Genomic DNA, 110,839 nt, shown 5'->3' with positions numbered 1-110,839 from the left:
GTTGGATTTTTTCAGTTCATCGTTCCTCTCTGACGCGACAGACAGGTCGCTTGTTAGCTGACCATATATTGCGCCGGCCGTGACGGCTGAAGATAAAATGGAAAGTGCAAGCGAAATTGATCCTGTGGTCAACCAGCTTGGCCGATTGCTTCCTTGTTGTGACATGAATGCTTCTCTGGGATGGGGGCGACGAGTTTATATCAAGGATGCGAAAGCGTTTAGCGGGGTATTTATGGATAGGCCGGTACCTCCAACAATACTGTTTGAAATAGCTGACTTTGGCATTCGGCTAACGCCCGCACCCGACGTGTGGGAATGGCTCCAAGTCGAGATCCTTGCAGACACCGTCAGCATCCACAACGAAGACCATGCCCATTTACTGGATGCAGACATCCGGGTCATGTGGGCCTCTTCAGCCTTCGAGAAGCAGGGGCGCACAGTGCTTGGCCAAGCCGAGCAAGTAGCGTTCCGCGCCGGTGGTTGGCAGAAAGCCCGCATGGAACAACAGATGCGTGATTGGTTCGGCGAAGTGCCGGCTTTCATCATCACCCTAGCCGCCGATTACTGCGCCCAGTGCAGCGACCTTGAGTTCTGTGCACTGATTGAGCATGAGCTGTATCACCTGGCTCACGCGACCGACAAATACGGTCAGCCAGCATTCACCCAGGACGGCGCACCGAAGATCAAGCTGCAGGGCCACGACGTCGAAGAATTCGTCGGTGTCGTCCGGCGCTATGGTGCGAGTGCTGATGTCCAGGCGCTAGTGGATGCTGCAAACAATCCTGCCGAGGTGGGGAAATTGAACATTGCGAGGGCCTGCGGAACCTGTCTGCTCAAGTCGGCCTGACTTTGACAGTACTTTGACGGATGCCCATCTATGGCCGCACTCAGAGACGAGGTGAAAGCCTTTGTAGTACAGGCACTCGCCTGCTTTGACACGCCATCGCAAGTTGTTGCGTCGGTCAAAGAGCGATTCGGTCTCGATGTCACTCGCCAACAGTGCGAAGCGTACGACCCGACGAAATACGTAGGCCGCAACCTGCATGTGAAGTGGCAGACCCTATTCAACGACACCCGTAAGCGCTTTCGTGAAGAGACAGCCGAGATCCCGATCGCTAACAGAGCATTCCGCCTTCGTGCCATGAGCCGATTTGTGGAGAAGGCCGAGAAGATGAAGAACATCGGCCTGGCCATGCAGATTCTGGAACAGGCCGCGAAGGAAGTCGGCGACATCTACGTCAACCGCAACCGGAAAGACGAGCCTGACGACGAGCCGGCGATTCCGACTCGTATCCAGGTGGATGTGGTGGATGCGAGGAAGCCGAATGCCGAGCCTTAACGTTCCGCAATCGCAGTTCCTGCTGTTGCCCCACAAGTTTCGTGCTTTCGTCGCTGGCTTCGGTTCAGGAAAGACCTGGGTGGGCTGCTCGGCACTTAGCAAGCATTTCATGGAGTGGCCGGGCGTCAACGCGGGTTACTTCGCGCCGACCTACCCGCAGATTCGCGACATCTTCTATCCGACGATGGAGGAGGTGGCGTACGACTGGGGGCTGAAGACCAAGATTAACCAGGCGAACCATGAAGTTCACATATACAGCGGCCGGCAGTATCGCGGAACTGTGATCTGTCGCTCGATGGAAAAGCCGCAGACGATCGTCGGTTTCAAGATTGGTCATGCCCTGGTGGATGAGCTGGACGTGCTGACGTCGCTGAAGGCTCAGCAGGCCTGGCGCAAGATCATCGCCCGGATGCGCTACAACCTGCCGGGGCTGAAGAACGGCGTGGATGTGACCACGACGCCGGAAGGCTTCAAGTTTGTATTCCTCCAGTTCGTAAAGCAGCTGCGTGAAAAGCCAGCGCTGAAGGATATGTACGGCCTGATTCAGGCCAGTACCTTCGACAACGAACTCAACCTGCCGGACGACTACATCCCATCACTGATGGAGTCGTACCCCGAGCAGCTGATCCGCGCGTACTTGAATGGCCAATTCGTCAACCTGACGTCCGGTTCGATCTACCACGCGTACGACCGCAAGCTGAACCAGTGCTTCGACACTGTGCAGCCAGGCGAGCCGCTCTTCATAGGCATGGACTTCAACGTCGGCAAGATGGCGGCGATCACCCATGTCAAACGCGACCAGGGTCTGCCGCGCGCGGTGGATGAGTTGATGGATGGCTACGACACACCGGACATGATTCGCCGCATCAAGGAGCGCTACTGGCGGCACAACGGCAACGACTTCGAGAAAACCTGCGAGATCCGGATTTACCCGGACGCATCGGGCGACTCACGCAAATCTGTCAATGCCAGCGTCACAGACCTGGCGATGCTCAAACAGGCCGGCTTTGCAGTCATCGCGCCGGCAGCAAACCCACCGGTGAAGGACCGGATCAACGCAATGAACGCCATGTTCTGCAACGCGCAGGGCGAGCGGCGTTACCTGGTCAATCCATTTACCTGCCCGACTTACGCAGACGGCCTCGAGCAGCAAATCTGGGCGCCCAACGGCGAGCCCAACAAGAGCCAAGGCAACGACCACGCCAACGACGGCGGCGGTTACTTCATCCACCGCGAGTACCCGATCGTGAAGCCGGTCACCTCAATGAAAATGGGAGTCGCCCGATGATGGACGTCACTTTTACCCGTCCCGAGTACGACGCGGCGCAGTACCGCTGGCGCTTGGTGCGCGACGTCTGCAAAGGATCGGAAACCATCAAAGCTGCTGGTGACCGATATCTGCCGCGGCCGAACGCATCCGACACTAGCCAGGACAATCGGGACCGCTACGACGCCTACAAGAAGCGCGCTGTGTTCTACAACGCTACAGGCCGGACGAAACACAGTCTCGTCGGCGCGGTGTTCCGCACCTGGCCAACGCTTACTGTTCCAGGCGCTCTCGATTACGTGTCAAAGGACATCGACGGGCAGGGTGTGAGCATCTACCAGCAATCGCAGTCTGTCATTGGGCATCTGCTCGAAGTTGGCCGCCACGGGCTACTGGTGGATTACGCGGCTGTCCAGGCTGGCACCGTGAGCAAGGCGGACGAACAAGCGGGCCGGGCTCGGGCGAACGTCGCCAGCTACCCGGCCGAAGCCATCATCAACTGGAAGACCCGTCAGGTCGGCGGCCAGCACCTGCTGTGCCTTGTCGTACTGCGCGAAACGGTTGATGTCGACACAGACGACGGCTTTGGCAGTGAGCGGGTTGTGCAATACAGGGTGTTGCGGCTCTCGGCTGGCATCTACACCCAGGAGGTTTGGGAAGAGGGCAGCAGCAAAACGGAAATGACGGTCGCCCCATTCGCGCCCCTGAATGGCCTGGGCCAGACATGGCGGATCATCCCGTTCCAGTTCTTGGGCAGCGAGAACAACGACACAACAATCGACGATTCGCCGCTGTACGACATGGCGGAAGTCAATGTGGGCCACTACCGCAACAGCGCGGACTACGAAGAGGCGGCTTACCTAGTGGGCCAGCCTCAGCCGTGGATGGCAGGGCTCGATGAGCAGTGGCGTGACCACATGGAGAAGAACGGCATTTTTCTTGGCTCCCGTGCACCTTGGCTTCTGCCGGTCAGCGGCACATGTGGCGTATGGCAGGCTCAGCCGAACACTGTGGCCAAAGAGGCCATGGACTCCAAGAAGGACGACATGGTGTCGCTCGGCGCCCGACTGATCGAACGGGGTAGCGCGGTGAAGACCGCGACCCAGGCCGACAACGATAGCGCTGCCGAACACAGCGTCCTGTCGTTGGTTGTAAGCAACGTCAGCGAAGCTTACAGCCAGTGCCTGGTTTGGATGGCCGAGTTTGTGAATGCCCCGGGCGAAACGCTCTACAAGCTCAATCAGGATTTCAGTCAGATCACCTTGGACGCGACGATCCTTTCGGCATTGTTCAATGCGGTACAGGGCGGCAAGTTGCCGGCGGGCGACTTCTGGCAGTACCTGCGCGATCGCGGGGTTATCGATCCCGAAAAGACCGACGACCAGATCCGCGACGAATTGGAAGCTGAAGCGCCGGCGCTCGACTTGGACGATGACGATGAGGTAACCCCGAATGGCGGCAAACCAAGCGATCCTTGATGCCACGATTCGGCACGCCGTCTTCCTCGAGCAACTGAAGTCGGGAGAGGTCGCCAAATTCGGGCCCTTCCTCAAGGAGATTGATCGGTCGATCCGTGAGCGGCTGACCAGGGCAGATCTGACTGACTATACCGTCGCTCGGCTGGAGCGGCTGCTAAGCGAAGTCGACAGCCTGCTGCTGAGCATCTTCGATCGGTACAACGAGAAGCTGAACCTCGACCTGGTGGATATCGCCAACTACGAGGCCGAGTTTGAGGCGACCAACCTGACCCGGGCGGCTCCAGTGGGCGTGTCATTCGATGCAGCAGTGCCAGGTGCTGCTGCAATCAGGGCTGCCATCCTCACCAATCCGCTCAGCGTGCGTGGTGCGGACGGCGGGAAGCTGCTCGAATCATTCATTGAGGGATTCACCAGCACCGAGCGGCAGCGCCTCACTGGCGCGATCCGGCAGGGCTTCTTCGAAGGCCAGACCAACTTCCAGATCATCAAGAACATTCGCGGTACCAAGGCGCTGAAGTACAACGACGGCATCTTGGCCACGACCAACCGTAATGCCGGCGCCATTGTTCGGACGGCGGTACAGCATGTCGCCACACAGGCGCGCATGGAAACTCTAAAAGAGAATTCCGATGTCGTGCAGTCTGTGGAGTGGGTCAGTACGCTGGACACGAAGACGACCAGTCAGTGCCGAACGCTCGATAAGCGCAGGTTCAAGTTGACTGAGGGGCCACGGCCGCCGATCCACATCAACTGTCGCTCGACAGTGGTGGCGGTGACGCGCTTCAGTGCTTTGTTCGCCAAGGATGCCACCCGGGCATCCATCGGTGATAGCGGCGCCCAGCAGGTGAGGGCAGATCTCAGCTACTACGACTGGCTCAAGCAGCAGCCAGCGGCGTTTCAGGACAAGGCCATTGGCCCAGTTCGCGCCAAGCTGTTCCGCGAAGGTGGTCTGAGCATTGAGCGATTCTCCGAGCTTCAGCTTGATCGCAACTTTTCACCTCTGACACTCGTTGAGATGAAGTCCTTAGAGCCCTTGGCGTTCGAGCGGGCAGGCATCAAATAACTGCTGGCCAACTGGTGGCACGACGGTGATGCGTTCCTCTGTCGCGTGACCGTTGACTGAGGACGGGGATCTTCATATACATTCCGCTCTTTCTATTTTTGTTGCGATAAGTCATGAGCGAAGAACGAGATATCCCCGAGCCAGAGCACGATCACCTGCTCGATCATGAATTCCATGATGACGAATCATGGGCTGAAGAAGACGCTCAAGCAGCTTTTGACGAGGAAGACGATGATGTTGATTTTCTCGATCAGATAGATCAGGAGGAATGACCCGAAGGATCTACATGTTTCGAATCAAGCCCTGGCATCCGCTGGGGCTTTTTTATGCACGCGATTCACTCAGGCCTCGTCAATGACGGGGCTTTTTCATATCTGCGGGCAGGGCCTGCAAATCGTCTCTGGGAGACAAGCAAATGGGTTTGAAATATCAGCTGGACACTCTTGACGGACTCGATGACTCCGTTAAATCGCTCTACACCGAGAAAGAAGGCAAGTTTGTCCTCGGTATTGAAGGCCTGCCGCAACCAGAAGACGTATCCGGCCTGAAATCCAAAGTCCAGGAGCTTCTGGACGAGAAGAAGGCCGCCGATAAGGCGCGCAAGGATGCTGAAGAGCAAGCCCGCCTCGATCGCGAGGAAGCCGCTCGCAAGTCCGGCAACGTCGAAGAACTCGAACGATCCTGGACTGAAAAATACAACCGCCGCGAAGCTGAGCTGAACGGCATGTTGGAGCAGGAGCGTGGAACGCTGAGCGGACAGATCCGGGATCTGACCGTTGGCCGTACCGCTACCGACATCGCGTCTGCCCTGGCAATCCCCGGCAGCGCCAAAGCCCTGTTGCCGCACATCGAACGCCGCCTGGGCGTCGAGCAGCGCGACGGAAAGCCTGTGGTGGTCGTCCTTGATCCGCAGGGCAAGCTCTCGGCGGCAACGCTGGATGAGCTGAAAGCAGAATTCGCAAACGACACGGCATTCGCGCCGTTGATCGCGGGTAGCAAGGCATCGGGCGGCGGGGCTGCAGGTGCTGGAGGTGGCGGCGGGGCCGCAAAAGGAAAAATCGGCGGCACCAAAGAGGAACGCACGGCCGCAATCGCGAGTCGGTTCCCGGATCTCCCTCAATCGTAAGGAATAACTCATGTCCCTGTCGCAAATGCAGGTTTTCAACGAATACATCATGCCGGCGACTCTCGAGACGCTGGATCAGTATCTCGCCGCTTTCAACGCCGCAAGCCGCGGTGCAATCGTGCTGTCCCCGGACGGCTTCACGGGCGACTTCCTCCAAGAGTCGTTCTTCCAGACCTTGGCGGCAGCTCAGCGCCGCGTGGACCGTTACAGCGCAAACGCCGCTGTCGCTGCAACCGACCTGACCGAGTTGAAGAATACTTCCGTCAAAGTCGCCGGCGGCTTCGGTCCGATCCGCTACGAGCCATCGCAGATGACCTGGCTGGAGCGCCCGACCGCTCAAGGCATCGAGGTGGCGAGCCGCGCGTTTGCTGAAATCCTGTTGAAGGATCAGCTGAACACTGCAATCGCAGCATTAGTTGCCGCTATCACCGCCCAAGCTGCCGCTGTCAACGACGTGTCTGCTACCGCAGGCATCACCTACGCCGGCCTGAACAACGCCCATGCGAAGTTCGGCGACGCAAGCCAAAACTTGGTGACCCAGGTTATGCAGGGCATCAGCTACCACAAGTTGGTCGGCCAGAACCTGGCGAACCAGCAGCAGCTGTTCCAAGCGGGCAATGTTCGTGTCGTGGACATCCTCGGAAAGATCTCCGTTGTGACGGACGCGCCAGCGCTGATGCAGGCCGGTACCCCTAACAAGGAGATCATCCTGTCCCTGGTGCAGGGCGCGGCGTTGGTGCACGACGGTCGCGACATCATCAGCAACGTCCAGACCACCAACGGCAAGGAGCGTATTGAAACCACGCTCCAGACCGATTACACCTTCGGCCTGGGCTTGAAGGGTTACACCTGGGACACCACCACCGGCGGCAAGTCGCCAACCGACGCCGAGCTGGCGACCGGTACCAACTGGGACAAGACTGCCACCAGCATCAAGCACACCGCCGGTGTGGCTCTGATCGGTGACGCTTCCAAGTAACTCCCGAATGTTGAGCCGGGCGACGTGCCCGGCTCGACGAGGTAATGATCATGAGCAACAAAAACATCTGGTACTTGCCTGGTCCATTTCACCAATATCAGGAAGATGTGAAGGCGCTGGCTAAGGAAAACGGCCTGCGCATTGTCGACGCGAACGCCACTGGAAGCCGCGAGGATGAGGCTGACGATGTTCCGGAGGTGACGGTCCGACAGGTTGAGTCGACGCCAGTGCTGCTGATCGACGGCGAGGGTGGTGTGGATGGTGCTGCGCTGCAGGAGCTGATCGAAAAGTTACATGCTGAGCGCGACGGCATCGTGCTGCTGATCGAAGCGGTCGAAGGCCTTGCGCCGCTGGAGCACCCAGGCGCCGGCGAACTGCCGATCCGCCTGTACGATGCTCTGAATGCCATTCACAGAGATGTCGTCACCCTCACGGGCGAGCGTGACAACCTGGTGAGTGAGGCCGAATCGCTCCGCGCTGAAATTGCACGCCTCAAGGCAATAGCGGATCAGTCTGGCGATAATGCCGAGAAGATCGCAGCTCTCAAAGCGCAGCTCGACGCCGCCAGCGTGCAATATCGGGCGAATGCTTCGGTAGAATCGCTGGAAAAGGCGGTTGCTGATCTGACAAAGGCGTAACTTTTCGGGCTCCGGGTAACCGGCGCCTGATCTCCAAAAACACAGCGAGCTGACACATGGCACTAATCATCGAGGACGGCACTGGCAAGTCTGATGCCGAAAGCTATGCATCCGCTGAGGACCTGGCCATGTACGCCGTGAAGTTCGGCGTGGCCATACCTACGGAAGTGCCGGCACAGGAAGCGCTGCTGCGCCGGTCTGCCTTGGCGATGGATGGCATGACGTGGAAAGGGCGGAAGTCCAATAGCGTGCAAGCCCTGTCCTGGCCACGCCGCGGCGTCGAACTGGATTACGAGATCAAGCCCGACAACTACCTTCCGGCGCGCATCCAATATGGGCAGATGGCACTGGCTGCCGAGATTCATCAGGACGACATCGACCCGGTGGAGAAGCGGAAAGGCGCCATTACCCTGGAGCGTGTTGAAGGGGCGGTGACCCGCGAGTACGCGACGATCCCGAATATAAGCGGCAGACTGTTGCCGGCGGCGCCGGATCGGCCGAGCGCAACGCAGTTTGCAGACTATCTCCAGAAGCGCGGGCTTTTCGCCGTCCGCGCATAGCTGATACGGAGCCACCATGGCCTTCTACAACGAAATGGCCGTGATGGCTCTGGATATGATCACAGAGTTCGGCCAGTCCGTGACCATCAGGAAGCTTGAGCCGGGCGAATACGATCCTGAGACGGGGTCGGCTGGACCTGACACCATCACCGACCAGACTGCCCAAGGCATCCTGCTCGACTTCACAGGCCAGGAGTTCCAGAACAACAGCCTGATCAAGCAGGGCGACAAGAAGCTCAAGATCGCCGCGCAGGGGCTTGAATGGGCGCCTGACCTGCTGAACAAGATCATCGTTCAAGGCCGCACCTGGTCAATCGTTCCGCCGCTGAAAGAGATCAACCCAGCCGGCACGCCGATTCTGTATGAGCTGCAGGTGCGATCGTGAGCCGGGCCGGCGCCGGACAATCCGGAAGTTTCGCCCTGAGCCTTGCTGAGTTTGCAGCCCAGGCCACCGAGGCCATTGACGCGAGCCTGCGCGAGATCATCATCGAGGTCGGTACCAGCGTTATCAAAATATCGCCTGTCGGCAACCCAGAAATATGGGCGCAGAACGCTGTGGCAAGCCAATACAACAAGGCCGTCGACGAGCACAACAGTGCTCTGCGCAGTGATCCGGCCAACCTGACTAAAGCAGGACGGCTAAAACCCGGGCGCAAACTGAACGACGGAATGGACATCGTCGCGCCAGAAGGCTACGTCGGCGGGCGATTCCGGGCGAACTGGCACCTCTCAATCGATGTGGTCGAGAACGTCACCTTCGACGAGGTGGATCCCAGTGGGGACGAGACAGTCGCCGCGCTGATCTCGGCGGTCAGCGACTTCACCGCCGGCCAGACGGCCTACCTCATAAACAACCTGCCGTACGCGATCCCGCTTGAGTTCGGACATTCGACCCAGGCCCCCGGCGGCATGGTCCGCATCACCGTGGCCCGCTTCCAGCAGATCGTGCAGGAGGCCATCAGGAACAACCAGGTATGAGCCATAACATTATCGCTTCGATCTACGAGGCCAGAATAATCGTCTGGGCGAAGGCGCTGCCGGTGCCGCTGAAGGTTGTTGTCGAGAACGAGGCCTATACGCCCGCGAACGGCGCCACTTACCTGAAGGCATTCACGCTACCGGCTGACACCGCGAGCAACACGCTCGCCGGTGACCACAAGCTGTACACCGGGGTGTTTCAGGTCAGCATCGTGACACCGTCTGGCATGTACCGCGGCGCGGCCGGTGCGATAGCCGACCAGATTGCAGCGCTGTTCCCTCTGTACGAGCGAATCACGAAAGGCACGCTCACCGTGGTGACCATGAGCCCGGTGGACCCAGGCCCAGGCATTCCGGACGACACCACCTTTACTGTTCCTGTGTCGTTCCAGTACCGAGCTGACACCAACTAAATCCGCCCGTTGGGCAACCCGGAACCCGCCATCGAGCGGGTTTTGTCATTTCTGAAAAGAGGAAACCCCATGAGCGTCAAGATTCCCAACGGCACTACATTTGAGATCGCGGCCACGCTGAGTGCCCCAAAAGCGTTCACCTCGATCAGCAATTCCAGCCCCGCAGTACTCACCGCTGCTGCCCATGGCTTGGCTGACGGCGATGTGATCGTTATCGACTCCGCATGGGCGAAGCTGAATGGTCGGCCGGCTCGCGTTATCGATTCGGATACTGGCGATTTTGCGGCGGAAGGCATCGATACCACTAGCGTGAAGAGCTACCCGGCAGGCTCCGGGGCGGGCACTGTTCGTGCGGCTTCCGGCTGGACGCAGATCTCCCAAATCACTGAGCCCACAGCCAACGGTGGCGAGCAGCAGTTCCTCACTTATGGCTTCCTTGAAGACGACGACGACCGTCAGCTGCCCACCACTAAATCGGCGAGCAGCATGACCCTGCCAGTTGCCGATGATCCGGCCCAGGCCTACGTCGCCATCGTTGAAGCGGCCGACGAAGACAAAGAGCCGCGCCTGATTCGCGCGAACCTCCCGGGTGGCGCGACCATTTTCTACTTCGCATACGTATCGATCACGGCAACCCCGACTCTGAGCCGTAACAACATCATGACGCGGACCATCACGCTGTCTTTCGCCTCGCGTCCAACCCGCTACAACGCTTAAGGGGATCCCATGGCAAAGTTTTCCATTGCGCCGAAGCCGACGTTCACCGTCGATGTGGCCATCCCCCAGGTCGGCGGCAAGCCGGCCGTGGTGCCGTTCACGTTCAAGTATCGTGACCGCACTGCGCTGGCTGAACTATTCGATACCTGGAAGGAAAGGGCGGAGGCCATCGGCGAGCGCTTCAAGGGGACTGAGCCGACGCTCTCTGAAATCACCGCCGCAGAGGTCGAGCAAGGCGTCGACCAGATTAAGGACCTGGTGGTGTCCTGGGGCTTTAACGACAAGCTTAATGATGGGTCGATCACCGCGCTGGTGAAGAGCTGTATCGGCGTGTCGGATGCCGTCGTGAAGGCCTACAGCGAAGCTTTCGGCAAGGCCCGCTTGGGAAACTGATCGCCGCCGCCCGTGCGCTATATGAGGCTGAAGGATCTGCCGAGCAGATGGCTATTTTCGGCTTCTCCCCAGAGGACTACGACGAAATCGTCGAAGTATGGCCGGATAACTGGCCATCCTTCCTCGTCATGGATGCGATGGGCACCCAATGGCGCACAGGCGCGTGCGGCGCAACAGGGCTCGACTACGGCGTTTTGCCTAACGTGATGAAGCTTGTCGGAATCCCGCCGAAGGATCGACCAGCCGTGTTCCAGGACATCCGCGTGATGGAGTCGGAAGCGATTGCAGCTATGGCGGAAACAGGAACGGGGTAACAAAACACTTAAATCCCCAAGCCCTCGATCGCAATTACCTCTCGAAATTTCCAGAGCAACAACTCTTTCAGGTCAGGCTCTTTCGAGAGTTCTTCCTCGATAGCCAGCATTCGTTCTCGCTGAGAGTCATAGGCATTGAGATCCGGCCTCAGCTCTCCCTTTGGCTGATGAAGCTCTTGGTAAATCTTTTGACCGTCAACTTTTGTCCCTCTGAAGCCAAAGAGAATGTCGTGCATGTTCTCTGCGACTGACTCCCTAAGACTTGAAATGATTTTCTCAGCACGTTCGTCATTAGTCATAAAAATCCAATAAAACAATGGGTTAAGCCTTGGTTTTACTCACTGTTTTTCAATGGGTCAATGCTTCTGGCGTCTCGGAGTACTCATGAACATTGCAGAACTCGGCATCAAGGTCGATTCGGCTGATGCCGCCCACGCTGCAACCGATCTCGATAAGCTGACAAAGGCCGGTGATCGTGCTGAGCAGTCCGCCGTCGGCCTGATGAAAGAGATGGAAGCGCTGGAGAAGTCGCTGTCGAAAGGCGCGACCTCTACGCAAGAGCTGGCGAAACAACGTGACAGCCTGGCGAAGCTGACCAAGACCGGTGCCTATGGTGAGGCTGAATTCACCAAGATCACTGCGCAGCTGGATAAGCAGCAGGTGGCGCTGGCCAAGTCGACGCTGGATGAACAGAAGGCCTTGAACAATCTACTGGGGGCAATCGATCCGGCCCGCGCCGCAATGGCAAAACTCGACAAGCAGGTCGAGGACCTGGGCAAGCATCTGGATGCTGGTCGCATCAGTCAGGACCAGTACAACTCGGCCCTGGGCAAGATCGACAAGGATTATGCCAAACTCGAAAAGACCACCACCGGCTTCGACAAGCTCCGCCTCGGTACCCGCCAGGCGCAAGAAAACGTTGTTCAACTCGGTAACGCCCTGTCGTCCGGTGACTGGGGAAGCGGCGTTCGTGCTGTTGCCCAACTGGGCGCGGGCGCGGGCGCCTCTGCCGCCGGACTTCTCGCCATCCTTGCACCTATCGCCCTGGCCACTGCCGCTGTGGGTGGTTTGGCTGTCGCCTACTACAAGGGCAGCAAAGAGCAGGATGCCTACAACAAATCCCTGATCCTCACCGGTAACTACGCCGGTGTGAGCGCTGCGCAGTTGGGCGACATGGCTCGCCAGGTGAGCGCCACGGTAGGCACCACCGGGCAGGCGGCCGAAGTGCTCGCATTGCTGGCGGGAAACGGGAAGATCGCCGGCGAGAGCTTTGCAGGTATTGCCCAGGCTGCCGTGTCGATGCAGGAAGCCACCGGCAAGGCAGTCAGCGAAACGGTCGCTGAGTTTTCCAAGTTGGCTGATGATCCGGTCAAAGCATCTGCCGCGCTGAATGAGCAATACCACTACCTGACGGCCTCGGTTTACTCGCAGATCGCGGCCCTGGAAGAGCAGGACGACCACGCGGGGGCGGTCAAGCTCGCGACGGAGCTGTACGCCGACGCGATCAACGAGCGCACGCCAAAGATCCTTGAAAATTTGAGTTTCTGGGAGAAAGGCTACAACGCTGTCGCCCGGGCAGCGGACAACCTGAAGAACATCGGACGGCCCGACATCGACGCTGATATCGAGCAGACTCGGCGCAACTTGGCATCCGCTCAGGCTGGCGATTTCGGCGCGTTTCAAAACCAGAAAGAAATGGTCGAGCTGTACAGCAACCAGCTCAACATGCTCGAGGATCAGAAGGCCGCGGCTGCTGATATTGCCAAGTGGGAAGGTGAGCAGGCGAAGGCGCAGCAAAGCGCAGTCGTAGCGATGTCCAAAGTGGACGCCATCACTAAGTCCTCGCTGACCAATGAGCAAAAGCGTGCCGAGGCAATCAAGGATTACAAGAAAAGCCTGGACGATATCCAAAAGGTCGATCCGAACGACTCCCGGCTTGATCCAACCGAGGTTGCCAAGAACGTCGCGAACATCAACGATAAGTTCAAGGATCCGAAGGTCGCCGCGGGCAGTGTCGACACCACCGGTTTCAACAACGCGAAGAACGCACTGGCCGAAACCCTGGCCTACTACAAAAACGCCGACAAGGAGTTGGAAGCATCCCAGCGCGCCGGCGTGATCAGCCAGGCCAGTTACACCGAGCAGCGGATCAGCCTGTTGAAGCAGCAGGCAGACGAAGTTGCCCAAGGTTACCAGGCGGAGATCGATGCGCTCGAAGGTGCCAAGGTCAAGAAGGGCACCACTGGCGCCCAGATCATTCAGATTGACCAGAAGATCGCCGACGCCCGAACCGCTATGGTCAAGGCTCAGCAGGACAGCGACAGCGAACTGGCAGTCATTGCAACGAACGAAGAGGGGCGATTGCGCAAGCAGACGCTGGCCGTCAACACTTACACCAGCGCCTTGCAGCAGCAGGTCGACACGCTTCGTCAGCAGGGCCTGCGCGCAGCATCGAGCCTCGGCCAGGGTGACCGGCAGCGTGCGCTGACCGATCAGCAGAACGGGATCGACGATCGCTTCAACCAGCAGCGCCTGGAACTGGCCAACCAATATGGAGATGGCTCGCGCGGAATGAGCCTCGACGAGTACAACCAGAAGCTGACCGCGTTGAAAACCACGCAGCAGGATTTGCACGACACCGTGCGGGCCAACTACGACGATATGACGGTAGCCCAGGGCGACTGGAGCGCCGGCGCCTCTTCGGCGTGGCAGAACTACTTGGAATCGGCGCGGGATGTCGCGGGGCAGACGAAGAGTCTGTTCACCAGCGCCTTCAGCTCAATGGAGGACGCAATCCTCAACTTCGCCATGACAGGGAAACTGTCGTTTGCCGATTTCACTAAGTCGATTCTGGCGGATATGGCCCGAATCGCGACCCGGCAGGCCAGTTCGGCCTTGCTCAGTAGCCTGGTCGGGGCGGGTGCAAGCTACTTCGGTGACGGCGGCGCGGCTACGTCAGCTGGCTCTACTGCTGCTGGCTACAGCGGTGATTTGTCTGGTTTCACGCCAGGCAGTATTCAGGCGAATGGCGGCGCGTGGTCGGGCGGCGTTCAGATGTTCGCCAAGGGTGCAGCGTTCACCAACTCCATCCTGAACAAGCCAACTGCGTTCGGTATGGCGGGCGGCGATATCGGCGTGGCGGGTGAGGCCGGGCCGGAGGCGATCATGCCTCTGACTCGCACCGCTGGTGGGCAACTGGGCGTTCGCGCAATCAGCGGTGGTGGGAGTGGTGGTGGCAACGTTTACAACTTCCCTGTCGCGGTATCAGTCCAGACCGCTGGCAACGGTGGTGCGGCCAATACCGAGGACACGACGCAATTGGGCAAGGGCATTCAGCAAGCGGCAAAGGCCGAAGCCGAAACCGCAATTGCTCGAGCGCTGCAGCCTGGCGGCTCGATCTGGCGACTTACGAACGGGAGGGGCTGATGGCCATCGAGACATTCATCTGGCCGACTCAGCACGGTGACTCACCCGAGATTACCTATCGGGTGCGCACCTCGAAGTTTGGCAACGGCTACGCGCAGAACGTCGGCGACGGCCCGAACAACAAAGAGGACTCCTACCCAGTTACTTGCGTCGGTCAGAAGGCCAAGGTGCAGCAGATCATGGCGTTCCTCGACCGGCACGCCGGGGCAAAGGCGTTTCTCTGGACAACCCCGCTCGGTGAGCTTGGGCTTTTCACCTGCAAAAATCCCGCTCCCATACCAATGGGCGGCGGGGTCTTCAAACTCACCGCCACGTTCGAGCGGGCATTCCAGCCATAAGGGGCAACCATGCCACTGATCAGTGACATCCAGGTGCTTGAGCCTGGCAGCGAAGTGCTGCTCTTTGAATTGGACGGCACGGACTACGGTGCGGACGTTCTGCGCTTCCACGGGCACGCGATACCGCACACGTCGGCCGAGTTGATCGCTGCCGGCGACGATGCCGATCAGCTTCCGGCGAAGGCGATCTACTGGCAGGGCAATGAGTACAGCGCTTGGCCGATGCAGATCGACGGCATCGAGGCGAACGGCGACGGGACTGCGGTTCGTCCCACTCTATCGGTGGGCAACGTCAATGGGCGCATCACCGCGCTCTGTCTGGCGTTCGAGGATCTGCTCGAGTTCAAGCTGACAATGCGCCACACACTTGGCACGTACCTGGACGCGGCGAATTTCCCGGCCGGCAATCCGACAGCGGATCCAACTCAAGAGACAATCGAGGTCTGGTATATCGACCAGAAATCGAACGAGGACGGGGAGAAAGTCAGTTGGGAGCTGGCCAGCCCGGGCGACGTCGGGAATGAGTCAATCGGCCGGCAAGCCACAACGCTGTGCCATTGGTGCCTGACAGGCGGTTACCGCGGTCCGAACTGCGGATACACCGGCGGATACGTCACGAAGGACGGATTTCCAACCGACAACCCTGAACTGGACGAATGTGACGCCACGCTGGGTCGGGGTTGTATTCCGCGCTTCGGCGAGGGTAACCCGCTGCCGTTCGGTGGCTTTCCCGCTGTATCCCTGATCGCACGGAGCTGACATGCGAAAGCACATTTTGAACGCGATCCAGGCGCACGCGGCGGCCGAGTACCCGAAAGAGTGCTGCGGGCTGCTGCTGGCGGTCGGACGAAAACAGCAGTACTTCCCGTGCCGCAACGTTTCCAGCGAGCCGAACGAGGAATTTCGTATCGATCCAGAGGAATACGCCGCGGCCGAGGACGTCGGAGAGGTTATTGGCGTAATTCATTCACATCCGGACGCCACCAGCCGCCCTTCACCGCGCGACCTCGCTATGTGCGAAGCGACGGCCATGCCCTGGCACATCCTGAGCTGGCCGGAAGGTGATTTGCGAACCATCGTTCCGACCGGTGAAGTGCCGCTTGTGAAACGCCCTTTCGTCCACGGTGCTTGGGACTGCTGGCAGGTCTGCGCCGATTGGTACAAGCGCGAGTGGGGGCTGGAGTTCGAAGCCTTCAAGCGCGCCGACGGCTGGTGGGAGAGCAAGGACAACACCAGCTTGTACGAAGCCAATTACGAAGCGGCCGGCTTTTATAAGGTCGACCAGCCGCAGCGCGGCGACATGATCGTAATGGAAGTAGGACGGACGGTTCACCCGAATCACGCCGGAATCTTTCTTGGCGCCGATCCGGCACTGCCTGCAGAGGACTCGGCCACCTTCGGACCTGGCCCGTTCCTGCTGCACCACCTGTACGGCAGACCTTCGGAAGTAATCGTGTTCGGTGGTCCGTGGCTGGACCGCACGCGCCTGATACTCAGGCACAAAGATGCCCGCTCGGCCTACTAAGCCTGCCTACAGGATATTTCGTAGAGTGGCTGGATCAACACTGCAAAGGAAGTTGTGTACCCATGAAAGTAGAGAACCATGATCCTGCGCGGATTGAGCACGGGGAAATATCGTTATCAGAAATTGCGGATCGCTTCCGCGGAACCAAAATTCCCGATACTCCCATTTCACATTTTGCTGAAGCGCGGCGGCAAGACCAGGATGGGCAGAGCAATTCTTATTCGACCATTCCAGCCACAAGCGATAAATGCCCTTAATCGTCTCTTCGTTCTGAGCAAGTTGCTGATCGCGAGGAGTGAACTCAACGTAGGAATAGAACGCCCCGTCCATTTCTCCGGTAAGGCAACCCAGCGTCATGAACGCTCGGTTTGGTGCATTCATCGAGATTAGCAGATCTCTCAAGCCGTTTTCTGTCGTAGCTTCATGAATGACGTCAATCAGTTCCGGGGTCTCTATCAAATTGATCCCGCCGTTATTGCGGTCGCCATTTACTGAGACATCTGCCGACTGAAAAGGCCAGACCTTGTAGCTTGTAGAATCGTCGATCTTTTTCATGTCGGTGTTTATTTCTACTGCCTGACTCAACGACACATTGACCTCCAGGTCATAAACGCGCCGAAATTGGCGCAATCCCAGTCCTTGGGCTTGCAGGCAAAGGACTGGGGAATCCGTTGTTCAGGTCGCTCTCATGCCATCGTACGGCAATAGGGTGATGTCAACTTGAAGAAGGTGGCCGTCTTCACCCTTCACGATTTCAAGTGGAACGCCTGGGTGAAGTACCTGAGTTACGACCCATCCACCGGTGAAGATGAATTTCACCTCCACAGGAGTTGGAGCGCCTCGGAAATTGAATACGAGTTTTTTACCGACCGGAGTATTCCGTAGGGAGTCGGTGAACTGCTCAGATAGGTCAGCGTTCCGCTTCATATTCGTCTCCTGAACGTGAGGCATTACGCTACTACAGCGCGCTGGGCGGCGTTACTGGGGATTCGTACAGACGAAAGCCCAGTCTGCCGAACTATGCCTGGATGACTTCAGGCTGTTTATCGAAAAGCTTGAGAAGCATCTGGTCGTGCGACGCTCGTGTTGCCCTATAGAACATGCACCGATCTAGAAGAATCCGCTTCATGCTTCGGACCGACGCAAGGTGTCTGGGCTCGACAGAGATCGTCGCGGTCTTGCCGCTGGTACTGCCAGTCACTTCCAGGTGATATCGTCCAATTAAGCCGTCGTCTCGTCTGGTATGGCCGACGTATTTGAAGGTGAAAGTGTGGTCTGTCATGCCGTTCTCCCCATTCAGAGTGTGGATGGTTCCTGCCTTCGGCTCGTAAAAAGGACTTCGCTTATCCGTTGCGGGAAGGCAGGAGGCTACTATGGAGGGAGGTGAGGCGTAACTGGGGATTTGTACAGGCTGCATGTTCGGTTGGACACGGTCGGGCCAAAACAGTAGCGTTCAGTACCTAGTTAAAAATCTTCAGCATCAGGGAAGGCTATGTCGATCAAGCTCGTCACGCTAATGGTTGCAGCAACCCCACTACTGGTGAGCTGTATTTTTCTTCCGATGAGTGCGGAGGAGAAGGCGAAAAACGCCGAATTTTGGCGCGCAAATCAAGACCCTGCCACCTATCAAGCTATGGATTGCAATACGTTATTGCTTACGCAATCGGGCTACGAGAAGTACCCAACACCCAGAACGGAAAAAATCCGGCAAGTGATTGGTCAGGTAGTTACTCAGAGAGGGTGTACTAGCACGGTCGATACCAATACAGGGGTGGCAACGAGCGCTTCACCAGCCACGCAGACTGCTCCAAGTTCTACCCCAACGCAGATTCCTCCCGCGGCGGTGCCGGCTCCGGCTGTCAAACCGGTTCCTGTAGGACGGTTAGGGGCACATATAAGTCCAGTAACCCCGACAGTCGTAAAAAGCTTCGGCTTACCATCTGAAAAGGGTGTACTGGTTTTTGGTCCAGAGTCAGGAATCGACGTAGCAAAAATGGAGCTACTACCAGGCGACATCATTTTGGAAATCGCTGGCAAGACGGTTAATAGTCCTTCAGATGTAACCGCTATTATCAGCCGAATGTCCCCAGGTGAAAGCGCGTCACTAAAAGTCTGGCGTTATCGTACCGTCACCGATGTAAGGGTTGTAGTTTCTGATGGTGCGAATGCTGATCAACCATTGTGACTCACTTTTTCGTTCCCCCTTCCGATGCTACATTTCCGCCTTTCCACAGGAGTGACCTGCATGAAATTGATCGTAGGGGCATTCGCGCTTGCCCTGCTTGCTGGATGCGTGTCGCCCGGCGACTTGCAGAAAAATGACCCAAGTTTCAAGGCAGCAACCGCGAAAGACCCCAAGCGCTATGCGTTATGTGTCTTTCCAAAATGGCAGGACGCCCGAAGCGACGCCTCAATGTCCGAGACAGAAAGCGGATACCGATTGCTGGTCGCGAGCAACAACATGACCGACGAGTTGTTGGATATACGCAAAGCGCCGAAGGGCAGTTCGGTCACGCTGTATCAGCGTATGGCATGGTCGCCGGGCTATGGTCGCGGAGACATGAAGCAGGCGATAAAAGACTGCCTCTGAAAATCAAAAATATAGCCGCCGAGAGGCGGTTTTTTATGCCTGGAGAAAACCGTGACAGCAACCGCGCGTAGCCACCCGATGATGACGACCATTCTTCTTTCAGGTCCGCTGATTGAACTGTTTGGACGAGTTCATTATCGCGAGCTAGGTAGTCGATCTGTAGGAGAGGCGTTCAAGGCGCTGAAATGTACCCTCGAGGGTTTTGAGGCAGCGATCAAAGACTTGGAGCGACGCGGTCTGCGATTTGCCATTTTCCGAAACAGAAAGAACGTACCTGAAAAAGATTTCGCGTTGGGCGGCGCCCAAGAAATCCGCATCGTGCCCGTGGTTGGCGGCAGCAAACGTGCTGGCTTGCTTCAAACAATAATCGGAGCAGTTCTGATTGCTGCGTCGTTCATCCCAGGCTTCCAGGCTTTGGCCCCGGTCGGCATTGCGCTCGTCGCCGGCGGCGTCATCCAGATGCTCAGCCCACAGGCCTCAGGCCTGAAGCAAAGCGCGTCCCCTGAAAACTCCCCGTCCTACGCGTTCGGCAGCGCCAAGAACACCACGGCCAGCGGCAACCCGGTACCCATCTGCATCGGCGAACGCCGGTGGGGTGGAATGATTATCTCGGCCTCAATCCTGGCCGAAGACAAAGCGTAATCAGAGCGCAACACACAGACCGCCCGCGAGGCGGTTTTTTAATGCCAGGAGGAAAGCATGGGCGCAGCACTAGAAATGGATATCAACGGCGAGAAGGGCGGCAGTAGCAAGCCGAAGTCGCCTTCCGAAGCCAGCGACAGCCTGCGCTCGACCAACCTGGCAAAGCTGTTGATCGCCGTGGGCGAGGGCGAATTCGACGAAGTCCCGACCGATTACGACATCTACCTGGACAACACGCCGATCCGTGATGCCAGCGGTAACTACAACTTCCCCAATGTGAAGTGGGACTGGCGCCCGGGTTCGGTTGATCAGACCTATATCCCAGGCATCCCGGCAGTCGAGAACGAGACCTCGCTGAACGTCGAGTTGCGCAGCGATGCACCGTGGGTGCGCTCAATCACCAATACCCAGTTGTCGGCCGTACGTATGCGTCTGGCTTGGCCAGCGTTACAACGGTCAGATGACGAGGGCAATGTTGGCGGTTACCGAATCGAGTACGCCATCGACGTGGCCACCGACGGCGGTGCCTACCAGCAGGTGCTGGTCGATGCTGTGGACGGTAAGACCACAACCCGCTACGAGCGCTCGCGCCGCATCGATCTGCCGGACGCCACCACGGGTTGGCAGATCCGCGTGCGCCGCCTGACGCCGAACCAGAACACCAACAAGATCGCCGATACCATGCTGGTGGCCGGCTATACCGAAGTCATCGACGCAAAGCTGCGCTACCCGAACACCGCGCTGCTCTATATCGAATTCGACGCCGAGCAGTTCACCAACATCCCGGCTGTCACCGTGAAGTGCAAGGCGCGGCGCTGGATGGTGCCGAGCAATTACGACCCGATCCTGCGCACGTACACCGGCACCTGGGATGGATCGATGAAGTCGGCGTGGACCAACAACCCGGCGTGGATCACCTACGGCGTGTGCACCAACGATATGTTCGGCCTGGGCAAGCGCATCAAGCCGTTCATGGTCGACAAGTGGGAGCTGTACCGCATCGCCCAATACTGCGACCAGCTTGTGCCGAACGGACTGGGCGGCCAAGAGCCGCGCTTCCTTTGCGATATGAACCTGCAGGGCAAGGCGGATGCCTGGTCGCTGCTGCGGGATATCTCGGCAATCTATCGGGGCATGACTTACTGGGCGGAAGGTCAGTTGGTGATGCAGGCGGACATGCCTCGTGCGCAGGATATCGACTACGTCTTCACTCGCTCAAACGTAATCGACGGTAAGTTCTCCTACGGCAGCTCCTCGGCAAAAACGCGGTACACCCGTGCACTGGTCAGCTACGACAACCCGGCGAACAACTACGACACCGATGTCATTCCGTTCGCTGACCTGGATCTGCAACGCCGTTATGGCGACCGTCCGACCGAGCTGAGCGCGATTGGCTGCACCCGTGCCTCCGAAGCTCAGCGCCGCGGCAAGTGGGCGATCCTTAGCAACAACCAAGACCGCACCGTCTCGTTCAAAACTGGCATGGAAGGCGCGATTGCTCTTCCTGGTTACATCATCCCGATCGCCGATTCACTATTGGCCGGGCGCGAGATTGGAGGCCGGATATCGTCGGCGGCGGGTCGAGTGATCACACTCGATCGCGACACTCAGGCCAAAGCCGGCGATCGGCTGATTATCAACCTGCCAGGCGGCCGCGCCGAAGGCCGAACCGTGCAAAGCGTCAACGGTCGTGCTGTGACCGTCACGATCGCTTACAGCGAGCCTCCTGCGGCACAACTGCAATGGGCGCTGGATGCAGATGACTTGGCGATTCCGCTTTACCGAGTTCTCCGCCGGCGCCGTACGACTGAAGGCGATTTTGAGTTCACTGCGCTTCAGTTCGAACCGAGCAAGTTCGCTTTCATCGACACTGGCGCGCGTCTGGAAGAACGCCCAATCAGCGTGATTCCCATCACCGTTGTGCCAGCGCCGGCGAGCGTGTCGCTTTCGTCGACTTCCTCGGTCGTGCAGGGGCTGGCCGTGGCCACCATGACCATCAGCTGGCCCGCTGTGAACGGCGCGGTCGGTTATGACGTGGAATGGCGCAAGGACAGTGGCAACTGGATAAAGCTGCCGCGCACCGGCATGACCACTGTGGATGTGGTTGGTATTTACGCTGGCGCCTATGTGGCACGCGTGCGCGCGGTGAGCGCCTTCGATATCTCGTCGATCTGGCGCAACTCGATCTTGACCAATCTCAGCGGCAAGCAGGGGCTGCCTCCGGCGGTGTCGTACCTCACGGCCACGCCGCTGCTGTTTGGTATTTACCTTAAATGGGGATTCCCGGCTGGCGCCGAGGACACCCAGCGCACGGAAATCTGGTACGGACCAACGACAGACCTTGAGGCCGCAAGCAAGCTGACGGATCTGTCGTACCCGCAAAGCGATTTCTCGATGCTTGGTCTTCGAGCAGGCGTGACCTTCTACTTCTGGGCGCGCCTAGTGGACAGGATTGGCAACATTGGTCCGTGGTATCCGATCGGGATCGGTGTCCAGGGACAATCGAGTGCAGATGCTGCAGCGATTCTGGAAATGATCGCTGGCGAGATTGGCCGCATGGAGCTGGGGCAGGACATCCTCGACGAAATCGACAAAATCCCGGGGCTTCAGGCGCAGATCGATGCGCTGGACGGCCTCAAGGCGTATGACCCGGACGCAACCTACGAAGAGTACGACCTGGTGGTAGTCGGCAAGCGGATCTATCAGGCAACTAGTGATGTTCCGCTCAACACGCCGCCGCCTAACCCTGCTTACTGGCTCGACATTGGCCAGACAGTGCAAACCGCCAACGGCCTGGCCCAGCAGGTGGCGACCAACACGGCGGATATCACCGAGATCGACGGTGTGGTCACAGCCCAGGCGACTGCGTTCCAGGCCTTGCGTGCATCCTTCCGCGATGACGATGGGGAGGGCGACCTCGCCGATGCGCTGAAGGGTTGGAGCAGTACGGCAGCGATCGCAACCGAAGAGAAAGTGCGGGCTTCGGAAAACCTCGCCAGCGCACTTAAGATCACAACGCTGACTGCTGCGGTTGGGGAAAACGAAGCGAATGTCACGGACCTGCGGCAGGTTGTGGCCACTGATAAGGAAGCCACCGCCACGGCGATCACACAGTTAACTGCTACGGTTGGCGAAAACACTTCAGCCATTCAGGAAACATCTGAAGCTTTCGCTGACCTGGATGGCAACCTGAGCACGATGTGGTCGGTAAAGATGTCGGTCACTGCCAATGGGCAATATGTCGCGGCAGGCATTGGGCTTGGGATCGAGAACGTAGGCGGGGTGTTCCAAAGCCAGTTTTTGGTGGCAGCGGATCGATTCGCCATCGTCAACACCATCGCTGGGGGCGCCATTGCAGTTCCGTTCGCGGTACAGGGCGGTCAGGTGTTCATCAACTCGGCCTTCATTGCTGACGGCACCATCACCAACGCGAAGATCGGCAGCTACATCAGCTCGACCAATTACATCGCCGGCACGCAGGGTTGGATTCTCAACAAAGACGGAACGCTTGAAATCAATGGCATCGTCCCCGGTCAGGGGCGTCTGGTGATCAATTCGCTGAACGTCTCGGTCTACGATGCCAACAATGTGCTGCGTGTTCGTCTCGGCTATCTGGGGTAATTCATGGCTCTATTTGGCCTGCGTGTCTTTAACGAGAGCGGTCAGCTCGCCATGGACACGAACTCATTCACCTATCAGGTGCTGTGGCAGGGTGTGATCGATTTCAGCGGTGCCGTGCCCAGCTACACAATCAGCATTCCTGGCTTCAACCCGGCCAACTGCGTATTCATGATCATTCCGACCAGAGCACAGGACGTGCAATCGGCAGAAAACGATGGTGGGGGTAATGCAAAGTCCTATCCCTATGTCAGTACTGGCGCAGGTGTTGTGACCGTCCTGCCGAAAAACCCCTCAGCCGGCCCCGCCATTGGGCAGACACGGATTGTCGCCAAGGGCTACGCGATAAGGTTTTCAACATGAGTTATGGCTTCCAAAGCATTAATGACAATGCCTTTGTTCAGATTGACTCCGAAGCCCCGCGGCTCTGCTTGCTGACAAAAGGGGCATATTCAGGGACTACCGATGCGTCGGGGGTGTTTGCCAGAGTAATCACGAGCCAGGATCCACCATTGGTGTTCATCCGCCCGGATGCGGGGGTGATGCAAGTTCCGATATCCGTGTGGTTCACCGGTGGCCCGGGAAACTGGACAGGTTTCAGCATCAAGGCATCCAACGTCACGGCATCGCTGAGCGGTCAATATTTCGTGGCTGCTTGGGCATCCATGGGCACCGCGGCGTATGGCCTGCGTCTGTGGGGGCCTAATGGTGCGCTGGTGTATGACAGTGGCGCCCCGGCTGTGGTGGTGACCTTCGCTGCGGGCAACTGGGTTTATATCGGCGATGAGGTGCTCACTGTAGGGCGGCGCTACATCTGGGCCATCAACAAGCTGCTGGGTGCCGGGGAGTACATCTCAATCAATCCTTTCGCCATGAACTGCCACAACGGCGCTTCCGGCGGCGGCTGTGCGATTGGTGTTGATTACGGCAATAGCCAAATCAGGATGTACAGCCTCGCCACAACCGCCTGGACCGACCAAGGTCACAGGCCATTTCTCTGCGCCAAATTGCTGGCCTGAGCCTTATTTTTTGGAGATAACCAATGCCCTGGTACAAATCAGGAACGGTTTATGTCGCCTTGAATTCGAACGCCGTCATCGGTACCGGTACCGCCTTCCTTTCCAACAGTCGTGTGGGGGATGCATTTCGCGGACCCGATGGCGGCTGGTATGAGGTGACAAACATCGCGAGCGATACGGCGATGTCGATTGCTCCCAACTATCAGGGGCCAACCAGCGCAGGCGGTAGTTACGCCCTTGCGCCGATGCAGGGTTACGTCAAAGATTCTGCTGATGCGTTGCGCGGGCTGGTCAATACCTATGGTGCCAAGCTGGCCGCCCTGGGTACGACCGGCAACTACGACATACTGCCGATAGAAAAAGGTGGTACTGGTGGGGGTAGTCAAGCGGATGCTCGGACAGGGCTGGGCCTCGGCTCAGTTGCTACGCTCGCCGTTCAGGAGAGCGCTTCGGACAAAACCGCGGGGCGGGTTTTGGCTGTTGGCGCTTTTGGTTGGAATGGTGGGTTGGCCATCTCGCAACTCAATACGGCTGATGTGCGAGCGTTGCCGGCTGGTTACTTTTATTCCTTTCCCAATGGCGGGCTCAATCTGCCCGTGCCGAACCAAGCATGGTATGTCGAGGTAAGCGCTCACTCGACGTTGATATTGCTTGAAGCCACCGGGATGAATGGTGCCAACAAGGGCCAGCGGTTTATTCAGGTGTACGACGGGGTTAGTTGGTCTGGCTGGACCCGGATTGCGGCGGCCGGGGCAAACTCCGACATCACCAGCCTTACAGGGCTGACCACTGCGCTATCGGTGACCCAAGGGGGTACTGGTGTTACCAGTCTTGGCGCGCTGGCAATCGCGCTTCTAGCGGCCGGTGTATATGGAAAATCAAATATTCTCGGCTCGGTATCGCAGTCTGCTGGAGTGCCGACCGGGGCGGTGATTGAGCGCGGCAGCAACGCAAACGGCGAGTGGACCAAGTATGCCGATGGCACAATGATTTGTCGGGGATTCAAAGACCTCGGATCTCAAGCAATCATTACTCCCGTTGGGTCATTGTTTTATGTGGGACCGTTCAACGGAATCGTCTTTCCTCAAACTTACGTGGGGTTGGTTGAAACTCACGTTGATATCATATCTTCTGGAGGTCTTGCATGGGCTACTCAGGGATCAGCACTTCCTACGACAACCGCCACTGGATCGTTTTTTATTTTAAATCCAGCCAGCGCAACTTTCGCTCTCAGTGCTATGTGGACGGCTATAGGTAGGTGGTACGCATGAAGATTATCCTTTCCCCTAGAGGAAACACTCCTGATATTGAAGTCATCAAACAGGGCAATACGCTCACCATAAACGGTGAGTTATTTGATTTTTCGCAGATGTCTGAAGGCGATACTTTGCCTCGAGATGCAATTCTTTCAAGCTGGTTCGATGGCGACGTAAATATCATGGACGGTGAGATTGTTCTGACGATGGTGTTGCCGCTGCCCTGGAACTATAGCCAGGAACAGGCCTTCCCTCAGCCATTGCTGAATGTTCCGGACGGGCCGGTTGTGCTTCCGCCACCGCGCATTGTCACAGAGACCGAACAAGCTGCAAGGGACGCGGCCTTGTCCATGATCGAGGCAATACAAAATGCTGAATAATATTGACTGGTCAAAGCTGGTAACGAAGGCGATGAAGGTTGAAACCGAGGCTGCGCGCGCTTTGGCGGCGGTGGTTACGGAGACCGACAAACGGCGAGCTATTGCAGACAAGGCCATTGCACCGCTGCAGGATGCGATTGAAATTGGTGATGCGTCTACTGAGGAAAAAGCATCGCTGCTGCTTTGGAGGAAATATCGAGTGGCCCTCAATCGCATAAATTTGCAGAATGGGTTTCCGGGCGCCGTTGAATGGCCTGTGGCGCCCGAATAGTATTTAGGTTATTTCAGCTCAACGCCATTTTTAGCGGCCCACTCAATAAAATGCTTGCCTACCTGATCACTAGCGTATTCAGATAAATGGAAGTACTCGTCCCGATAGGCAGGCATTCCATCAATAATCATTGAACATCCGCTGTTGGAGCAGAAAGTTTCATTTTGGTCAAAAAACAAAACGTTGGGATTATGCTTGGTTATTTTCGCTGCAAGCCCATTAAAAATTCGTAGCAAGTTCTCCCGAACAGCAAGGCCGAATGAACAGTCCTTTTCGGGTGATTTGAATGGGCGTGCAAAACAAGCTCTCGGATTATATCCAAGCGTGAAGTGTGGTACGAAGATTACTACTTTGATTCCAAGCTTATCCATGTAGGATATCCGAGATGAAAGCTTTTCGGCATAGCTTTCATCATCTACTAGAGTGATGCCACTGATGATTACAGTTTTTACAGTTCCGGCAGATTTTATTATGTTGTCAATGTAGTCATTCTGACGCTTCGGGCTATCTAGCGAGCAAGGGTTCCCAGGGTACTCGGCATTTATAGTGTGTCCAGCATCGCAAGTGCCCATAGACAAAACAGTGGCATCAGGAGCAGCATGGATAATTCCTGGATATAGGTGGTTTGCATAGGAGTTACCAATGATCACGGTCGTTGGAGGTTGATCCCTGTTGGTAGAGCAGAACCACCATGGAAGTGATTTAGCGTACTCAAAATTGTAGCGAGTTAGACATGTATCATTTTTGGCATATTTCCATCCAGTGGTAGCCACAAACTGTTCGTTAATTGCCTTTGAATTTTGCACGGTAGGCCGGTTGGTTAATCCTCCACTTGTGAACGTGATATAGCCTAGTGTTCCAACCGCACCCATGATGGCAAGAAAAAAAACTACCCGAGCTTTCGATGAAGTATTTCTAAGCGGTAGCTCTATAAGTCGATAGGTTAACCAAGACAGGACGACGGCCGCTGCAATCGCACTACAGCGCATTTCTATTGATGGCGTTCCACTGTTAATGATTCTGGCAAAAGTCAAAAGCGGCCAGTGCCATAGATACAGCGGGAAGCTTATCAGCCCGAACCAGACAAGCAGCCGACTGGACAGCACATTTTTGTTGAGCCATGCGAAAGGTCCGGCACTGATGATCAGTGCCGCACCGACCGTTGGCAGCACCGCCCACCAGCCGGGAAATTGGTTGCTCTTTGTGGTCAATGCGAATGCAGTGGCAAGTAGCGCCAATCCTGTCATAGACAAGATGTTTCGAGCCGTCGGGCCGCTTATTTCTCTCGAGATCTGGAAGTGTTGATGCTTATGCAGGGTAACGTATGCCAGCAACGAACCTACTAGCAACTCCCAGAAACGTGTTTGAGGGGAATAGAAGGTCCCCACGGAATCGGAGTGCACGTTTAAAATGTTCAGCGCAAATGATATTCCGCCTACAAGCACGATCAGAATTAACGCGTTGACCCGTACTTTCCATGCTGCCCAAACCATCAGTGGCCAAACGAGGTAGAACTGTTCCTCGATACCGAGCGACCACAAGTGCAAAAGCAGTTTGGTCTCGGCACTATTATCGAAGTAGCCAGCTTCTCCCAATAGCACATAGTTCGATACGAACGCAGCTCCGCCGGCAATGTGTTTGCCCAGCTGTGTGTATTCATCAGCGAGCAGGCTGAACCACCCGAATCCCCATGTTACAACTAGCACAAGCAAAAGCGCGGGGAAAATTCGGTTAACTCGACGGGTGTAAAAGTCTAAAAAACTGAAGCTGTTTTTTTCAAGACTTCCGAAAATTATGCTCGAGATGAGAAATCCTGAGATCACGAAGAATACGTCTACGCCTACAAACCCCCCCCTTATTAGGGATGGGAAAGCGTGGAACGCGACCACCGATAGAACCGCGATCGCGCGCAGTCCGTCAATGTCGGGCCGGTATTTCGGGTGTATGAGCTGTTTGTCTAGCGCCGGCAGGGGCGCTTCAGAAAGGGCGGTCATTGTTGAGATATCCATTTTAAAAAATGCCCCGCTTGGGCGCCGCGCATCGTACCAGTACTACAAACATTTCCCGTCATTGAGCGGGTTTTTTTTTACCTGGAGAAAAGTGATGCCAGTTACTGAAAAAGAACGCGACATCCTCGCTAGAACTATTTGGGGTGAGGCCCGAGGCGAAACGTCGGCTGGCCAGGTGGCCGTGGCCTGGACGATCCGCAATCGTGTATTCGATGGTAAGGAGAGGTCGTGGTGGGGCGAGGGCTATGCCGGTGTGTGCCAGAAGCCGTTCCAGTTCAGCTGCTGGAACAAGACCGACCCGAACTATCAATTCCTGATCGGCGTGAAGCAGATCCCGTTCCGCGAACTGGCACAGTGTCGAGTCGTGGCCGACCAGGTGATCGACGGCAAGGTGCCCGACCCCACCGGCGGCGCCACGCACTATTACGCGATCGCCATGAAGACACCGCCGGCGTGGGCAGCGAAGGCGAAACAGACACTGAAGTTGGGCGGGCACGTCTTCTTCAAGGATGTGCCTTGAGCCCGCTGGCGTGGAAGGTTGTCGGTGCACTGGCGCTGGTGATGCTCGGGGCCATAAGTGCCTGGACGGTTCAGGGCTGGCGATACGGTGCCCAACTCGCCGATCAGTCGCGGTTGCACACCGACACCCTCAATCAGTTGGCCATGGACGGCGCCGCTGCGCAGAAGGCCGAGCAGGACAAACGGCTGGGGCTCGAGCAGCGCCTGGCGGCTAGTGACCAATCCCACCATGAGACTTTGACCAATGCCCAAAAAGACCAGGCTCGCCTGCGCGATCGCCTTGCCACTTCTGATCTGCGGCTGTCAGTCCTCCTTGACCAGGGTTCAGCCGATGGCTGTTCAGTGCCTGCCGCCACCGGCGCCAGCCGCGTGGTTCATGGTCCCGTACGAGCCGAACTTGACCCAGCGCATGCTCAACGAATTGTCGCCATCACCGATGAAGGCGATCAGGCATTGATCGCATTAGCGGCTTGCCAAGCTTATGTCCGCGATGTCGCCCGCTGATGAAAAAGGCTTGATTGAGCCACGGGAATAATCGTTAATGCCGACGAACTGAGTCCGGGCCATTGGCTACCACCAGAATATTGCATTATCATGAATGGCTTGCCGCTAGAAACTGCGGAATTTTGATGACAATTTAATTGAGAGTATGGAAGTGTCTTACAATAGTATAAATGGATTTAGGGGGTATTTTTGCCGTAATTTGCAGCCAATATGTTTCTTGGTTGCTTATTTTGTACTTGTTGTTTTGGGTAATTTAATTTACGCCTCACCTTTCGGTCTGCGGGCTATTGAGGCTTTTGGTTATCCTGTTGCAACTCTCAAACTCAATCATATTTTCACGTTAGGGTATTGGGTTTTGCTTTTTATGCCTTTTGTTGTTACGCCTATGATAGTGTTTTTAGTCAAAAAAACTTCGGTAAACCTTGTTGAGTGTTTTGCAAAAAAAATTCCGGAGATGACAAAAGCGTGGCTCATAGTGTTATTTTCTTTGTCTTGCATATTTGTGCTATCGAATTTTTATAAGTGTGGTGTTTTCGAGATTTTTCAATCTGGCAAAGATTCTGTTTCTTCTGTAGAAGCTCGATTTGAAATTCGAGAAAGATTGCACTTTGGCGTATTTATTGTAATACAGGCGATAGTGCCTTATTTGTCCTACGTGGCAGTCACTAATTTATCTAAGAAGGGTGGTGCTTTTTGGTATGTTTTTTCTTTGGTTTCTATACTGATAGCTTCATCTTTCTTTGTGATGATCAATATGAAATGGCCAGTGGTTCTATATTACGTTGGTGTTGTGCTGACCATTTTTGTTCACACTGAAAAATATGCGTATACCAAGGCTGTCGTGGGCGGGCTGATCGTAATCGCAACCTACTTGCTCATCTCAACGGTGGTATTCAGATTGGCTCCTGAGCCGATGGATAATTCAGTATCCACAGCAAGTGCTATTCATGAAAAAGCACACATAGATCAGCATCAAGCAGGGTCACAAGAAGCTAAGCCACCAAAGCTCATTGTCACAGAGATTGTACCTAAGGCTATTCAGCCTGGGGGAACTAACCTTGCAGTGAGTGCAGAAAGGGCTGCGGTAGTTTCCGAAGCAGCAATTAGTGCTACGCCAATGTTAATGATGCACTTGTTGAGTCGCATGTCCATTGTTGTTCCATATTACTACCAAGAGTTTACCGATCATCCATCGGCTTGCGGGGGGATTCTTGCTCAAGCGAGACCTGGACCTGTTTGCCGGCCTTCTACGTATATTTACAATAAGTTATTTGTTTCCTCCAATGATCAGTTTATAGGACTGGGCACCTCTCCGGCGGCTGTGCATATCACTGGTTACGCGGTGGGAGGTTGGACGGTCGCGATATTTGCCCTGCTGTGCGCTAGCGTCATTCTCGGCGTTCTTTCGTGTATACCAGTAAATGCAAGTTCTACCGTATCTGCTTTTGGGATAGTTGGTGCTCTAGCGGGATACCATTTCTCACAAATTCCTGGAGAAGGAGTGATTTTTTATGAGCATGGACTGTTCTGGCCATTTCTTCTAATGGCTGGATATACTTGCGCTGTGTGGTTATTCAATAGTAAAACTATGGCTGCCGAATCGGCGCTTTAGGCTAGATCGCGCCTTTAGATATCGAGCTTTATTGTTTTTATACGGTGTGAGTGTTGGTGTTTCAATCCGTCGAAAAGTTGGAACAGCAGGCGCTAGTAATACTTCATAGGACGAGCCATGCAACACCTTAGCATTCCCAAAGCCGCTACGATTGCTCGCCTTGCTGCGAATAGCCATGAAGCGTATCTCAAGCGTCATCCTGGGAAACGCGTGATTGGCTCGAGTGAGTTGAAGTCACTGATACGCGAACCTGACAGTGACGACCAGGTTGCTTTCGAGGGAGCATTGCGTGCGCTGTCAGCTGATGAACTCTTGGATCTAGTAGCTCTGATGTGCGTTGGGCGTGGGGAGTACGTTGAGAATTCTGAAGATCAAAAGTCAATTTTGAGCGCATTCGCAAGGCATCTCCATGCATTTTCAAAGGGCACGCATGAGCAATTGCTGGATTATATTTCTGGTAACGAGGCGGTCATTCACCGGTATCTCGCACAAGGCCTTGAGCGAGTTGAAATCGCTTTTTTTTAAGCGCGTTGTTGATTTGCAGCTCATGTTAGATCACTTCATTTTGATTAAGAGTCCGGTTTAGGCGCTGGATCTCGGACAGCTGATCAGTAGTCTCCGATTCAAACTTCGCCATCCCGAGCCGTTTCTTTTCAAGCTCGATAGACAATTTTTCGATCATTTGGACGAGACCTGAGATGTTTGCCTGAGCTTCGCGCAGTTCCCATTTCAGTGATTGGATATCTTCCTCGAGCATACTCGCATAATGCTTGACCGTTTCTAGCCTGGATGGGGATCCTAGCCAATCGTCGGTGTCCTCTATTTCGTACTTGTCCACGGCGACGTCTTACTAATGCTGTTTGTATATACAGTAATCGAGGCGCGACATTTACGCGATGGTGAGGCGACGAGGAGTGGTTTTCGAGTGGCAGAACGCCGGAAAGGTCTGGGCCAATTCTTGGGCCAATTTTTCGGGGAAGGGCGGAGTTATACGGGGATTCTTTGGGATTCGGCCCTTGATTTCAAAGGCCGACTCCCCGCTAAACCCCGTGTTGACGTCATAATTAAATGTCGCGTCTATCCGCTTGCAAGGCTTCAGCCGACTCGTTGCTGCCATTCACAGGATTCATGAGCCGGCCTTAAGCGTTCAACTGAATGAAGGGGGTAGGCCTCTGCAATTCTCGTTACGGTTCACGCCATTCGACAGTGCGACTCTTGGCATCGAAATGCACCTGCCCGCCATCCGAATCGCCGTAGTACCAGATCGTGAAGGAGCCATACGCATCTACCCTCGTAGGGCTGCCGAGCAACCTCTCCACCTCGGTGTCCGATAGCCCCTTGTGAAGCTTTCGCCAGTTAACTTTGTCTGGTGAAATGGAGGTAGCGGTATTTCGCTGGCGCAGTTGATCCTCAATTGTCGCTACGCGACGCTCCAGAATGCGAACGGTCTCCTCAAGCTTATCTACTCGAGATTCTGCGCTCGACTGCGCCAAGGCCTGTCCGGTGGCGGCGAATAGCACCACGGAAAGCGCGAAAAGATAACGATGTTCAATCATTTAGTTCTCCCGGTGAATTCTGCGAAATCGTGGGTTATTCCGGCGTCATCATTACCGCGAGCGTCATCTTGATGAACTCCTCGTTTCTGTCGATCGCTTCCAGGGCGCCACGCACATTGTCGGCAACGTCGGCAGCACCTCGCTGCTCGACCCAGTTAGAGAGCTCCATGATGGCGGCCTCCAGAGCAAGTTGGTTCTCGTTGATTTTGAAGAGCAGGGAAGGGAGTAGATCTGAGTTCGGCATGCACTTTTCCTCCGTGGATCAAGGAAGCGTAGCACCGCATTCAAAGGATATTTAACGAACGGCAGAACGCCGGGGAAGGGATACTACTGTAGGAATATACAACGCTAAGTTATTGATTCTTATAGGGTGATGTGGCGATTTTGCGCCCCCAGATAATTGCTATATTTTCTTTGTATATCAACTGCTTGCGCAGGTTTCGGGGTCACCTTGACATGGTGGGGGTCGTTGGTTCGAGTCCAATCGCGCCTACCAAACAAAATCCGCTCTGCTGGGCGGTCTAGAAGGGCTCACCGAAAGGTGGGCCCTTTTTTGTTGTCTGCGATTTATTCGGCGATCCATCGAAGCCTCAGTATTGTCTTTGTTTCCGTGGGTGAAGTGGATTCCAGGCTGCAACTTCAAGCTAACCTGCCGTCCAAATGAAAATCATTTCTACCCAGCATTGAACTGTGGGCACCGAACTGCATCCAACCAAAACAGGCGACCAAGCGTTTGACTGGGTCATATCGCAGGAGAGGGGCGAATGGGGAGGCGAGCGATGATGCGATTCTCTGCGGCTTACTTGTTTATTTGCCTTCTGCTTCAATGGACTGTGGTCGAAGCGTCCCCCTGGATCGCCTCTCATGTACTTCTGAGATGGATCCTGTAGCGCAGTGATTCATGCGTGGCCTGATCCAGAGGAGTCGCCAATGATCTCCAATCAAATGAATCAGCAGTCATCGGAAAACAAGGCTGTTTGGGATCAATATTTTTGCGCAGCGTTGATTGCCGAAAGCAATCTGACGGCACCTGTTGTCGGTGGGGCGACTCACGAAGACAGGCAGAATCTGTTGATTGAAAGGGCAAAGGCCCTCGCCGACAAGATGATGGAAAACAGAAAGTAATCAAAGCCCAGCCATTGCGCTGGGCTTTTTGCGTCTGGCGATTACGTTCGTTTCACGCCAGTGCAATCCATTGCTTGATGGGCTACTACTGACAGGTTGATACAACTCGTCCTGAAAGGAGCTTCTCGATGCTGATTCACTGGATTCTTGCAGCCGTACATCTTTTGGCAGTGGTGCTGGGGTTTTGGGCGGTTTTGGTTCGTGGCACGAACTTTCGACGTTTGGCGGCTGGCGTGGGTGAAGTTCGTAGCGTGTTGATTGCGGATAACATCTGGGGGATTTCAGCGGTCATTCTGTTAGTAACAGGTGGGATGCGGGCGTTTGGCGGATACGAAAAGGGCGCGGACTATTACCTGCAACAGCCGTTGTTTCATCTGAAGATGACGTTGTTCGTGGTGATTCTGCTGCTGGAAGTCGCGCCCATGGTGACTTTGATCAAATGGCGTATCGCGCTCGCGCGTGGCGCGGCTATCGAGACGGGACGGGCGAAGTTGTTTGCGCGCATCAGTCATGTTGAAGCGTTGTTGCTATTGCTGATGGTAATCGCGGCCACTGGCATGGCGCGTGGTGTGACGTTTGGTTAGGCGCGGGGTGGTTCAAGATGTGCAAGAGTGACAAGGCGGGGGCGAGCAAAAGGCGTTGCAGTCCGTGAATCTTTAGCCAGCCGTCGTTCCGGGGGTGAACGGGCTGGCTACTGACTGCATCAGGATTCAGGGAGTTTGCGGTTTGTCCGGGGCGGTCAGGCCAGCCTGAATGCGCTGATAAATCTCTTCGCGATGCACCGCAACGTCTTTCGGGGCGTTGATGCCAATTCTGACTTGCTGGCCGCTAACGCCGAGGATGGTGATCGTAATGTCATCACCAATATTTATGCTTTCACCGACTTTGCGGGTGAGTATCAGCATGGTCTTCTCCTTGATTGCTTTCTGGGGCACCTGATTCGGACAGTGCAGAGGTCGGTGGTATGTATAGATTAGTGCGAAGTCTCACAATTTGGGTGCCTCTTTCTGACGCGCAGATGCAGCATTAATTCCCAAGACGTAACTATACAGAGGCCGCAACCATCATTCTCGTTGTTTTGAGCCCATTTTGCGGCACTCGAGAACTATTCATGAGTGTTAAAATCCGCGCTTTAAGCATTCAGAGGGAAACGCAGTGCGCAAAATGGTCGTGGTGATTGCAGTATTGGCGCTGGCGGGATGCGGTGAAGGCAAACGTGTCGATACGCCAAAGCCGCAGGCTACAGCAGCGGCGGTCCCAGCGCAGGTGTCGGGGCCACAGTGGGATCTTGAAGTGCGAGGCGAAACACCACAGGCGGTCAGCGATCTCAGTGGCTGGCTGATCGAGCACAGCTTCATGTCCAACGTCATTCGCGAAAATGGCAAGACCCGGATTCTGATGGGGCCTTACAACTCGAAGGCTGAAGCCGACGCCAAGCAGGCGCAAGTGAACGCTGCGTTGATCAAGGCAAAGAAACAGAACATTGAAGTGCTGGTGCTCGAGCGTCCGGCAGCGCAGTAAGTACCCTATTCACTCGAATCGGCGGCGGTTTAAAAAAAGGCCCCGGGTGTTGAGCCCGGAGCCTTTTTTGTTTTCAGCGCGCGTTTAACCGCAGGCTTTCATGTCTACCGGGCCGACAAATTCATTGCCGCGCCCCATGACGCACGCCACGCTCTGGTTGCGCTGACGTTCCCAGGCCTGGACCGGATAGGTTTTGTTCCAGGCTTCGTACAGTTGCCGATCCTGTTTCGACAGGCGCAAGCCGTACTGTTTGCTCATGTAGAAGTAAGTCCGGGCGATCATCCCGCGAATGGATGGGCGCGGCATGACCTTCTTCGCCTTGAAATCAACCTGGGTCAAGCAAGAACCATATTGGCCGGATTGCTCCGGCAGCCAGCCGAAACTGAAATTGCTGCGGTCGCCATTCACCTCGCCAATGCTCGGCACCAGGTTGTGCAGGTCGGCCTCGGCTTTTTGATAAGTGGGGTCGTAGCGTGTGCAGTTCTTGCGTCCGCCTTCCTGCCAGCATTGACGCTGATGACCTATTTGCCAGGCCGGCACAATGTGCTCCCACTCGATGCGCGAGGCGCGTTTGGCGTTTTTGCGTGGTACGTAGCCGCAGGCAGCGAGGTTCACTCGATTGCCGGTGTATTTGCAGCCGCAATAAAACTCGGTGGATTGCGGGGCATACAGCTTCCAGGCGACTTTCTTGGCTTCGTTGAAGGTGCGTGGCGCATCGGCCTGGGCGCCCATGGCGAACAACAGAAACAGCAAAGCAACACAACGGACACTCATTGACTCAGTCTTCCTTCGGCACAACCCAGAAAATCTGCACGCCGCCGTCATCGCGATAGGCGAGGGTGACGTTGTCGTTTTCATCGATTTCTTCGAGCAATTGCTCCCACTCATCCACGGGCTCATCCGGAAGACGGAAGATCAGCGCAGCCTTGGCTTTTTGAGCGGTGGGGGAATTGATGATTTTCTGAACGCGTGTGCCCATGCGTACATAGGAGTCAGGTGAAGCGGAGATGGTGTCCACGGGATTATCCTTATTAAGCTGTACGTGCATACAGTATTTAACTGTAGGCATTTTCGCAACTGCTTAAAATTCAAGAAAATCCTCTGACAGCGGTTTGTGCCATTTGGTGTAGGACGAAGGGATATTTTTTGTCTTACGAGGGGTGCCCGACCGGATCCGGTCGGGCGAGGGCGAATCAATACTCCCAGAACATCCGTTGCAGCTCTTTGCTGTCGTTGGTCTTGGTCAGCGCGACCATGGCCAGGATGCGGGCCTTTTGCGGGTTCAGGTCGTGCGCCACCACCCAGTCGTACTTGTCGTCAGGCTGTTCAGCGTTGCGCAGAACAAAGCCACCGGCGTTGACGTGGGAAGAACGGATGATCTGTACGCCATCCTTGCGCAAGGCTTGCAGGCTTGGAACGACTCGCGAAGAGACCGAGCCGTTGCCGGTGCCAGCGTGGATGATGGCTTTGGCGCCGGACTGTGCCAGCGCCTTGTAGGCGGTATCGCTGACGTTGCCGTAGGAGTAAGCGATTTCGACGTCGGGCAGGCTCTTGATGGTTTTAATGTCAAATTCCGAATCCATGGTGTGGCGCTTGGCCGGCAGGCGGAACCAGTAGGATTTGCCTTCTACTACCATGCCCAGTGGACCCCAGGCACTTTTAAACGCTTCGGTCTTGATGTTGATCATCTTGCTGACGTCACGACCCGACTGGATTTCATCGTTCATGGTCACCAGTACGCCTTTGCCGCGTGCTTCTTTGCTGCTGGCCACCGCCACCGCGTTGTACAGGTTCAACATGCCGTCGGCCGACATTGCAGTGCCCGGGCGCATGGAGCCGACAACGATGATCGGTTTCTCGGTCTTTTCCACCAGGTTCAGGAAGTAGGCCGTTTCTTCCAGGGTGTCGGTGCCGTGGGTGATCACGATGCCATCGACGTCATCGCTGTCGGCCAGTTCGGCGACGCGACGCCCCAGTTGCAGCAGGTTTTCGTTGGTGATGCTCTCGGATGCGATCTGCATCACTTGTTCGCCGCGAACGTTGGCCACCTGGCTCAATTCCGGCACCCCGGCGATCAGTTTGTCGATGCCGACTTTCGCCGCTTGATAGGTCGCGCTGTTGGCCGCGCTGGCACCCGCGCCGGCAATGGTGCCGCCGGTGGCCAGGATCACCACGTTGGCGAGTTTCTGTTCGGATTGAACTTCTTTTGCCTGAAGGGCAGTCGGCAGGAGCAGCAGGAGGGCCAAGGCGCCCGGAACGAAAGTCTTGAAAGCAGATGTCATTATTTTTCTCTCTAGTAGTGACGGTGCTGATGCAGGTTCATCTAGATGCGCCCCCGGCGGATCTGAACGCTGGGGGTGCCTGAGAAGAGCAGAATCTGTACCAATTACACTTCGTATTGAGAGAATCGTTCAAGTCACTGATTTGTTTAGGTATTTAAACGACGTTTCAACGAATTCGACTGTGCTGCTGTCCGGGTTTCCGACTGAATACGGGTTTTGCGTTCGGCTCTCCGAAAGGGAGTTCACCCCCGAGCGCTAAAGAAACCAACACGCTGGCCGATCTTTCCCTCAGGAATCTTTTTCAAGGAGTTCACATGTCGTTGACCATCGGTTTTCCAAATGCGTCCGTGATCAACATCGGCGGGAAAGCAGCGTCGTCTGCCGAAACCTTGAGTGACACGACAGCGGAGTCATCGACCCAGCGCCTCGGTCTGGAAGGGGAAGATAAAAAGTCTGTCAGCCTTGGCGGCGTGCGGGGTAGCGAACAAGCCGAAAGCGCCGGCAGCCAGCAAAGCATTGCGGTGCAGATGCTGCTCAAGCGCATGCAGGAGTTGCAGGAGCAACTGCGCGAGCAGCAACAGCAATTGGCGGCAACCCAGGCTGCGTCGTTCCAGTCGGCGGAAGCCAAGGCAACTGCCGTCATGTCGATTCAGGCACAGATTGCCGATACGTCTGCCGCGTTGATGCAAGTGGCGGCCGCGCTGGCGAAAGAGCTGACAGGATCCGGAAACGTAGTCAGTACCACGGCGTAATCGGCCGCTGAATCATCGCTTTCCCAGCATTGACAAATCTCGGCAAGATTCGCATAGTCCGGTCTACGCAAACGTTTGCGCAGCTCTGCTGATGGGTGAAATCCATCGGCGCAGGCCACGCAGCTTACGCCAGCGCAAGCGTTGCTCACAATAATCATAAGATCGGAGTAAACCCATGAAGCTGCCATTCGCTGGACGTCTTCTCGCTGTCGCAATGCTGGCTGCCGTTTCCGCCGCGCTGCCTGTCTCTTCGGCTTTCGCCGAAACGCCTGAAAAACCTAAAGTCGCCCTGGTCATGAAATCACTGGCCAACGAATTCTTCCTGACCATGGAAGACGGCGCCAAGGCCTACCAGAAAGAACACGCCAGTGAGTTCGACCTGATTTCCAACGGGATCAAGGACGAAACAGATACCGCCGGCCAGACGCGCATCGTCGAGCAAATGATCCTGGCCAAAGTCAATGCGCTGGTGATTGCTCCCGCAGATTCCAAGGCCATGGTTCCGGTGATCAAGAAAGCCATCGATGCCGGTATCACCGTGATCAACATCGACAATCAGCTCGATCCGGCCGTAGTCAAAAGCAAGAACATCAATGTTCCATTCGTTGGCCCCGACAACCGCAAAGGCGCGCGACTGGTGGGGGAGTACCTGGCCAGGCAGCTCAAGGCGGGTGACGAAGTCGGCATCATCGAAGGTGTGTCCACTACCACCAATGCCCAGGCCCGCACCGCAGGCTTCAAGGATGCAATGGAGGCGGCGCAGATCAAGGTTGTGTCGGTTCAGTCCGGTGACTGGGAAATCGACAAGGGCAACAAGGTTGCTGCGTCGATCCTCAGCGAATACCCGCAAACCAAAGCCCTGCTGGCCGGCAACGACAGCATGGCGCTCGGTGTGGTGTCGGCGGTACGCGCAGCGGGCAAGGCTGGCAAGGTTGAAGTCGTCGGCTACGACAACATCAACGCGATCAAGCCGATGCTTGCCGACGGGCGAGTGCTGGCCACAGCCGACCAGTTTGCCGCCAAGCAAGCGGTGTTCGGCATCGAGACTGCGCTGAAAATCATCAAGGGCGAGAAAGTCGACAGCAGTGCCAATGGCGTGATCGAGACGCCGGTAGAGCTGGTTACCAAAAAGTAGTCCTCTGGCGACACAACGGTGCTCGCCCGTCCGGGCGAGCGCATGGAGAGTTTTTATGTCCGTTCGCGACCCGAACGCTGTCCTTTCGGTCAGCGGCATCGGCAAGACCTACGCCCAACCGGTCCTGGCCGGCATCGACCTGACGCTCATGCGTGGCGAGGTGCTGGCGCTGACCGGTGAAAATGGCGCTGGCAAAAGTACGCTGTCGAAGATCATTGGCGGGCTGGTCACGCCGACCACCGGCCAGATGCAATTTCAGGGGCAGGATTATCGACCGGGCAGCCGCACCCAGGCTGAAGATCTGGGCATCCGCATGGTCATGCAGGAACTCAATCTGCTGCCGACCTTGTCGGTGGCGGAAAACCTGTTTCTCGATAACCTGCCGAGCAATGGCGGCTGGATCAGCCGCAAGCAACTGCGCAAGGCGGCGATTGAAGCCATGGCCCAGGTCGGGCTCGATGCCATCGACCCGGACACGCTGGTCGGCGAGCTCGGCATCGGTCACCAGCAAATGGTCGAGATCGCCCGCAATCTGATCGGCGATTGCCACGTGCTGATCCTCGACGAACCGACCGCGATGCTGACGGCCCGTGAAGTCGAGATGCTGTTTGAGCAGATCACCCGCCTGCAAGCCCGTGGCGTGGCGATCATCTACATCTCCCATCGTCTCGAAGAGCTCGCCCGGGTCGCCCAGCGTATTGCGGTACTGCGCGATGGCAATCTGGTGTGCGTCGAGCCGATGGCCAATTACAACAGTGAGCAACTCGTCACCTTGATGGTGGGGCGTGAACTGGGCGAACACATCGACATGGGCCAGCGCAACATCGGTGCTCCGGCATTGACGGTCAAGGGCCTGTCCCGCGCCGACAAGGTGCGTGACGTGTCCTTCGAAGTGCGGGCCGGCGAGATCTTTGGCATTTCCGGATTGATCGGGGCAGGGCGCACCGAGTTGCTGCGGCTGATCTTCGGTGCCGACACCGCGGACAGCGGCACCATAGCGCTAGGCTCTCCGGCACAGGTTGTCAGCATCCGGTCGCCGGTGGACGCGGTCAGTCACGGTATCGCCCTGATCACCGAAGACCGCAAAGGCGAAGGTCTGCTGTTGACTCAGTCGATCGGCGCCAACATTGCCCTGGGCAACATGCCGGGTATTTCCAGTGGCGGGTTCGTCAATCAAGTCGACGAAGCGTCCCTGGCCCAGCGTCAGATCGACGCCATGCGCATTCGCAGTTCCGGCCCGGCGCAATTGGTATCCGAGCTGTCCGGAGGCAATCAGCAGAAAGTGGTGATCGGCCGTTGGCTGGGGCGCGATTGCTCGGTATTGCTGTTCGACGAGCCGACCCGGGGCATCGATGTCGGTGCCAAGTTCGACATTTATGCACTGCTCGGTGAGTTGACCCGGCAGGGTAAAGCGCTGGTGGTGGTGTCCAGTGACCTGCGCGAATTGATGCTGATCTGCGACCGGATCGGCGTGCTCTCGGCGGGCCGTCTGATCGATACCTTCGAGCGCGACAGCTGGACTCAGGATGACTTGCTTGCCGCTGCTTTTGCCGGCTATCAGAAACGTGATGCGCTGCTCAACGAAGCCGCGCCTAGGGACCTTCCATGAAAACCGTAACTTCCGCCGGCAAACGCAGTGGCAATTTTTACGGCCTGGGCACTTATTTGGGCCTGGCCGGTGCCTTGCTGGCGATGGTCGTGCTGTTCTCGCTCCTGAGCAGCCATTTCCTGTCCTACGACACCTTCAGCACCTTGGCTAACCAGATCCCGGACCTGATGGTCCTGGCGGTCGGCATGACCTTCGTGCTGATCATCGGCGGCATCGATCTGTCGGTGGGCTCGGTGTTGGCGCTGGCCGCCTCGACGGTCAGCGTGGCGATTCTCGGCTGGGGCTGGAGCGTGTTGCCCGCAGCATTGCTCGGCATGGCGGCCGCCGCGCTCGCGGGGACCATCACCGGCTCGATCACGGTGGCGTGGCGCATTCCATCGTTCATCGTTTCCCTCGGCGTGCTGGAAATGGCACGCGGCGTTGCGTATCAGATGACCGGCTCGCGCACGGCGTACATCGGCGATGCTTTCGCCTGGCTGTCCAACCCGATCGCTTTCGGGATTTCGCCATCGTTCATCATCGCCTTGCTGATCATCTTCATCGCTCAGGCGGTGTTGACCCGTACCGTGTTCGGTCGCTACCTGATCGGCATCGGCACCAATGAAGAAGCGGTGCGGCTGGCCGGTATCAATCCAAAGCCCTACAAGATCCTGGTGTTCAGCCTGATGGGACTGCTGGCCGGTATCGCCGCGCTGTTCCAGATTTCGCGGCTGGAAGCGGCGGACCCGAATGCCGGTTCTGGCCTCGAGCTGCAGGTGATCGCCGCCGTCGTCATCGGCGGTACCAGCCTGATGGGTGGGCGTGGTTCGGTCATCAGCACCTTCTTCGGTGTCTTGATCATTTCCGTATTGGCGGCCGGTCTGGCGCAGATCGGCGCAACCGAGCCGACCAAGCGCATTATTACCGGCGCGGTTATCGTGGTGGCGGTGGTGCTCGATACTTACCGCAGTCAGCGCGCAAGTCGGCGGGCCTGAGTCATGGCAACGATCAAAGATGTGGCAGCGCTGGCGGGTATCTCCTACACCACGGTTTCCCATGTGGTGAACAAAACCCGGCCAGTCAGCAAGGAAGTGCGGATCAAGGTGGAGGAGGCGATCAAGACCCTCGACTACGTCCCCAGTGCCGTGGCTCGCTCCCTGAAGGCAAAAACAACAGCCACCATCGGATTGCTGGTGCCCAACAGCCTCAACCCGTACTTCGCCGAGCTGGCCCGGGGCATTGAGGATTATTGCGAGCGTAACGGTTACTGCGTGATTCTCTGCAACTCCGACGACAATCCGGACAAACAGCGCAGCTACCTGCGTGTGTTGCTGGAAAAACGTGTCGACGGACTGATCGTCGCCTCGGCGGGTGGCGACAGCGGCTTGGCTGAAGGCCTGGCCGGGGTGCGCACACCCATGGTGATTGTCGACCGTAGCCTGGAAGGCGTCGATGCGGACCTGGTTCGTATCGACCACGAGTACGGCGCCTACCTGGCGACCCGGCATCTGCTGGAGTTAGGGCATCGGGATATCGCCACCATCAGCGGCCCGGCAACCACCAGCGTGGCGCAGCTGCGTTTGGCCGGTTTTTGCCGAGCCCTCTCGGACGCGGGCCTCGACGTGCCGGCGGAGCGCATGCTGGAAAGCGACTTCACCAGCACCGGCGGCTACAACGCCGCCGCTATCCTGCTTGAACGCAATCCGCCCAGCGCCATTTTCGCTGCCAACGACATGATTGGTATCGGCGTACTGCGAGCGGCGGCCGAGCGCAATATCCGAGTGCCGACGCAGTTGTCGGTCATCGGCTTCGACGATATCCAGATGAGCCGTTATGTCTACCCGGCGTTGACCACCGTGGGCCAGTCAATCCTGCAGCTTGGCGAGATGGCGGCTGAAGTGCTGCTGCGTCGGATCGCTACGCCGGATCTGGCCACCCGGCAGCGGATTGTTACACCGAGCATTGTCATGCGTGAATCGACCGCGCCGCTGACCGGTCTGTTCGCGCAATTCCGATAACCCAACGCGCCGCTGAAATCGAATTTATGAGTAGTGATGTATGCCAGCAAAAGTAGTGGTAATAGGCAGCCTCAACATGGACCTGGTAACCCGGGCGCCGAGGTTGCCGCGTGGCGGTGAAACGCTGATCGGAGAATCGTTTTCCACGGTTTCCGGTGGCAAGGGCGCCAATCAGGCGGTGGCCGCCGCGCGCTTGGGCGCTCAGGTATCAATGGTTGGCTGCGTGGGTAGCGATGCCTATGGCAAAGCACTGCGCGATGCCTTATTGGCCGAGCAGATCGATTGTCAGGCGGTCAGCACTGTTGAAGGCTCCAGTGGTGTGGCGCTGATTGTGGTCGATGACAACAGCCAGAATGCCATCGTGATTGTCGCTGGCGCCAACGGTGCGCTGACGCCGGCGTTGATCGGTTGTTTTGATGCGGTGCTGCAAGCCGCCGATGTCATCATCTGCCAGCTTGAAGTGCCGGACGCCACGGTTGGCCACGCGCTCAAGCGCAGTCGAGAATTGGGCAAAGTCGTGATTCTCAATCCGGCCCCCGCCAGTGGGCCGTTGCCGGCGCATTGGTACGCGAACATCGATTACCTGATTCCCAACGAAAGTGAGGCATCGGCATTGAGTGGCTTGCCGGTGGACTCTCGACAAAGTGCAGAAGCCGCTGCGGCCCGTTTGATCGAAATGGGTGCCGGCAAGGTGATCATCACGCTCGGCGCCGAAGGATCGCTGTTTGCCGATGGAAAAAGCTTCGCGCATTTTTCGGCGCCTGCCGTGAAAGCGGTCGATACCACTGCGGCTGGCGATACGTTCGTCGGTGGTTTTGCCGCCGCACTGGCCGTCGGCCGAAGCGAGGCCGAAGCGATAGGCTTTGGCCAGATTGCCGCGGCGTTGTCGGTGACCCGTGCTGGCGCGCAACCCTCTATTCCTTTCTTGTCCGACGTTCAGGCATTCAAGACATCATGAAAAAAACACCGTTGCTCAACGTCGCGCTGTCGCGCCTGATCGCCTCACTGGGCCATGGTGACATGGTGGTCATCGGTGACGCCGGTCTGCCAGTGCCGCCTGGTGTTGAGCTGATCGACCTGGCCCTGACCCATGGCATTCCGGATTTCATCTGTACGCTTAACGTTGTGCTCAGCGAAATGCAGGTTGAAAGCCATGTGCTGGCGCAGGAAATTCTCGAGAAGAAGCCATCGGCTCTGGTCACTCTGGATCAGCTCAACGCCGACGGGGCGCTGGGGCGTCGCGAGTTGCTCAGCCATGAGCAGTTCAAAGTCCTCACTCGACAGGCTCGAGCGGTTGTGCGTACCGGCGAGTGCCAGCCGTACTGCAACGTCGTGCTGATCGCCGGGGTAACGTTCTGATTGGCAATTGTCTTCCTCATCCACCTTGCACAAGGAGTGCACCATGTACCGCTATATTCTTGAACTGCGTCACTTGCTTCGGAGTTTGCTGCTTTTGTCCGTAATCACCGCCACCGGCGCCCAGGCGGCGGAAAAGATTGATCTGATCATCGACACCGATCCCGGTGCCGACGATGTCGTAGCCCTGTTGTTTGCGCTGGCATCGCCGGATGAATTGAACGTTCGGGCGTTGACCACCGTCGCCGGCAACGTACGACTGGACAAGACCTCGCGTAACGCGCGGTTGGCCCGCGAGTGGGCTGGGCGTGAAGAGGTGCCGGTGTATGCCGGGGCGCCGAAACCGATGATGCGCACGCCGATTTACGCCGAGAATATCCACGGCAAGGAAGGGCTGTCGGGTGTCACCGTGCACGAACCGAAGAAAGGTTTGGAGCAGAGCAAAGCCATCGACTACCTGATCGATACGCTGATGTCAGCCAAACCCCACAGCATCACCATCGCCATGTTGGGGCCGCAGACCAACCTGGCCCTGGCATTGATTCAGGAGCCGGGAATCGTTCAGGGCATCAAGGAAGTGGTGATCATGGGTGGTGCTCACTTCAATGGTGGCAACATTACCCCGGTGGCGGAATTCAACCTGTTTGCCGATCCACACGCTGCCGAAGTGGTGGTCAAAAGCGGCGTGAAGCTGACTTACCTGCCTCTGGATGTCACTCACAAGATTCTCACCAGTGACTCGCGCCTGAAGCAGATTGCTGCGTTGAACAACAATGCCAGCAAGCGCGTGGGCGAAATCCTGAATGAGTACATCAAGGGTGATATGGAGCATTACGGCATACCGGGTGGCCCGGTGCACGATGCCTCGGTGATCGCCTACCTGCTCAAGCCCGAGCTGTTCAGCGGACGCTCGGTGAATGTGGTGGTCGACAGCCGCGAAGGCCCGACCTTCGGTCAAACCATCGTCGATTGGTACGACACGTTGAAAGCGCCGAAGAACGCCTTCTGGGTTGAAAGCGGCGATGCACAAGGCTTTTTTGATCTGTTGACCGAGCGATTGGCCCGACTGAAGTGATGCTTGCCCCCACGAGTGCTCACTTGTGGGGTGTTACGCTTGCTCAGGTGCAGTGACGGGGTATTTCGCGAAAACCTGCTTGATGAAGGACTGGGCGGCTTCGGTGCCCAGTTCCCTGACCAGCAAATCAATGCTGATGATTGCAAGCTCTTCCGAGCTGCCGGGGCTATAGGCGCTGTGACCCTCTGACCACTTGGCATTGATGGCGGCGTCGATGGTGATGGTGGTCATGGTTGCGCTCGTGCGGTCGGGTAAGTCTGAACCTTGAGTTAACCATTTTGCGGCGCGTTTGGCACTCCGACTTAGGCATGAGTGGAGGGCTATGCGACACTTGGTCTTTGCTCTCTTTTCAAGGACCGCGCTGTGCAGATCGATTTGAACACTTCCGACGGCTTGACCCTTGAAGCCGTACGCCAATTGTTGGCGGCGGCCAGCGACGATGAGCACACGCAGCTGCGTGTGACCAAGGGCGGCATCGCCTATATTTCATCAGGCGTGGTGGGCGGTAGCGACATCGACGGGCTGCTGTTTCGCCTGGAAACCTGGGCCAAGGGTTCCGGTTATGTCGGCCGCGTCGCTGCAAGTGACGAAGTCTGGGTCATGCAGATCTACAATGCGCTGAAACAGAACTGGCCGAAGCCGGCGTTCGATTACATCGACGTCTATTGAGCGCTGTTCATATTCAGTCACGATTGAACAGAGAAGGTGAGGGCGTTGCTCAGGCAAACTTGCCGTTTTGCGCGGCGAGGGCGGTTCAACAGCATGCACTGTGAAACCAAACGCCGGATTGGCGGTCGCACGATCTCAGCTTAACTACCGAAAAAAGGAGGCTTCATGCCTTGGAAGCTCGCGTCATTGGGTACTTTGTTGGCCGTTGCAACGTTGGCCGGTTGCAGCACTGCCTCCACCGAGTCGGCAACAGACCCTGTAACGACGACTGACACAGGTCACAGCCGTTGCGAAGCCAAAGCGGCCGAATTCACCATCGGCAAACAAGCTTCGCCCCAGTTGCTGGAACAGGCGCGTGAGCGTGCAGGTGCGCAGAATGCACGGTTCCTGCTGCCAACGGACATGGTGACCCTGGAATATCGCTCCGATCGCCTGAACCTGAACACTGATGCCAATCGTGTAGTCACCCGCGTCAACTGCGGCTGATCGCTCAGGCTTTTGTGTCACCCATAAAAAACCCCGTCACATGGACGGGGTTTTTTTAGTGCGCCTGGAAATTACTCTGGGCGAACTTGAGCAGCTTGCATACCCTTTTGGCCTTTCTCAGCCACGAAGGAAACGGTTTGGCCTTCTTTCAGGCTTTTGAAACCGTCGCTTTCGATAGCTTTGAAGTGTACGAACAGGTCGTCACCGCCACCTTGAGGAGTGATGAAGCCGAAGCCTTTTTCATCGTTGAACCATTTAACGGTGCCGGTTTGGCGATTAGACATGGTGTATCTCCAAGAAACATATATTTTCAGTAGTACTGTGCTGCTCAGGCCAACTGGGCACACCGGGGTATCATAGTCGAAATGTGCGCTTTGGGAGCCCCCCGCAGGTGCTGTTTGCCCTACAGTCACGCTTTCTTTGTTGCCTGATATGGCTGAAAGCCCCGATTTAAAAGGCTTTCGGCCGAAAGTAAAGAGGATAAAAAAAGCTGTAAAACCTGCATAAATTGTAGGAAAAGGCGATTTTCAGAGGCTTTTTAACCGCTGAAATCGCTTTTCCAGCGTTTTTTCAGGCTTACTTTTTCGCCGGAACGTTGGCTTTGCACTTGGCAATCTGCGTCAGGGCCTGCTGTTTCAGCCCGTCGCTGGCCGTGTTGTCCATCAAGGACTGAAGGTCCTTGGCCGGGTACGATTTGATTGCATCGGCGCCGCAAGCACAGTGGGATTTCGCAGCCGCAGCACCGATTTGCGGAGTGGCCGCTTCAGTGCACTGAGCCATGTATTTTTCGCGCTCGCCCTTGGGCCATTCGGCGTGCGCGGCCAGAGGCAACAGCAGGACGATAGGTGCGACTACAGCGAACAAACGATTCAGACGCATGCCGGGATGCTCCTTGTGGGTCAATGTCTTTTATCTGAGGGGTAAAGCACGGATCTAGTTCAGCACTCTGGCACAAAAACACCGGATTTGCCTTGGCAGAAAACCCGCGCACAGCCACGACCGTTCATCTGTGCTAGCATGCCCCGCTGAGGCTTTTGCAGGCTTCGGTCGACCTTCAGTCCCGGATGCGGCAACTGCCCGAATAACCCTGATTTGAATCCCAGTCACTCTGGTTCGATTTTCCGGTTGGCCGCAAGGCTCCTGCCGCTGTAAGGCAGGCGTTCGTCATTGAATGGCCTGGATCGGATCTTGTACTGGCTCATCCCAACCCACGTGACCTTTGGTAGGGGTCACCACTAGGAGAGGAGGCGCCATGCCAACTATTACTCTTCCCGACGGCAGTCAACGTTCATTCGATCACCCGGTTTCCATCGCCGAGGTCGCCGCATCCATTGGTGCCGGCCTGGCCAAGGCCACCGTGGCCGGCAAGGTCAATGGCAAACTGGCTGATGCCAGCGACATCATCGACAGCGACGCGACGCTGCAAATCATCACGCCAAAGGATGAAGAGGGGCTGGAGATCATTCGCCACTCTTGCGCTCACCTGGTTGGCCATGCGGTCAAGCAGTTGTACCCGACAGCCAAAATGGTGATCGGGCCGGTCATCGATGAAGGCTTCTATTACGACATCGCCTTCGAGCGTCCTTTCACGCCGGACGACCTGGCCGCTATCGAACAGCGTATGCAGCAGCTGATCGAAAAAGATTACGACGTGATCAAGAAAGTCACTCCGCGCGCCGAAGTGATCGAAGTGTTCAGGGCTCGCGGCGAAGACTACAAGTTGCGCCTGGTCGAGGACATGCCGAACGAGCAGGCCATGGGCCTGTACTATCACGAAGAATACGTCGACATGTGCCGTGGTCCGCACGTGCCGAACACCCGTTTCCTGAAATCCTTCAAGCTGACGAAGTTGTCCGGCGCCTACTGGCGCGGCGACGCCAAGAACGAGCAACTGCAGCGCGTTTACGGCACCGCTTGGGCGGACAAGAAGCAACTGGCTGCTTACATTCAGCGCATTGAAGAAGCCGAGAAGCGCGATCACCGCAAGATCGGCAAGCGCCTGGGCCTGTTCCACACCCAGGAAGAGTCGCCGGGCATGGTATTCTGGCACCCTAACGGCTGGACTCTGTACCAGGTGCTCGAGCAGTACATGCGCAAGGTTCAGCGCGACAACGGCTATCTGGAGATCAAGACTCCGCAAGTCGTTGACCGCAGCCTGTGGGAGAAATCCGGGCACTGGGCCAACTACGCCGACAACATGTTCACCACTCAGTCGGAAAACCGCGACTACGCCATCAAGCCAATGAACTGCCCTTGCCACGTGCAGGTGTTCAACCAGGGTCTGAAGAGCTACCGCGAGTTGCCGATGCGTCTGGCCGAATTCGGTGCCTGCCACCGTAACGAGCCATCAGGTGCGTTGCACGGCATCATGCGCGTGCGTGCGTTCACTCAGGATGACGCCCACATTTTCTGCACCGAAGAGCAAATGCAGGCCGAGTCCGCAGCGTTCATCAAGCTGACAATGGACGTCTACGCCGATTTCGGCTTCAAAGACGTCGAGATGAAGCTGTCCACTCGTCCGGAAAAACGCGTTGGCTCCGACGAATTGTGGGATCGCGCCGAAGCAGCATTGGCTGCAGCCCTTGATAGCGCTGGCCTGCCGTACGATCTGCAGCCGGGCGAGGGTGCATTCTACGGTCCGAAGATTGAGTTCTCGCTGAAAGATTGCCTCGGCCGAGTCTGGCAGTGTGGTACCCTGCAGCTCGATTTTAACCTGCCTGTCCGTTTGGGCGCCGAATATGTCTCCGAAGACAACAGCCGCAAGCATCCGGTTATGTTGCATCGGGCGATCCTGGGCTCCTTCGAACGATTCGTCGGAATTCTGATCGAGCACTACGAGGGTGCATTCCCTGCGTGGCTGGCTCCGACCCAGGCAGTGATCATGAATATCACTGATAAACAGGCAGATTTTGTTGCCGAAGTAGAAAAAACTCTCAACGAAAGCGGGTTTCGTGCCAAGTCTGACTTGAGAAATGAAAAGATCGGCTTTAAAATCCGCGAGCATACCTTGCTCAAGGTTCCCTATCTCTTGGTTATTGGGGATAAGGAAGTCGAGATGCAGACTGTCGCTGTGCGTACTCGTGAAGGTGCTGACCTGGGCTCGATGCCCGTCGCCCAGTTCGCCGAGTTCCTCGCGCAAGCGGTTTCCCGGCGTGGTCGCCAAGATTCGGAGTAATTATTATTAAGCGTGAAATGAGACAAGATAAACGAGCTGCACCGAAAGCCCCGATCAACGAGAATATCTCGGCACGCGAGGTTCGGTTAATTGGCGCTGACGGCGAGCAGATTGGCATCGTCTCGATTGATGAAGCGCTTCGTATTGCTGAAGAAGCCAAGCTTGATCTGGTAGAAATCTCCGCCGACGCAGTCCCACCAGTTTGCCGGGTGATGGACTACGGCAAATCGATCTTCGAAAAGAAGAAGCAGATTGCGGCAGCGAAGAAAAACCAGAAGCAGATTCAGGTAAAAGAAATCAAGTTTCGTCCAGGGACGGAGGAAGGGGATTACCAGGTAAAACTGCGCAACCTGGTACGTTTCCTGAGTGACGGGGACAGGGCCAAGGTATCCTTGCGATTCCGCGGCCGTGAGATGGCCCACCAGGAGCTGGGGATGGAACTCCTCAAGCGAGTTGAAGGTGACTTGCTCGAGTACGGTTCGGTCGAACAGCATCCTAAGATGGAAGGACGCCAGCTGATTATGGTCATCGCCCCGAAAAAGAAGAAGTAATCAACAGGGCACGGCAGGCCTTCTGATTATGTTTATCAACTGAATGCGGAGTATCCGAACATGCCAAAAATGAAGACCAAAAGTGGTGCTGCTAAGCGGTTTCTGAAAACTGCTAACGGTATCAAGCACAAGCACGCTTTCAAGAGCCACATCCTGACCAAAATGTCGACCAAGCGTAAGCGTCAACTGCGCGGTAGCAGCTTGCTGCATCCGTCTGACGTGGCAAAAGTCGAGCGCATGCTGCGCCTTCGTTAATTTTAGTCAAGAATAGAGGAAGTAACTCATGGCTCGTGTAAAGCGTGGCGTCATTGCCCGTAAGCGTCACAAAAAAATTCTGAAACTTGCTAAAGGCTACTACGGCGCACGCTCCCGCGTATTCCGTGTTGCCAAGCAAGCGGTAATCAAGGCAGGCCAATACGCCTACCGTGACCGTCGTCAGAAAAAACGTCAGTTCCGCGCTCTGTGGATCGCTCGTATCAACGCTGGTGCTCGTATCAACGGTCTGTCCTACAGCCGTTTCATCGCCGGCCTGAAAAAAGCGTCCATCGAGATCGACCGTAAGGTTCTGGCTGATCTGGCAGTGAACGAAAAAGCGGCGTTTGCTGCGATTGTCGAGAAAGCTAAAGCCACCTTGGCTTAAGTACCCCCGACAGTCACCCGGCCTCACCTCTGTGGGGCCAGGTGTTAAACGTCATAAATAGGGGAAGAGCCTTCAAGCTCTTCCCCTATTTTGTATCTGGAGTCTGTACATGGAAAACCTGGATGCGCTCGTCTCTCAAGCACTAGAGGCTGTGCAAAGCGCTGAAGATATCAATGCCCTGGAGCAAATCCGGGTTCACTACCTTGGCAAAAAAGGTGAATTGACTCAGGTGATGAAGACCCTGGGGAATTTGCCGGCAGAAGAGCGTCCGCAAGTCGGTGCGCTGATCAACGTTGCCAAGGAGCGTGTCACAGACGTTCTCAATGCACGCAAGGCGTTGTTTGAAGAGGCCGATCTGGCTGCCAAACTGTCCGCCGAGTCCATTGACGTGACCCTGCCGGGCCGCGGTCAGACCTCCGGTGGTCTGCATCCGGTTACCCGCACTCTGGAACGCATCGAACAATTCTTCACCCGCATTGGCTACGGCATTGCCGAAGGCCCTGAGGTCGAAGACGATTATCACAACTTCGAAGCGCTCAACATCCCAGGCCATCACCCGGCCCGGTCGATGCACGATACCTTCTATTTCAATGCCAACATGTTGTTGCGCACCCATACCTCGCCGGTACAGGTCCGCACCATGGAGTCAAAACAGCCGCCGATCCGCATCGTCTGCCCAGGCCGTGTGTACCGTAGCGACTCGGATATCACCCACTCGCCGATGTTCCACCAGGTCGAAGGCCTGCTGGTAGATCGCGACATCAATTTTGCCGACCTTAAAGGCACCATTGAAGAATTCCTGCGGGTGTTCTTCGAGAAAGAACTGGCTGTGCGTTTCCGTCCTTCGTACTTCCCGTTCACCGAGCCATCCGCCGAAGTCGATATGGAATGCGTGATGTGCAGCGGCAAAGGCTGCCGTGTCTGCAAGCAGACTGGCTGGCTGGAAGTCATGGGCTGCGGCATGGTTCACCCGAACGTGCTGCGTATGTCCGGGATCGACCCGGAGGAGTTTTCGGGCTTCGCCTTCGGCATGGGCGTTGAGCGTCTGGCCATGCTGCGTTACGGCGTGAACGACTTGCGTCTGTTCTTCGACAACGACTTGCGGTTCCTCGCGCAATTTCGCTAGTCGTAACGAATTTTTAGGAGAGCAGGATGAAATTCAGTGAACAATGGCTGCGTGGCTGGGTTAGCCCGCAGGTAAGTCGCGATGAGCTGGTTGCTCGTCTGTCGATGGCCGGTCTTGAGGTCGATAGCGTTACGCCGGCCGCCGGTGTATTCAGCGGTGTGATCGTGGGCGAGGTGCTCAGCACCGAACAGCACCCGGACGCCGACAAGCTGCGTGTTTGCCAGGTCAGCAATGGTTCGGAAACCTTCCAGGTCGTGTGCGGTGCGCCAAACGTGCGCCCTGGCCTGAAGATTCCGTTCGCCACCATTGGTGCCGAACTGCCGGGCGACTTCAAGATCAAGAAAGCCAAGCTGCGCGGCGTTGAGTCCAACGGCATGCTGTGCTCGCAGGCCGAGCTGCAAGTCGGCGAGGGCAACGATGGCCTGATGGAACTGCCGGCCGATGCGCCAGTGGGCCAGGACATTCGTGAATACCTGAACCTGGAAGACGCCAGCATCGAGGTCGACTTGACCCCGAACCGCGGTGACTGCCTGTCCCTGGCCGGTCTGGCCCGTGAAGTCGGCGCGCTGTATGCCGCCAAGGTCACGCGTCCAGTGGTTGCCAGCGTTCCGGCAGTTCACGACGAGGTGCGCTCGGTTGAAGTACTGGCACCAGCTGCCTGCCCGCGTTATCTGGGGCGTGTGATCCGTAATGTCGACCTGTCCAAGCCTACGCCGCTGTGGATGGTAGAGCGCCTGCGTCGTGCTGACGTGCGTAGCATCGATGCTGCCGTCGACATCACCAACTACGTGATGCTCGAACTGGGTCAACCGCTGCACGCTTTTGATCTTGCCGAAATCAACGGCGGCATCCGCGTACGCATGGCCGAAGAAGGCGAGAAACTTGTATTGCTCGATGGTCAGGAAGTCAGCCTGCGTAGCGATACGCTGGTGATCGCTGACCACACCCGCGCGTTGGCAATCGCTGGCGTCATGGGTGGCGAGCACAGCGGTGTCAACACCGCGACCACTCGCGATATCTTCCTGGAAAGTGCGTTCTTCGATCAGATCGCCGTCGCTGGCAAGGCCCGTTCCTACGGCCTGCACACCGATGCATCGCATCGCTACGAGCGCGGCGTGGACTGGCAGCTCGCCCGTGAAGCCATGGAGCGCGCCACTGGCCTGCTGCTGGAAATCACCGGTGGCGAAGCCGGCCCGATCATCGAAACCGTGAGCGAACAGTACCTGCCGTCGATTGCGCCGGTGACCCTGCGCGCTCAACGCATCACCCAGATGCTGGGCATGGAAATGGACTCGGCTGAAGTTGAGCGTCTGCTCAGCGGTCTGGGCCTGACCATCACCGCTGACGGGGCAGGGCAGTGGCGCGTAGAAGTGCCAAGCCATCGCTTCGACATCAGCCTGGAAGTCGATCTGATCGAAGAGCTGGCGCGTCTGTACGGCTACAACCGTCTGCCAGTTCGTTACCCGCAAGCGCGTCTGGCGCCGCAAGCCAAGGCAGAAGCGCGTAGTGACCTGCCGGAACTGCGTCGTCTGTTGGTCGCCCGTGGTTATCAGGAAGCGATCACCTACAGCTTCATCGATCCGAAACAGTTCGAGCTGTTTAATCCGGGTGTAGAGCCGTTGCTGCTGGCCAATCCGATTTCCAACGACATGGCTGCCATGCGTTCGTCGCTGTGGCCCGGTCTGGTCAAGGCGCTTCAGCACAACCTGAACCGTCAACAGGACCGCGTGCGTCTGTTCGAAAGCGGTCTGCGTTTCGTCGGCCAGCTCGAAGGCCTGAAACAAGAGCCGATGCTGGCCGGTGTGGTTTGCGGTAGCCGTCTGCCGGAAGGCTGGGCACAGGGTCGCGACACCGTGGACTTCTTCGACGTCAAGGCTGACGTGGAAGCGGTGCTGGGCTTCGCCGGTGCTCTGGATGCATTCACGTTCGTGCCGGGCAAACACCCGGCGTTGCACCCGGGTCAAACCGCGCGCATCGAACGCGAAGGTCGTCTGGTGGGCTTTGTAGGTGCTATCCACCCTGAATTGTCGAAAACCCTGGGTCTGGATCGTCCGGTGTTTGTTTTCGAGCTGGTTCTGGCGGAGGTGGCGTCGGGCAAAATGCCTAAATTCCACGAGTTGTCGCGCTTTCCTGAAGTGCGTCGTGACCTTGCACTGATTGCGCACAAAGACGTTGCAGCCTCGGCTGTATTGGACGTAATCCGTGAAAATGCAGGCGAATGGCTGACAGACCTCAGGCTATTTGACGTATATCAGGGTAAAGGTATTGATCCTGATAGAAAAAGCCTCGCAGTTGGCTTGACCTGGCAGCATCCATCGCGCACTCTTAATGACGATGAGGTGAATAACACGACGCAAAACATCCTCACCTCGCTCGAACAAAGGTTGGACGCCACGTTAAGGAAGTGACGTATGGGGGCTTTGACGAAAGCTGAGATGGCGGAACGTCTGTATGAAGAGCTGGGCCTGAACAAGCGGGAAGCCAAGGAATTGGTTGAACTGTTTTTCGAGGAAATCAGGCACGCTCTTGAAGACAACGAACAGGTCAAATTGTCCGGTTTCGGTAATTTCGATCTTCGGGACAAACGCCAGCGGCCTGGCCGCAATCCGAAAACGGGAGAAGAAATCCCGATCACGGCTCGCCGTGTGGTCACCTTTCGTCCAGGGCAGAAGTTGAAGGCCCGAGTTGAGGCTTATGCTGGAACCAAGTCATAACGACGAGCTACCCGTCATCCCAGGCAAACGCTACTTCACCATTGGTGAAGTTAGCGAGCTGTGTGCGGTAAAACCGCACGTACTGCGCTACTGGGAGCAGGAGTTTCCTCAACTCAACCCCGTCAAACGCCGCGGAAACCGCCGGTATTATCAGCGCCAGGATGTGCTGATGATCCGGCAGATCCGCGCACTTCTTTACGATCAAGGGTTCACCATCGGCGGCGCACGCTTGCGTTTGTCCGGCGATGAGGCCAAAGACGACACCACCCAATACAAGCAAATGATCCGCCAGATGATCGCCGAGCTCGAAGATGTTCTGGTGGTCCTCAAGAAATAAATTCCTGCTTTTAAATACTTCCAGTTTTCAAAAGCTTGCGATATATTCTTGAGCGTTCCTCGAGGTTGAGGAATGAGTTTCACGCCTAGTCGGGGCGTAGCGCAGTCCGGTAGCGCACTAGCATGGGGTGCTAGGGGTCGAGTGTTCGAATCACTCCGTCCCGACCATATAAATCAAGGGGTTGCGAGATTTTATCTCGCGACCCCTTTTTATTTTTGGTCGTTTTTACCCCCACAAAACCACCGGCTCTGGGTGGAGTCCTCACGGCTTCCGCGTGGGCGGGCGCAGGCTTTGGCGCTCACGCGTGGTCTCTTTACCAATGTTGTTTGGTCTTTCTCTTCGGTCCTGACGTTTTTGAGTGTTTAAGACTATTTTCCTGCTTATTGAGAACTACATACGGGTCAACCATCAGCTTGTTTATCTCAGGTCGCTCGGGTCATCCTGCGTACCCGGTAGTTAGGCTTGGGCGGCACTGGGATCGTATAGCCGTCGGGGACTAGACTGCGTAGGTCATAGCCCATCATGAATAATCCAGCTTCAAAGGCGTGGCAGCGGTCTACCAGCTGAGGCTGCTTGGCGAATAGTTCGGACCCTTCTAGTACCGCGCGGATGATCCAACCTAATTGGAGCTGGCGCCGTGCCCAAAGGTGGTGACTGGTGGTGGAGAGTTGCGGTGTACCGTTGTAGCCAAGCATTAAGTGTTTTGGGTTTCGAATCTGGTCGCCGATCCCTGGCCCCCAGGCGAAGTCCACTACCTGCGGCGCAGTGGTGCCGGTGCCTTGGCGTTACAGGCAGTAGAGCAGCGCGATGGCGGCACCGACCCGGCCGTCATAGATTGGAGAGCCAGTGGTGTCGAGCAGGGCATGGATCTTAGTCATGCCCGAGTCGAATCTTAGGATGTTCTGCTTGGTGAGGTGGTTGAGCTGCTGCTTGCGGTCCAGCGCGAGAAGCGCCTGGCACTGCTTTAGGTAATTCATCAAGTTCTTGTCGTGCATTTGATTCTTGAGGAATCCGACGGCGCCATCGACTTTTCTCCACGCTAGGATCGCTTCGCAGGCTCCATGCGTGGCGAACTCATCGCGGGCGCGAACCGCCAAACGCAAGCGAATGCGCTGCCGGCGCAGCTCCGCCTTGACCGTCTCCCAATTCCCGCCCCACTGGTATTCGCCGCTTCGATACCTTGAACCTTGCAGTCGATCGCGTTGCGCACGAGCCTACTGCGCGCGACCTTCAGATGTACTGGAAGAGTGGGAAGGTTTTCGATTAGCCACTCGATGAGGCCGAGCATGTCCGGTTGCTCGAGAAACTGCTTGCGATTCATTCCATGGTGCCTGGTCGCGCCGTGATGCGGATGATGCTCTAAGGTGGCGCACGACGGGGTAGACTCGGGGATTGATCGTGCTGCGGTCTCGTGTCACCGGAAAAACCATGTTCTGAGTTCAGTGGACATGACCTGCCAAGAAGGGGGGGTAAGTGACAAGAGTTGGGCAGGGCGCTTGCTCAGGTTTTTTATTAGCCTGATGAAGCTTTTGTGGAACAGCATTAGTAAAACCGCGACAGCAGGAAAAGCCATCGCGGTTGTTCTGCGTTTTAGCGGTTAGCGTTGGCCAAGCCAGCCTCGATGAAGCGAACGGAACTTTCCATAGCCTGCTGACCTTCTGGCAGCATGGTGGCGTAGAAGTGCCAGGCGTGGAACATCGCAGGCCATACTTCCAGGTTCACGCGAACCCGGTTATCAGCCAGGTGAGTTGCAAGGCGCATTGCATCACTCAACATCAGCTCGTTCTCGCCGATCTGCACCAAGATTGGTGGAAGACCGGTGACGTCCGCGAACACAGGTGAGGCCAGAGGATGATTGGCCAATGTGTCGCCTAGGAATGCTCTGGCGAGGATGTCCAAGACAGGCTTGGAGTTCAGAGGATCCAGACCTTCACGGTTGCTCATGGAAGCACCGGTGTGTTCAAGGTTCGCCCATGGTGAGATGGAGGAGCCAACCGCAGGCAATGGAAGCCCTTTCGATTTAGCCGCGACCATGACGCTGACGACCATTGCGCCGCCAGCCGACTCGCCAGAGAACGCAATTTTGTTAGCCGGGATTTTCTGCTCAAGCAACCATTCGTAAGCGCGCAATGTGTCGTCAATTGATGCTGGGAACTTGTGCTCAGGAGCGAGGCGGTAGTCCGGCATGTACACACGAGCACCGAGCATTTTCGCGTAGTTGCCGCCGATACCGTGGTAGCCGTCTGGACGTCCTACAATGTAGGCGCCGCCGTGGATGTACATCACGACCGCGTCGGTTTTGATCTCGTCCGGAGTAACCAGTGTGCCTGGTACGCCACCCATGTCGACTGCTTCGAATTTAACGCCAGCTGGCGCTGGATTTTGCGCGAGCATTTTTGCGTAAGAGTCGCGGATGTCGCTCATTTTTGTGGTGGTATCGATTCCCTTAAGAACGGGTACCAGATCGCTAAGGCTATTGGCCCAGGTTTGGACGGCTGCTTGGACTTTAGTGTTCATAATGACCTCAATTGATCGTTGGGAGTGGATTAGCTAATTGAGATACTATGCTTAGTATTGGGGAATAGGGTTCCCCATAACAGGTGCTAAGCCGCCCGAACGTTGAGACCACCGAGGCCCTATGGAACTCCATAACCTGAATGATATTGCCGCGTTTGTGAGCTCGGTAAACGCTGGAAGCTTCACTGCGGCGGCAAAACAGCTTGGCCTCACGCGCTCTGCAGTGGGGAAGTCGATAGTCAGGCTCGAGGCTCGTTTACAGGTACGTTTACTGAATCGCACTACGCGCAGTTTAAGCATGACGGATGACGGCCAGGTTCTGTATGAGCGCTGTGTGGGCGTTCTTCAGGATCTGGACGACGTGGAGGATGCCCTTGCGTTTCGTCGTTCGACACCCAGTGGGCGACTGCGGATGAGTCTGCCGGTTGCGCTGGGCAGACTTCATGTCCTTCAGCACATTGAGTGCTGCCTTAAGGATTGGCCCTCCCTGAGCGTGGATATCACCTTTTCTGACAGGCTGGTCGATCTGATCGATGAGGGATTTGATTTGGCCATGCGCATCGGGCCACCGAAGGAAGATTCTCGGTTGTTAACGCGCACTGTGGCCTACCAACAAATGATTACCTGCGCTTCCCCCAAATATTTGGCTGAGCATGCCGAGCCTAAAACGCCGGAGGATTTATCCGAGCACCAGTGCCTGCATTTCGTGAGCGGTGGGAGATTGCTTCCTTGGAATTTTCGCGTGAATGGTAGCTCTGTGTCCGTTACTCATGGTGGAAGGCTACAGATGGACAGTGCTGAGTCATTACACCAGTCAGCTGTAGCTGGCCTGGGCATCGCGACTCTTCCTTCCTACGTGGTGAACGACGATTTGAGGAGCGGCAAGCTTGTTCAATTGCTCGCTGGGTATGCAGAGGCCGCAGAGCCTATTCGGGTGATCTACCCTAGCAAGCGGCACCTCTCTCCCAAAATTCGACTCTTCATCGATAAGCTCGTGGAGGCTTGGTCACCATGCCCACCATGGGATCAGCATTCTGCGGAAGGCATTCATTCTGCCTGACCCGTGAGTGAAGCCCGCACGACTAGTCGATACCCAACATATGCATCGCGTATTCATTTCACTTGAGCACCGACTTCCAGGCGTGGGCACTGCGCCCGTATTCCGTGCATCTGCCAAAGGAGCTGGTGCCTCATAGGCTTAGTGCGCCGGTGTTTTCCACATCCTCAATATGATTGGCGCAGATGCTCATGACTGCGTTTCGTCGGAACTACTGGCGCTCCTTGCTGGGGAAGTGACCATGCAGACCGCTTGACAGCGGTCAAATATCCGAATAAAAATGAAGCGCTTCATAAATATCTCTTTCGAGAATAAATACAAAAATAGAGTCGTGAAAAAACCACAGATTTTGTTGGCTTAGGTCCGCAGGCTGTGAGAATGAAACGATTCATATTTGCCGTTTTCCTAGGCAAGTCTGGAGATCATAATGATCACTGCATCATTAGCCTTCGCTCGGTCAACGACGCAGGCTGCCCTCGCCACTCTCTTACCTAAAGTCACAGACCGCTCCGGCACGGGGGCACTGGCTTCGCCACGCAAATCTCCTAAAACCACCCGCCTATATGAGTCCAAAATTTTCGGTCAGCCAGTGCGGCATCGGACGCGTTTGAGCATCACCGCCTCTTGTTTCTGTTTTTTCAGCGCGGGGAATTTGGCATGACGAATCTTCGACATTCAGGACGCACAGTTCTCATTACCGGGGCAGGAGGGGGCATCGGTGCCTCAATTGCCCGGCTGTACTGCGAGGAGGGCGCGCGGGTTGCCTTGGTAGATTTCGACGAACAGTCAGTTTCCGAGCTTTCCCGGCAACTCAGTGCTGCCGGACATTTGGTGGCTTGGGCTAAAGCTGACGTATCAGATTTCGCTCAATGCAGTCGAGCCTGTCTTGAGCTTAGTGAGCAGCTCGGCCCGATCGACACCTTGATCAACAATGCAGGCGTGTCACCCAAACATCAGGGCGCACCCGCACCGATTTGGGAAATGGATCCTCTGGAATGGGAAAGGGTCGTCGGCATCAACCTCACTGGCTCGTTCAACCTGGTTAGGGCAATCGCGCCGGGAATGGTTGAGCGCGGCTTTGGAAGAATCGTGAACATGTCTTCCGTCGCCGGTAGCGCCTATTTGCCTATTGTCGCGGCGCATTACAGCGCTACTAAAGCCGCGATTATCGGTTTTACCCGTCACCTGGCAGGCGAGCTCGGGCCCTATGGCATTACTGCAAACGCACTGGCTCCGGGACGAATCGAAACGCCGCTTCTTAAAACCGTTTCTGCGCAGGCGAACCAGGCAGTCGTTGATGAGACTCCGTTGGGCCGTCTTGGAACGCCACTTGAGGTAGCTAAAGCAGCATGCTTTTTGACTTCAAACGACAGCGACTTCATCACGGGCCAAGTTTTGGATGTGGCGGGTGGCTGGTTGATGCGCTGATCCATCCGGGCTCGTATTCAACGTAACGATTTATCTCACGGTTTTTTTAAGCAGCGGGTGGTGGCATGGTTCGAACAATGGGTTTTCCTGGCCGATACGAGCAAGGGCCTGGCGCGCTAAAACAGCTTGGCAGAATCCTTTCCGATATGGGGCAATCGCGCCCTTTGGTCTTGTGCGACGAGTTCGTCTCGAAGCATCTGTGGCCTGAGGTAGGGAACGCATTGTCAGAGCATGGCTTCGAGGCGAACAGTATCGTTTTTCCTGGTGAATGCACTAAAGCTGCAATTGCGTCTCTCTGTGAGCGATCAGCAGATTACAGGCCAGACACCATCATCGCTTTGGGCGGGGGTAAGACAATTGACACGGCTAAAGGGATGGCAGCTCAGCTTAACGTCCCCATTGTCGTATGCCCGACCATTGCTTCCAGCGACGCCCCAACCAGCCGTTTGATTGTGCTTTACGACGAAGCGCACAAGGTCGTTGGTGTCGAGTACCTGAACATGAACCCCTCTGCAGTAGTCGTGGACACCGAAGTGATTGTCCGTGCGCCTGCAAGGTTTTTCGCCGCAGGCATCGGCGACGCCATCAGTAAAAAGTTTGAGGCGCAACAATGTCAGTCTGCCGGAGGCAATAACTCATTTGGTACTCCAGCGTTGAACACTGCATTGCTGCTAACAGAGGCAGTGTTTAAGACGCTTATGACCTACGGGTACAGCGCTTACCAAGCAGTAGGCCGGCACGAGGTTAATGATGATGTCGAGCGGGTTGTTGAAGGAACCGTCCTTATCAGTGGCGTTGGGTTCGAGAGTGGCGGCTTGTCGTTAGCCCATGCGCTTGTGCGAGGTCTTACGTCAATTCCTGCGATTACTTCCATGCTGCATGGTGAGCTTGTCGCATTCGGGACGCTGGTGCAGATGTCCGTCGAAGAGCGCCCAGACTCAGAGATCCTAGAGGTCGCTCAGCTTCTGAATGATGTGAATCTTCCCGTCACCCTTGACGGCCTTGGCCAGACCTCTGCGTTTACCTCTGAGGAATTGGACATTGTCGTCCAGGCAACCCTGGGTGCGGTGTACGCGAAAAATATGGCGCCAGCCCTTACGGCTGAACGACTCATCCGAGGACTCGCTCGTGCCGACGAGCTGGGACAACGATTTGAACGTTTCAACTAACCGCTAAATGCAGCACAGCTAATCCAAGAATAAAAGAGGCTCAGAAAATGACAGACAAGACCGTTCCGCATATTCATGACTTGCTCAAAGACTCCCCTAAGAACTGGGGTAAGTGGGGCCCGGATGATGAGGTAGGCTCACTCAACTACCTTACAGGTATCGAAGTTCTCCAAGGGGTCAAAGAGGTCAAGCAAGGCAAGACATTTACTTTGCAGGTACGCATGGCAGATCCTGCTGGTGACCCGGTCTGGCCTGGTCGCTCCCAGTCAAAACGCATGAATATCATGGATCGTGGTCACTACAACTGTGGCAAAGGCCCACATTTTCCGGGCTCTTACGAGTTCGCCGACGACGTGATGTTTTTTCATCTTCAAGGGTCAACTCAGTACGACGCCCTTGGGCATGTCTGGTACGACGATCAGATTTGGAATGGCTACAGCGCCGATACCACTATCGGTTCCCTGGCCAAGGCGAGCGTTGCTCCATTGGGTGAAAAAGGCATCGTTGGCCGAGGCATTCTGATCGACATAGCGCGCCACCGTGGTAAAGACGTGCTGGATGCAGGTGAAACGTTCAACCATGAGGATTTAATGGCTGCGGCCCGGGCTCAAGGCGTCTCTATCAACAAGCGCGACATTCTCATCATCCGCACTGGATGGATCGGCTCGTTTTATAAACGCGACCCGGAAGAGTTCTACAAAGACTTTATCGAGCCAGGCCTGACCTACAGCCCTGAGCTGGTGAAGTGGTTTCAGGAGATGGAAATTCCGAACATCGTTACCGACACCATTGCTAACGAAGTCACCGTCGATCCCGTGTCAGGGGTTGCGTTGCCGTTGCACAATGCACTCATGAGGAACTTGGGCATCACTCTCACTGAGATCGCTCAGCTTGATCCTCTCGCTGAGGACTGCGCTGAGGACGGTCAGTGGACGTTTCTCTATACCGCAGCCCCTCTAAAGGTCGTTGGCGGAACCGGAGCTCCTGTGAATCCGATCGTCATTAAATAAGTGTTTTTGCCTGGGGGCAGCAGAAACGCCGCTCTCAGGTTTTTCCCTCCAATTAACGGCTCCCGAACGGCGGGCTGTTGGCTTATCATCCTCTGCGCAAATCGAGGGCGTTCTTCTGATCGTCCTGTCTCCGCGCTACGATCGAGGATGCTGAATCTCCAATGAAAAAAATCGAGAAACCGAAGCTCAAGGATGTGGCTGAATTGGCGGGCGTCTCGATGGGGAGTGCTTCAAGAGCATTGGCTGTCCCGCACTTAGTGAAACCTGCAACGCTGGCCAAAGTACAAGCAGCTGTTCAAGAGCTCGGGTACGTGCGAGACGGGGCCGCGCGTGCTTTGGCATCCAGGCGCACGCACAGCATCGGAGCCGTTTTTCCTACTTTTAACAACCCTGCGTTCGCTGAAGCTGTCCAGGCCCTCCAGTTAAGGCTAACGGAGCTTGGGTATCACCTAATCATTTCTTCCCATGAATACGACCAGGCGCAAGAACTGGTAAACGTAAGGAACATGATTGAGCGGGGCGTCGAAGGCCTACTGTTAGTGGGTACTGAACATAGTCCTGAAATTTATGAAGCACTAACTGCCGCCCAATGCCCATTCATTCTCATGTGGTCGCTAGATGGTGCTCACGACCATCACTGCGTGGGGTTCAGCAATGAGGAGGGTGGTCGATTGATAGCCAAGCACTTGCTTAGCCTTGGTCATCAAAGTATCGCCATGATCAGTGGAGTTGTTTCTAACAACGAACGGGCAAAATACCGTCTGAAAGGAATCACCGCTCAGCTACTCGAGTCAGGGATAGAGCTTTCAAGTGAACGGATTATTGAGCAGCCATTCACGATTGAGGGAGGGCGCGCCGGGCTGCGGATTGCTATGGAGCTTAACCCCAAGCCTACGGCCATTGTCTGCAGCACTGACCTCACCTGTATCGGAGCGTTGGCGGAAGCGCGCTCTAATGGGATCGACGTCCCCAAAGAACTATCAGTCAGCGGTTTCGATGATATCGAGTTCGCGGCTGCCTACGTGCCAGCCCTGACGACCGTCAGGGTGCCGACTTCGAAAATTGGTATCAGCAGCGCCAACAACATCGTTGCGCTGATCGAGGGGCGCCCACTTGCACGCCGCGAGCGCATACAAATCGAACTCGTCGTCCGAGATAGTACGGCGCCACGGCCCTAGAGCGTTTCCGGGAAGGGACTAAGCTCTTGGTGCTTCATTGGCATTGAACCAGCCTGGGCGGTACTCGCTCCAGGTCAGTTGCCAGAATCCTTCATGCTTGCGACGAAGCCGCATCCGATAATGCGCGCCATAAAGAGGCGTGCCATCTTGCGTGTGTGAGTTTCCAGGAATGACTCTGCCGACAATCATTTCCGCTACACCCTTTTCCTCGTCGGACTTGATCTCCAGCACGTCCGCGAAATGCTGCATCCACGGCCAGGGCCTGCGAAACTCTTTGAAGGAGCCGATGATCGCGTGGCGCCCTTCAATAAGGCCCATCGGTTGGAAATCACCAGCGGCGTCGTTGGCAAAGCAATGGGCAAGTAGCTGCATGTCAGCCTGATCCAGCGCCCATGAGTAACGAGCGTAGGTTTCAGCAATACACTCCTCGCTGGGTACCGAAGGCGTTGAGCTTGGGAAAGCAAGCCATGGCGCGTTCAGTTCGCTCACGATGGTCGGAGCTGGATCGCCAATCCTCCATCCGTCGTCACCTGGTGGAAGCTGCCAGTGAGTTGCAAGCGAGTAGTCCCCGGTTACCCAATTCAAGGCAATCAGCACGCTGTCGAGGTGCCAGGTGCCTGCTGTCTTTTTCAGAGAGCCCGTGACAGTCATTCCAAATCCGAGCTTGGCCGACTTTGTGGCTTTGCCGATATGGCCATAGACGTAGAAACTGAAAGTGGCGTCGGTTTCTCCACCTCCCACATAGTGATTGGTTGCCTTCACTGAAAAGCCATCAGCCTTGGCACGGTCTTGCTGGAAAGCTCTGACAATCTTGCGTCCACCCTCATGAGCGGACATGTGGCTTGTCACCAACTGGCAATTGTCAGTGAATATATCCCCAGCAGATTCCCAATTACCGCTCTCCCAGGCTTCCAGAAAGGTGGCTATAACGCCCTTAATGTCGGTGCGATCACTTGAGCCGGTCACTGGGTCACCTGCGAGGCAGGTTGGCCTATGGGAAAGTGTGGCAGGACATACTCAGCCATTTCCTCCAGGACATCAGCGGCTGGTCGCTGCAGAGGTTTGATATTCAGTGCGACGTGTGAAACACCCTCATCCTGTTGCCGTTTCCAGAGCTCCACCAGAGCATTACGCCCGATCCTTATTCCGTTGTAGCCGCGTTCCAGCGGTGTGTTCGGATCCTTCGCCAGATCGAAAAATGTCGCGTAGCCGTATGGTTTTGCATTGCCGGTCTGGCTGGCAGAACGGAACTCGCGGATGAGGCCGGGCAAACGATTGAAGTCGCTCAGATGCCAAATCCATGCATCGGCATTATTGGCTATCCACTCAAGCGTCTGACGGGCCCGGCCCACGACAATCATGGGGAGTCGAGGGCCAACTGGCTTGGGTACCATGTCTAGCAAGCCTTCCAGCTGGCCGAAAAGTTTGGTTGAGACGCTTGGGAAGCTGTTTTCAGTGACTGTCTTAATCAGCTCGAAGCCTTCCCGGTATCGTTCTTCTCTCGCTTCGAAATCAATCCCGAATGCGGGATATTCAATCGGGCGATCTCCGCTGGATAGTCCTAGCAAGAAACGACCGCCGGTTAGCTGGTCGACCGAAACGGACTGCTTAGCGACGATCAGTGGTTCACGTAACGGAAGAACGATGCCCGTTGTGCCCAAGGCAATGTTTTTGGTAACAGCAGCCAGATATCCCAGATATACAAACGGGTCGATCATTTGACCAGTATCACCAAAGCTCGGGTCATAGAAGGGCACATCTCTCATCCACAGACTTGCGAATCCAGCCTCGTCCGCGATGCGAGCAAGGCGTTGATGATCCTGCAGCGTGGGAAACGGTGAATTCGGATAGCCCTCCAAGGGCATGATGTATCCGAAGGTGAGGCCTTCGGGCTGGAACACTCGCGAATAGGCCGGATGAGCTGCAAGCTCGGGACTGAGCTCAAGGGAAGGGCTGAGAGAAGTCATTGCTAAACCTCATTATTTCAAGCCGATTACTACTGTGTAAGCGGCTTTCAGATGAACAGGTCTGCATGGTAGTGAAGGTATTGGGGAAAATGTGTCCCCTCTGATGGGGCGCGATCCACTGGTGGCCGCTATTCACTCAATGAAAAATCTGCTGGGTCAATCGCTTGAACTCGTCCGCAGTAGGCGTCTTAGATGAGACGCGGCCTTCAACGGGATGAGTCTTACGCGCTGTGACGAGTGGTCACAGATGGTGTGAATTTCTGAGTATTCTCCTGTGCGAGAGCATCACCTACTCTCACTCAGCGATTGAAATCCTGGCTCGCTCGCCAGTCACACGTTGAGAGAAATTATAATGAATACGCCCGTTAAACCTGATGAACTTGCCATTCCTTATGCTTTGCCGCAGGTGCCTTTCATGTCTCCAGACATGGTGCATCCAGGCGTTATGACCACTTGGCTCGAAGACGATAATCTCTGGGTGCCTGTCACCAAGTCAGTATCTTTCAAACCACTGCTGCTGAGCGTTAGCGGTGGGTACTACATCAACTTGCTCCGAGTGCGGCAGAGCGGGGTTTTGTCTCGTCACCGCCACTCAGGTGCAGTGCATGCGATCGTGTTGAAGGGGCGTTGGTACTACCTCGAACACGATTGGGTTGCTGATGAAGGCTCCTTTGCATTCGAGCCGCCAGGGGAGACTCACACTCTGTTCGTCCCTGAAGATGTCGAAGAAATGATTACTTGGTTCCACGTTCAGGGTGGCTACACTTACGTCGACCCACAGGGTGTCGCGGTTGGCTATGAAGACGTTTTCACCAAGCTGGAAGCTGCCCGCAGCCATTACAAAAATTTGGGCTTGCCGGACGATTATATCGAGCAGTTCATTCGCTGATTTTGGTTCAAAAAAGAACGCGCTACGGCGCGTTTTTTTGTGTAGATAAACAGGTAGATTCAGTCGCGTAAGGAGCGTACCGAAATGGATCAATACTCCCAAATGCTAGCCTTCATCTGGTCAACAGAGTGCGGAAGTTTTTCTGCTGCCGCCAGGGCGCATGAGATGACTCCGTCGGCCATCAGTAAATTGATAGCGCGGCTAGAGGATCGGCTTCGGGTGAATCGCCCCGGGTTTCGTAGACACCTCCATGCCTTAAACTAAGGCCAATCAGGAGGTGCCATGAGCAACCCACGTTATCCCGAAGAATTCAAAATCCAAGCGGTCAATCAAGTGACCGAGAAGAAGTTGCCTGTCGCTGATGTGGCGGCGCGTCTTGGCGTGTCGACGCATAGCCTCTATGCCTGGATAAAGCGCTACAGCAAACCTCAGGCAGAACGGCAGCAAGACGATGATCAGCACGCTGAACTGCGTCGTCTGCGAGCCGAACTCAAGCGGGTCACCGAAGAGCGAGACATCTTAAAAAAGGCCGCCGCGTACTTTGCCAAGGAGTGCGGTTGAAGTACGCCTTTATCAAGCAGCGAGCGGGCGACTATTCGATTCGACGGCTTTGCCTGACGCTGAAAGTCCATCCCAGCGGTTATTACGCCTGGCTGTCTGAGCCGCAATCTGTACGCGCCAAAGACGACCAGCGACTGCTGGGTTTGATCAAGCATTCCTGGCTGGAGAGCGGTGGCGTTTATGGCTATCGCAAAGTCCATGACGATCTGCGCGAAGTCGGTGAGGATTGTGGTCGGCATCGTGTGGCGAGGCTGATGCGTCTTGAAGGTCTGCGCTCTCAGACAGGGTATCGACGCCGTCCTGGCAAATACGGCGGTAAGCCAGCGGTCGCCTCACCCAATTTACTGAAGCGCCAGTTCGATGTCGTAGAACCCAACAAAGTTTGGGTCACCGACATCACTTACATTCGTACGTATGAAGGCTGGCTGTATTTGGCGGTGGTGCTGGATCTGTTTTCTCGTCAGGTCGTTGGCTGGTCAATGAAGTCGCAGATGACCAGTGATTTGGCCATTGATGCGTTATTGATGGCGGTTTGGAGGCGAAAACCGAAACAAGAGGTGATGGTTCACTCCGACCAGGGCAGCCAGTACAGCAGCTCCGATTGGCGCAGTTTTTTGAAGGCAAACAATTTGGTTGCCAGCATGAGCCGCCGAGGCAATTGTCATGACAACGCCGTGGCTGAGAGCTTTTTCCAGCTTCTGAAACGGGAACGAATCAAGCGGAAAATCTACACCTCACGGCAAGATGCTCGTAGTGATGTGTTCGATTACATCGAGATGTTCTACAACCCAAAACGCCGCCATGGTTTCAACAATCAGCTGTCACCGGTAGAGTTTGAAAAACGTTACGCAATGAGCTTGCAAGGTGTCTAGAAAATCTGGGGCGATTCAGGGTTCGACTGTTCCAGAGGGGTTCCCGAGTCCTCACTCTGACGGAGGAGGGGGCTGCTTATCTGCGCAGTGCGAAAGCTGTGGTTGAGGCGATGAGTGAAGCTGACTCTCTGGCAGAAGGGCTTCCTTCAAGGGTCAGTGGCACGCTTCGCATCCACACGATGACCTCTTTTGCGAAGCAGCAGATCGTGCCTTGGTTGCCGGAATTCCTCGACACATATCCCGGTCTTGATGTCGAGATTCAGTTAGGCGCTCAGTTCGTTGACCAGTTCGAGCAGGGATTGGACATAGCCATCCATAGCGGGATTCTTCCGAGCTCTTCCAGAATCGCGAAGAAAATCGGCGAGTGTGAATGGTTGCTGTGTGCCTCACCTGACTACTTGGAAAAGTATGGAACACCGCAGCAGCCAAAAGACCTGATGAATCATCGATGCTTTAATTTCAGTTTTGCCAGCCCTTGGAACAAATGGGCCTTTATCCAGGACGGTCTGGGTGTGACGACCCCTGTGAAGCCCCGAGGATCGTTTACCCAAGGCGAACTGCTGAGGGACATGGCCAAATCAGGCGCGGGTATAGTCCGCCTTGCAGATTTCCACATTGGAAAAGACATTCAAGATGGTTCTCTGGTGCTTCTGCTTGACGAGTATAAAGCAGAGATCTTGGAGCCTATTTACCTCCTTTATTCAGACCGTAAGCATCTGAGTCCTCGCATCCGAGTTTTCATCGAGTTTTTTCAGGAAAAATGGATTAAGCATCCATGGAAGGTAGTAAGGCCTTGAGCCTTTAAGCTTTTACAGTCAGTTCGGCACCGACGCTTCATTGTGCTGGTAGCTGGCAATTTCAGCGTGCCATGACGACATTGGAAATCTGTGTAAAGAAAGGCTCCAGCCTTTCTCGTGGAGCATCATGTTCAACCACTAGGGCTGCGACCTCACCACACTCCGCCACTTGATAATGCGCGACGCTAGAGAGCTTCTCATTGGTCGCAGCGATAACCAGCTGGCCGCTCGCCGCGATGACCGCGCGTTTGAAGTCGGCGTCCTCCAATTCGAATGCCGTCACGCCATTGTCAGGGTCGATAGCGCAGGCTCCGATAAAGCAACAGTCAAAGTTAAAATGCTGTAATTGCTGGACTGATCTTAACCCCGTCACGCCTCCCGTCATCGGATTCAGACGGCCCCCCAACAGAATGACCTCGGCGCCTGGCAGTCTCATCAATTGCACTGCAATTAATGGCGAGTTGGTGGTAACGGTCAGTTGCAACTGTGGATCAATCGCACTGGCGATCGCCATATTTGTTGAGCCCGCATCAATGAACACATGTTGTCCTGAGGTCAAAAATGAGGCGGCGGTCTTACCAAGTCTATTCTTGCGCGACGAGTCCTGAAGTACCCGGATATCCATAGGATCCTCCGATTCACGCATCAGGATTGCCCCGCCGTAGACGCGCTTACAAAGCCCAGCAGCCGCTAAGGCACTTAGATCGCGTCGTATAGAGTGCTCGGATACACCGAACTCACTCGCCAGATCGGTTGCAATCACACGCCCATACCTTCCCAGGCGGTCTTGAATAAGTTGCTGGCGTTCTCCAGGAAACGTTTCAAGTGTCGAGGTCATGCTTAAAATCCTGCTAAAACGATCATGATCGAGCTAAACCGAGCATTAATATGGTGGTTTTTGGTTGTGCCGTCAAACGGAGCTATGTCGGACGTAGGTGTCTTTTCCCTAATGCATTTACTTCGTCGCCTGCATGCTCAAGGGCGATGGTGCTGCAACTGGTAATCCCTTAGTTCTGTGCCACTGACCTGTTCCTGGCGGTCACAGCAGGTGTGCTTTGCCAGCTATATTCAGCCCTGAATTTGAGCCATAACCTCTGTCCATGGTGAGCAGTACGACAAGTGCTGAATCATCTCGGATGTTGAGGCGTATGTGTGCAAAACACCGATCCTCAGCCGGAGAATAAAAATAAACACCCGGAGATATCCCCATGGGATTTGCTCAAGACAAAATCGAAGCATTACCTGCGGTCAATCGTGTGCCGAAAGGAGCAGGTGCAGCCTCGTGGGGCGCGATGGCTCTTTTGTGGCTCGTATATGCCATGGATGCCAACTCCCGCCAGATGTTCTTTATGGTATTGCCCTCCATCACCAGCGAGTTCAAGACAAGCGCTGAGCTGACTGGACTGCTTGCCGCTTTCATCACGATCGCTACATCTTTGATAGCCGTGCCTTGCATGATTTGGGCTGATAAAGGCGGTCAGGGATGGATGCGAAAATACCGCCACCTGCCAATCGTGATTGCTTACACGCTATTCACCTTTCTGACCGGCCTCAATTTCTTGACTGGCTCGCTTGGAGTGCTTGTCGCGCTGCAAGTGATGTCTCACGCATTTGGCGGTGCTGGCGAAGCCATCGAAGTCACCTCCTTGTCTGAGTGGTGGTCGAAGGAACGCCGTGGTTTCGCCCTAGGACTTCATCACACCGGATACCCTTGGGGCACATTGATCGGTGGCTTGGCGATCAGTGCTCTACTCCACGCTTACGGCCCGGAAAATTGGCGCTTGGCATTCCTGCTTTTCCCTGTACCGATGATCATCATCTTTTCGGTCTACTGGTGGTTCAGTACGAAGAAGCGTTACGAGTCTTTTGTTGAACACGCTCAAGCCGTGGGTGAGACCCCTCCATCAATGGAAGCGGTACAAGGTGTGGTGGAGGTGCCCAAAGGCGCGTTCAAGTCGGCAATGAAAAATCCGAACATCTCCGCTATCGCTCTAATCTCGATGTTTGCAATCGTTGGCTACTTCGGCATCAGCTTCTGGCTACCTCAGTACCTGGCCTTTGTTGCCCATTACAACTTCGCAGAGGCAGCTGCTTACTCGGTGCTCTTCACGATCACCGGTGGTATCGGCCAGATCGTTTGGGGATGGATTTCAGACCGTGCAGGCCGAAAACTTTGCCTAGTCCTTGTTTTCGCGTGGCTTGCGGTGGGCATGTACCTCTTCAAATACTCATCCGTCAGCCTGACTTGGCTTATCGCGATTCAGTTGTTTGCTGGGTTCGCGATGAACGCGCCCTACACGTTGCTGTATGCCATTGCGTTTGACTCTGCGAAGCAAGGCACGACTGGCCTGGCGGGCTCAATCGTCAACGTCGGTATTTACGCCGGTGGCTTTGGGCCATTCGTGATCGGGATGTTCATCGGCGCAGGTGGTGGCTTTGAGCAGGCTGCGGGCTACAACTACGCGCTCTACTTTATCTCCGGCCTCATGGTACTGGCGGCCATCATCACCATTTTCTTCACCCGTGAAACCACCGGCTGGTTCCTTAAGTACGACAAGGCGCTGGTATCGAAGTCCTCTTGCAACATGGGTTTGTAACGAACCGATCGTACCTGCACTTACAAGAAAATCCCCTTTGGGATAGCTAAAGCTAGGAGAAAGTCATGACCCTTATTAATGATGCCAAATGGTTGAGCCAATTCGCCGACGAGTTAAACGGTGATGCTGATTGGACTGCCGCTGCTCGCTATTTTGATGGGCGCATTCAATTCAAGCACAGCACAGGTTTTTCAACGCTTGCGGTTCTCGCCGGTAAAGTCGTTGCGGTTTACCCGGAAGGAAGCCCGTTGGGCGCTGACATCATCGTGTCTGGTGCTGATGATGAGTGGCAGCGCGTTCTTGACGGAAAGATCGACTGGTTTGAAGCGTTGTCCCCTGGATTGGGAAAACTTGAGCTTGAGGGCAACGTGGTCGCTGCATGGCAGTACGTAGATGTGATGGCCCGCGCGTTCGACGCAATGAAGCGTGTAGGGAAAGCCAATAATAACCCACCAGTCTCGTACTCTCCCGGGCCTAAGCCGTCGGGGAAAGAGACGGTAGGACGGTACATTACTGTTGATGGAATTCGCGTTTACTACGAAGAAGCAGGGGAGGGGCGTCCACTCGTTTGCTTCCACGCGGCATCACAAGATTCTCTAATGTACAGGCACGTACTGGACGGTCTCTCAGATGAGTTCCGCGTCATTGCAGTTGACGCCCCTGGGCACAGCAAATCAGAGCTGCCCGAATCAGGCCCATTCCACAGCCTCACTCGCCATGCGGAGTTCAACGAACATCTTATGGAGGCCTTGGGACTTGAGAAGCCCGCCATCATGGGATGCTCCATGGGCGGCAATCTGGTGCTGGAATTGGGGGCGCGTCGGCCCGATGCGTACAGCGCGATCATTTCAGCTGAAGGGGCAGATTTTACCCCGACGGTTTCCGAGTTCTTCCTCGATATGTTGCTCATGAATGGGCCAGAGATCATCGGTGCCTGGTCTCGTTCGATGACGGGCAATCGCACTCCACCAGATCGTGCAAGGGAGGTGGTGTGGCAGATCTCGCGCACCACGCCGCAGGTGATGAAAGGTGACCTGACAGGCTATGCGAACTTTGATCAGCGGCAACAAGTTGGAAAGATCAAAGCGCCTGTTTTACTTCTGCGCGGTGACGCGGATTGGTTGGTGTACCAAGAGAAGGTTGAGGAGACAGCATCTCGCATTCCCGGCAGTAAGATCGCCGTGCTCGCAGGTACTGGCCACTATCCAATGACTGAAAACCCATTGGAGTTCTGTGACACGGTACGCGCGTTCCTTCGTCACGCGGGTCACGGCCACGCAGGCTGAAAGATCTGATTGAGGAGCCCGCTCGTCAGGCGGGCTTTTCTGCGTTTATTTAACGCGAAGGTTCAATCCCGAAAAAAACCTTTTCTATTCCCGCACAAAAACCTGAAGCGCGCCGACCCACTGAGGCTCAGGCCGTTGCGGGAGCTATCTCGACCCGCGAATCCCTTGCATAGCCGATCGTCAGACGATCAGAATTATTTGCTTGTGATCTGTGATCACAGTGGATAGCATCTGTCTCAGAGCGAACATCTGAGCGTCAGCATTGTTCACCAACCGCTCAAACGATTACTCCTAAACATAAATACAAAATTTGGAGAACATCATGCGAAGTACAACTCCATCTGCGACCGAGCGTGGCCCCATTGCAATCGTTGGCGCAGGCCTGATTGGGAGAGCATGGGCGATTGTTTTTGCTCGAGCAGGACATCCGGTACGCCTACACGACATGGATCTGCAGACAATGCAGAACAGCCATGCCTACATCGAAGCGAGACTTAACGAGCTCGCAGAGTTTGATCTTCTCAATGACGCCCCCCTCACCGTACTGGCACGCATTACTTGCGTTCCCGACTTGGCTGATGCGCTACGTGACGTGGTGCTCGTACAGGAAAATGTTCGGGAAACGGTAGAGGCGAAAATCGACATCTTCAGTCGAATGGATGCGTTGGCGCCCAAGGACGCGATTCTTGCCAGTTCAACTTCATGGTTACCGGCCTCCGAGTTCACTAAAGATCTACCAGGTCGGGGGCGCTGCGTAGTTGCACACCCTACCAACCCACCTTACTTAGTTCCTCTTGTGGAGCTTTGCCCTGCGCCGTGGACAGAATCTGAAGTGATGATTCGAGCGCATGAGATCTACACCGCAGCAGGGCAGAGCCCTGTCGTTCTATCCCGAGAGATCCACGGCTTCTTGTTGAACCGAGTCCAAGCAGCAGTCCTCAACGAATGCTTCAAATTGCATGAGGAAGGCTTTGCTAGCTCTGAGGATATTGATCGGGTGCTCAAAGATGGACTCGCCCTCCGCTGGTCATTTATGGGCCCCTTCGAAACCATCGATCTCAACGCCCCTGCCGGCGTATCTGACTATGCCAAACGCTACGGTCAGCAAAATCGCGAAACGATCAATTCCGAAAATGCTTTTGATTGGTCGGAATCAGCAGTCGCCCGAGTACATGACGAGCGCCGCCAAAAACTTGAACTCGAAGGAATTGCGTTGCGATCCGCTTGGCGTGACCGCCGCCTTATGGCTCTCGCTGCGCACAAGCGTCAAGCACCAAATTCCTGACGGCATCACTTCATCCTGAACACCAAAATAAAAGTAACCAGGAGGTCACCATGGCTCGTAAAGTCATCATCACTTGCGCGGTCACCGGCGCAATTCATACACCTTCCATGTCTCGTTACCTGCCGGTAACACCAGGTCAAATTGCCGAAGCGGCGATTGGTGCCGCTGAGGCTGGCGCCTCAATTGTTCACCTACATGCTCGTAACCCAATTGATGGCAGCCCCTCTCAGGATCCGGAACTGTTTAAGCAGTTTCTGCCGGCTATCAAAGAGGCTAGCGATGTGGTGATCAACCTGACTACAGGTGGTGCACCGACAATGTCGCTTGAAGATCGACTTCGTCCAGCACATCAGTTCAAACCGGAAGTGGCCTCGCTGAACATGGGCACGATGAACATGGGTCTTTACCCAATGCTCAATCGGTTTAAGGAGTTCAAACACGCTTGGGAGGAACCATATCTCGCCGGCAGCCATGACCGCATTTTCAAAAACACATTTACCGACATAGCCCACATCCTCGAGTCATGCAGTGAGAACGGTACCCGTTTTGAAATCGAATGCTATGACATTGGGCATCTCTACACCGCAGCACATTTCATTGATCGTGGCCTCATCAAACCCCCGTTTTTGATCCAATCGGTTTTCGGCATTTTGGGCGGTATCGGCGGGCACCCCGAGGACGTCCTGCATATGCGGCGCACAGCTGATCGTCTCTTCGGAGATGACTATCAGTGGTCGGTTCTTCCAGCAGGAAAGCAGCAGATGAGCATTGGTGCTCAATCAGCCACGCTTGGAGGACACGTGCGTGTGGGTCTTGAAGACTCGCTTTGGGACGGGCCGGGCCAATTGGCAAAAAGCAACGCAGATCAAGTCTCGCGTATGCGCAAAATTCTCGAAGGGCTTTCACTTGAAGTGGCGACACCTGCTGACGCGAGGGAAATCCTAAAGCTCAAAGGTGGCGATAACGTCAATTTCTAAGCGCGGGCACTCACCCCCCATAAAGTCTATCTAGAGGATATTTTGATAATTAAAGGTCGCGGTACAACACCCGCGCCTTAGCAACTTATCCTCATGAGGAGAAAATGAACCATGTTAGCTACGACCCATACAAAAACACAAAAGGGACAGTCGCTGAACGCTTTAATGTTTCGCAAACTAATGCCGATGTTAATCTTTGCTTACGTTATAAGCTTTCTAGACAGAACTAACATTTCACTTGCCAAAACACACATGGCAGTAGACTTGGGTATTTCCGCTGCCGCCTACGGTTTTGGCGCGGGGCTCTTCTTCCTTACCTATGCACTGATGGAGGTACCCAGTAACCTGATCATGCACCGGGTAGGTGCCCGACTCTGGATCACCAGGATCATGATCACCTGGGGGTTGTTGTCTGCCGGTATGGCCTTCATTACCGATGAGACTACGTTTTACATTGCCCGCGCGCTACTGGGCGCAGCTGAAGCCGGATTGTTCCCAGGTGTAATGCTCTATCTAACCTATTGGTTTGGTCGTGAGCAAAGGGCACGAGCCAGTGGCTATTTTCTAATCGGGGTCTGTCTCGCGAATATCATCAGCGGGCCGGTTGGCGGGCTGCTGTTAGAGATGGATGGAATCTGGGGTTGGCACGGCTGGCAGTGGCTGTTCTTCTTGGAGGGAATTCCAGCTGTTCTATTCTCCATCGTGATTTGGCGAAAGCTTCCGGACGGCCCATCTACGGCAAGTTGGCTATCAAAGGAACAAGCCACTGAAGTAGAGCAAGTTCTGAAAAAAGAACATGATGAAGAAATCGCCTCCGGCAATGTTGGTCATTCTTTTAAGGGCGTTCTTAAAATCCCTCAGATTTGGCTTGCTATCGCGGTGTACTTTCTCCACCAAGTGAGTGTGTATTCGGTAATTTTCTTCTTGCCGGGCATCATTGGCACGTATGGAGGCTTGTCATCGTTACAAATAGGATTGTTAAACTCAATCCCATGGATAGCAGCAGCACTCGGGGCCGCGTTTCTTCCAAAGTATGCAACTACTCCGAAAATTTCACGCAAAATAATGTTCGGTGGGCTGCTCCTGATGTCGGCTGGATTGACCCTCGCGGCCTTTACCACTCCACTGATAGCACTAATAGGATTCACTCTTACGGCATCGATGTTTTTCGTTGTTCAGCCTGTGATATTCCTCTTTGCCAGTTCAAGGTTGGCGGGAGCAGGTATGGCGGCGGGTCTGGCGTTAGTGAATACCTTTGGTATTACCGGTGGTTTCTTCGGCCCTTCACTTCTGGGCTTCGTTGAACAAACTACTGGAAGTACGAAGAATGGACTCATTATTGTAGCGGCTCTTTTAACTCTCGCGGCATTCCTGAGTTTGAAACTACGTCAGGCACAAGAAACGATTACTACAAAAACGCGGGACAACATTGTATTGCCCCAGGCTGCGCCGTGTATTACTGATAATGCGAGGACAAAATGAAGAGTACATCCCTGGCACTTAAACTACATCCCGACGATAATGTTGCAATCGCACGCGCTTCGATACCTCAAGGAACCGTGGTTGCGGAGTTCGGTAATATCGTGGTGCTCGCCGATGTGCCCGCAGCGCACAAAATCGCCCTTGCACACGTAAACCCAGGTGATCCTGTTCTGCGTTATGGCCAGATCATTGGCTTTGCTACTAAACCCATTGAGCCAGGCGATTACGTGCATACGCACAATCTGGAGATGGCGACGTTCGAGCGAGACTACGCGTTCGGCGAGGATGCCAAGGTCGCGTCGCCTGCAGCCTCTCCTGTGACATTCCAAGGTTTCGTCCGCGCTGACGGGCGAGTCGCAACTCGAAACTACATTGGTGTAGTGAGCACTGTGAACTGCTCCTCCACTGTTACCAAAATGGTGGTTGAACACTTCTCGCGAAACGGTGTGCTGGATGCCTACCCAAACGTGGACGGTGTGGTGCCGATCACCCACAGCTTCGGTTGCTGCATAGAGCACAATGGCGAGGGGGTGAACCAACTGCGGCGCACGCTAGGCGGGTTCATCAAACACGCCAACTTCGCTGGCGTGGTGGTCATCGGCCTTGGCTGTGAAGCCAATCAGATGGGCGCGCTATTCATGGCCCAGGGCATCGAGACCGGCAAGCTTATCGCTCCCGTGGTCATCCAAGACGTTGGCGGAACCCGCAACGCAGCGGATGCCGCCATTGCCGCCGTGGAATCGATGCTGCCGGTTGCCAACGAGTGCAGACGCGAGCCGGTCTCGGCGCGGCACCTGACCGTGGCGCTCCAGTGCGGCGGTTCAGACGGATACTCGGGCATCACGGCCAACCCCGCCCTCGGTGTGGCTGTCGATATGCTCGTAGCGCAAGGTGGAACGGCCATCCTTAGCGAAACGCCGGAGATCTACGGCGCTGAACACCTGCTGACTCGTCGCGCGGCAACCCGTGAGGTTGGCCAAGGTATCGTCGACCTTATCAAATGGTGGGAAAGCTACGCAGACCGCGAAAAAGGCAGCATCGATAACAACCCCACACCTGGCAACAAGGCTGGCGGCCTGACGACCATTCTTGAAAAGTCTTTAGGCGCAGTTGCCAAAAGCGGCTCCTCCGCACTCATGGGGGTGTACCGTTACGCCGAGCCAATCACGGCCCGAGGCTTGGTGTTTATGGATGCACCTGGCTACGACCCGATGGGAGCCACTGGCCAAATCGCCAGCGGCGCAAACCTCGTTGCGTTCACCACCGGACGCGGCTCGTGCTTTGGCGCCAAACCTGCTCCTTCGATCAAGCTTGCGACGAATACCAAAATGTACACTCGCATGAAGGATGATATGGACATCAACTGCGGGGATGTCATGGATGGCGATGCCACCCTTGAATCGAAGGGTAAAGAGATTTTCGACATGCTCATACGAGTGGCTTCTGGGGAAAAATCTAAAAGCGAGGCGTTGGGCGTCGGCAATGAAGAAACAGTTCCTTGGATGATCGGCGCTCAGATGTAATGAGCGAACAAAAAAGGCGTCCTGATATCAGGGCGCCTTTTTTAAACCTTGTTGATGAGGTTAATCAGCTTCGACAGGCTTGTGCGCATCGGCAACGATCAGCGCCCCTGTATTCAGGATAAACTCGGCAGCACTTTTGATGTCATCTTGCAGTGATTCACAGGCGGCAACGGAGTCACCCTTCTTTAAAGCATCAACCATCGCTGCGTGATGACTGGCTTGCACTCGCTGAACCACACGCTCAGTGCCAGATCGTAGGTCATAGTTGATGATAGGCCCTATTCTCAGCCACAGGGACTCAACTATCTGGAGCAGGATAGGCATGTCCGCCTGATTATAAATTGCGAAATGCAATTCTTTGTTCAGCGTAATCAGCCGTGACTCATCGGGAGCGCCTTTTGCGAACTCTGCGCAAAATGCCTCGTGTATCTTTTCAATCTCAGCCAGCGCCTGCGAATCAACAAGCTCCGCAGCACGAGCTGCAGCTTGCCCCTCCAGATTCAACCGGATACTGGTGATTTCCCGGAACTGGCTGACTGTCAGTACAGGAACGCGAATATATCGATTAGCCGCCATTTCAAGCGCTTGCTCAGCGACCAACCTGTGAACAGCCTCTCGCACTGGCATGACGCTAACACCAAGAGCGTCCGCTATAGATCTGAGCGAGAGCTTTTCCCCAGGCATAACGCGTCCACTTATCAGCAGATCACGCAGCTGGGCATAAACGTCCGCACTGAGAGTCTGGCGGATCATGGGCGTTACGAGTGTGGATAGGTTCATGGCGAGAATTATAGGCAGGTTCGATCAGCCAGCATAGGAAAATGAGACAACTGTGATCACGGATGTGCCGGTAAAGAAAGTGACGGAATCCGGGAGAAACGAGCTCTCTAGAACACGCACAATAAGCGTCTCGCTACCAAGGTCGGTGGCGAGACGTGTAGGTCTGACTAATCAAAGATACTCGACATTGCCGTCGATGCTGATCGCTTGTCCTGTCACATTGTTAGCAGCAGGAGAGCATAGAAATAGGGCCATTGCTGCCACGTCTTCGGGTGGAGTCATCCGGCGCAATGATATTTTCTTCAATGTTTGTTGGCGCATCTCCGGCTCTGAAATGCCTAACTGTTTGGCGCGATCACTGATGACGCGATCCTGGCGCGGGCCCTCGACGATGCCTGGCAGCAGTGCGTTGACTCGAATGTCTTTTTCGCCCAACTCGGCTGCCAATGACTTCATAAGACCAACGATGGCCCACTTGGTCGCGGCGTATGGAGTCCGCCAGGCATAGCCTAAGCGACCCGCGACCGATGAAATATGAATGATGTGTGCGTGTTCTGACTTCGTTAGGAGGGGGACAGCATGATGAGCGAAGCGATACTGCGCATTGAGATTGATGTCTATTGTCTGTTCCCATTCTGCATCGCTAATTTTGTCGATTCCACCGGTCGGCCCTGCTATGCCTGCATTGTTGATAAGTACATCGAGCCCATCCACCCAATCCTGTTGTATCTCGAAGACTCGCTTAATTTGAGCAGAGTCGGAGACGTCAGCCAATGTGGCCAAAGCCTCTGGATAGCGCTCACGAAATTGTGCGATCGCCTGCTCACTTACATCGCATACATGGACTCTTGCCCCAATTTCGAGATATGCAGCCGCGATCGATTCGCCAATGCCTGCTGCCCCACCGGAAATCAAAACTCTCAATCCGGTATAGGGTGTCAGCCGCTTCATCACGTTCATAGCTAATGCGTCCTGTCTTATTTTTGTTCATGAGTTCTTTCGTGGCTACGGCGTGCGTAGACAAGAAAACCTCATTAAGTGATATGTGATCACAGTTTATTTGTCAAGACAGGCTTGCCGCAGGTTTGCAGGTGAATTACCGGGGAGGGCGCAGACTCCTACCCCGGTTCAGCATTGCAATCTACGGCCCGATTACTCTGCGAGTGGCAGCCGGCGGCGACTGCGCTTACCTCAGCACTACATCGTTATCGGATCTGGGCCATGGTCGGGTAATCCGTATAACCTCGCTCCTCACCCTGATAGAAGGTGGTCGGGTCTGCGTCATTCAATGCGACACCCTGTTCGAATCGCTCTACCAGATCCGGGTTGGCCAGGAACGCAGTGCCAAAGGACACCAGATCAGCATTTCCTTCTCTGAGGGACGTTTCTGCGCGTTCCGCGTCATAGCCCCCATTGGCGATGTAGGTGCCTGCGAAACGACGCTTCAGTTCTCTGAAGTCGAATGAACCCGCACCGACTTCTACTACGTGAATGTAGGCTAGCCCGTAGCGACTGAGCATTTTCGCTGCATAGTTGAAAGTCGCTTGGGGATCGCTGTCGCTCATGGAGAAGTAATTAAAAATCGGCGACAGGCGAACGCCCACGCGGCTAGCCCCGAATACTTCGATGACCGACTCCACAACCTCCTTAAGAAACCGAGCGCGATTTTCTGCAGAGCCGCCGTATGAATCGGTTCGGGTGTTGGTGCCATCGCGCAGGAACTGATCGATCAAGTAGCCGTTCGCGCCATGTATTTCCACACCGTCAAAACCTGCACGCTTCGCGTTTTCAGCACCTTGGCGAAAATCCGCAATCACACCAGGAATTTCATCCAGACTCAGAGCCCGTGGCGACTCGTAAGGCTTCAGTCCTTCAGGCGTGTAGATCTCGCCATCAGCCTTGATCGCTGAGGGGGCTACCGGCAGCTGATTATCGAGCTGTACTAGGGAGTGTGACAGGCGCCCAACGTGCCAGAGCTGGAGAAATATCCGTCCGCCCTCTGCATGCACGGCGTCGGTCACGTGTTTCCAGCCGGCGATTTGCTCGCTGGTGAAGATGCCCGGTGTTCTCATGTAGCCTTTGCCTTGAGTCGAGACCTGGGAACCCTCAGTAATGATGAGGCCGGCGCTTGCACGTTGACGGTAATACTCGACTACTGTGGAAGTTGGAACATCACCTTGGCCAGCCCGGCTTCGCGTCAGAGGCGCCATCACCATATGATTTTTCAAGGGTAGGTTGGCGATTTGAGCGGGGGACAAAAGAAGGTTGAGATTGCTCGCTGTCATGACGTGCCTCAGTATGATTTGGGGTGTTGGATAGTTATCGTCGAGATGATTTTCACGCCGGCTTGAGCGGCGCTAGTTGAGCCGTCCTTGTTGCCGCAGCCGTGTGCCAATCCGCTGTATTTCCGTTTCTCCCTGCGCCAGAGCTGCCTTGCTCGTGTGAACCGAGTAGTGACCCGTTACTAGGTGGTACGGATGCTTTACCGCCGAGCCCATCACGAAAGAGCAATCGCCTTTCGCGATGAAGTTGATGCGGTGCTCTGACTCTTCGAACACGGCTAATTCGCCGGCATTGATCAACCCACCTGCGTCCAGACTTCCAGAACTCACAGCGAGCCAAGCAATGTTGTGGCCGGATGGAGGGGTGTAATGCCAGTGCTCACCGTCTTTTAAACTCACGGCGAGATAGTTCATTTCACTCGGCACTTCAATCAGGCTTTGGGCTGCCCCGTAACGTCCCAATAGCAAACGCGCGGGGCCCACTTGAGGAACTTGCGACGGCGCAAGGTAGACACTCATCGCGGGTGCGTTTTCAAGAGATGGTGGCAATGCCACCCAGAGCTGGAATCCCTGTATTGCGGACTCGCTTGCTAGCGTAGCGTCGTGCCACACCCCATTGCCGGCCTGCATCCACTCAACACCACCCGCGAGCAGTAAACCGGTCGCCCCAGTGGTGTCCTCATAAAAGACATCCCCTTTTGTCATGAAGGTAACCGTTGCGATTCCTGAGTGCGGATGCATGCCGAAACTCGACTTACTACCACTGGCGTTCAGGCTGAAAATGTCCAGGAAAATAAACGGTTTCAACAGCTCTCCTAGATCACCTGGACTCATAAGCCTCGTTATGGGGCCATGTGTGGTTCCTTCAGTACGATGGACAATGGCGCGTGGTCGAACTACTACGGTGGCGGTCATATGCTTTCTCTTTGTTCTCCCTTGCCGACAGACGATGTCGTCGAGCGGAGTTCCGGCTGGCTGGACTGGATGTGGATTAACTCGTGATGCCGAAAAGCCTTGACGGTCAGCCCGTAGGAGATTCCGGCAAGTGAGGGTCAGCTGCAGCAATGACTGAAGGATATGCGTCTATTGATTGCTTTATTAGATGGCATAATTGGATTGAACTGATCCATTTTTGGAGTGGGTGGCAGCAAGATGATCGATCTGAATGACGTCGCATTGTTTGTAAAAGTGGTGCGCAGCGGCAGTTTCGCTGAGGCAGCACGGCAGCTTGGAATGCCCTCAAACACCTTAAGCCGGCGGGTTCAACAGCTTGAGGCTCAACTCGGTACAAGGCTGCTGCAGCGCTCCACGCGCAAGCTCACACTCACCCAGTCTGGCGAGGCTTTTCACGAGCGATGCTGTGGAGCCGTGGATGGACTGATTGACGCAAGTGAGCAGCTGATGACAGGAAACCAAGAGCCGAGTGGCATCGTGCGCATCGCGGCAATGGCTGACTTTTTCGACTTTTTTCCTATGGATTGGGTAGCCGACTTTCTCGAGGCGCATCCACGGGTACACGTCGACTTTGTGCTGAGTGATGCACGCGCCGATTTGATCGCTGATCGTATCGACATTGCGTTTCGAGGCGGAGCGTTACAAGACTCAGGATATGTCGGTCGCCAACTCCTTGGAGCTGGTAACGAAGGTCTGGTGGCCAGCCCGAATTACCTTAGAAAAAGAGGCGTACCTGATTCGCTTGGAGATTTGGTCAATCATGATTGTGTAACTTTTGGTCATCCTAGTGGCGTCACCACCTGGACTCTCCATGGGCCAAATGGTGCAGCGGAAGAAGTGCGGGTCACTAGCCGTTTCAATGGAAACACCGCCCAAGCTTTGCGCAAGGCGACGTTGGCCGGGCTAGGAATTGCCTTGCTGCCGCCCGCCATGACAAAGTCTGATCTTCAGACAGGGCGCCTTGTGTCTGTGCTTCCGCAGTACCATAGAACCGGATACGGCCTGCACGTGCTTTACCCCAGTCGGCAACATTTGCCGCTAGCTGTGTCTGCATTCATTGAGTTGGTTATGGAGAAGCTAGAGGGTCAAGAATTCCCCGTGACGGCTCGTTCCTGATCAACACATTGCCCAAGTATCGTTCAAGCAGTTGTCTTCGAAAGAAGGGGGGCAGGGATGCAGTGAAAAGTCAGGAAGTGCCTGCGCCCGTCCTCAACACCTTTTTTTGTGTAGTTCCAACAGCTCCGCCGGTGAAAGGATGCGGTTTCTTTCGGCTTCGTAGTCGACAGGGGTCAGTGGGGTGATGTCGACCAGTTCCGTCGGATTGCCCTCGACCAACAAGGCCCGCCAAGTTGGCGCTTTCTGGCCCAACTGAGTTGCCATCTTTACGCGCGACGCCATCCAACAGCCAGGCCTTGATCAGGTCCTGGACGGTCAGCGTTTGCACCTTCGTCGTTTTTACTTGTTCGGCCTCTACGTTAGCAGCGGCGCATGTCTATGCCTTGGCGGTTTTCTTATGCTCGTTGGGATTGATCTGCTCATCGGTGAGCGCTCGGGCTTGGTTGCGTACCTTGCGGATGTCCGTCAGTAATTTGCGCGGCCAAGACCCGCAGGCGTACTCTTTGTTTTGCCCGCCCCACCGATTGCGATAGAAAAAGCTGACCGACACGCCGTCCTTACGCACGGAGATTCGACCGGCCAGATTGCCATCCTCCCTGAGGATTCGGCCGGCATCGTTGGCGGTCAGTGATTCGAGTTCTTTGATGGTGATTTTGGCCATAAAATGGGTTCCCCCTACTTTTACCCCCACAAAAACGTCGGCTCTTGGTGGGCGTTACTGGATTCTCGTAGAGCAGAACACCGCTGGAACTGAAGTAAATACTCGCTTAGAAAAATCCAGAGCAAAATTTTGGAAGCTTTCAAGAAGTATGAAAAAGGAGATGGGGTGCTAGGGGTCGAGTGTTCGAATCACTCCGTCCCGACCATATTTTCTGATTGAATTCAGACATTTAAGCCGATCAGCTAGATCGGCTTTTTTGTGTCTGCGCAGAACCCGCGCAAAACTACCCGCTGAATTCAAATATCGTTCTTCGACCTGCGTCCAGTGACCCTTTGTCTGCGCTGTTTCTGCTTTTTGCGATCAGGCCGGCTTTGGACCAGGTAAGGCGAAACGACGTCATCCCGGCACCGGCTGATCACAGCCTGGAGTTCTTCGGTCACTTTGAACCGGATCCAGCGAGTATTCGGAGATCCGCGTCCTCCAGATAATAACTGGCGCTAAAGGATGGATAACGCTGACCGGTGGTCAGGCAGTATGAATCAATATGAGAGGGGCGTACTCCACCGCCCGAGGAGCATGTGTTTCTCAATCGCGGTAATTTCCGCCCAAGAGAAAAGCAATGGCTTCTATCGACGACTTCAGATTTGAGTCGCACCGGCTGTTATTAGAGCTCGATGCTGCGACCATGGGGATGATGGCGCTAGTTTCGTCTAGATGTGTTTCAGGTCCCGAGTGGGATGCTGCAAACGAACGACAGCACGTAGCCTATAAATGCTGGGATGCCTTCATGAATCCCCCGCTCACCGCCGACTCCAAAAATACCCCCACTCCTGACTGAGAGAAGGGCATAGGTTTGTGGATGGAGTAGAAATCTACTCCCTGATACAGCTCTACAATAGCTGTACAAAAACTAATGCTGTGTATAAGTTTTGTGCCAAACTTCAGAAAAGGAGTACCAGTCGAAAATATTGACCCATACCTTCGCTTCAGAAAGCTGGGCACTACCATGATTCCTACCGACGACTTTAGATTCCAGTCACACGTCCTTCTTGTGGAGCTTGACGCTGCAACAACCCAGTTGATGATGCTGGTAGTCGCTGGCGAGCTCTCGGGAAGTCGTTGGGATGAGGCGTTCGCACGACAAAGCTCCGCCTACACAGCTTGGGTAAGCGCCGCGCAGTGCGTCCAAACCGACCCGATGCCAGTTCCTGATGGTCGACCTGATGACGGGACGCTCGCTTCGGAAAAATGAGCCTTCATCGGTAGCTTTTGTTGATGCGCTTGGCGACGACCGTATGCCCGGCCGCGGCGAGCTCGTTGAGGCGCGGCGCTGATGCCCGTGGGCGTTGGAGGCGCGCGTCCCGAGTCAACCGAAAACCCACTCCACAATCACAAAAGCCAGCAAATACCTACGGTCCAGGCTTGGCCGGTGGTTGCCCTTGCATGTAGTGTTGGTGCCTCATCATGTTGTCCATCATCATTTGCTGCATCCCTGTGTAGCTGTCCATCATGTACTGGCGTTGACTCTTTTGCTCCGGGGTCAAGTTTGAGTAGTCGTGCCACCCCATCATGTGGCCACCCCCCTTCATGTGTCCTTTGCCCATCATTCCCGGCCCCCACATACGGTTCATCATGCCCATTCCGGCTTGCATCGTATTCCAGTGTTCCTGGAGGAGTTTCTGCCGCTGCTGGGGATCCTGGGTTTGCTGAATTTTCTCCATCTCTGCCTGCATCTTCTTGAAGGTGTCTTGCGCCTGAACCATCTGTTTATCGAACTCGGCAACATTCGGAGTTTGTTGTTGCGTCTGTGTCACTTCAGTTTGCTCTGCTGCTAATGCCCATATAGGGGCTAACGAAGCGGTGAAGAGGAGCACGGCCAACCTGGTATTTTTCATGACTAGTTGCCTCAGTGGTGGCGAGCTGAAGCAAATTCTGAATTAGCCGATTGCGGGGAATGTGTTAGGCCGCATTCGCCAAAATCAAAGACTTCAGCATGACCACTCAGTTATTAGCAGAGCTGTCGCAAGCGACCTTGACATAGATCAGATGCTGAAATGTCAGGCGGACTCAACGGCGAGGAAGGCTACGATCTCTCCGACTGTGCTGCGTGCTGTTCGTGTTACACCGATCAGCGTGGCAGAAGCCGAACCTGTCCACTCGCCGTAACCGACCAACCACAGCCTTGGCTCTTTGGTCGAGTGGGTTCCTTCGACCTCGACGCGGCCGTCTGGGTTGACCAGCTCCAGTGATTCAAGATGCTGTACGGCTGACTTGAATCCGGTGCACCAGATCACCGCGTCCACCGCAGATTCGGAACCATCGCCCCAAACAACCCCGTTGCGAGTGAAACGCTCGAAAGGTCGTACAGACTTGAGGACATTGCGCTCTCGGGCTTCGACAACTGGCGGCACCATGACGATATCGCCCAGCCCACCCACTGGCTGCTCAATGACCCGCCCCTCCAATTGAGCTTTCCAGCGCTCGGTTGCACGCTCGAACAATACCCGCCCATCCACGTCGTCAGGCAAGAACATCGGTTCAACCGGGGTTACCCACGTGGTATCAGCGACCTTTGAGACTTCGGCCAGAATTTGTGCCCCTGAATTGCCGCCACCTACCACCAACACTTTCTTGCCGGCAAACGCTTGTGCCTCGACATAGTTCGCTGAATGTAACTGCCGCCCGGCGAAAAGCTCGGCATTGGGATAGTGAGGTATGTAGGGATTGCTCCAAGTGCCTGTAGCGCTGACAACAACCTTGGTATCCCAATGCTTGTCGGCAGAACGTACACGCAGGCCAGATTCCGTGCGCTCAACCGACGTGACCTGTACCGGACGTTCAACCGGGAACTGGTAGCGCTGTTCGTACTGGCTGAGGTACTCGATTACATGATTTCGTGTCGGGTAGCCATCTTGTGCGGGAGGCATCATCCAGCCGGGGATCGAACTCCAGGTGGACGGGGAGAACAGACGCAGCGAGTTCCAGCCATGTCGCCAGGCACCACCAGGCGCTTCCTGCGCATCGAGGATAACGAATGAAAGCTGAGTTCGACGCAGGAAATAAGCAACTGCCAGGCCTGATTGGCCTCCACCGATAATGACCACGTCTAATGAGCTGGCGAGCGAATGCGTCATGAGGAACATCCTGGAGGGTAGAAAGCGACAATACCAGTCTCCACCGGCACTCAACCAATCCACCCGTTCAAGGGTGGCGCCGAGTCTCCAGCGCAGTAAACACCCACATGCCCGTCAGCATGGCCAACACGAACACGATCACTTGCCAGTGTCCTGTCAGCAGAATGGCGACGGCGGGGCCCGGACAGATGCCCGCTATGCCCCAGCCGATGCCGAACAATAGGCTCCCGCCAATCAAACGCGGGTCCATCTCACGTTTGACCGGTAGCTGCATGGGCCTTCCCAGCAGCGAACTGGATTGTTGTCGCGCCCAGGTTAGCGGGCCAACGGCTATGCCAATTGCGCCGACCATGACCAGCGCCAGGGAAGGGTCCCAGGCCCCGGTTAAATCCAGGAAAGCGAGTACTTTGCCGGGGTTGGCCATGCCTGCCAGAAGCAGACCCAAGCCGAACAGCAGGCCAGCAATGAACGCAGTCAGTTTGGTCATGTTCACCCCCCCAGCAGATGACGCAAGACAAACACCGTGGCGAAACCACTGAACATGAAACACGCCGTGGCGACCATCGACCGCGGTGAAAGGCGCGATATGCCGCACACGCCATGGCCACTGGTGCATCCCGAGCCGTAACGGGTGCCGATGCCTACCAATACACCGGCGACGATCAGGGCGAACCCGCCACTTTGGAACTCGATCGGCGGCAGCGTGGCGAACAAGCCCCATAGCAGCGGCGCGATGAGCAGGCCCAGGAGAAACAGCGCTTTCTCACTCACCCCCTCGCTCCCACGCTGTAAAAGACTGCCGATCAGACCGCTGATGCCGGCGATACGCCCGTTGGCGACGACGAATAAACTGGCCGCCAGGCCAATCAAGGCGCCACCGGCAAGGGATGACCAGGGCGTGAAGTTTTGCCAGTCGACATTCATGAGGCTTCTCCAGCGCTAAATAGTCGATACAGGGAATGGATGACCGGCAATTGTTCAGATTTTTTCCGGGGATACCACCCACACGCTGCAGGGCAACTTGTACAGCAGATGTTCCACCGTACTGCCAACCAGCCGCTCCATGCCGTGGTGACCAATCCGTCCCATGACAATCACATCGGTGTCATAGGCCTGCGCATAGCTGGACAGCACCTTGGCGGGATTGCCCATGATCATGTGCTGGTGTTCCGGCGGGATGCCATTGCGCTCGGAAAGGTCGCGAAACGCATCAGCCTGCGCATCGAATAGCGTCTTGGCTTTTGCCGTGGAGAAAAATGCCGAGCCATTACTGAAACCGAATTCGTCCGCGCTGATGCTGGAAAGGTCATGGGCGTAGATCACGTCCAGTACTGCATCACAGGTGCTCGCCAGTTTGGAGGCCTCACGCAGGATTCTGTCGTTGAAGCCCTTGTACTTGTCATCAGAATGAAACGGGTCAACGGCGGCGACGATCTTGCGCGGCAAAGCATGGTGCACATCACTGACAAAATGCAGGGGCACCGGGCATTCACGTAGCAGGTGAATATCCAACGGGGTAAACATCAGGCGTGACAGCAGCGATTCGCGCTCCAGGGCCTTGATCAATACGGCCATCGGCTGTTCTTTGAGATGAATGAGGATCTCCTGCAAGGGTCTTTCGACCCAGACGACTTCCGTGGTGACCTGCACACCGATCTTGCGCAAGGGGCGGGCCTGGTCTTCGAGCCACTGACGATGGCGCTCGACATAGCCCAGTCGCATCTGTTCCAGCGCCTGCTCGTTGACCATCGCGGCAGTCGCCAACCCTTCAAGATAATCGAACGCCACGATGTGCAGTGCAGCACCTGCAGCCTTCGCCAAGGCAGCGGCCCGGTCGAAGGCAGGGCTGTTTTCCATCAGCGGTGAGACGACCAGCATGAAGCGTAGTTGATCGGACATGACAGATCTCCGGTAGGTAATCGCTTGCCCCGATGGCTGCGGTGTTCTTGGGCAGTGAAGCCTGAACCTAGCCTGCCGCTGTTCAGGACGCCGGTGTTGATCTTTGTCAAATCCAGGGGAAAGGATGGTATGGCCCGACGCGCGGTGATCCGGACTTCAACCCATGACCCAATTATTGACCATTATCAATTTTTCGTCCGTCTTCCCGGCGCAGTCTTTGGGCTCGTGGATTGTTTGCCCACCAGCGGGACGGTGTCATGAAAGTCGCGATTACGCCGTGAGGCTGTGCGCGATGATTTTCGAAGCAATACGGAGGTCGCTATGATCATTGATATCGCGCAGAAACCGGCAAGTCATTGCTGGGTCGTGTGCATGGATGACTTTAAAGTGAGCTTCAACAGCCTGGGAGAAGCGCAGGCATTTGTCGGCCTGCTCAAGGCACGTATCGAGGCACCCCATGTCTGGCCGAGTGTTGCTGACTCTGGCGATGGGGGCAGGCGCGGGAATTGCCTGACGGATATCGCGCGCGGCACTGACAAAAATCAAATGCTCAAAACTGCCAGGGATCAATCTGTGCCTCTATTAGTGGATTGAAATGGCCGCGTGCCGAGGTGCTCCATGTCGCAGATGCAACGTTTACTCTTGATCGCCCCGCCTGCCATGACCCGCACCCCGGCCTTCGACCGGGCCGCGGCGTTGGCGCTGGCGATGCAATTGCCAGTGCACATCGTGGCGTTCGACTATTCACAGGCCCTGGCGGTGGCCGGGTTGTTTGCTCCGGAACAATTCGCGCTGGCCCGGGATGGCTATCTGCAAACCCATCGCCAATGGCTCGTCGATCAGGCCGGATTAATGAGCAAGCATGGCGTGGAGGTCACCAGCGAGGTGGTGTGGGTTCAGCATCCTTTTGAGGAGATCCTGAACTTCATCAATGAGATGCCGCTGACGCTGATCATCAAGGACGCGCAGGAGGAGTCGACGTTCAAGCGCGTGTTTTTCACCCCGCTGGATTGGCAATTGCTGCGTGATTGTCCTGTGCCGGTGCACCTGGTGACCACGCCGTTGAATGCCCGGCCTCGCAACGTATTGGCCATCATTGATGTGCTGCGCGATGAGGATCAGGACCTTGTGTTCAATGACCAGATTATCGATGCAGCCGCAAAGCTGGCGGCGCTCTGTGACGCCAATCTTGAACTGGTGCATGTGTATGACTGGACGGCTGTGTATGTCCAGGACATGGGTTTTGGTGCATTGCCGTTGGCCACCGGGGTCTACGAAATGTTGGGAACGGCCCAGCATGAAGCATTTGCGGCCATTGCTGAACGCCACGGCGTGCCACCGGAGCGCAGGCATTTCATGGAGGGAGCCCCCGTGCCGAGTATTTGTGAGTTTGTCAGTGAGCACGACATCGATGTCATCGTCATGGGCACGGTGCAAAACAAGGGGTTGAGCAAACTACTGGGCACCACGGCCGAGCAACTGCTGCACCGGGCGCCGTGCAGTGTATTGGCGATCAAACCGGGGAAAATGCTGCAATCGTGAGGGCTTGAGCGCCCCGCGATGAGCCGTTGGCCGGCACATCGCGGGGCGACTTTCTACAGGTAAAGCCGATGGATCACCTGACGGCTGTCGTCCGGATCATTGTGCGTTTCGAAGCCGAGCGCCTTGGCCAGGTCGCGCATGGGTGCATTGCTGGACGAGTCCACGGAATACATTTGGCGGAAGCCGTTTTTGCGGGCGGCCTTGATCAGATGCTCCATCAGTAATGTGCCCAGCCCCAGATGAGTCCATTCATCGGCCACCGTTACTGCACATTCACACTCATGCTCGCGGGTGGCCGCGTAACGGCTGATGCCGATCTCGATCAGTTGCCCGTTGTCATGGACCAGGGCGATATAGGCAACACGCTGTTTATTGTCAGTGTCCATCAACTGATTGAGCATCGCCGCGCCGGGTTCGTTGATCTGCGCGAGAAAACGCATGTGGCGGGACTCGGGAGACAGTCGTTTGATGAAGGCATATTCCCGGTCGCGATCCTTTTCCGCCAGCGGTCGAATCAGCACGTGACGACCGTCCTTGAGTGCTTCGATCCAGTATTGGCCGTGGACCGCAGCGTAGGCGGCTGCAGCCCGATCATTGTGGTCTTTGACGGTAAGCATGGGGTGTTTCCTCCAGTGCGGTTTGAAAGGTTGGCTCGCGGCAAAAGAACCACGCTTGAATCCTTTCTACACCGCTGTCGATGCTTGAATCTGATCTGGATCAGACTCCGGTGCCGGCGGCATTGATTGGCTTGTGCTTGATGTAAATCAAACCGCACGCAGGGATGACGCGCAGTCTTCAAGCATGCCGGCACTGCATGACCGGAGTCGAACGGAGGTGTGTGATGGGGCAATTTCAACGTTTTCTGCTGATCGCTGACCCAAGCCTGCATCAGTCTCCTGCCCAGTTGCGCGCCGTCGCATTGGCCAAGGCGGCCGGGGCCGTGCTGGATGTGCGGGCCTTTGTCGAACCGGCGCCGGTGGTGCATTTGTGGCAGGAAAAAATCGACGACGCAGAGCATCAGCGCTATGTGCGGCGCTACCATCGCTGGGAGGTCGAAGAGTTGGATCGGCTCGGCGACCTGGGCCTTGAGGTGACGGTCAAAGCCGTGTTCACCACTCATCCGCTGCTGGACATTTTGAAGACGGTCGGGGATCTCAAACCCGATCTGCTGATCAAGGATGTCACCCTCGAACCTGTGCTCAAGCGGGTGTTCATTACCCCACTCGATTGCCACTTGTTGCGTGAGTGCCCGATCCCTGTGCACCTGGTCAACCAGGTTCGCTACAGCCTGCCTCACAGGGTTGTCGCGGCAGTCGACCCGTTCGATCCTTCGACTCATATCAGCGGATTGAACGACACCATCATTCAGACTGCCAACGCCCTGGCCCTGCAATGCGATGCGCCGTTACACCTGCTATACGCCTACGATCTATCGCCGGCCTTCAACGGCGAGGCGCCACTGATCGGGGGCGGTTGGGGGGTGGATTTAAGCGAAGAGCTGCGTCAATCCCTGCACCAGGCCTTTATAACCTTGGCAGAACGCTACGGAGTACCACCGGAGCGCCGGCATTTCGTCATGGGTTTACCGGTGCCGGTGATCAGTGAGTTTGTCGAGCAATACCTGGCCGACGTCGTGGTGATGGGCACCGTGCATCGAGTGGGGATCGACCGGCTGATCGGCAGCAACACAGAGCGAGCGTTGTACTCTGTGCCAGGCAGCATTCTGGCGGTCAGGGCCAATCACTGACGCCTGACCATCAGCGGTTTGCGTCGTATTTCCCCGTCCTTTGGAGATGGATCATGAGCCAGTATCAACGTCTATTACTGATCATCAATCCGGCGCTGCGTCATTCTCCCGCCGTGAATCATGCCGCAGCACTGGCCAAGGCCAGCGGCGCGAGTTTGCATATCGCGGCGCTGATCCCCTCGCTCAAATGGTTATCGCTGCTTGAGGAGGGTGATCGAACCCTGGCCCGCGAGCAATACCTGCAGGACCATCGCGGCTGGCTGGAGGCTCAGGCGCAGAACCTGCGTGGCCGGGGAATTGAGGTGACCACGGAGATAGCGTGGGCGCAGGACATGAAGCAAGACGTCATTGATCACGTCACGGACATGCAGCCGGACGTGTTGATCAAGGAAATTGACCATGCCTCGGTGCTCAAGCGGGCCTTTTTCACGCCGTTGGACTGGCATTTATTACGTCACTGTCCGGTACCGGTTTATCTGGTCGGCGGCAGCGGCTTGGGCTTGCCCCGCAAGGTTGTCGCTGCAGTCGAAGTATCGGAGGTCGAGTCAGCTGACGACGAACTTAATGACCGGATCATCAAGCAGGCTTGCCGTCTTGCCATGCAGTGCAATGCCGAGCTGCATTTGCTTTTCGCCTGCGATATCTCGGCTGCTTTTCTGGGCACATGGACGGCCTCACGCTCGCGGACCTGACTAAAGCGCTGCGCAAGGACCTGGAAGAGTCTTTCCTGCGGTTGGCAGGACAGTTCGGTGTGCCCGCGGACCGTCGACATTTCATAGACGGACACCCGGTCAAGGTGTTGAGTGAGTTTGCTGATGAACACAACGTGGATGTGATCGTGATGGGCAGAGTCCAGTCCCATGGTCTGGACAAACTCCTGGGCAGCACGACCGAGCATATCTTGTATCAGGCACCATGCTGCGTTCTGGCGGTTTAGCTCGAATGTGTACCGCGTTGGATGGCACGACCCGGCTCGACAGCTAGTCGATGCACTGTGGAGGACGGACGCCCATTGAGGTGATTCGACCGCGATAGCGGCTATTTGCGTTTCCAGTATTTCTGCATTTCCAGAAACACAAAGGAAGCGGTCCAGGTGATAAGCACCAACCCGGTCAATCACTTGATGTCGCCCACGGGTGAAATATCGCCAAAGCCAATCATGGGCTGATTCGTTGATAAAAGTCAGGTTCCCCCTCGGCATGAGACCCAAAATCAACAGGCATGCAGGACCCAGGGTGAGGTACGTGATGTTCAAGCTCAAACGCATTCTATTGATAGCCCCCAGCGAAATGACTCATAGCCCGGCGTTTGAGCGTGCACATGCCCTGGCGTGTGCAACCGGTGCGTTGTTGCACTTTGTCGCGTTCGATTATGTTCAGGCGTTGGCGGTAGCCGGGCTGCTGGATCACGACGCGATGGCCCAGGCGCGAGAAGGCTATTTGCAAGTGCACCGTCATTGGCTGGAGCAGCAGGCCCGTTTTTACCGATGTGGCGGCGTGCAAGTGAGCACCGAAGTGGTCTGGGCGAGGTCAAGCCTGACCAACCTGCTGGAATACGTGAGTGACTTCCATCCGGACCTGGTGATCAAGGATACGCATTACGTGCCAGCGCTCGACCGAGCCTTTCACCGCGCCCTGGACTGGCGCCTGCTGCGCGAGTGTCCGGCGCACCTGCATCTGGTGACCAGTGCCAGAAATCCCAAACCATTGAAAATCCTGGCGGCGATCGATTTGTCCCATCTGGAAGAGTTGACGCAGGGTTTGAATGACCGAATAGTCGATCTGGCCTCGACCCTGGCAGCCAGTTGCGGCGCCGAGCTGCACTTGCTTAACGTCAGTCGTTGGTCAGAAATCAGCGATGCACTGAAGAGTGTGCCGACAGGCAGTCTTGATGACAGCTTCAGGGACGCGATTGAAGATACTCAGCAAGAGGCTTTCGATGTGCTTGCCGAGCGCTATTGCGTCAAGGATGCACATCGACATCTCCTGACGGGTATTCCCCACAAGGTCATTGGATTGTTCGCACAACAGCATGCCTTCGACATGGTGGTGCTCGGCACGGTTTATCACCAGGCGCCTGAACGGTTTATCGGCGATACCGCCGAGAGCCTGTTGAACCGGGCCCCGTGCAGTTTGATGATCGTCGGCAACGGCCATGCGAATCACATTTCTAGGTGCCGCGGGTACGGTCACGGGTAGCAAGTATCTGCTGGAGCATGGCAACCAACATGTGCTGATCGACTGCGGTCTGTTCCAGGGCTTCAAGCAATTGCGACTGCACAATCGCGGCGGGTGGTCCATCACCTCAAGGCACTGGCGCCCAATCCGATCAACACGCTGCTAATGCCTGGCTTCCAGGCCGGTGGCACTCGTGGTGCGCAAATTGTTGCGGGAGTCTCTTCGGTGCGTATCCACGGCAAGGACGTGCCGATCCGCGCCGAGGTGGTACCGATGCAAACACTGTCCGCACACGCCGATGCTGAGGAAATCATGCAGTGGTTGCGTGGGTTCAAGCAGCCGCCTAAACACACCTTCGTCGTCCATGGGGAACCTAACGCCTCGGATGTGCTGCGCCGGCGCATCAGCCAGGAGTTGGGGTGGTCGGTGTCGGTGCCGGAGTATCGCGATAGCGTCGAACTCTCAAGCAGTGACCGCACCGCAGGATCATGACGAAAACCTCAACGTGATCTCTGTTTGTGCGCCCGGCTTGATCCAGATCAAACGGTATTTTTCAGTGAGCGCCATTGTTTTGATAACAAGGGTGAGAGATCCCGCCATGTCGAACCACAAGCTTTTCAACCGTTATCACGCGGTTCAGGACTGGAGCAGGGGGGCGGCGCACAGGTGCCTGCACTGGCCGGGCCTGCGTTCCTGGAAGCGTGAGGCAACCCTCTTGCTGTTGGTCTCGGTGGCGTTGATGGCAGGCTATCTCATGGTGTTGAACTTCGCCTCTCACGAGGTGCAGGATCTGGTCAACACGTGCACGGCACGTTTAGAGGTCGAGTTTGAAAATGCCGAAATAGATTCCCTTCCAGAAACCCTCCCTCGGTCGTTGTGTGAATGCGTGGCCCATCATCTGGTCGACAAAAATGGCCTGGTGCGCCTGGCCATGGTCGACAAACACCTGCTTGAACCGATGGCCCTTGAACCCGTTACGCAAAAGGACGAAGAGGCTTGCATTAATGCCCTGTGGCAGCCTCATGACGAACTGGCCAGGCGCTTGTCCTTTTGAGTGAGGGGGCGGCAGACGCAGAGATGGCCGTCGAGCCCGCGCCGAAGTATCGCTGTGTGCGGCAGACGTTCACGCCAACCGTATTTTCCGCAAACTCGTAGCGCTGAAACAGACAGCCGGTACATGGGGGATTGTCCCACTTGACCAAGACTCAGATTGCCGAACTAGGCCGACTATTTTGCGATCCAGCGAGTCGCCCGGTATATGGCGGCGCTGGGTGCAAAGCAATGATCGTGCGCGGGGGATCACGGAGTAGCCGAAGGCGTCTCACGGCACTAGCACGATCGCGCCGTTGAACTGACCGCTGCGCAACAGCGCCAGTGCCTGATTGGCATCGTCGAGGGAAAACCGAGTGGTGTCGCAATGTACGGGGGTGTGCTGCAGTTCTTTAAAAAACGCGGTGCCATCGTCGCGGGTCAGGTTGGCCACCGATCGCACGCTACGCTCGCCCCATAGCAACCGATAAGGAAAGGCGGGGATGTCACTCATGTGAATGCCGGCGCAAATCACGCAGCCCCCCTTGACAGTGGCGGCCAGCGCCAGTGGCACCAGCGCCCCCACCGGCGCGAAAATCAGGCTGGCATCGAGCAGGTGCGGAGGTGTCTGGTCCGACGAACCGGACCATGTCGCCCCCAGGGATCGGGCATACGCCTGTCCTTCGGTGTCATCCGGTCGAGTGAAAGCGTACACCTCTTGACCTCGTCCCCGTGCGACTTGAATGGCCAGATGCGCTGCGGCTCCAAAACCATATAACCCGAGGTGGTGGGCGCTTTGTGCCATTTGCAAGGCGCGAAAACCGATCAGCCCGGCACACAGCAACGGTGCAGCTTCAGTGATGGAAAGGGCCTGCGGAACAGGGAAACAGAAGCGTTGGTCGGCCACGGTATATTCGGCGTAACCACCGTCCAGATGACATCCGGTGAACAGGGCCTGATCGCAGAGGTTTTCCCGTCCGCTCTGACAGTATGCGCACTGCCCACATGTCCAGCCGAGCCAGGGAACACCCACCCGCTGGCCGATGCGCTCTGCGGCTGCATGGGGGCCGACCGCTACGACCTCACCGACGATTTCATGCCCCGGCACCCGGGGCAGCACCGCTTGAGGCAATTCACCGTCTACCAGATGTAAATCGGTGCGGCAGACGCCGCAGGCCAGGACTTTGATCAACAGTTGATGGGCCCCGGGTGTCGGAATGGGCCGCTCTTCGCGTCGCAGCGGCTGACCGGGCGAGTGTAGAACCATGGCGCGCACAGGATGACCGGGATCAACAGGCAGGAGGGCGATGGCAGCCGGCAATCAACTGTTTGAGACCCTCCAGATTGAGGATCTTGACGTCACGGCCGGAAATTTCCACGAGCGCTTGATCCCGCAGATGGGCGATGCCCCGGCAAATAGTCTCCAGGCGCAGCCCCAAATAGGAGCCGATTTCCTCGCGGCGCATTTTCAACACGAAATCCGTCGATGAATATCCACGGGTTTTCAAACGTTGTGACAGGTTCAGCAGAAAGGCTGCCAGACGCTCGTCCGAGTTCATGTTGCCCAGCATCATCAGCATGTCGTGATCGCGCACGATTTCCCGGCTGAGGATTTTGTTGAAGCTGTGCTGCAGGGAGGGCAGCTCATGGGCCAGTTCTTCCAGATGAGCAAAGTGGATAGGGCAGACCTCGCTGTCTTCAAGCGCTACCGCGTTGCACGCATGCAAGTCCGTGCTGATAGCGTCCAGACCGAGCATTTCGCCGGGGATCTGAAATCCCGTGACCTGCTCGCGACCATCGACCGACAGAATGCTGGTCTTGAACGAGCCGATGCGCACCGCATACAGCGAGCGCAGCGGATCACCAGCCCGGTAAAGCGCTGCGCCCTTTTTGACCTTGAAGCGTTGCACGATCAAGCTGTCCAGACGTTCGACTTCCTGGCCGGTCATGCCGATGGGCAGGCACAACTCCATCACACTGCAGTTCGAACACGCAGCCTTCAAGACATGCACTTGCAAAGTGCGAACATTCGACATGAGAAGTGACGCCAATAGGGATGACTCACTAAGGATAGGCGGCGCGGCGTCCGACCCGCACCGGATTCTCGGCAAGAGAGATGTAATAGACGAACGGGACATCCAGTACCAACGTTTACGACACCCTCGTGCAATTGCACTTCGAGCAGGAGGAAGAACTGTTTCGTTTTCTGGATTGGCGCTAGTGGTTGAGCGGGTAGGCTGAACTCAGAGCATTTTCCTGTGCACCGGCCACAAGGTGCATGGACACGACCGGCTGCTGGTTATCCATGGAGGGGATTTCAAAACTGCCCACAATCTGAAGCTGTCGCTCGCCCAACCCGGTTGCCTCCAACTCTTTTGCCTTGGCCATTCTCGCGTGGTTCGCTGCGATTTCATTGAGAGTTGACACGTTACATCTCCGGTGACTGACCAAGCGTTTCGCTGGAGTCCTTAAGCATTAGTTTGAGGTGCTGCCGTGTCAGAATTATGTCATTCCGGGCAGCGACGCTCCGCCTGTGCAAGCCGTAAGCCAGACACGGGTATGAATTGCACCCCGTGTTTTGCTTTGCGACGAAAGGTTGTACAACGCCTGTGGCCCGGCTATTTCCGTTACTTGATGAACCATCCCTTTGAGTGTTCGACCGTTGACGGTTTGCAGTCCATGGCTACAAGGGACGTTATGTTGACGGTAGCAGACGGCCGGGGAGTTGCCAGAAAGCCCAAACCTTTCAGATTGGGCTGTTTCAGGCGTGCAACAGACAGGTGATGTCACTGGTCCTTTTCGCAGTTGACCATCCACGACACACCAAACTTGTCGACCAGCATGCCGAAGCGTGCCGCCCAGAAAGTGGCGTCCAGTGGCATTTCGACTGTGCCGCCATCGGCCAGCGCCTTAAACACCTGCTCGGCTTCGGCGATGCTGTCGACATTCAGCGAGATCGAGCAGCCGCTCATGCCTTGGGTAGGGCGGTCGGGCGTGGTATCTGAAGCCATCAGCATCTGATCGCCGACTTTCAGGCAGGTGTGGATGATCAGGTGGTGATGTTCTTTCGGCACGTGCTCGGCGGCAGGTGTTTCGCCGAAGGACATCATCGCTTCGATTGTGCCCTGCAGGCATTGCTCATAGAAGGTGAAAGCGGTTTTGCAGTCGCCGTTGAAGATGAGGTAAGGATTGATTCTCATGGTTCTGCTCCCGGTCAATGAAGGTGCACATCGGTTCGGACATCGCTTGGCGCGATGAATTCTGATGTTCTGACCGGGGACAGCAAAGCGCTAAAACGCGGCGGCTGCCTGAATATTGTTAGATGTTTTTTCGATGGATCGGCTGATGCTTATCGCGTCGCCCGTGCGCCTTGGCGCCAGCAGGCGTTCGATGGCACCGCTCACCAGGTTCTCCAGCAATTCATTGTGCTCTTGCTCGTCCAGGGCATGAGTGGTCAGCCAACTGGGCGCGCTGTTGAGCAATGAGGCAATGGCGTGCCCGGCCGCCAGTTGGCCGGATTCGCTGAAGCGCGAGCGAGCGCCGAGCACCACCAGCAACGTGCGTTCGTACTGCTCGCGCAATTGCCGGACCCGTGCCTGCTGCTCTTCATTCAGGCAGCCGCTGTCGCGTTCCACCAGGCGAAAATGCCACGGCATGTCGCGGTGCAAATTGAGGTGCGCGCGAATCAGGTTGTTGAGTCGGTCGCGTTTGGCCGGAGCCTTTTGCGGGATGCGTCCCAGTGTCGCCAGCAACTCTTCGTAGAATTCTTCGATGAGGTCCAGCAACAGGTGCTGTTTGCTCGGGTAGTGGTGATACAACGAGCCCGGGGAAAGCCCCAGGCACGTCGCGAGCTCACGCATGCCGACTTGACCGAAACCCTTGCAGGCGAACAGTTCCAGCACCTTGTCGCGGTATTCGGCGAAACGCGAGCAACGCTCAGGCATAGGCATGGAAGCCGCGCCCCGTTTTGCGTCCCAGGTAACCGGCGGCCACCATTTCCTTGAGCAGCGGCGCCGGCCGATATTTGCTGTCGTTGAAGCCTTCGTAGAACGCCTCCATGATCGCCAGCAGGGTGTCGAGGCCGATCAGGTCGGCCAGCGCCAACGGGCCGATGGGCTGGTTGCAGCCTAGGCGCATGCCGGCGTCAATGTCTTCGGCGCTGGCCAGGCCTTCCTGAAACACCAGGATCGCTTCATTGATCATCGGCACCAGAATCCGGTTGACCACGAACCCCGGACGGTTGCCGGCAGTGATCGCGGTTTTGCCCAGGGTGGTGGCCATGTCCAGCGCCAGTGCGTGGGTAGCGTCACTGGTCTGCAGGCCGCGAATGACTTCGATCAGGCCCATCACCGGCACCGGGTTGAAGAAGTGCAGGCCGATGAAGCGCTCAGGCTGGCTGACACTGGCGGCGAGCTGGGTGATCGACAGCGACGAGGTGTTGGACGCGATCACGCAATCTGCGCTGACCTGCGCGGCAATCTGTTGCAGCACCCGCAGTTTCAGATCGAGATTTTCCGTGGCGGCTTCGATGACCAACTGCGCGTTGTGCAGGCTGCTGTAATCGGTGCTGGTGCGAATCTTGTCGAGGGCGAGGTTTTTCTGTTCGGTGGTCAGGGTGTCCTTGGCGATCTGCCGATCGAGGTTTTTACCAACCGTCGCGAGGGCTTTTTGCAAAGCGCTTTCGCTGATGTCGAGCAAGGTCACGTTGAAGCCGGCGAGGGCGCAGACTTGCGCGATGCCGTTGCCCATGGTGCCAGCGCCGATCACGCCAATGTTTTGCAGATTCATGTTGCCGTCCTTCCGATAAACCCTGCGATACCTTGGCCGCCATGGCGACCGAAAGCGTACTATTGCCGCGAGTCTAGAACCGGCAGGGCGGTTGTCCTATGCCGAAACTGTTCAACGGGACTGATGTTTTTTGCCATTTCGAGTGATCGGGAGAGAAGCGTTCACATGCGGGAAAAGGATTCAGTGGCCGCCTACTTCGTGCAGGCAATGATCCATGGGCTGGCGGACGATCCGCAGCGTGTGCGTGGCGTGCTGGAACAGGCCGGCGTCGATCCCGCCGTGATGCAGCAGCCATCGGCGCGGGTGCCGGCCAGTGCCTTTGCGGCGTTGTGGCTGATCCAGATCCGCGAGCTCAATGACGAGTTCTTCGGCCTCGACTCCCATGGCATGCCGCCGGGGGCTTTTGCGCTGATTTGCCGGGCATTGATCCAGGAGCCCGACCTGCACAAGGCCATGCGCCAATGCCTGGCCAATTTCGGCCTGTTCCTGCGCGACTTTCGCGGCACGCTGACCGTGCGCGGCAAACGCGCGGTGATCAGCCTGGACACCGATTCACAGAACGTCGATGCCAGTCGTTTCGGCGAAGAAACGTTCCTGGTGTTGATGATCAGTTTGCTCTGTTGGCTGGGCGGCCGGCGCATTCCCATCGACCGCGCGGACTTTCGCCATGAACGCCTGTCGCTGAGCGATGACCGTTTACTCTGGGGACCTAACCTGACCTTTGGAGCCGAGCGCACCGAAATCGAGTTCGCCAGCCACTACCTGCGCTTACCGGTTGTGCAGGACCTGGCCTCGCTGAAAGTATTTTTGCGCACCGCGCCGCAATGGCTGGTGATCCGTTTTCGCAATCAGCATGGTCTGGCGTCGCAAGTGCATCAACGCCTGCGCAACAGTCATTACAGCGAATGGCCGACCCTGCAGGCCTTTGCCCTGGAACAACACTTGAGCCCCAGCACCTTTCGCCGAAAACTGGAGCGCGAGGGCTGTTCCTATCAGGAGATCAAGGACGAAGTGCGACGCGCAGTGGCGTTCGAGCAACTTCGCGAAAGCCGCGCGAGCATCAGTGACATCGCCGAGCAGTTGGGCTTCCAGGAGCCGAGCGCGTTTCACCGGGCATTCAAGAAATGGACGGGGGAAAGTCCGGGGCGGTATCGGGCGCGCTACCAAACGGGCGATGCGAATTTTCTGACAGAGACTTCTGATTCGCTGCGCAGCTGATGTTTTTGCCAACGCCGGCCTGTACATTCGAAGCCTGCCACCGCGCCTCAACACTGCTGAAACAAGGATTTATTGTTCATGGAACTGGAACCGGTCGACGTCACCGATTGCGCAAAAACAGCTGAAGCTGCCTCCAAACATCCTTCGAGAAACCGCTACGCGCAATTGAGCCAAGGCTTGTTGTGGCTCAATGAGCGTGCCTGGCCGTTGGGCGGTAGCATTTTGCTGATCGCCGGGATTTACCTGTTCCAGTACATCCAGGTGGAAAAAATACCGCTAAGCATCACGTCTTCCGCCGTTGTCGCGGCCTTGCCGGCGATGTTCGCCATGCTGGTGTTCGTGATCGCGATGCTCGGGGCATTGATCGTCATGCCTGCGTTCATCCTGTTTCAACGGTTGAATGATTCCGGCGAACGCTTGAGTGACCACTTGAGCTTCGATCGGGGCAAATCCGGACTGACCCCGCTCCATCGACGTCTGATCTTGCACTGGTTGTATGGAGTGTTGTTGCTGGGCCTTTACGTCTGGGTGATCGGCGCCTTTGCGGCCTATGGCTATACCAGTGGCGGCTGGATTGTCGGCATGGTGGGCTTGGGGATGCTCACATTATTGGGACATGCGTGGATTATTACCCGCGTATGGAAAACCCGTGTTTCCTTCGAGTTCTGGTTCGCTTGCGTGATGTCGGCCCTGGTGCAGTGGGTCGCGATCCTCAATGTCACGGTGGTGCTTGCACGGAGCGTCAGCGAGTACGTGGATGACGTCTGGCTGTTCTTGCCGTTCATGCTCCTGGAGCTGATTGTGCTGTGGTTGATCCAGTTGGGCGGCGCTTATTTTGTGGTGGTCATGCGGCGCCATGAGCACCCCGTCGCACACGCGGCGCTGGCGGCGATGGTTGTCATCTTTGTAGTGGGGCTCATCCCCCAGGCGAGCGCCAAATTGGCGGGGGTTACCTTGCAATTGCCTTCGTCCGGTGCTCGCAATTGCACGGTGATGACCTGGGCACCCGGCACCCAGTTACTGGATGCGATCAAGGACCCGGAAAATCCGGGCAGTAGCATTCGGTTGCGTCTGCTGGCCGAGGCGGATGGCATGTACATCGTTCGTCCCTGGCGAACAGTATCCAAAGCCGTGCAGTTCGTCCCCCGGAGCAGCGTGACGGGGATCGACGATTGCGCGCCTGAACCGAAAGCGGAAAACGCAAGCCGCTAAGTCAAGCAGTTCTGGATTGGCCGACATCGGCGCGTGAAGCTCAGGAGTCCTGAGCGCTGCGCGTCGCCGTCGGTCCGGCCATCTGCGACGGTTTGGCTTTCATCAAGCCATCGAGTGCCTGTCGATACCGGGAGCCGCCCAGGCTCATGCTGTTGTTGTGCGTTCCGCCGGGAATCAGCAACAGGCTTTTCGGTGGGTTGGCCGCATTGAACAGTTGCTGGCTGAATCGCGACGGCATGAACTGATCGGCCAGGCCGTGGACCACCAGCAGTGGCATGTCGATGTCGACGATCTTGTCGATGGAATCGAACTTCTGTGACAACAACCAGCGTACCGGCAGCCAGTTCACCGGCAAGTTGTTATCGGCCACTTCCGCCACGGCATCGCCAAGCGAGGTGAAGGTGGACTCGATCACCAGGCCACGGACCGGCACCGAGCCATGATTCTTCTTCGCCTGCGCAGCCAGGTCTGCCGCAAGATCGATGGCCACCGCACCGCCCAGCGAATGACCGTAGATCAAGCGCTTGCCGGCATCAGGTTGCATCACCGTGAAACGCTCCCACGCCGCCCGCGCATCTTCGTAGACACTGGCTTCCGACGGCAGATCGCCTTTGCTCTGGCCGAAGCCCCGGTAGTCAATCGCCAATACCGAATAGCCCATGGCGCGTAGCTGCTCGATGCGGAACGCCTGGCCGGTGAGGTTCCAGCGCACACCGTGCAGATAGAGAATCGACGGCGCATCTTTGCGCGCGGCCGGCCACCACCACGCATGCAGATTCTGCCCGGCCTTGAAACCGGCAGGCTTGATGTCGAACGCCTGAACATCCTGCGGCAAGCCGCGATACCAACCCGCCGTGCCCGGTTCGATGCGGAACAGCAACTCGCGTTCCTTGTACTTGAGCGCGCCGCAACCCACGGGCAGACCGACAACCAAAGCCGCCATGCACAACAGTGGCAGCCAGCGTCGACGCAGGCGTGTGAGAAGGGCAGTGGGCATCGGGTGGTCCATGGGTGCAGACATGAAGTTCGCGTTTTAGCAGATGTGCGCCGGGGACGGGAATAATTTCGACTTGTGGGAGGCCGCTCGTCCACCGGGGAGAAAACTCTGGATAAAAAAGATTGAATAATCACATTAAATGTTATTTAAATAACAAAACAAAAACGCCAGGTTCAAGCCTGGCCAGCCGGATCAAGGTGGGAAAGCAATGAGCAAGATCGCAGTCATCGGCAGCAACATGGTCGACCTGATTACCTACATCGACCGCATGCCGGCCCAGGGCGAGACACTCGAAGCGCCGGGTTTTGCCCTCGGTTGTGGCGGCAAGGGTGCCAATCAGGCAGTGGCGGCGGCCAAGCTCGGGGCGGATGTGCTGATGCTGACCAAGGTCGGCGATGACATGTTTGCCGACAACACCCTCGCCAACTTCCAGCGCTTTGGCATCGACACCCGCCATGTTCAACGGGAGCCCGGAGTGTCCAGCGGCGTGGCACCGATTTTCGTTCAGGCCGACTCCCATAACAGCATCCTCATCGTCAAAGGCGCCAACGCGCATCTCGTCCCGACGGACATTGATGCCGCCGCACAGGCGTTGCACGAATGTTCGCTGATCGTCCTGCAACTGGAGATCAACGTTGAAACCGTCTATTACGCCATCGAGTTCGGGCGCGAACACAAGATTCCAGTGCTGCTCAATCCGGCGCCGGCCTTGTCGGGGCTGAGCCGGGAACATTTGGCGCAGCTGGATTTCCTGGTGCCCAACGAATCCGAGCTGGCACTGATCACCGGCCAGGTCGTGGATTCGCCGGCGTCAGCGCGCGATGCCGCGCAGACCCTGGTCAGCAGCGGTATTCGTCACGTCATCGTGACCCTCGGCCAGCAGGGCGCGCTGTATGTCGGCGAGGAAGGCGAATTCCAGATCCCCGGTCTGCGGGTGGCCGCCCGTGACACCACCGGCGCAGGGGACGCATTCATCGGGTGCTTCGTCCATCACTGGAGCCGCGACCGTGACATCCGCGCCGCGATGACCCAGGCCGTGGCGTATTCAGCCTGCTCGGTCACGGGGCTCGGCACCCAGACGTCCTACCCGGACGCCCCCGCATTCGCGCAATTCCAGCGCAGCTTCGGCGTCCCGACGACGGAGTGATTCAACGGCTGCACTTTTCCCAAGCTCACCACGGAGAACAACAATGACAAAGCCTCCGCTCCAACAGACGCCCGACGGTTTCTACCTCAATCGCACGCCCTGGTTCGCCTTCATCCTGCTGTGCAGCATCTTCGCGCTGTGGGCGGCGGCCGCGAGCATGAACGACGTGCTCATCGCGCATTTCAAAAAAGCGTTCCTGCTCAGCGATTTCCAGACCGCATTCGTGCAGTCGGCGTTTTACCTGGGCTATTTCTTCGTGGCGATTCCAGCCGCGCTGGTGGTCCGCCGTTTCAGCTACAAGACCACCATCCTGATCGGCCTGATGCTGTACATGTTCGGCTGCCTGTTGTTTTTCCCGGCGGCGTCCACCGCCAAGTACGGCATGTTCCTGCTGGCGCTGTTCGTGATCGCGGCCGGGCTGTCTTTTCTGGAAACCGCCTGCAACACCTATTCGACATTGATGGGGCCACGGGAAACCGGCACCCGTCGCCTGAATATTTCGCAGACGTTCCACCCGTTCGGTGCGATGGCCGGGGTGTACGTCGGCAGTTTCGTGATGTTCAAGGACACGGACGCGACCCACGAGCAACTGACTCAGATGAGCGCTGCGGACGCAGCGATCCAGCAACTGCAGATGATCCAGTCCACGTTGCTGCCATACAAATGGATGATTGCGGTGCTGGTGCTGATGTTTATTTTGATCGCCATCACCCGCTTTCCCGCCTGCAAGGGCAACCAGCCCGTCAGCAAGAAAACCACGCGCCTGAGTGAAAGCCTGTCGCGGTTACGCCGCAATCCGCGTTTCACCTTTGGTGTGCTGGCGCAATTTCTGTATGTCGGTGCCCAGGTCGGTGTGTGGAGCTTCACCATTCGCCTGGCCATGCAATTGGGTGGCATGAACGAGCGCAGCGCTTCGTGGTTCCTGCTGACCACTTTCGCCGCGTACTTCGTCGGCAAGCTGATCGCCAACGTACTGATGCGCAAACTGCACCCGGCCAAGGTACTCGCGGTATACGGCGTGCTGTGCATCCTGTTGCTGGCCTACACCATCCTGGTACCGAACATCACGGCCGTGTATGCGGCGGTGGGTGTGAGCGTGTTCCTCGGTCCCTGCTGGCCCACCATCTACGGCCTTACCATCGACGGATTGGGCGAAGACACCGGTGTCGGCGGTTCGCTGCTGGTGATGAGTATCGTCGGAGGCGGGGTGATTCCGATCTTCCAGGGGCTGCTGTCGGACTACAGCGGCGGCAACATGCAACTGGCCTATAGCGTGCCGCTGCTGTGCTTCATCGTGATCGTGGCCTACGCGGTGCGCTGCCTCAAACACGCCGAGAGCGAGCGGGCGCCGGTCGGCGCGGTGGCTGCATCATGAACACGCGGATCAATCTCTATCCGTCGCTGTTTGGCGAAGCACGCAGAACCTTGTTGGAGTCCGAGTCCTTCAAGGTCAGCGCCTGGGTGTATCCCAGTGGTGTGCTGGCCGTGGAGTTGGCGAACAGGCGCGGGCATCTGGTGGTGTTGCCGTATCAGGGGCAGATGATCTGGTCTGCCGTGTTCGACGGTTGCGACCTGACCATGAAAAACCTGTTCAGCCAACCCCGGCCAAGCCCGACAGTGATCGGTACCTACGGCTGTTTCATGTTTCACAGTGGTCTGCTGCGCAATGGCTGTCCGAGCCCGCAAGACGATCACCCGCTGCACGGCGAGATGCCTTGCGCGGCCATGGACCATGCCTGGCTGGAAGTGGGTGAAGACAGCGCCGGCCCCTACCTGCGCCTGGGCGGCGATTACGAATACGTGCAAGGTTTTGGCGATCGCTATCGGGCGAACCCGAGCGTGACGCTGCGTGGCGATTCAGGGTTGTTCGATATCGACATGCAGGTGACCAACCTGGCGGCCAAACCGATGGACCTGATGTACATGGCGCACATGAATTACGCCTACGTCGAAGGCGGCCGATTCATCGAGCCTCTGGGTGTCGAACGTGTGCGCTTGCGCAGCAGCATTCCGGCCCATGTAAAGCCGACGCCAGCCTGGAGTGCTTACATGGATCAGTTGGCGCGCGAGCCTGAACAGTTTCAGTGCCTGGAGCGCCCGGCACTCTACGATCCGGAAATCGTGTTCTTCTTCGACGGCGTGCGTGCCGACGCGTCTGGTCATGCGCATTTTCTGTTGAGTCGTCCGGATGGCGCGGCATTCTACACCGGCTATCGACCCGACCAGTTCGAGCATGCAGCGCGCTGGATTTTGCACAACGCCGATCAACAGGTGGCGGCGTTCGTGCTGCCCTCTACCTGCGAGCCGGAAGGCTATCGGGCGGAATCCGCCAAGGGCCATGTGCGCTCGTTGGCGGCTGGGGACACGGCGGCGTTCAGCGTCACCACCGGTTACCTCAGCGCCACGGAGCAACAAGCCCTGGTCAGATGATCAACTGCGCACCGCTGGCGGTAATGGCGTCGCGGTAGGCCTTGGGAATTTTCTTGTCACTGACGACGTAGTGGAAGTCCTCCAGCGTCGCGAAATGCGCAGTGCGCACGGTGTCGAACTTGCTGTGATCGGCCAGCAGCAGCCGCTGTTGGGCCTGGCGCAAGACCTTCTGCTTGACCTCCACTTCATTGAAATTGAAGCAGGTCACGCCGAAGTCCTGGCTGATTCCGGCGGCCGAAACAAAGGCCCAGGTCAGGCGCACGCTATCGAGAATGCCGAGCTCGCTCTGGTTCTCGAACACCTGGTTTTTGCGGTGGAACGTACCGCCGCACACCACGATATTGCAGTTGGGCTTTTGCGAGAGTTTGAGCAGGACGTTCAGGGAGTTGCACACGGCGGTGAACTCCAGTTCGTCGGGAATGAAGTCCACCACGAACGGCGTGGTGGTGCCGCAATCGAAAAATACCGTGTCGCCAGGCTTGATGAAACCGGCGGCCAGTTTGCCGATCCGGCGTTTTTCCTCGACGTGCCGGGTGTCCTGTTCGGCCACGCGGTAATCGCTGGGTTCGTTGCCATCGTGGATTTTGGTGATGTAGCCGCCGAGCAGGCGCAAGTGGTCGGTGTACTTGCTCAGGTCGCGGCGCAGAGTCATCTCCGAAACGTCGAGCAAGGCGGCCATTTCACGCAGGTGAATGGCGCTCTGATCTTGCAGGGCTTGTTGAATAAGCTTGAGGCGCTCGGCTTTTTTACTGTCCACAGGCATTCCGGGGTTGATTGTTTGTGTTAAATAAGTAACATTATTTGTTAATTTTGTAACGTTTTTGCGCGATTGATCCTCGATTGTGGCGCAGGGGCATTTGAATACACAAACAGGAGTTTTTGCGATGGCACACCTCGAACCTCAGGCACTGGCGCAATTTATCGATCATACCTTGCTGGCGCCCGACGCTTCTCGCGAGCAAATCGCAACCCTGTGCCGTGAGGCGCAAGAGCACGGCTTCTATTCGGTGTGCGTGAACTCCGGGCAAGTGCCCCATGCGTCGCAGTGCCTGGCCGGGCAAAACGTCAAAGTGGTTGCGGTAGTCGGCTTTCCCTTGGGGGCCGGGCTCAGCGACAGCAAAACCTTCGAGGCCGAGCGGGCAATTGCCGCCGGAGCGGGGGAGATCGACATGGTGTTGAACATCGGTTGGTTGAAGGACGGTCTGTTCGATCAGGTTCACAGCGACATCGCGCGGGTCAAACAGGCCTGTGGCAGCGTACCGCTGAAGGTCATCCTCGAAACCTGTCTGCTCAACGACGCTGAAAAAGTGAAGGCCTGCGAGATTTGCCGTGAGCTGAACGTCGCGTTCGTCAAGACCTCCACCGGGTTCAGCCGCAGCGGCGCCACCGTGGACGACGTAGCGCTGATGCGTCGCACAGTGGGCGCCGGGGTCGGCGTGAAGGCCTCGGGCGGGGTGCGCGACTACCCGACCGCGCTGGCGATGATCGAAGCGGGTGCCACACGCCTGGGCACCAGCTCTGGCATCGCCATCATCAGCGGCGCGCAGGCGGCGGGCGACGGTTACTGAGCAACGCTCAGGACAATCTTGCCGATGTGATCGCCGGCCTCCATTCGGGCATGGGCCAGCGATGCATCGGTCAGCGGGTACACCTGGTCGATCATCGGCAGGCAACGACCGGCCGCCAACACTGGCCACACGTGCTCGCGCAGTTGTTGCGCGATCGCGGCTTTTTCCTCGCGGGTGCGCGAGCGCAGCAGCGAACCGGTGACGATGGCGCGTTTAGCCATGATCGCCAGCAGGTCGATCTCCTTGGCCACCGCGCCGCCGAGGAAGCCGAGCATCACCAGCCGGCCTTCGAGGGCCAGGGCCGCGACGTTACTGTTCAGGTACGAACCGCCCATGATGTCGAGAATCACATCGACGCCGCGGCCCGCGGTTTTATCGACAATGACCTGGGCGAAGTCCTGCTCGCGATAGTTGATCGCTTCGGCCCCCAGTTCGCCAATCACCGCACATTTTTCCGCGCTGCCCGCTGTCGCGAAAACCTCGATGCCGAACTCGCGGCAGAGCATCAACGCGGTGGTGCCGATGCCGCTGGTACCACCGTGAATCAACGCGCGCTGGCCTTTGCGGGCACCGCCCATTTCGAACAGGTTGGCCCATACGGTGAAGAACGTTTCCGGGATCGCCGCAGCCTGTACCCAGTTCATGCCAGCGGGGATCGGCAGGGTCTGGCTGGCCGGGACCGCGCAATACTGGGCGTAGCCGCCGCCATTGGTCAGCGCACAGACTTTGTCGCCGATGACGAATTCGCTGACACCGGCCCCGACGGCGACCACTTCACCCGCCACTTCCAGCCCCGGAATCGGGTTCATGCCGGGTTTCATCGGGTATTTGCCGGCACGTTGCAGCACATCCGGGCGATTAACCCCGGCGGCGTACACGTGGATCAGCACTTCGCCGGCACCTGCCCTGGGCACGGGGACCTGACGCGGTTGCAAGACTTCGGGGGCACCGGGTCGGGTGATTTCGATGTGGGTCATGGTTTGCGGTAGAGACATGGTCAAGAGCCTTTTCTGCAATGAATTCAGTTGGAAATTGTGGGAGAGAGCCTGCTCCCACCGTTTTTTTGGATCATGTGATTGCTGCATTGGCACAGATTTTTTCATCGGACCGTGTCGGCAAACGCACAACCAACTCCAGCAACAGCGCCACAACAATCGCCCCGGCCGCAATCACGAACATCAATCCGTGATGCCCGCCGCTAGCGTTGAACAGCACCGAGTAGGCGAAGCCGGCCATGGCCTGGAAGGTGGCGAACGATACGGTGGCGCGGCTCCAGGCGATCTGTTGTGGGTGATGCTCGGGGATCAGTTCGTGAACCCGGGCCAACCCCAGCGGCACGATGCCCGGCGGGAACGAGCCGAGGATCACCGCCAGCAATGCCAGCGCCGTAAACGCGCTGCACATCGACAGCAGGCCAAGGGCAATGGCTTGCACCACCAGGACCAGGCGAATGCTCATCTGCGCGCCCAGTCGATCGGCCAAAAAGCCATAACTGACCGGACCGATGATTGCGCCGAGCCCGTACATCACCCAGATCAGGCCGCCGACGTGCTGCCCTGCACCGAGCCCGCGGGCTACGTAGTCGACCAGGAACACCATGGCCGGCACCAGTCCCACGGCCATGAGGGCGTATTGAGCAAAAAGCAGGTAGACCTTCGGGTTGATCGATTTCGCATCGGCGAGCGTCGGCGTGGTTCGTGACGCGGCTGACGGCCAGGCAAACCAGCTCGCAACGGTCAGGATCAGCGCCAGCGCACCAAGGCCGAGCCAGGTTTGCTGCAAGCCCAGGCTCAACAGCGGCGGCACGATCGTCCCCGATCCGGCGATGCCCAGCCCGATCCCGAGAAAAATCGCCCCACTGGCCAGGCCTTTGCGCGAAGCCGGGACGTGTGGCAATACCGTGCCCGCCACCAGCACCATGATCGCGCCGCCGGCAATGCCGGACAGCAGGCGCCAGCCGAAAAACCAGCTCACCGACAACGGAAAGGCACAGGCGAAAAACGCCAGGGTCACTGCCAGCATCATCAGGCGCAGGGCGGTGTTGTTGGAGGTATGCCGCGCCAGTGGATGACCGATCAGCGCGCCAATCAAGTAACCCACCAGATTGGCGGCGCCAAGGGACACCACATCGCTGGCGGAAAACCAGCGAGCCTCGATCAGCGAGGGAATCAACGGTGTGTAGGCAAAACGCGCCAGGCCAATGCTGACCAGGCTGGCGCACAGGCCGGCAAAGATCGGCAGCCAGAACCCTGGGCGTGGAGGGGGGGAGGGGCTGAGCATGAGAGCTCTCCTGCAGGATTTTCAATGGCCCCCAGCTTATCCAGAACTCGCGTTGCATTAACGCAGCGATTTCGCGCTATTGTGATGCGAATATGCATCACTAGGAGAACGCTGTGAATTGGGATGACGCGCGGGTGTTTCTGGCGGTTTGTCGCGAGTCGACGCTCAGGGGCGCGGCGCGGGTGCTGGGGGTCGATCAGGCT

General features: G+C 56.4%; 119 protein-coding genes, 1 tRNA gene and 7 pseudogenes (1 of these 127 cut by a window edge). 85 read left to right on the top strand and 42 right to left on the bottom strand.

Annotation, left to right across the window (positions count from 1 at the left end):
* Positions 1–232 precede the first annotated feature (232 nt).
* The 16 genes from KHO07_RS17935 to KHO07_RS17860 all read left to right on the top strand — a co-directional run bounded on the left by KHO07_RS17935 (position 233) and on the right by KHO07_RS17860 (position 11,265).
* Positions 233–847 carry a putative metallopeptidase gene (locus tag KHO07_RS17935; protein WP_212627655.1) on the top strand — a complete coding sequence of 205 codons (615 nt, stop codon included), beginning with the start codon at positions 233–235 and terminating at the stop codon, positions 845–847.
* A 30-nt stretch (positions 848–877) separates the two neighbouring features.
* Positions 878–1,339: a DUF2280 domain-containing protein gene (locus KHO07_RS17930; RefSeq protein WP_212625083.1), complete on the top strand. Its 462-nt coding sequence runs from the start codon at positions 878–880 to the stop codon at positions 1,337–1,339.
* On the top strand, positions 1,326–2,627 hold the full coding sequence (locus KHO07_RS17925; protein ID WP_212625082.1) for a terminase family protein: 1,302 nt from the start codon (positions 1,326–1,328) through the stop codon (positions 2,625–2,627). The genes KHO07_RS17930 and KHO07_RS17925 overlap by 14 nt, the downstream gene beginning before the upstream one ends.
* Positions 2,624–4,084: a DUF4055 domain-containing protein gene (locus KHO07_RS17920; protein WP_212625081.1), complete on the top strand. Its 1,461-nt coding sequence runs from the start codon at positions 2,624–2,626 to the stop codon at positions 4,082–4,084. Before KHO07_RS17925 ends, KHO07_RS17920 begins: the two co-directional genes overlap by 4 nt.
* Complete coding sequence (locus KHO07_RS17915) at positions 4,059–5,147, top strand: minor capsid protein (protein ID WP_212625080.1); 1,089 nt, start codon at positions 4,059–4,061, stop codon at positions 5,145–5,147. The genes KHO07_RS17920 and KHO07_RS17915 overlap by 26 nt, the downstream gene beginning before the upstream one ends.
* 113 nt (positions 5,148–5,260) lie before the next feature.
* The gene (locus tag KHO07_RS17910; RefSeq protein ID WP_212625079.1) at positions 5,261–5,419 is read left to right on the top strand and encodes a hypothetical protein; all 159 of its coding nucleotides are present in this window, start codon (positions 5,261–5,263) and stop codon (positions 5,417–5,419) included.
* A gap of 143 nt (positions 5,420–5,562) precedes the next feature.
* Positions 5,563–6,273 (top strand): hypothetical protein, encoded by a 711-nt coding sequence (locus KHO07_RS17905; RefSeq protein ID WP_212625078.1) that lies wholly within the window; start codon positions 5,563–5,565, stop codon positions 6,271–6,273.
* A 10-nt stretch (positions 6,274–6,283) separates the two neighbouring features.
* A complete protein-coding gene (locus KHO07_RS17900; RefSeq protein WP_212625077.1) occupies positions 6,284–7,252 on the top strand; it encodes a major capsid protein in 969 nt (322 codons plus the stop codon).
* Between the two features lie 50 nt (positions 7,253–7,302).
* Positions 7,303–7,890 carry a hypothetical protein gene (locus KHO07_RS17895; RefSeq protein WP_212625076.1) on the top strand — a complete coding sequence of 196 codons (588 nt, stop codon included), beginning with the start codon at positions 7,303–7,305 and terminating at the stop codon, positions 7,888–7,890.
* A 56-nt stretch (positions 7,891–7,946) separates the two neighbouring features.
* Positions 7,947–8,450, top strand: a complete 504-nt coding sequence (locus tag KHO07_RS17890) for a DnaT-like ssDNA-binding protein (RefSeq protein WP_212625075.1) — start codon at positions 7,947–7,949, stop codon at positions 8,448–8,450.
* A 16-nt stretch (positions 8,451–8,466) separates the two neighbouring features.
* On the top strand, positions 8,467–8,835 hold the full coding sequence (locus KHO07_RS17885; RefSeq protein ID WP_212625074.1) for a hypothetical protein: 369 nt from the start codon (positions 8,467–8,469) through the stop codon (positions 8,833–8,835).
* The gene (locus KHO07_RS17880) at positions 8,832–9,428 is read left to right on the top strand and encodes a hypothetical protein (RefSeq protein ID WP_212625073.1); all 597 of its coding nucleotides are present in this window, start codon (positions 8,832–8,834) and stop codon (positions 9,426–9,428) included. Before KHO07_RS17885 ends, KHO07_RS17880 begins: the two co-directional genes overlap by 4 nt.
* Entirely contained in the window at positions 9,425–9,841 is a 417-nt protein-coding gene (locus KHO07_RS17875; RefSeq protein WP_212625072.1) for a phage tail terminator-like protein, read from the top strand. The genes KHO07_RS17880 and KHO07_RS17875 overlap by 4 nt, the downstream gene beginning before the upstream one ends.
* A gap of 69 nt (positions 9,842–9,910) precedes the next feature.
* On the top strand, positions 9,911–10,558 hold the full coding sequence (locus tag KHO07_RS17870) for a phage tail protein (RefSeq protein WP_212625071.1): 648 nt from the start codon (positions 9,911–9,913) through the stop codon (positions 10,556–10,558).
* A 9-nt stretch (positions 10,559–10,567) separates the two neighbouring features.
* Complete coding sequence (locus KHO07_RS17865) at positions 10,568–10,951, top strand: phage tail assembly chaperone (protein ID WP_212625070.1); 384 nt, start codon at positions 10,568–10,570, stop codon at positions 10,949–10,951.
* A gap of 47 nt (positions 10,952–10,998) precedes the next feature.
* Positions 10,999–11,265 (top strand): DUF1799 domain-containing protein, encoded by a 267-nt coding sequence (locus tag KHO07_RS17860; protein WP_212625069.1) that lies wholly within the window; start codon positions 10,999–11,001, stop codon positions 11,263–11,265.
* An 8-nt stretch (positions 11,266–11,273) separates the two neighbouring features.
* Here the strand turns inward: KHO07_RS17860 and KHO07_RS17855 are convergent, their stop codons facing one another.
* Complete coding sequence (locus KHO07_RS17855) at positions 11,274–11,564, bottom strand: hypothetical protein (RefSeq protein ID WP_212625068.1); 291 nt, start codon at positions 11,562–11,564, stop codon at positions 11,274–11,276.
* 85 nt (positions 11,565–11,649) lie between these two features.
* Here KHO07_RS17855 and KHO07_RS17850 point away from each other — a divergent pair, with 85 nt between their 5' ends.
* Genes KHO07_RS17850 through KHO07_RS17835 form a run of 4 tightly spaced genes read left to right on the top strand, consistent with a single transcriptional unit; the run spans position 11,650 to position 16,554 of the window.
* Positions 11,650–14,691, top strand: coding sequence for a phage tail tape measure protein (locus KHO07_RS17850; RefSeq protein ID WP_212625067.1), 3,042 nt, complete (start codon positions 11,650–11,652; stop codon positions 14,689–14,691).
* Positions 14,691–15,029 carry a phage tail protein gene (locus tag KHO07_RS17845; RefSeq protein ID WP_212625066.1) on the top strand — a complete coding sequence of 113 codons (339 nt, stop codon included), beginning with the start codon at positions 14,691–14,693 and terminating at the stop codon, positions 15,027–15,029. Before KHO07_RS17850 ends, KHO07_RS17845 begins: the two co-directional genes overlap by 1 nt.
* Before the next feature lie 9 nt (positions 15,030–15,038).
* Positions 15,039–15,788: a phage minor tail protein L gene (locus KHO07_RS17840; RefSeq protein WP_212625065.1), complete on the top strand. Its 750-nt coding sequence runs from the start codon at positions 15,039–15,041 to the stop codon at positions 15,786–15,788.
* A gap of 1 nt (position 15,789) precedes the next feature.
* Complete coding sequence (locus KHO07_RS17835; RefSeq protein ID WP_212625064.1) at positions 15,790–16,554, top strand: C40 family peptidase; 765 nt, start codon at positions 15,790–15,792, stop codon at positions 16,552–16,554.
* A gap of 6 nt (positions 16,555–16,560) precedes the next feature.
* Here the strand turns inward: KHO07_RS17835 and KHO07_RS17830 are convergent, their stop codons facing one another.
* Together KHO07_RS17830 and KHO07_RS17825 are read right to left on the bottom strand one after the other, a co-directional pair.
* Positions 16,561–17,184, bottom strand: a complete 624-nt coding sequence (locus KHO07_RS17830; protein ID WP_212625063.1) for a hypothetical protein — start codon at positions 17,182–17,184, stop codon at positions 16,561–16,563.
* Positions 17,185–17,229: 45 nt separating this feature from the next.
* Entirely contained in the window at positions 17,230–17,481 is a 252-nt protein-coding gene (locus KHO07_RS17825) for a hypothetical protein (RefSeq protein WP_212625062.1), read from the bottom strand.
* Positions 17,482–18,046: 565 nt separating this feature from the next.
* On the opposite strand from KHO07_RS17825, the gene KHO07_RS17820 reads away from it, so the two are divergent.
* From KHO07_RS17820 to KHO07_RS17780, 9 genes are all read left to right on the top strand, one after another.
* Positions 18,047–18,739 carry a PDZ domain-containing protein gene (locus KHO07_RS17820; protein ID WP_212625061.1) on the top strand — a complete coding sequence of 231 codons (693 nt, stop codon included), beginning with the start codon at positions 18,047–18,049 and terminating at the stop codon, positions 18,737–18,739.
* 60 nt (positions 18,740–18,799) lie between these two features.
* Positions 18,800–19,144 (top strand): hypothetical protein, encoded by a 345-nt coding sequence (locus KHO07_RS17815; protein WP_212625060.1) that lies wholly within the window; start codon positions 18,800–18,802, stop codon positions 19,142–19,144.
* Positions 19,145–19,222: 78 nt separating this feature from the next.
* Positions 19,223–19,786: a tail assembly protein gene (locus KHO07_RS17810; protein WP_212627654.1), complete on the top strand. Its 564-nt coding sequence runs from the start codon at positions 19,223–19,225 to the stop codon at positions 19,784–19,786.
* A gap of 57 nt (positions 19,787–19,843) precedes the next feature.
* Positions 19,844–23,407: a phage tail protein gene (locus tag KHO07_RS17805; RefSeq protein ID WP_212625059.1), complete on the top strand. Its 3,564-nt coding sequence runs from the start codon at positions 19,844–19,846 to the stop codon at positions 23,405–23,407.
* A 3-nt stretch (positions 23,408–23,410) separates the two neighbouring features.
* A complete protein-coding gene (locus KHO07_RS17800; RefSeq protein ID WP_212625058.1) occupies positions 23,411–23,767 on the top strand; it encodes a hypothetical protein in 357 nt (118 codons plus the stop codon).
* Entirely contained in the window at positions 23,764–24,423 is a 660-nt protein-coding gene (locus tag KHO07_RS17795; RefSeq protein ID WP_212625057.1) for a hypothetical protein, read from the top strand. Before KHO07_RS17800 ends, KHO07_RS17795 begins: the two co-directional genes overlap by 4 nt.
* A 23-nt stretch (positions 24,424–24,446) precedes the next feature.
* Positions 24,447–25,694 (top strand): hypothetical protein, encoded by a 1,248-nt coding sequence (locus KHO07_RS29230; RefSeq protein ID WP_244858229.1) that lies wholly within the window; start codon positions 24,447–24,449, stop codon positions 25,692–25,694.
* Positions 25,691–26,059 carry a hypothetical protein gene (locus KHO07_RS17785; RefSeq protein ID WP_212625056.1) on the top strand — a complete coding sequence of 123 codons (369 nt, stop codon included), beginning with the start codon at positions 25,691–25,693 and terminating at the stop codon, positions 26,057–26,059. Before KHO07_RS29230 ends, KHO07_RS17785 begins: the two co-directional genes overlap by 4 nt.
* Entirely contained in the window at positions 26,049–26,330 is a 282-nt protein-coding gene (locus tag KHO07_RS17780) for a tail fiber assembly protein (protein ID WP_212625055.1), read from the top strand. Before KHO07_RS17785 ends, KHO07_RS17780 begins: the two co-directional genes overlap by 11 nt.
* Before the next feature lie 8 nt (positions 26,331–26,338).
* Here the strand turns inward: KHO07_RS17780 and KHO07_RS17775 are convergent, their stop codons facing one another.
* Positions 26,339–28,324 (bottom strand): acyltransferase family protein, encoded by a 1,986-nt coding sequence (locus KHO07_RS17775; protein WP_212625054.1) that lies wholly within the window; start codon positions 28,322–28,324, stop codon positions 26,339–26,341.
* Positions 28,325–28,433: 109 nt separating this feature from the next.
* Here KHO07_RS17775 and KHO07_RS17770 point away from each other — a divergent pair, with 109 nt between their 5' ends.
* The 4 genes from KHO07_RS17770 to KHO07_RS17755 all read left to right on the top strand — a co-directional run bounded on the left by KHO07_RS17770 (position 28,434) and on the right by KHO07_RS17755 (position 31,499).
* A complete protein-coding gene (locus tag KHO07_RS17770; RefSeq protein WP_212625053.1) occupies positions 28,434–28,859 on the top strand; it encodes a cell wall hydrolase in 426 nt (141 codons plus the stop codon).
* 41 nt (positions 28,860–28,900) lie between these two features.
* A complete protein-coding gene (locus KHO07_RS17765) occupies positions 28,901–29,362 on the top strand; it encodes a lysis system i-spanin subunit Rz (protein ID WP_212627653.1) in 462 nt (153 codons plus the stop codon).
* Positions 29,363–29,513: 151 nt separating this feature from the next.
* The gene (locus KHO07_RS17760) at positions 29,514–30,974 is read left to right on the top strand and encodes a hypothetical protein (protein WP_212625052.1); all 1,461 of its coding nucleotides are present in this window, start codon (positions 29,514–29,516) and stop codon (positions 30,972–30,974) included.
* A 117-nt stretch (positions 30,975–31,091) separates the two neighbouring features.
* Complete coding sequence (locus KHO07_RS17755) at positions 31,092–31,499, top strand: DUF3775 domain-containing protein (protein ID WP_212625051.1); 408 nt, start codon at positions 31,092–31,094, stop codon at positions 31,497–31,499.
* Positions 31,500–31,524: 25 nt separating this feature from the next.
* Here the strand turns inward: KHO07_RS17755 and KHO07_RS17750 are convergent, their stop codons facing one another.
* The 3 genes from KHO07_RS17750 to KHO07_RS17740 form a co-directional block, all read right to left on the bottom strand.
* Positions 31,525–31,812: a hypothetical protein gene (locus KHO07_RS17750; protein ID WP_212625050.1), complete on the bottom strand. Its 288-nt coding sequence runs from the start codon at positions 31,810–31,812 to the stop codon at positions 31,525–31,527.
* A gap of 346 nt (positions 31,813–32,158) precedes the next feature.
* Entirely contained in the window at positions 32,159–32,530 is a 372-nt protein-coding gene (locus tag KHO07_RS17745) for a hypothetical protein (protein ID WP_212625049.1), read from the bottom strand.
* Between the two features lie 34 nt (positions 32,531–32,564).
* Positions 32,565–32,774 (bottom strand): hypothetical protein, encoded by a 210-nt coding sequence (locus tag KHO07_RS17740; protein ID WP_212625048.1) that lies wholly within the window; start codon positions 32,772–32,774, stop codon positions 32,565–32,567.
* A 686-nt stretch (positions 32,775–33,460) separates the two neighbouring features.
* On the opposite strand from KHO07_RS17740, the gene KHO07_RS17735 reads away from it, so the two are divergent.
* Together KHO07_RS17735 and KHO07_RS17730 are read left to right on the top strand one after the other, a co-directional pair.
* Positions 33,461–33,655 (top strand): hypothetical protein, encoded by a 195-nt coding sequence (locus tag KHO07_RS17735; protein ID WP_150733399.1) that lies wholly within the window; start codon positions 33,461–33,463, stop codon positions 33,653–33,655.
* Positions 33,656–33,783: 128 nt separating this feature from the next.
* Positions 33,784–34,239, top strand: coding sequence for a DUF2214 family protein (locus KHO07_RS17730; protein WP_212625047.1), 456 nt, complete (start codon positions 33,784–33,786; stop codon positions 34,237–34,239).
* 126 nt (positions 34,240–34,365) lie between these two features.
* On the opposite strand, the gene csrA is transcribed toward KHO07_RS17730, so the two are convergent.
* Positions 34,366–34,560, bottom strand: a complete 195-nt coding sequence (csrA, locus tag KHO07_RS17725) for a carbon storage regulator CsrA (protein ID WP_007938114.1) — start codon at positions 34,558–34,560, stop codon at positions 34,366–34,368.
* 250 nt (positions 34,561–34,810) lie between these two features.
* On the opposite strand from csrA, the gene KHO07_RS17720 reads away from it, so the two are divergent.
* Positions 34,811–35,176, top strand: a complete 366-nt coding sequence (locus tag KHO07_RS17720; protein ID WP_212625046.1) for an SPOR domain-containing protein — start codon at positions 34,811–34,813, stop codon at positions 35,174–35,176.
* Positions 35,177–35,260: 84 nt separating this feature from the next.
* Here the strand turns inward: KHO07_RS17720 and KHO07_RS17715 are convergent, their stop codons facing one another.
* From KHO07_RS17715 to KHO07_RS17705, 3 genes are all read right to left on the bottom strand, one after another.
* Positions 35,261–35,950, bottom strand: coding sequence for an endonuclease I family protein (locus KHO07_RS17715; RefSeq protein WP_212625045.1), 690 nt, complete (start codon positions 35,948–35,950; stop codon positions 35,261–35,263).
* Between the two features lie 4 nt (positions 35,951–35,954).
* The gene (locus KHO07_RS17710) at positions 35,955–36,245 is read right to left on the bottom strand and encodes a DUF1654 domain-containing protein (RefSeq protein ID WP_212625044.1); all 291 of its coding nucleotides are present in this window, start codon (positions 36,243–36,245) and stop codon (positions 35,955–35,957) included.
* A 124-nt stretch (positions 36,246–36,369) separates the two neighbouring features.
* Entirely contained in the window at positions 36,370–37,458 is a 1,089-nt protein-coding gene (locus KHO07_RS17705; protein WP_150733403.1) for an asparaginase, read from the bottom strand.
* Between the two features lie 314 nt (positions 37,459–37,772).
* Between KHO07_RS17705 and KHO07_RS17700 the strand changes: the two genes are divergently transcribed.
* The 8 genes from KHO07_RS17700 to KHO07_RS17665 all read left to right on the top strand — a co-directional run bounded on the left by KHO07_RS17700 (position 37,773) and on the right by KHO07_RS17665 (position 45,382).
* A complete protein-coding gene (locus KHO07_RS17700) occupies positions 37,773–38,210 on the top strand; it encodes a hypothetical protein (RefSeq protein WP_150733404.1) in 438 nt (145 codons plus the stop codon).
* Positions 38,211–38,385: 175 nt separating this feature from the next.
* The gene (locus tag KHO07_RS17695) at positions 38,386–39,345 is read left to right on the top strand and encodes a sugar ABC transporter substrate-binding protein (protein WP_150733405.1); all 960 of its coding nucleotides are present in this window, start codon (positions 38,386–38,388) and stop codon (positions 39,343–39,345) included.
* A 55-nt stretch (positions 39,346–39,400) separates the two neighbouring features.
* The gene (locus tag KHO07_RS17690; protein ID WP_212625043.1) at positions 39,401–40,954 is read left to right on the top strand and encodes a sugar ABC transporter ATP-binding protein; all 1,554 of its coding nucleotides are present in this window, start codon (positions 39,401–39,403) and stop codon (positions 40,952–40,954) included.
* A complete protein-coding gene (locus tag KHO07_RS17685; protein ID WP_075945864.1) occupies positions 40,951–41,928 on the top strand; it encodes an ABC transporter permease in 978 nt (325 codons plus the stop codon). Before KHO07_RS17690 ends, KHO07_RS17685 begins: the two co-directional genes overlap by 4 nt.
* Before the next feature lie 3 nt (positions 41,929–41,931).
* Positions 41,932–42,951, top strand: a complete 1,020-nt coding sequence (locus KHO07_RS17680) for a LacI family DNA-binding transcriptional regulator (protein ID WP_150733407.1) — start codon at positions 41,932–41,934, stop codon at positions 42,949–42,951.
* A gap of 40 nt (positions 42,952–42,991) precedes the next feature.
* On the top strand, positions 42,992–43,909 hold the full coding sequence (gene rbsK / locus KHO07_RS17675) for a ribokinase (RefSeq protein ID WP_212625042.1): 918 nt from the start codon (positions 42,992–42,994) through the stop codon (positions 43,907–43,909).
* Positions 43,906–44,310 carry a D-ribose pyranase gene (rbsD, locus tag KHO07_RS17670; protein ID WP_150733409.1) on the top strand — a complete coding sequence of 135 codons (405 nt, stop codon included), beginning with the start codon at positions 43,906–43,908 and terminating at the stop codon, positions 44,308–44,310. Before rbsK (KHO07_RS17675) ends, rbsD begins: the two co-directional genes overlap by 4 nt.
* Positions 44,311–44,353: 43 nt before the next feature.
* The gene (locus tag KHO07_RS17665) at positions 44,354–45,382 is read left to right on the top strand and encodes a nucleoside hydrolase (RefSeq protein WP_212625041.1); all 1,029 of its coding nucleotides are present in this window, start codon (positions 44,354–44,356) and stop codon (positions 45,380–45,382) included.
* Between the two features lie 33 nt (positions 45,383–45,415).
* Here the strand turns inward: KHO07_RS17665 and KHO07_RS17660 are convergent, their stop codons facing one another.
* On the bottom strand, positions 45,416–45,613 hold the full coding sequence (locus KHO07_RS17660; protein WP_150733411.1) for a hypothetical protein: 198 nt from the start codon (positions 45,611–45,613) through the stop codon (positions 45,416–45,418).
* A gap of 132 nt (positions 45,614–45,745) precedes the next feature.
* Between KHO07_RS17660 and KHO07_RS17655 the strand changes: the two genes are divergently transcribed.
* Together KHO07_RS17655 and KHO07_RS17650 are read left to right on the top strand one after the other, a co-directional pair.
* Positions 45,746–46,051, top strand: coding sequence for a hypothetical protein (locus tag KHO07_RS17655; protein WP_150733412.1), 306 nt, complete (start codon positions 45,746–45,748; stop codon positions 46,049–46,051).
* 165 nt (positions 46,052–46,216) lie between these two features.
* Positions 46,217–46,537 (top strand): I78 family peptidase inhibitor, encoded by a 321-nt coding sequence (locus KHO07_RS17650; RefSeq protein WP_150733413.1) that lies wholly within the window; start codon positions 46,217–46,219, stop codon positions 46,535–46,537.
* A 71-nt stretch (positions 46,538–46,608) separates the two neighbouring features.
* Here the strand turns inward: KHO07_RS17650 and KHO07_RS17645 are convergent, their stop codons facing one another.
* Positions 46,609–46,821, bottom strand: coding sequence for a cold-shock protein (locus KHO07_RS17645; RefSeq protein WP_003179963.1), 213 nt, complete (start codon positions 46,819–46,821; stop codon positions 46,609–46,611).
* Positions 46,822–47,113: 292 nt separating this feature from the next.
* Positions 47,114–47,416, bottom strand: coding sequence for a hypothetical protein (locus KHO07_RS17640; RefSeq protein ID WP_150733414.1), 303 nt, complete (start codon positions 47,414–47,416; stop codon positions 47,114–47,116).
* A gap of 373 nt (positions 47,417–47,789) precedes the next feature.
* Between KHO07_RS17640 and thrS the strand changes: the two genes are divergently transcribed.
* The 9 genes from thrS to KHO07_RS17595 all read left to right on the top strand — a co-directional run bounded on the left by thrS (position 47,790) and on the right by KHO07_RS17595 (position 55,247).
* Complete coding sequence (gene thrS, locus KHO07_RS17635) at positions 47,790–49,712, top strand: threonine--tRNA ligase (protein WP_212625040.1); 1,923 nt, start codon at positions 47,790–47,792, stop codon at positions 49,710–49,712.
* Positions 49,712–50,263, top strand: a complete 552-nt coding sequence (gene infC / locus KHO07_RS17630; protein ID WP_169843736.1) for a translation initiation factor IF-3 — start codon at positions 49,712–49,714, stop codon at positions 50,261–50,263. Before thrS ends, infC begins: the two co-directional genes overlap by 1 nt.
* Before the next feature lie 60 nt (positions 50,264–50,323).
* Positions 50,324–50,518, top strand: coding sequence for a 50S ribosomal protein L35 (gene rpmI, locus KHO07_RS17625; RefSeq protein ID WP_002553160.1), 195 nt, complete (start codon positions 50,324–50,326; stop codon positions 50,516–50,518).
* Between the two features lie 28 nt (positions 50,519–50,546).
* A complete protein-coding gene (rplT, locus tag KHO07_RS17620) occupies positions 50,547–50,903 on the top strand; it encodes a 50S ribosomal protein L20 (RefSeq protein WP_007905879.1) in 357 nt (118 codons plus the stop codon).
* Positions 50,904–51,012: 109 nt separating this feature from the next.
* Entirely contained in the window at positions 51,013–52,029 is a 1,017-nt protein-coding gene (pheS, locus tag KHO07_RS17615; RefSeq protein ID WP_150733415.1) for a phenylalanine--tRNA ligase subunit alpha, read from the top strand.
* A 26-nt stretch (positions 52,030–52,055) separates the two neighbouring features.
* Positions 52,056–54,437 (top strand): phenylalanine--tRNA ligase subunit beta, encoded by a 2,382-nt coding sequence (pheT, locus tag KHO07_RS17610; protein WP_212625039.1) that lies wholly within the window; start codon positions 52,056–52,058, stop codon positions 54,435–54,437.
* 3 nt (positions 54,438–54,440) lie between these two features.
* A complete protein-coding gene (gene ihfA, locus KHO07_RS17605; RefSeq protein ID WP_002553164.1) occupies positions 54,441–54,743 on the top strand; it encodes an integration host factor subunit alpha in 303 nt (100 codons plus the stop codon).
* Complete coding sequence (locus KHO07_RS17600; protein WP_003179985.1) at positions 54,724–55,080, top strand: MerR family transcriptional regulator; 357 nt, start codon at positions 54,724–54,726, stop codon at positions 55,078–55,080. The genes ihfA and KHO07_RS17600 overlap by 20 nt, the downstream gene beginning before the upstream one ends.
* Positions 55,081–55,170: 90 nt before the next feature.
* Positions 55,171–55,247 (top strand) — tRNA-Pro (locus KHO07_RS17595).
* 618 nt (positions 55,248–55,865) lie between these two features.
* Here KHO07_RS17595 and KHO07_RS17590 read toward each other — a convergent pair.
* The gene (locus KHO07_RS17590; protein ID WP_212625038.1) at positions 55,866–56,183 is read right to left on the bottom strand and encodes a hypothetical protein; all 318 of its coding nucleotides are present in this window, start codon (positions 56,181–56,183) and stop codon (positions 55,866–55,868) included.
* A gap of 487 nt (positions 56,184–56,670) precedes the next feature.
* A complete protein-coding gene (locus KHO07_RS17585; protein ID WP_212625037.1) occupies positions 56,671–57,597 on the bottom strand; it encodes an alpha/beta hydrolase in 927 nt (308 codons plus the stop codon).
* A 121-nt stretch (positions 57,598–57,718) separates the two neighbouring features.
* Between KHO07_RS17585 and KHO07_RS17580 the strand changes: the two genes are divergently transcribed.
* The 5 genes from KHO07_RS17580 (at position 57,719) to KHO07_RS17560 (ending at position 63,439) form a co-directional block, all read left to right on the top strand.
* On the top strand, positions 57,719–58,657 hold the full coding sequence (locus KHO07_RS17580) for a LysR family transcriptional regulator (protein ID WP_122597435.1): 939 nt from the start codon (positions 57,719–57,721) through the stop codon (positions 58,655–58,657).
* Positions 58,658–59,311: 654 nt separating this feature from the next.
* Positions 59,312–60,082: an SDR family NAD(P)-dependent oxidoreductase gene (locus KHO07_RS17575; protein WP_212625036.1), complete on the top strand. Its 771-nt coding sequence runs from the start codon at positions 59,312–59,314 to the stop codon at positions 60,080–60,082.
* A gap of 77 nt (positions 60,083–60,159) precedes the next feature.
* Positions 60,160–61,251: a glycerol dehydrogenase gene (locus tag KHO07_RS17570; protein ID WP_238786348.1), complete on the top strand. Its 1,092-nt coding sequence runs from the start codon at positions 60,160–60,162 to the stop codon at positions 61,249–61,251.
* 47 nt (positions 61,252–61,298) lie between these two features.
* Positions 61,299–62,261, top strand: coding sequence for a cyclase family protein (locus KHO07_RS17565; RefSeq protein WP_027620510.1), 963 nt, complete (start codon positions 61,299–61,301; stop codon positions 62,259–62,261).
* Between the two features lie 161 nt (positions 62,262–62,422).
* The gene (locus KHO07_RS17560; protein WP_007913182.1) at positions 62,423–63,439 is read left to right on the top strand and encodes a substrate-binding domain-containing protein; all 1,017 of its coding nucleotides are present in this window, start codon (positions 62,423–62,425) and stop codon (positions 63,437–63,439) included.
* Between the two features lie 18 nt (positions 63,440–63,457).
* On the opposite strand, the gene KHO07_RS17555 is transcribed toward KHO07_RS17560, so the two are convergent.
* The gene (locus KHO07_RS17555; protein ID WP_212625035.1) at positions 63,458–64,405 is read right to left on the bottom strand and encodes a nuclear transport factor 2 family protein; all 948 of its coding nucleotides are present in this window, start codon (positions 64,403–64,405) and stop codon (positions 63,458–63,460) included.
* On the bottom strand, positions 64,402–65,406 hold the full coding sequence (locus tag KHO07_RS17550; protein ID WP_027620508.1) for an LLM class oxidoreductase: 1,005 nt from the start codon (positions 65,404–65,406) through the stop codon (positions 64,402–64,404). Before KHO07_RS17550 ends, KHO07_RS17555 begins: the two co-directional genes overlap by 4 nt.
* A 352-nt stretch (positions 65,407–65,758) precedes the next feature.
* Here KHO07_RS17550 and KHO07_RS17545 point away from each other — a divergent pair, with 352 nt between their 5' ends.
* From KHO07_RS17545 to KHO07_RS17530, 4 genes and pseudogenes are all read left to right on the top strand, one after another.
* Complete coding sequence (locus tag KHO07_RS17545; protein WP_007913179.1) at positions 65,759–66,295, top strand: 2,4'-dihydroxyacetophenone dioxygenase family protein; 537 nt, start codon at positions 65,759–65,761, stop codon at positions 66,293–66,295.
* Between the two features lie 84 nt (positions 66,296–66,379).
* Positions 66,380–66,517, top strand: a pseudogene (locus KHO07_RS17540) (LysR family transcriptional regulator); the annotation flags it as partial.
* A 60-nt stretch (positions 66,518–66,577) separates the two neighbouring features.
* A protein-coding gene (locus KHO07_RS17535) for an IS3-like element ISPsy29 family transposase (RefSeq protein WP_094991499.1) occupies positions 66,578–67,728 on the top strand; the annotation gives its coding sequence in 2 pieces (ribosomal slippage) (positions 66,578–66,812 and positions 66,812–67,728; 1,152 coding nt in all).
* A 17-nt stretch (positions 67,729–67,745) separates the two neighbouring features.
* Positions 67,746–68,525, top strand: a pseudogene (locus KHO07_RS17530) (LysR substrate-binding domain-containing protein); the annotation flags it as partial.
* A gap of 61 nt (positions 68,526–68,586) precedes the next feature.
* Here KHO07_RS17530 and KHO07_RS17525 read toward each other — a convergent pair.
* The gene (locus tag KHO07_RS17525) at positions 68,587–69,363 is read right to left on the bottom strand and encodes a DeoR/GlpR family DNA-binding transcription regulator (protein WP_150694413.1); all 777 of its coding nucleotides are present in this window, start codon (positions 69,361–69,363) and stop codon (positions 68,587–68,589) included.
* 370 nt (positions 69,364–69,733) lie between these two features.
* On the opposite strand from KHO07_RS17525, the gene KHO07_RS17520 reads away from it, so the two are divergent.
* The 6 genes from KHO07_RS17520 (at position 69,734) to KHO07_RS17495 (ending at position 77,675) form a co-directional block, all read left to right on the top strand.
* Entirely contained in the window at positions 69,734–71,122 is a 1,389-nt protein-coding gene (locus tag KHO07_RS17520; protein WP_007913177.1) for an MFS transporter, read from the top strand.
* A 65-nt stretch (positions 71,123–71,187) separates the two neighbouring features.
* Complete coding sequence (locus KHO07_RS17515; RefSeq protein ID WP_212625034.1) at positions 71,188–72,408, top strand: alpha/beta fold hydrolase; 1,221 nt, start codon at positions 71,188–71,190, stop codon at positions 72,406–72,408.
* Positions 72,409–72,730: 322 nt separating this feature from the next.
* A complete protein-coding gene (locus tag KHO07_RS17510; RefSeq protein ID WP_212625033.1) occupies positions 72,731–73,693 on the top strand; it encodes a 3-hydroxyacyl-CoA dehydrogenase in 963 nt (320 codons plus the stop codon).
* A 50-nt stretch (positions 73,694–73,743) separates the two neighbouring features.
* Positions 73,744–74,670 carry a 3-keto-5-aminohexanoate cleavage protein gene (locus KHO07_RS17505; protein ID WP_007913166.1) on the top strand — a complete coding sequence of 309 codons (927 nt, stop codon included), beginning with the start codon at positions 73,744–73,746 and terminating at the stop codon, positions 74,668–74,670.
* A gap of 111 nt (positions 74,671–74,781) precedes the next feature.
* The gene (locus tag KHO07_RS17500) at positions 74,782–76,152 is read left to right on the top strand and encodes an MFS transporter (RefSeq protein ID WP_212625032.1); all 1,371 of its coding nucleotides are present in this window, start codon (positions 74,782–74,784) and stop codon (positions 76,150–76,152) included.
* Positions 76,149–77,675, top strand: coding sequence for an altronate dehydratase family protein (locus tag KHO07_RS17495; RefSeq protein WP_212625031.1), 1,527 nt, complete (start codon positions 76,149–76,151; stop codon positions 77,673–77,675). The genes KHO07_RS17500 and KHO07_RS17495 overlap by 4 nt, the downstream gene beginning before the upstream one ends.
* Positions 77,676–77,735: 60 nt before the next feature.
* Here KHO07_RS17495 and KHO07_RS17490 read toward each other — a convergent pair whose 3' ends face one another.
* The 4 genes from KHO07_RS17490 to KHO07_RS17475 form a co-directional block, all read right to left on the bottom strand.
* The gene (locus KHO07_RS17490) at positions 77,736–78,428 is read right to left on the bottom strand and encodes a GntR family transcriptional regulator (protein WP_224789372.1); all 693 of its coding nucleotides are present in this window, start codon (positions 78,426–78,428) and stop codon (positions 77,736–77,738) included.
* A gap of 198 nt (positions 78,429–78,626) precedes the next feature.
* A complete protein-coding gene (locus tag KHO07_RS17485; protein ID WP_038364716.1) occupies positions 78,627–79,415 on the bottom strand; it encodes an SDR family oxidoreductase in 789 nt (262 codons plus the stop codon).
* Between the two features lie 245 nt (positions 79,416–79,660).
* Positions 79,661–80,740: an alkene reductase gene (locus KHO07_RS17480; RefSeq protein WP_212625030.1), complete on the bottom strand. Its 1,080-nt coding sequence runs from the start codon at positions 80,738–80,740 to the stop codon at positions 79,661–79,663.
* Positions 80,741–80,812: 72 nt separating this feature from the next.
* Entirely contained in the window at positions 80,813–81,652 is an 840-nt protein-coding gene (locus KHO07_RS17475) for a pirin family protein (protein ID WP_212625029.1), read from the bottom strand.
* Positions 81,653–81,889: 237 nt separating this feature from the next.
* Between KHO07_RS17475 and KHO07_RS17470 the strand changes: the two genes are divergently transcribed.
* Positions 81,890–82,807, top strand: coding sequence for a LysR family transcriptional regulator (locus KHO07_RS17470; RefSeq protein ID WP_212625028.1), 918 nt, complete (start codon positions 81,890–81,892; stop codon positions 82,805–82,807).
* Positions 82,808–82,909: 102 nt separating this feature from the next.
* Here KHO07_RS17470 and KHO07_RS17465 read toward each other — a convergent pair.
* From KHO07_RS17465 to KHO07_RS17440, 7 genes and pseudogenes are all read right to left on the bottom strand, one after another.
* Positions 82,910–83,468 (bottom strand): annotated as a pseudogene (locus KHO07_RS17465) (integrase arm-type DNA-binding domain-containing protein); the annotation flags it as partial.
* A gap of 297 nt (positions 83,469–83,765) precedes the next feature.
* Positions 83,766–83,923: pseudogene (locus tag KHO07_RS29225) on the bottom strand (integrase); the annotation flags it as partial.
* A gap of 954 nt (positions 83,924–84,877) precedes the next feature.
* The gene (locus KHO07_RS17460) at positions 84,878–85,363 is read right to left on the bottom strand and encodes a hypothetical protein (RefSeq protein WP_212625027.1); all 486 of its coding nucleotides are present in this window, start codon (positions 85,361–85,363) and stop codon (positions 84,878–84,880) included.
* A gap of 162 nt (positions 85,364–85,525) precedes the next feature.
* Positions 85,526–86,602: an ArsO family NAD(P)H-dependent flavin-containing monooxygenase gene (locus tag KHO07_RS17455; protein ID WP_212625026.1), complete on the bottom strand. Its 1,077-nt coding sequence runs from the start codon at positions 86,600–86,602 to the stop codon at positions 85,526–85,528.
* A 67-nt stretch (positions 86,603–86,669) separates the two neighbouring features.
* Positions 86,670–87,089 (bottom strand): DUF6691 family protein, encoded by a 420-nt coding sequence (locus KHO07_RS17450; protein WP_212625025.1) that lies wholly within the window; start codon positions 87,087–87,089, stop codon positions 86,670–86,672.
* A gap of 2 nt (positions 87,090–87,091) precedes the next feature.
* Positions 87,092–87,526, bottom strand: coding sequence for a YeeE/YedE family protein (locus KHO07_RS17445; protein WP_150733471.1), 435 nt, complete (start codon positions 87,524–87,526; stop codon positions 87,092–87,094).
* A gap of 54 nt (positions 87,527–87,580) precedes the next feature.
* Positions 87,581–88,501 (bottom strand): universal stress protein, encoded by a 921-nt coding sequence (locus tag KHO07_RS17440; RefSeq protein WP_212625024.1) that lies wholly within the window; start codon positions 88,499–88,501, stop codon positions 87,581–87,583.
* A gap of 321 nt (positions 88,502–88,822) precedes the next feature.
* On the opposite strand from KHO07_RS17440, the gene KHO07_RS17435 reads away from it, so the two are divergent.
* Together KHO07_RS17435 and KHO07_RS17430 are read left to right on the top strand one after the other, a co-directional pair.
* Entirely contained in the window at positions 88,823–89,095 is a 273-nt protein-coding gene (locus tag KHO07_RS17435; protein WP_212627709.1) for a hypothetical protein, read from the top strand.
* A gap of 24 nt (positions 89,096–89,119) precedes the next feature.
* The gene (locus KHO07_RS17430; protein WP_212625023.1) at positions 89,120–90,043 is read left to right on the top strand and encodes a universal stress protein; all 924 of its coding nucleotides are present in this window, start codon (positions 89,120–89,122) and stop codon (positions 90,041–90,043) included.
* 53 nt (positions 90,044–90,096) lie between these two features.
* Here the strand turns inward: KHO07_RS17430 and KHO07_RS17425 are convergent, their stop codons facing one another.
* On the bottom strand, positions 90,097–90,660 hold the full coding sequence (locus KHO07_RS17425; RefSeq protein ID WP_150733475.1) for a GNAT family N-acetyltransferase: 564 nt from the start codon (positions 90,658–90,660) through the stop codon (positions 90,097–90,099).
* 224 nt (positions 90,661–90,884) lie between these two features.
* Between KHO07_RS17425 and KHO07_RS17420 the strand changes: the two genes are divergently transcribed.
* Positions 90,885–91,790: a universal stress protein gene (locus KHO07_RS17420; protein WP_212625022.1), complete on the top strand. Its 906-nt coding sequence runs from the start codon at positions 90,885–90,887 to the stop codon at positions 91,788–91,790.
* A 53-nt stretch (positions 91,791–91,843) separates the two neighbouring features.
* A pseudogene (locus KHO07_RS17415) lies at positions 91,844–92,727 on the top strand (universal stress protein).
* 101 nt (positions 92,728–92,828) lie between these two features.
* On the opposite strand, the pseudogene KHO07_RS17410 reads toward KHO07_RS17415, so the two are convergent.
* Positions 92,829–92,948 (bottom strand): annotated as a pseudogene (locus KHO07_RS17410) (two pore domain potassium channel family protein); the annotation flags it as partial.
* 89 nt (positions 92,949–93,037) lie between these two features.
* On the opposite strand from KHO07_RS17410, the gene KHO07_RS17405 reads away from it, so the two are divergent.
* The 3 genes and pseudogenes from KHO07_RS17405 (at position 93,038) to KHO07_RS17395 (ending at position 95,021) form a co-directional block, all read left to right on the top strand.
* Positions 93,038–93,988, top strand: coding sequence for a universal stress protein (locus tag KHO07_RS17405; RefSeq protein ID WP_212625021.1), 951 nt, complete (start codon positions 93,038–93,040; stop codon positions 93,986–93,988).
* A 90-nt stretch (positions 93,989–94,078) separates the two neighbouring features.
* Positions 94,079–94,459: pseudogene (locus KHO07_RS17400) on the top strand (MBL fold metallo-hydrolase RNA specificity domain-containing protein); the annotation flags it as partial.
* On the top strand, positions 94,437–95,021 hold the full coding sequence (locus tag KHO07_RS17395) for a hypothetical protein (protein ID WP_244858228.1): 585 nt from the start codon (positions 94,437–94,439) through the stop codon (positions 95,019–95,021). The pseudogene KHO07_RS17400 and the gene KHO07_RS17395, both read left to right, overlap by 23 nt.
* Before the next feature lie 267 nt (positions 95,022–95,288).
* Here the strand turns inward: KHO07_RS17395 and KHO07_RS17390 are convergent, their stop codons facing one another.
* From KHO07_RS17390 to KHO07_RS17365, 6 genes are all read right to left on the bottom strand, one after another.
* Positions 95,289–96,272 (bottom strand): zinc-dependent alcohol dehydrogenase family protein, encoded by a 984-nt coding sequence (locus tag KHO07_RS17390; RefSeq protein ID WP_212625020.1) that lies wholly within the window; start codon positions 96,270–96,272, stop codon positions 95,289–95,291.
* A 13-nt stretch (positions 96,273–96,285) separates the two neighbouring features.
* Positions 96,286–97,032, bottom strand: a complete 747-nt coding sequence (fnr, locus tag KHO07_RS17385) for a fumarate/nitrate reduction transcriptional regulator Fnr (protein WP_150733487.1) — start codon at positions 97,030–97,032, stop codon at positions 96,286–96,288.
* 181 nt (positions 97,033–97,213) lie between these two features.
* Entirely contained in the window at positions 97,214–97,423 is a 210-nt protein-coding gene (locus KHO07_RS17380; protein WP_075945785.1) for a hypothetical protein, read from the bottom strand.
* A 359-nt stretch (positions 97,424–97,782) separates the two neighbouring features.
* Positions 97,783–98,196 carry a VOC family protein gene (locus KHO07_RS17375; RefSeq protein ID WP_212625019.1) on the bottom strand — a complete coding sequence of 138 codons (414 nt, stop codon included), beginning with the start codon at positions 98,194–98,196 and terminating at the stop codon, positions 97,783–97,785.
* Between the two features lie 90 nt (positions 98,197–98,286).
* On the bottom strand, positions 98,287–98,946 hold the full coding sequence (locus KHO07_RS17370; RefSeq protein WP_212625018.1) for a TetR/AcrR family transcriptional regulator: 660 nt from the start codon (positions 98,944–98,946) through the stop codon (positions 98,287–98,289).
* Complete coding sequence (locus tag KHO07_RS17365; protein ID WP_075945782.1) at positions 98,933–99,784, bottom strand: 3-hydroxybutyryl-CoA dehydrogenase; 852 nt, start codon at positions 99,782–99,784, stop codon at positions 98,933–98,935. Before KHO07_RS17365 ends, KHO07_RS17370 begins: the two co-directional genes overlap by 14 nt.
* A gap of 165 nt (positions 99,785–99,949) precedes the next feature.
* Here KHO07_RS17365 and KHO07_RS17360 point away from each other — a divergent pair, with 165 nt between their 5' ends.
* Positions 99,950–101,002 carry an AraC family transcriptional regulator gene (locus KHO07_RS17360; protein WP_212625017.1) on the top strand — a complete coding sequence of 351 codons (1,053 nt, stop codon included), beginning with the start codon at positions 99,950–99,952 and terminating at the stop codon, positions 101,000–101,002.
* 78 nt (positions 101,003–101,080) lie between these two features.
* Positions 101,081–102,214 (top strand): hypothetical protein, encoded by a 1,134-nt coding sequence (locus KHO07_RS17355; protein WP_212625016.1) that lies wholly within the window; start codon positions 101,081–101,083, stop codon positions 102,212–102,214.
* A 40-nt stretch (positions 102,215–102,254) separates the two neighbouring features.
* Here KHO07_RS17355 and KHO07_RS17350 read toward each other — a convergent pair whose 3' ends face one another.
* Positions 102,255–103,211: an alpha/beta hydrolase gene (locus tag KHO07_RS17350; protein WP_075945780.1), complete on the bottom strand. Its 957-nt coding sequence runs from the start codon at positions 103,209–103,211 to the stop codon at positions 102,255–102,257.
* 208 nt (positions 103,212–103,419) lie between these two features.
* On the opposite strand from KHO07_RS17350, the gene rbsK (KHO07_RS17345) reads away from it, so the two are divergent.
* The 3 genes from rbsK (KHO07_RS17345) to KHO07_RS17335 are packed head-to-tail and all read left to right on the top strand — an operon-like array spanning position 103,420 to position 106,788.
* Positions 103,420–104,358 (top strand): ribokinase, encoded by a 939-nt coding sequence (rbsK, locus tag KHO07_RS17345; RefSeq protein ID WP_212625015.1) that lies wholly within the window; start codon positions 103,420–103,422, stop codon positions 104,356–104,358.
* A 43-nt stretch (positions 104,359–104,401) separates the two neighbouring features.
* Complete coding sequence (gene fucP, locus KHO07_RS17340) at positions 104,402–105,733, top strand: L-fucose:H+ symporter permease (RefSeq protein WP_212625014.1); 1,332 nt, start codon at positions 104,402–104,404, stop codon at positions 105,731–105,733.
* Entirely contained in the window at positions 105,730–106,788 is a 1,059-nt protein-coding gene (locus KHO07_RS17335) for an aldose 1-epimerase family protein (RefSeq protein WP_212625013.1), read from the top strand. The genes fucP and KHO07_RS17335 overlap by 4 nt, the downstream gene beginning before the upstream one ends.
* On the opposite strand, the gene deoR is transcribed toward KHO07_RS17335, so the two are convergent.
* Positions 106,781–107,545, bottom strand: coding sequence for a DNA-binding transcriptional repressor DeoR (gene deoR / locus KHO07_RS17330; RefSeq protein ID WP_150733502.1), 765 nt, complete (start codon positions 107,543–107,545; stop codon positions 106,781–106,783). The two genes, KHO07_RS17335 and deoR, sit on opposite strands and share 8 nt — an antisense overlap.
* Before the next feature lie 127 nt (positions 107,546–107,672).
* On the opposite strand from deoR, the gene deoC reads away from it, so the two are divergent.
* Complete coding sequence (gene deoC / locus KHO07_RS17325) at positions 107,673–108,356, top strand: deoxyribose-phosphate aldolase (RefSeq protein WP_212625012.1); 684 nt, start codon at positions 107,673–107,675, stop codon at positions 108,354–108,356.
* Here deoC and KHO07_RS17320 read toward each other — a convergent pair.
* Together KHO07_RS17320 and KHO07_RS17315 are read right to left on the bottom strand one after the other, a co-directional pair.
* Positions 108,350–109,351 (bottom strand): NAD(P)H-quinone oxidoreductase, encoded by a 1,002-nt coding sequence (locus KHO07_RS17320; RefSeq protein WP_212625011.1) that lies wholly within the window; start codon positions 109,349–109,351, stop codon positions 108,350–108,352. The genes deoC and KHO07_RS17320 overlap by 7 nt on opposite strands.
* A 73-nt stretch (positions 109,352–109,424) precedes the next feature.
* Positions 109,425–110,636 (bottom strand): YbfB/YjiJ family MFS transporter, encoded by a 1,212-nt coding sequence (locus KHO07_RS17315; protein WP_212625010.1) that lies wholly within the window; start codon positions 110,634–110,636, stop codon positions 109,425–109,427.
* A gap of 113 nt (positions 110,637–110,749) precedes the next feature.
* Here KHO07_RS17315 and KHO07_RS17310 point away from each other — a divergent pair, with 113 nt between their 5' ends.
* Positions 110,750–110,839, top strand: partial view of a LysR family transcriptional regulator gene (locus KHO07_RS17310; protein ID WP_212625009.1) — the 5' end (the start) only. It continues 786 nt past the right edge of the window; the window shows 90 of its 876 coding nt (coding positions 1–90); its start codon is at positions 110,750–110,752; its stop codon lies beyond the right edge, outside the window.

It is taken from the genome of Pseudomonas sp. PP3, from assembly GCF_905336995.1.
In the GTDB taxonomy this organism is placed as follows: domain Bacteria; phylum Pseudomonadota; class Gammaproteobacteria; order Pseudomonadales; family Pseudomonadaceae; genus Aquipseudomonas; species Aquipseudomonas reinekei.
Note: the sequence above shows the minus strand (reverse complement) of the source record. Positions and strands in the feature narration are given on the sequence as shown.

Coding starts and splice junctions, on each gene's coding strand:
- KHO07_RS17585 (WP_212625037.1), bottom strand. CDS start 57,597: ATGAACACTAAAGTCCAAGCAGCCGTCCAAACCTGGGCCAATAGCCTT.
- KHO07_RS17645 (WP_003179963.1), bottom strand. CDS start 46,821: ATGTCTAATCGCCAAACCGGCACCGTTAAATGGTTCAACGATGAAAAA.
- KHO07_RS17430 (WP_212625023.1), top strand. CDS start 89,120: ATGTCGCAGATGCAACGTTTACTCTTGATCGCCCCGCCTGCCATGACC.
- KHO07_RS17780 (WP_212625055.1), top strand. CDS start 26,049: ATGCTGAATAATATTGACTGGTCAAAGCTGGTAACGAAGGCGATGAAG.
- KHO07_RS17850 (WP_212625067.1), top strand. CDS start 11,650: ATGAACATTGCAGAACTCGGCATCAAGGTCGATTCGGCTGATGCCGCC.
- rbsD (WP_150733409.1), top strand. CDS start 43,906: ATGAAAAAAACACCGTTGCTCAACGTCGCGCTGTCGCGCCTGATCGCC.
- KHO07_RS17860 (WP_212625069.1), top strand. CDS start 10,999: ATGGCTATTTTCGGCTTCTCCCCAGAGGACTACGACGAAATCGTCGAA.
- KHO07_RS17660 (WP_150733411.1), bottom strand. CDS start 45,613: ATGACCACCATCACCATCGACGCCGCCATCAATGCCAAGTGGTCAGAG.
- fucP (WP_212625014.1), top strand. CDS start 104,402: ATGACAAAGCCTCCGCTCCAACAGACGCCCGACGGTTTCTACCTCAAT.
- KHO07_RS17680 (WP_150733407.1), top strand. CDS start 41,932: ATGGCAACGATCAAAGATGTGGCAGCGCTGGCGGGTATCTCCTACACC.
- KHO07_RS17550 (WP_027620508.1), bottom strand. CDS start 65,406: ATGACTTCTCTCAGCCCTTCCCTTGAGCTCAGTCCCGAGCTTGCAGCT.
- KHO07_RS17370 (WP_212625018.1), bottom strand. CDS start 98,946: ATGCCTATGCCTGAGCGTTGCTCGCGTTTCGCCGAATACCGCGACAAG.
- KHO07_RS17895 (WP_212625076.1), top strand. CDS start 7,303: ATGAGCAACAAAAACATCTGGTACTTGCCTGGTCCATTTCACCAATAT.
- fnr (WP_150733487.1), bottom strand. CDS start 97,032: ATGTCGAATGTTCGCACTTTGCAAGTGCATGTCTTGAAGGCTGCGTGT.
- KHO07_RS17575 (WP_212625036.1), top strand. CDS start 59,312: ATGACGAATCTTCGACATTCAGGACGCACAGTTCTCATTACCGGGGCA.
- deoC (WP_212625012.1), top strand. CDS start 107,673: ATGGCACACCTCGAACCTCAGGCACTGGCGCAATTTATCGATCATACC.
- KHO07_RS17935 (WP_212627655.1), top strand. CDS start 233: ATGGATAGGCCGGTACCTCCAACAATACTGTTTGAAATAGCTGACTTT.
- KHO07_RS17360 (WP_212625017.1), top strand. CDS start 99,950: ATGCGGGAAAAGGATTCAGTGGCCGCCTACTTCGTGCAGGCAATGATC.
- KHO07_RS17740 (WP_212625048.1), bottom strand. CDS start 32,774: ATGCCGAACTCAGATCTACTCCCTTCCCTGCTCTTCAAAATCAACGAG.
- KHO07_RS17690 (WP_212625043.1), top strand. CDS start 39,401: ATGTCCGTTCGCGACCCGAACGCTGTCCTTTCGGTCAGCGGCATCGGC.
- KHO07_RS17545 (WP_007913179.1), top strand. CDS start 65,759: ATGAATACGCCCGTTAAACCTGATGAACTTGCCATTCCTTATGCTTTG.
- KHO07_RS17320 (WP_212625011.1), bottom strand. CDS start 109,351: ATGTCTCTACCGCAAACCATGACCCACATCGAAATCACCCGACCCGGT.
- csrA (WP_007938114.1), bottom strand. CDS start 34,560: ATGCTGATACTCACCCGCAAAGTCGGTGAAAGCATAAATATTGGTGAT.
- KHO07_RS17885 (WP_212625074.1), top strand. CDS start 8,467: ATGGCCTTCTACAACGAAATGGCCGTGATGGCTCTGGATATGATCACA.
- KHO07_RS17365 (WP_075945782.1), bottom strand. CDS start 99,784: ATGAATCTGCAAAACATTGGCGTGATCGGCGCTGGCACCATGGGCAAC.
- KHO07_RS17335 (WP_212625013.1), top strand. CDS start 105,730: ATGAACACGCGGATCAATCTCTATCCGTCGCTGTTTGGCGAAGCACGC.
- KHO07_RS17420 (WP_212625022.1), top strand. CDS start 90,885: ATGGGGCAATTTCAACGTTTTCTGCTGATCGCTGACCCAAGCCTGCAT.
- KHO07_RS17700 (WP_150733404.1), top strand. CDS start 37,773: ATGTCGTTGACCATCGGTTTTCCAAATGCGTCCGTGATCAACATCGGC.
- KHO07_RS17495 (WP_212625031.1), top strand. CDS start 76,149: ATGAAGAGTACATCCCTGGCACTTAAACTACATCCCGACGATAATGTT.
- KHO07_RS17600 (WP_003179985.1), top strand. CDS start 54,724: ATGCTGGAACCAAGTCATAACGACGAGCTACCCGTCATCCCAGGCAAA.
- KHO07_RS17735 (WP_150733399.1), top strand. CDS start 33,461: ATGATCTCCAATCAAATGAATCAGCAGTCATCGGAAAACAAGGCTGTT.
- rbsK (WP_212625015.1), top strand. CDS start 103,420: ATGAGCAAGATCGCAGTCATCGGCAGCAACATGGTCGACCTGATTACC.
- KHO07_RS17810 (WP_212627654.1), top strand. CDS start 19,223: ATGATGACGACCATTCTTCTTTCAGGTCCGCTGATTGAACTGTTTGGA.
- KHO07_RS17805 (WP_212625059.1), top strand. CDS start 19,844: ATGGGCGCAGCACTAGAAATGGATATCAACGGCGAGAAGGGCGGCAGT.
- KHO07_RS17920 (WP_212625081.1), top strand. CDS start 2,624: ATGATGGACGTCACTTTTACCCGTCCCGAGTACGACGCGGCGCAGTAC.
- KHO07_RS17730 (WP_212625047.1), top strand. CDS start 33,784: ATGCTGATTCACTGGATTCTTGCAGCCGTACATCTTTTGGCAGTGGTG.
- KHO07_RS17570 (WP_238786348.1), top strand. CDS start 60,160: ATGGGTTTTCCTGGCCGATACGAGCAAGGGCCTGGCGCGCTAAAACAG.
- KHO07_RS17900 (WP_212625077.1), top strand. CDS start 6,284: ATGTCCCTGTCGCAAATGCAGGTTTTCAACGAATACATCATGCCGGCG.
- pheT (WP_212625039.1), top strand. CDS start 52,056: ATGAAATTCAGTGAACAATGGCTGCGTGGCTGGGTTAGCCCGCAGGTA.
- KHO07_RS17665 (WP_212625041.1), top strand. CDS start 44,354: ATGTACCGCTATATTCTTGAACTGCGTCACTTGCTTCGGAGTTTGCTG.
- rbsK (WP_212625042.1), top strand. CDS start 42,992: ATGCCAGCAAAAGTAGTGGTAATAGGCAGCCTCAACATGGACCTGGTA.
- KHO07_RS17905 (WP_212625078.1), top strand. CDS start 5,563: ATGGGTTTGAAATATCAGCTGGACACTCTTGACGGACTCGATGACTCC.
- KHO07_RS17795 (WP_212625057.1), top strand. CDS start 23,764: ATGAGTTATGGCTTCCAAAGCATTAATGACAATGCCTTTGTTCAGATT.
- KHO07_RS17845 (WP_212625066.1), top strand. CDS start 14,691: ATGGCCATCGAGACATTCATCTGGCCGACTCAGCACGGTGACTCACCC.
- KHO07_RS17355 (WP_212625016.1), top strand. CDS start 101,081: ATGGAACTGGAACCGGTCGACGTCACCGATTGCGCAAAAACAGCTGAA.
- KHO07_RS17685 (WP_075945864.1), top strand. CDS start 40,951: ATGAAAACCGTAACTTCCGCCGGCAAACGCAGTGGCAATTTTTACGGC.
- KHO07_RS17785 (WP_212625056.1), top strand. CDS start 25,691: ATGAAGATTATCCTTTCCCCTAGAGGAAACACTCCTGATATTGAAGTC.
- ihfA (WP_002553164.1), top strand. CDS start 54,441: ATGGGGGCTTTGACGAAAGCTGAGATGGCGGAACGTCTGTATGAAGAG.
- KHO07_RS17510 (WP_212625033.1), top strand. CDS start 72,731: ATGCGAAGTACAACTCCATCTGCGACCGAGCGTGGCCCCATTGCAATC.
- KHO07_RS17505 (WP_007913166.1), top strand. CDS start 73,744: ATGGCTCGTAAAGTCATCATCACTTGCGCGGTCACCGGCGCAATTCAT.
- KHO07_RS17770 (WP_212625053.1), top strand. CDS start 28,434: ATGCCAGTTACTGAAAAAGAACGCGACATCCTCGCTAGAACTATTTGG.
- KHO07_RS17315 (WP_212625010.1), bottom strand. CDS start 110,636: ATGCTCAGCCCCTCCCCCCCTCCACGCCCAGGGTTCTGGCTGCCGATC.
- KHO07_RS17930 (WP_212625083.1), top strand. CDS start 878: ATGGCCGCACTCAGAGACGAGGTGAAAGCCTTTGTAGTACAGGCACTC.
- KHO07_RS17425 (WP_150733475.1), bottom strand. CDS start 90,660: ATGCTTACCGTCAAAGACCACAATGATCGGGCTGCAGCCGCCTACGCT.
- thrS (WP_212625040.1), top strand. CDS start 47,790: ATGCCAACTATTACTCTTCCCGACGGCAGTCAACGTTCATTCGATCAC.
- KHO07_RS17755 (WP_212625051.1), top strand. CDS start 31,092: ATGCAACACCTTAGCATTCCCAAAGCCGCTACGATTGCTCGCCTTGCT.
- KHO07_RS17480 (WP_212625030.1), bottom strand. CDS start 80,740: ATGACAGCGAGCAATCTCAACCTTCTTTTGTCCCCCGCTCAAATCGCC.
- KHO07_RS17525 (WP_150694413.1), bottom strand. CDS start 69,363: ATGACCTCGACACTTGAAACGTTTCCTGGAGAACGCCAGCAACTTATT.
- KHO07_RS17520 (WP_007913177.1), top strand. CDS start 69,734: ATGGGATTTGCTCAAGACAAAATCGAAGCATTACCTGCGGTCAATCGT.
- KHO07_RS17705 (WP_150733403.1), bottom strand. CDS start 37,458: ATGACATCTGCTTTCAAGACTTTCGTTCCGGGCGCCTTGGCCCTCCTG.
- KHO07_RS17925 (WP_212625082.1), top strand. CDS start 1,326: ATGCCGAGCCTTAACGTTCCGCAATCGCAGTTCCTGCTGTTGCCCCAC.
- KHO07_RS17840 (WP_212625065.1), top strand. CDS start 15,039: ATGCCACTGATCAGTGACATCCAGGTGCTTGAGCCTGGCAGCGAAGTG.
- KHO07_RS17815 (WP_212625060.1), top strand. CDS start 18,800: ATGAAATTGATCGTAGGGGCATTCGCGCTTGCCCTGCTTGCTGGATGC.
- KHO07_RS17650 (WP_150733413.1), top strand. CDS start 46,217: ATGCCTTGGAAGCTCGCGTCATTGGGTACTTTGTTGGCCGTTGCAACG.
- KHO07_RS17475 (WP_212625029.1), bottom strand. CDS start 81,652: ATGACCGCCACCGTAGTAGTTCGACCACGCGCCATTGTCCATCGTACT.
- KHO07_RS17440 (WP_212625024.1), bottom strand. CDS start 88,501: ATGTCCGATCAACTACGCTTCATGCTGGTCGTCTCACCGCTGATGGAA.
- KHO07_RS17855 (WP_212625068.1), bottom strand. CDS start 11,564: ATGACTAATGACGAACGTGCTGAGAAAATCATTTCAAGTCTTAGGGAG.
- KHO07_RS17515 (WP_212625034.1), top strand. CDS start 71,188: ATGACCCTTATTAATGATGCCAAATGGTTGAGCCAATTCGCCGACGAG.
- pheS (WP_150733415.1), top strand. CDS start 51,013: ATGGAAAACCTGGATGCGCTCGTCTCTCAAGCACTAGAGGCTGTGCAA.
- rplT (WP_007905879.1), top strand. CDS start 50,547: ATGGCTCGTGTAAAGCGTGGCGTCATTGCCCGTAAGCGTCACAAAAAA.
- KHO07_RS17490 (WP_224789372.1), bottom strand. CDS start 78,428: ATGATCCGCCAGACTCTCAGTGCGGACGTTTATGCCCAGCTGCGTGAT.
- KHO07_RS17765 (WP_212627653.1), top strand. CDS start 28,901: ATGCTCGGGGCCATAAGTGCCTGGACGGTTCAGGGCTGGCGATACGGT.
- KHO07_RS17640 (WP_150733414.1), bottom strand. CDS start 47,416: ATGCGTCTGAATCGTTTGTTCGCTGTAGTCGCACCTATCGTCCTGCTG.
- KHO07_RS17485 (WP_038364716.1), bottom strand. CDS start 79,415: ATGAACGTGATGAAGCGGCTGACACCCTATACCGGATTGAGAGTTTTG.
- KHO07_RS17875 (WP_212625072.1), top strand. CDS start 9,425: ATGAGCCATAACATTATCGCTTCGATCTACGAGGCCAGAATAATCGTC.
- KHO07_RS17715 (WP_212625045.1), bottom strand. CDS start 35,950: ATGAGTGTCCGTTGTGTTGCTTTGCTGTTTCTGTTGTTCGCCATGGGC.
- KHO07_RS17775 (WP_212625054.1), bottom strand. CDS start 28,324: ATGACCGCCCTTTCTGAAGCGCCCCTGCCGGCGCTAGACAAACAGCTC.
- KHO07_RS17450 (WP_212625025.1), bottom strand. CDS start 87,089: ATGACCAAACTGACTGCGTTCATTGCTGGCCTGCTGTTCGGCTTGGGT.
- KHO07_RS17445 (WP_150733471.1), bottom strand. CDS start 87,526: ATGAATGTCGACTGGCAAAACTTCACGCCCTGGTCATCCCTTGCCGGT.
- KHO07_RS17910 (WP_212625079.1), top strand. CDS start 5,261: ATGAGCGAAGAACGAGATATCCCCGAGCCAGAGCACGATCACCTGCTC.
- KHO07_RS17375 (WP_212625019.1), bottom strand. CDS start 98,196: ATGAGAATCAATCCTTACCTCATCTTCAACGGCGACTGCAAAACCGCT.
- KHO07_RS17710 (WP_212625044.1), bottom strand. CDS start 36,245: ATGCCTACAGTTAAATACTGTATGCACGTACAGCTTAATAAGGATAAT.
- rpmI (WP_002553160.1), top strand. CDS start 50,324: ATGCCAAAAATGAAGACCAAAAGTGGTGCTGCTAAGCGGTTTCTGAAA.
- KHO07_RS17825 (WP_212625062.1), bottom strand. CDS start 17,481: ATGAAGCGGAACGCTGACCTATCTGAGCAGTTCACCGACTCCCTACGG.
- KHO07_RS17470 (WP_212625028.1), top strand. CDS start 81,890: ATGATCGATCTGAATGACGTCGCATTGTTTGTAAAAGTGGTGCGCAGC.
- KHO07_RS17350 (WP_075945780.1), bottom strand. CDS start 103,211: ATGCCCACTGCCCTTCTCACACGCCTGCGTCGACGCTGGCTGCCACTG.
- KHO07_RS17560 (WP_007913182.1), top strand. CDS start 62,423: ATGAAAAAAATCGAGAAACCGAAGCTCAAGGATGTGGCTGAATTGGCG.
- KHO07_RS17405 (WP_212625021.1), top strand. CDS start 93,038: ATGTTCAAGCTCAAACGCATTCTATTGATAGCCCCCAGCGAAATGACT.
- KHO07_RS17565 (WP_027620510.1), top strand. CDS start 61,299: ATGACAGACAAGACCGTTCCGCATATTCATGACTTGCTCAAAGACTCC.
- KHO07_RS17870 (WP_212625071.1), top strand. CDS start 9,911: ATGAGCGTCAAGATTCCCAACGGCACTACATTTGAGATCGCGGCCACG.
- KHO07_RS17835 (WP_212625064.1), top strand. CDS start 15,790: ATGCGAAAGCACATTTTGAACGCGATCCAGGCGCACGCGGCGGCCGAG.
- KHO07_RS17435 (WP_212627709.1), top strand. CDS start 88,823: ATGATCATTGATATCGCGCAGAAACCGGCAAGTCATTGCTGGGTCGTG.
- KHO07_RS17455 (WP_212625026.1), bottom strand. CDS start 86,602: ATGACGCATTCGCTCGCCAGCTCATTAGACGTGGTCATTATCGGTGGA.
- KHO07_RS17890 (WP_212625075.1), top strand. CDS start 7,947: ATGGCACTAATCATCGAGGACGGCACTGGCAAGTCTGATGCCGAAAGC.
- KHO07_RS17800 (WP_212625058.1), top strand. CDS start 23,411: ATGGCTCTATTTGGCCTGCGTGTCTTTAACGAGAGCGGTCAGCTCGCC.
- KHO07_RS17745 (WP_212625049.1), bottom strand. CDS start 32,530: ATGATTGAACATCGTTATCTTTTCGCGCTTTCCGTGGTGCTATTCGCC.
- KHO07_RS17500 (WP_212625032.1), top strand. CDS start 74,782: ATGTTAGCTACGACCCATACAAAAACACAAAAGGGACAGTCGCTGAAC.
- KHO07_RS17580 (WP_122597435.1), top strand. CDS start 57,719: ATGGAACTCCATAACCTGAATGATATTGCCGCGTTTGTGAGCTCGGTA.
- KHO07_RS17865 (WP_212625070.1), top strand. CDS start 10,568: ATGGCAAAGTTTTCCATTGCGCCGAAGCCGACGTTCACCGTCGATGTG.
- KHO07_RS17695 (WP_150733405.1), top strand. CDS start 38,386: ATGAAGCTGCCATTCGCTGGACGTCTTCTCGCTGTCGCAATGCTGGCT.
- KHO07_RS17460 (WP_212625027.1), bottom strand. CDS start 85,363: ATGAAAAATACCAGGTTGGCCGTGCTCCTCTTCACCGCTTCGTTAGCC.
- KHO07_RS17915 (WP_212625080.1), top strand. CDS start 4,059: ATGGCGGCAAACCAAGCGATCCTTGATGCCACGATTCGGCACGCCGTC.
- KHO07_RS17820 (WP_212625061.1), top strand. CDS start 18,047: ATGTCGATCAAGCTCGTCACGCTAATGGTTGCAGCAACCCCACTACTG.
- KHO07_RS29230 (WP_244858229.1), top strand. CDS start 24,447: ATGCCCTGGTACAAATCAGGAACGGTTTATGTCGCCTTGAATTCGAAC.